Here is a 97292-nt window from a genome sequence, read left to right on the forward strand (position 1 = left end):
GGAAAAGGCGATTTCGGGGTTATGATCGGGCGTGATGGTGAAGGCATATTCGGTATTGCCCACCGAAACCTTGCCGTCACGGACAAGCTTCAGCTTATAGCTGGCGCTGGTCGCGGGCGTTGCGGTTTCGGCGGCATCGGCCTTCGCCGTCCTGTCGGCCTTTTCCGGCTGCAGCACGACGGCCTTGTCGCTGTCGGGCAAAGTGAAAGTCACCGCATCGCCGACCCCGTCGCCGCTGATCCGCACCGTCAGTTCGGAAAATTGCGGCACGCGGATCAGCTCGTCGGGCGCCCTGACCTGGGAACCCGAAAGATAGATCGGCGCGACACTGGTATAGGCGGGTGGAGTCACCCAGGCATCCACGCGCGTATTCGCCGCGGCCACCTTTGGTCCGGAATAATCGAAGGCATCAGCAACCCGGCCGCCATAGTTCGACCAGGAGAAACTCCAGCCGACAACCAGGAGCAGCACCACGGCGGCGCGGAGCGCATAGGGATCGTGGCGGGCGATATCGGGCGACGGCGGGCCGCTGTCGATCGCCTTGATCCGCTCGGCCATGCGCGCCTGGTGCGCCTTCCACAGGGCTTGCGCATAGGGGTCGTCGCCGGCAGGCATTTCCGTCTGGACGCTGATTGCCTGATGTTGAAGCCCGCTCCGCTCCTCGAGCCGGCGGTCGACCGCCGAACGGGCAGGCCATTGAAAACCGCGGAACCTGTAGAGCGCAGCGACGAAGGCCAGCAGGAACAGGAGAGTAGCAGCGACCTTCAGCAGATCGGGCAAGAAACGCCAGAGCCCGAACCAGCTAACGATCAGAAACAGACCGGCGACACCGAGCACCGGCAGGGCCGCCACCAGCAATCGCTCGGCCGCCATCACCGAGAATGCAACCATACGCATGCCGGCGATCCGCCGCGTCAAACCGACAAATCCGCGACTTGGCTCGCTTTGGCCGCTCTCGATCATCCTCTGCCTTCGTTGTTCATCTCGAAGCACAAAGCATAGCATTGTTTTGGGCAAAGGCGAGGCAAACGGTCGCAGAAACCGATCACAATGGCTTTAGCCGCGTTTATTCCAGCCAGTCCGGAAGATCATCGGCGCCGATCATCTCGTCATAGGTCGGCCGGGCTCGGATGACGTGGAACTGGTTATCCTTGACCAGGACTTCCGGCACCAAAGGCCGCGAATTGTACATGCCCGCCTGCACCGCGCCATAAGCACCGGCCGAGCCGACCGACAGAAGGTCGCCCGGCTTCGGCCGCGCCATTTCGCGGTCGAGCGCAAGATAGTCACCAGTCTCGCAAACCGGGCCGACGACATCCGCCCGGATACGTGGGCTGTTCGCAGCGGGGACAGCCACCGGCGAAATCTCGTGCCAGGCTTCATAGAGCGTCGGGCGGATCAGGTCGTTCATCGCCGCATCGACAACGACGAAGGTCCGGTCCTCGGTCTCTTTCACATAGATGACTTCGGTCACCAGGATGCCGGCATTGCCGACGATGAGGCGGCCCGGCTCGGTGACGATCTTGCAGTTGAGACCGCGCAGCTGGTTCTTGACCACTTTGGAATAGGCGTCCGGGTTCGGCGGCGGATCATTGTCGAGCTTGTAGGGGATGCCGAGCCCGCCACCGATATCGACATGTTCGATATGGTGACCATCGGCCCTGAGCGTCTCGACCAGTTCACGCAGCAGCCGGAACGCGTCATCGAAGGGCTGCAGCTCGGTGATCTGGCTGCCGATATGCATGTCGATGCCGTTGACCGCGATGCCCGGCAGGGTCGCGGCGCGGGCATAGATATCGCGGGCGCGCTTGTAAGAGATGCCGAACTTGTTTTCCTTCTTGCCCGTCGAGATCTTGGCATGGGTCTTGGCATCGACATCCGGGTTGATGCGGAAGGAGACCGGCGCCTTCTTTCCCTTGGCAAGCGCCCGCTCGTTGAGCACGTCGAGTTCCGGCTCGCTCTCGACATTGAAGCAATAGATGCCGGCGTCGAGCGCAAAATCCATCTCGCGCGGCTTCTTGCCGACGCCCGAAAACATGATCCTGTCCGCTGGAATGCCCGCCGCCAGCGCCCGGCGCAACTCGCCTTCCGACACCACGTCGATGCCGGCGCCGGCGCGGCCGATCGTCTTCAGCACCGCCTGGTTGGAATTGGCTTTCATCGCATAGCAGACGAGCGAATCCACATCCGCAAAGGCTTCCTGGAACACGCGGACATGCCGCTCCAGCGTCGCGGTGGAATAGAGATAGAAGGGCGTGCCGACCGCGGCAGCGATTTCCGGCACGGGCACGTTTTCGGCGCAGAGCACGCCGTCCTTATAGTCGAAATGATTCACGGCAATGGTCCGTCAGAGAAGAGGATCGAGAAGGAAGGGACGCTCGGGGATTTTGGCTTTTTGTTTGGCGCGTCCCTCGAGGTCACCGTTTTTCACCGGCGCGTGCCCCGGCGCATAAAGCTCGGGCTTGCGGCCGCAGCCGGAAAGGGCAAGCCCCATTCCGGCGAGCACGGCGAGCGTCAGAGTGAGGGATCGGAGCGTGATCGGCATGTCGTCCTCGAACAATTGTCGGATGTTCTTAGCGAATCTCGGAAGTCTTGTGCACCCTGATTCTGCTGAACACAGAATCAAGGTCGTTGATCAATTGCGCGCCCGCCACCAGGCGATCTGCTTGCGCACTTCCTCGGGCGCGGTGCCGCCAAAACTCTTGCGCGCCGCGACCGAGGCTTCGACGGTGACGACATCAAAGACATCCGCCGTGATCTGAGGATGGATAGCCTGCAGTTCATCGAGTGGCAGATCCCACAGATCGCATGCTTTGCTTTCCGCCAGCGCCACGATCCGGCCCGTGACGTGATGCGCCTCGCGGAACGGCAGGCCGACGGTGCGCACCAGCCAGTCGGCAAGGTCAGTGGCCGTCGAATAGCCGGCGCCGGCCGCCGCCTTCATCTTCGCCTCGTTGATCGTCATGTCGCTGACCATGCCGGTCATGGCGGCAATCGCCAGTTCGAGGTTTTCGGCGGCGTCGAAGACCTGTTCCTTGTCTTCCTGCATATCCTTGGAATAGGCGAGCGGCAGGCCCTTCATGACAGTGAGTAGCGCCACCAGCGAGCCGTTGATGCGGCCGGTCTTGGCGCGCACAAGTTCGGCAGCGTCCGGATTCTTCTTCTGCGGCATGATCGAGGAGCCGGTCGAGAAGGCGTCGGAAAGGCGCACGAAACCGAATTGCGGCGTCGTCCAGATGACAATCTCCTCGGCGAAACGCGACAGATGCACGGCGCAGATCGCGGCGATCGACAAAAACTCCAGGGCAAAATCGCGATCTGACACCGTATCGATCGAATTGCGTGTCGGCTCGCGAAAACCGAGCGCCTTGGCCGTCATGTGGCGGTCGATGGGATAGGGCGTGCCGGCCAAAGCCGCGGCGCCGATCGGGCTTTCATCGAGATGTTCGATGGCATGCCGGACGCGACTGCGGTCGCGGCCGAACATTTCCACATAGGCCATGCAATGATGGCCGAAGGTCACCGGCTGCGCCGTCTGCAGATGGGTGAAGCCGGGCATGACGGTGTCGGCATGCTTTTCCGCCTTGTCGAGGAAGGCCGTGATCAGGCCGGTCAGCGCCTTCTCGGCCTTCTGCAGCTCAGCCTTGACCCAGAGGCGGAAATCGAGCGCCACCTGGTCGTTGCGCGAGCGAGCAGTGTGCAGCCGCCCCGCAGCCGGACCGATCAGGTCGGCGAGCCGTGATTCGACATTCATATGAATGTCTTCAAGTCTGCGTGAGAATTCGAACTTGCCGCTTTCAATCTCACTCTCTATCTGCTTCAAGCCGGAGACGATCTGATCGCGGTCGGCCTCGGTGATGATGCCTCGCGCGGCGAGCATGGTCGCATGCGCGATCGAACCGGCAATGTCCTGGGCGTAAAGCTTCTTGTCGAAGCCGATGGAGGCATTGATCTCCTCCATGATCGCGGCGGGACCGGCGGCGAAACGTCCGCCCCACATCTGGTTCGAAGAGTTGGAATTGCCGTCAGCCATGGCGCGCCCTGGAAAATGAGAGTGATGACATGCAGGACAAGAAGCCGAGACTTTTTCCTTCCGCAAAGCTGATCGCGATCGCGGCCGTTCTCGGCGTCCTTGCCGGTGGTGTCGCCGTTTACATGAAGGGAGGCGTCCAAAGCAATGCCGATGATGCAGCTGCGTCCATCGATTGCTCGCCGGCCGCCGCGGCCATCGCGCGCCTCTCACCCTTCGCCAAGGGGCAAGTCGCGGCCTTCGTCCCGGCCAGTCAGTCCCATGCCCTCGTCCTGCCGCCGTTCAAGGATGGCGCCGGCAAGGACGTCAAGCTCGCCGATTTCGGCGGCAAGGTGCAGCTCGTCAATCTCTGGGCCACCTGGTGCGTTCCCTGCCGCGAGGAAATGCCGGCGCTCAATGGCCTGCAGAAGGATATGGGCGGCGACAAGTTCCAGGTGACTGCGATCAACCTCGACAATGGCGATAGCGTCGACAAGCCGCGCCAGTTCATGGCCGAGACCAAGATCGATGCATTGACGCTCTTCCATGACGGCGGCCTCAGCAGCTTCAACACGCTGAAGAAGGCCGGCGTCGCCATGGGCCTGCCGGCAAGCGTGCTGATCGATTCCAAGGGCTGCATGCTGGGCGCCATGAATGGCCCGGCGGCCTGGCAAAGCGATGATGCCAAGGCGATGATCAAGGCGGCGATCGGGACTTGAACGCGGACTGAACCTGCCTTGGTGACGTCGTCGCGAGCGGATGCTAGATATGCCCTGCAACGGGGGCTCTGCTTGTGGGATTGGATTCCGTCGAACATCAACCGGACGAGGCGCGTCAGCGCGGGACTTGGATAAGTCGCTGGTTGCCAGTGGCCTGGGATCTGCGATCGACGCGTGAAGCAGACGAACGGCTGGCCGAGCGCAACCCGCATCTGGCCCGCGCGCTGGAAATCGAAAAGATGGAGGGACAGCGGATCGCGACATGGGCGCGTGCGGCTGCCTTGGCCGTCGTGGCGGTGCTGCTGATATATCTCAACCCGCGCATCGAGAGTTTATATTACGAGGCCGGACTGCTGCTGTTCGTCCTGATCGGCATCGCGCAGATGCGCGCCGCCCGCGTTGGTCAGTCGCGTCTGGAACTGGCGTTGATCACGGCAGATCTGGTGCTGCTGACGCTCATCATCACCGTGCCCAATCCGTTTTCGCGAGATTCCTGGCCGACTGCCTTCCAGTTCCGCTTCGACGGGTTCGACTATTTCTTCATCTTCCTGGCCAGTGCGACGCTCGCCTATAGCTGGCGCACGGTTCAGAGTTTCGGCTTATGGGTGGCGGTCATCTGGCTTGGTGGGATCGGCGGTGTCTGGCTGTTCGGAACCACCTATCCGGATCTGTCGGAAAAAATGCGGCAGGCGCTGGCCGGCCACGAGCGCGTGTTCGAGGCGCTCGACCCGAACAGCATCAATTTCGCCAACCGGGTTCAGGAGATGACGATCCTGGTCATTGTTGCTGTGATCCTCGGCCTGAAATCGAGGCGCGCCAGCCAATTGCTGATTCGGCAAGCAGATCTCGCCGCTGAACGGGCCAACCTGTCGCGCTATTTCCCACCTTCCATGGTCGAGGAACTGGCGCGCCGCAACGAGCCGATGGGCGGCGTGCGCTCGCAGGAAGTCGCCGTCCTGTTTGCCGATATCGTCGGCTTCACGCGCTATGCGGAGGCGCACACGCCTGCCGAGGTCATTTCGCTGCTGCGCGAGTTTCACGCCACGCTCGAAGAGGTGGTGTTTTCCCATGGCGGCACGCTCGATAAATATATGGGTGACGGTTTGATGGCAAGTTTCGGCACGCCCAACCCATCGCCATCCGATGCATCCAACGCCATTGCCGCTGCCTTCGCCATGCAGGAAAGCGTCAGGCATCTCAACGCCGAACGGACCAGCAGGGGGCTGGAAGCGATCCGGCTGTCGGTCGGTGTGCATTTCGGCTCGGTCATCCTCGGCGACATCGGCAATGCCCGGCGGATGGAATTCGCCACCCTTGGCGATACGGTCAACGTGGCCGCGCGGCTTGAGGCCGCCACGCGCAGTCTTTCCTGTGGCATCGTGGCCAGTCAGTCGGCGATGGAGGCTGTCACAGACACCGCGCTGCGCGAGCGCTACAGCCGCGACATGCGCTTCCACCAAGGCCTAGCATTGAGAGGCCGGAACGAAGCGTCCGACGTCTGGATCGCATGATCCGCGAATAATTCCCGCGTCTGAATCGTAGATCTCTCGGGACAGAAGACCAACACCTTGGATCCGGGGGGCATTCCATGAAGATGTATCTGGTTGCGATCGTCATTGCGTTCATCGGCCTGTTGATCTCCAGCGAAATCAAGGCGGCCGAGCTCTGCGGCCTCCGCTCCGATCGCGTCTTCACCGTCAAAAGCTGGAAGGTCGAACCAGCCGCAGATGACGAACTCGACTATACGATTGTGGTCAAATCCAATGACGACAAGGCAATCAAGTCCGTCGGCGGCACGATCGAATTCTTCGTCGGCAAGAAATCCATCGCCAGCACCAAGATCATCCTCTACCAGCCGGTGGCCGCACACGCGGAGGCGGAACTCGACCTCGGCGGCCCGGATGATGACAAGAGCGACAAGCTGTTGAAGCCGGGCAAGCTGAAGATCACGGCGCTGGCCTGCGTCGATAGTGTTGAGTACTCGGATGGCTCGAGCGTGATCATCAATTGATTTTCGGTCGTTTCCTGTTGATCATGCATCTCAAATGACTGACGCAGCAATCACCGACTTTATCATGCATGACGGTTCCCGGCACTTTCTGTCGCTGCCGGAATCGATGTTGTCGACAGCTTTGGTCCAGCAGATCAAAGCGATGACGGACATGCAACTCACTGAGTTTCTCGAAACCATTCCAGAAAGCTGGATCGATTTCGAGTTTCGCAGTCATGAGTTCACGATCAATAACCAATTTGGTGAATACTGGTTCTTTGTTGCCGACAGACATTGTCCGCTCGATATTCTGACCGAGATTCGCGGGCGATTTGAGACAATTCTTCTCGCCCATTGAATCCTTATCCCGCTTCCGCTAAGAGACCGCCAAATTCCACCGATCGCGGCGGATGAAAAATTTGGCATGCCTGGATTTTCGGCATGCGCGAGACCGGAACGACAGAAGCATGGCACGCATCGTGATGAAATTCGGCGGCACATCGGTCGCCAATCTGGAACGCATTCATAACGTTGCCCGCCATGTCAAACGTGAAGTCGAGGCTGGCCATGAGGTCGCGGTCGTGGTTTCGGCCATGTCCGGCAAGACCAATGAACTGGTCGCATGGGTGCAGGACACGCCGAAGACGGTTGGCGGCAACTCGCCTTTCTACGACGCGCGCGAATATGACGCCGTGGTCGCCTCCGGCGAACAGGTGACATCCGGCCTGGTCGCCATCGCGCTGCAATCCATGGGCATCAATGCCCGCTCCTGGCAGGGCTGGCAGATCCCGATCCGCACCGACAATGCCCATGGCGCCGCCCGCATCATGGATATCGACGGCACCGAACTGATCCGTCGCATGGGCGAAGGCCAGGTGGCCGTGGTTGCCGGTTTCCAGGGCCTCGGCCCGGACAATCGCGTCGCCACGCTGGGCCGCGGCGGCTCCGACACGTCGGCCGTGGCCATCGCCGCCGCCGTCAAGGCGGATCGCTGCGATATCTATACCGATGTCGATGGCGTATACACGACCGACCCGCGCATCGAGCCCAAGGCCCGCCGCCTCAAGAAGGTGGTGTTCGAGGAAATGCTGGAAATGGCATCGCTCGGCTCGAAGGTTCTGCAGGTCCGTTCGGTCGAGCTCGCCATGGTATTCAAGGTCCGCACCTTCGTGCGGTCGTCATTCGAGGATCCCGATGCGCCGGGCATGGGCGATTTCGAAAATCCCCCCGGCACGTTGATTTGTGATGAGGAAGAAGTCGTGGAACAGGAAGTCGTAACCGGCATCGCCTTTGCCAAGGATGAAGCGCAGATCTCGCTCAGGCGCGTCGCCGACCGTCCAGGCGTCTCGGCCGCGATCTTCGGGCCGCTGGCGGAATCGCATATCAATGTCGACATGATCGTGCAGAACATTTCCGAAGACGGTTCGCGCACCGACATGACCTTCACCGTGCCGACCGGCGACCTGGAAAAGGCGCTGCGGGTGCTCGACGGCCAGAAGGAAAAGGTCGGCTTCGATGTCATCCAGTCCGAATCGGGCCTGGTGAAAGTCTCCGTGATCGGCATCGGCATGCGCAGCCATGCCGGCGTCGCCGCCCAGGCCTTCTCGGCGCTTGCTGAAAAGGGCATCAATATCAAGGCGATCACGACATCTGAAATCAAGATTTCAATTTTGATCGATGGCGCCTATGGAGAACTGGCCGTTCGCACTTTGCATTCGGCCTATGGACTCGATAAGAAATAATMACGGCCGGGGGGCTGCGACAGTGGGTTGATTCTCTTGATCTGCAGCAGGCTCTTTCGGAATTGGAATTCAGAAGGGCGCTTTAGTGGTCAGAGACCTCGCACATGGTCCGCGCATCCTGCTGAGACGTTTGAGGGAGCTGTCGGCCGAGCCGCTGGAGCCGCAGGAGCGGCTTGACCGCATCGTCCGCCAGATTGCCGCCAACATGGTGGCCGAAGTCTGCTCGGTCTATGTGCTGCGCGCCGACGGCGTGCTCGAACTCTACGCCACCGAAGGCCTGAACAAGGAATCGGTCCATACCGCCCAATTGAAAATGGGCGAAGGTCTGGTCGGTACCATCGCTGCCTCCGCCCAGCCGCTCAATCTCTCCGACGCTCAAAGTCACCCCGCCTTTGCCTACCTGGTGAGCGGCGAAGAATTGTTCCACTCCTTCATGGGCGTGCCGATCCTGCGCGCCGGCCGCGCGCTCGGCGTGCTCACGGTGCAGAACCGCGCGCAGCGGCATTATTCCGACGACGAGGTCGAAGCCCTCGAAACCGTGTCCATGCTGCTGGCCGAAATGGTGGCCAGCGGCGGCCTGAAAAAGCTGACCAGGCCTGGCGAGGAACTCGATCTCACCAGACCCGTCATGGTGGACGGCGAAGCCTATGGCGACGGTATAGGCCTCGGCTATGTCGTGCTGCACGACCCGCGCGTGGTCGTCACCAACCTGCTGAACGACGATGTCGATCTCGAGCTCAACCGGCTCGGCGAAGCGCTGGGCTCGCTGCGCATTCACATCGATGACATGCTGTCGCGCCGTGAAGTTTCGATGGAAGGCGAGCATCGGCAGGTGCTGGAAGCCTACCGCATGTTCGCGCATGACCGCGGCTGGGTGCGCAAGCTCGAAGAAGCGATCCGCAACGGCCTGACCGCCGAGGCGGCCGTCGAGCGTGTGCAGAGCGAGACCCGCGCCCGCATGATGCGGCTGACCGACCCCTATCTGCGCGAGCGGATGCACGATTTCGACGATCTCGCCAATCGCCTGCTGCGACAGTTAGCCGGCTTCGGCGCCCACACCGCGACCGCCGACAAGTTCCCCAACGACGCGATCATCATTGCCCGCAACATGGGCGCGGCGGAACTGCTCGACTATCCGCGCGCCAATGTCCGCGGCCTGGTGCTCGAAGAGGGTGCGGTCACCAGCCATATCGTCATTGTCGCCAAGGCCATGGGCATTCCGGTCGTCGGCCAGGCGGCGGGTGTCGTGGCGCTGGCTGAAAAGGGCGACGCCGTGATCATCGACGGCGAGGATGGCAAGGTTCATCTCCGTCCCGCCCAGGATGTACAGAAAGCCTATGAGGAAAAGGTCCGTTTCCGCGCCCGCCGGCAGGAGCAGTTCCGGGCGCTCAGGTCGGTCGAGCCGCTGACGCGCGACGGCAAGCGCATCAGCCTCAACATGAATGCCGGCCTGCTGGTCGACCTGCCGCAATTGGCCGAATCCGGTGCCGAGGGCATTGGCCTGTTCCGCACCGAACTGCAGTTCATGATCGCCTCGACCATGCCGAAGGGCGAGGAACAGGAAGATTTCTATCGCAATGTCATCAAGCAGGCAGGCAACCGTCCCGTCACATTCCGCACGCTCGACATCGGCTCCGACAAGGTCGTCCCCTATTTCCAGGCGATCAAGGAAGAGAATCCGGCGCTCGGCTGGCGGGCAATCCGCCTTGCGCTCGACCGGCCCGGTCTGCTCAGGACCCAGTTGCGTGCGCTGCTGAAAGCCGCAGGGGGTACCGAGCTCAAGATCATGATCCCGATGGTCACCGAGGTCGAGGAGATGCGCAAGGTACGGGCGCTGATCCAGAAAGAGGTCCAACATCTCTCCAAGTTCGGCCATCAGCTGCCGCGCAAGCTGCAATATGGCGCCATGCTGGAAGTGCCGTCGCTGCTCTGGCAGCTCGACGAGCTGATGATGGAAGCGGATTTCGTCTCCGTCGGCTCCAACGACCTGTTCCAGTTCGCCATGGCCGTGGATCGCGGCAATCAGCGGGTTTCCGATCGTTTCGACAATCTGGGCAAGCCCTTCCTCAGGCTGCTGCGCGACATCGTCCGCGCCGGCGAACGCAATGGCACGCCGGTGACGCTGTGCGGCGAGATGGCCGGCAAGCCGATCTCGGCCATGGCGCTGATCGGCATCGGCTTCCGCTCGGTGTCGATGTCGCCGGCCTCGATCGGTCCGGTCAAGGCGATGCTGCTCGGCCTCGATGCCGGGGCGCTATCGCGCACGCTCAACGAGGTGCTGGACGACAAGACGTCCAACATACCGGTGCGGGATATCCTCAAGCGCTTTGCTGAATCGCACAATATTCCACTTTAGCTCCTGGATTTCCCTTGGCCACTTTACCCGTCGACAAGATGAAGGAACTCGAACGCCGTTTTGCGGAGGTCGAGGCGCGCATGGGCGAAGGCCCGGCGGCGGATGTCTATGTCAAGCTGGCCGCCGAATATGCCGAACTGCAGCCGGTGGTCGCCAAGATCGGCGCCTATACCGGCGCCGTCGACGAGCTGGCCGGCCTCAGGACCATGCTCAATGATTCCTCCACCGACAAGGACATGCGCGACCTCGCCGAAATGGAACTGCCTGACGTGCAGGAGCGCATCGAAGCGCTTGAAAAGGACCTGCTGATCGCGCTGCTGCCCAAGGATGCCGCCGACGAACGCAGCGCGATCCTCGAAATCCGCGCCGGCACCGGCGGCAACGAAGCGGCTTTGTTTGCCGGCGACCTGTTCCGCATGTATGAGCGCTATGCCTCCACCCATGGTTGGAAGGTCGAAATCCTCTCCGAAAGCGAGGGCGAAGCCGGTGGCTACAAGGAAATTATCGCCGAGATTTCCGGCCGCGGCGTGTTCTCCAAGCTGAAATTCGAATCCGGCGTGCACCGCGTCCAGCGCGTGCCGGAGACCGAATCGCAGGGCCGTATCCACACCTCCGCCGCCACCGTCGCCGTGCTTCCAGAGGCCGAGGATATCGATATCGAGGTCCGCGCCGAGGATATCCGCATCGACACCATGCGCTCCTCCGGCGCCGGCGGCCAGCACGTGAACACCACCGATTCGGCCGTGCGCATCACCCATCTGCCGACCGGCATCGTCGTCACCAGTTCGGAAAAGTCGCAGCATCAGAACCGCGCCAAGGCCATGGCGGTGCTGCGCTCACGGCTCTACGACATGGAACGCCAGCGCGCCGACAGCGCCCGTTCGGCCGACCGCAAATCGCAGGTCGGCTCCGGCGACCGGTCGGAGCGCATCCGCACCTATAATTTCCCGCAGGGACGGCTGACCGACCACCGCATCAACCTCACCCTCTATTCGCTCGACCGGATCATCGCAGGCGAGCTCGACGACGTCGTCGACGCCCTGATCGCAGACTATCAGGCAGCCGAACTCGCCCGGCTCGGCTCGGACGCATGACGACGCTCGACGAGATGATGGCGCATATCCGCAACCGCTTCGCGGTGGCGGGGATAGAGGATCCGGCAGCGGAGGCGCGCATCATTGTCGGTGGATTGCTGGACCTGGAGCGCGTCGATTTCATCACCAGGGGTGATGAACATCTTGCTTTGCAGGACGAGACCCGCATCCATGAGGCCGTCGGCCGCCGTGTAAGTGGTGAGCCGCCCTATCGCATTCTCGGCAGGCGGTCCTTCTACGGGCTGGAATTCAAGCTGAGCAAGGACACGCTCGAACCGCGTCCCGACACCGAGATTCTGGTCGACGCCGTGCTGGATGCGCTGAAAGGCCGCGAGGCCGAGCCGCTGTCCATCATCGATCTCGGCACCGGCACGGGCGCTATCGTGCTGGCGCTCCTGTCGCAATTGCCCCATGCCCGCGGCACCGGCGTCGATCTTTCGCCGGCTGCACTGGCCACAGCTAAGGAAAACGCTGCACTCAACGGCCTCGCCGACCGTTTCGAGGTGCGGCAAAGTGACTGGTTCGAAAATATTTTCGGCACCTATGATGTAATTGTCTCCAACCCCCCCTACATTGCGGGCAAGGTTATTCCATCGCTCGATCGCGAGGTGCGTGATTTCGATCCGCTTCTCGCATTGGATGGCGGCGAAGACGGGCTTGATGCCTATCGTGCGATCGCTTCCGCAGCGAAACCGTTTCTCAAGGAAAATGCGCTGGTTGCGGTAGAAACCGGGTTTGACCAGCGCCGTTCCGTCGAGGAGATTTTCCAGAATCGCGGTTTTGTCCTGACAAAAGCGTGGAAGGACTATGGCGGCAATGACCGAGCGCAGGTTTTCCGGACGGGATAGTTGAAATGACGGCGGAAAAACCTGCTTTTTTGGAGCTCTGCCGGAAGAAAGGGCTTGGAATTACCAAAAAAGCGGTCTAGGTTCCCGATCAAGCACCGGGCGGCCATCCCATGAATCTTCAAGTGGAAGAGGGATCGCCGGTTTGGGTTACCTCAGCAAATTGCCGGTTTTTTCAGGTTCGGTGCGGGACTCTGGATTTTTGGAGATTATTCCGGGATCAGCGGCGTCCAGCGGCGCTCAGGCGAAGTCTGTGCATTGGAATGAGCGAATGCGGGCAAACGCAAAATGAACATCTACATATAGGTGAGTGGATTGATGAGGCCTGGTCAACAGAAGCAGCGCAGCCGCGGCCGTAGTAACAACGGCAGCAGCGGCGGTGGCAACAACCATAACAATAACAACAACAATATGAACCGGAAGGGCCAGAATCCGCTGACGCGGACCTATGACAGTTCTGGTCCGGACGTGAAGATTCGCGGCACCGCGCAGACGATCGCCGAGAAATACATGGCGCTGGCCCGCGATGCTTCCAGCTCCGGCGACCGCGTCATGGCCGAGAACTATCTTCAGCATGCCGAGCACTACAACCGCATCATCGCCGCCGCCCAGGCCATGTACCAGGAACGGTACCAGCAAAACGACCGGCAGGATTACAGCGATCGCGACGAGGACGATACGGACGGTCAGGGCAACGATTCGTCGGGCGCCGATATGGGGCAGCCGCATATCGAGCAGCCGCAGCCGCAGATGCAGCAGTCCCGCGAGCGCGATCAGCAGCGTCAGTCGGACCGTCCGCAGCAAAACGAGCGGCCGCAGCAGCACGAACGTCAGCCTCAGCATGAGCGCCCGCCCCAACAGCAGCATGAGCAGCGCCCGCCGCGCGAACCGCGCCCGCCACGTGACAATCAGCAGCCGCGCCAGCCGCGTGAGGAGCGTCAGCCGCGCGAGGTCGTCCAGGCCGCCGAAGCGCAGCCGCAGCCCATTGTCGTCGAGCAGCCGCGCATGGAACAGCCGCGTGTGGTTGTGATCGACGAATCGACGCCGCAGCCGGTGATCGAAGGCACCCCCGCCGAAGTGCAGATCGAGGCCGAAACCTCGACGCAGGAAGCAGCCGCCGCAACGCCCGCGCGGCGCCGTGCCGCCGGCCGCCCACGCCGCACGCCGCGCGCCGCWGCCGACAAGGCCGAGGCCGCCTCGGAGACCCCGGCGGAAGTGCCGGCCGAACCGGCTGAGTAACGGACCCCCTATACTATCGGATAAAGGGCCGCGTCGCTAAGACGCGGCCCTTTGCATTTCCGGTGGGCCGTTGCCATGATCCTCCGATCCAAGGCAATCGCATGGGAGGAATGATGATGGTGACCGCCGATCTGAAAGCACTCTATACCGGGAGTGACGCGCTCGACCTGGCCGCACTGGTCAAGTCGCGAAAGGTTTCGCCGGCGGAGATGGTCGAGACGGCGATCGCGCTGATCGAAGAACACGACCCGAAACTCAATGCTGTCGTCATTCGAACCTTCGACATGGCGCGTCAGGCGGCAGTCAATCCGCCTGCGGGACCATTCTCCGGCGTGCCCTTCCTGCTCAAGAATATCGGCTCGCTGTGGAAGGATACCCCGCTGACGGCCGGTTTTCCTTTCCTGCGTGACTATCGCTGCCCGGAAGACAGCGAGCTCTCGCGTCGCATCAAAGCGGCCGGCTTCCTGCTGCTCGGCCGCACCAACACGCCCGAGGGCGGCTGGTGCATCGGTTCGGAGCCGAAAATGTATGGCCCGACGAAGAATCCCTGGAACGAGGCGATCACGCCGGGCGGATCGAGCGGCGGCGCCGCTTCCGCCGTGGCGGCACGGCTCGTTCCGCTCGCGGAGGGTTCGGATGGCGGCGGCTCGATCCGCGTGCCGTCGTCCTGTTGCGGCCTGGTCGGCCTGAAACCGTCACGCGGCCGGATCACGCTCGGCCCGCAGGTCGCTGATGCTCTCCATGGCGGCGCGCTGACCTTCTGCATCACGCGGACGGTGCGCGACGCAGCGGCCTATCTCGACGCCACCGCCGGTGGCCTGCCGGGCGATCCCTATGATGCAGCCAGGCCCGCCGCCGCATGGCTCAGCCAGATCGCCGGCGGCCCCGGTCGGCTGCGAATCGGCTATACGCTGAAACCCGCCTGGGGTGCGTCCCTCGCGCCGGAGGTAGCCGATACGCTGCTGTCGAGCTTGCGCCTCCTCGAAAACCTCGGACATATCGTCGAGGAGCATGATCTCGGCATCGAGCTCAAGCCGGTCTGGGATGACTATAACATCGTCGTCGCCGGCGAGTTGGCCGCCGAATATGAACAATTCCCGTCCATGGCCGGTCGTGACATCGCGCTCGAGGAATACGCGCTAATCAACCGCGCCATTGTCGAACGCGGCAGGGCGCTTTCTGCAATCGGCCTGTCTAAGGCGATCGCCGCCAACCGGCTTGCCACGATGCGGATCGCCGCCGACCTCGCGCCCTATGACATCTTCCTGACGCCGACGCTGACGCAATTGCCGCGGCCGCTCGGCTACTGGTCGATGGAAGCGACCGATCTCGAAGACTATCTCGATCGCTGGCAGGACGCCGGCTACATGTTCGCCTTCAATGTCTCCGGCCTGCCGGCCATGTCGCTGCCGATGGCGGTGACTGAGGAGAATATTCCCGTCGGCATGCAGATCGTCGGCCGCCATGGCGACGAATCGACCCTGCTACGCCTGGCCCAGCAGATGGAAACCGAAGTCCAATGGCACAAACGCCGGCCACCAGGGTACTGAAACGCAAAATCCCCCGCAGACGATCCCGCGAGGGATTTTGAAACAGGCTGCTATGTCGATCAGGCCGCGATGGCTTCCTGGTCGTGGAACATCTTGGCGAGGTTGAGGAAGCAGATCATGCCGTTGTCGCGAGCGATGATGCCGTCCGTGTAAGCCTTGTCGAACGAGGTGGTGATTTCGGGCGCCGGCTGGACTTCCGAACTCTTGATCGTCAGGATATCCGAAACGCGGTCGACCAGCATGCCGATGATCATGCTGCGAACCTCGGTGACGACGATGGCCGAGCGCTCGTTGGCGGCCGTCGACGGCATGCCGAGCTTATAGGCAAGATCGATGATCGGGATGACCGTGCCGCGCAGGTTCATGACGCCGACGACATCTTTCGGTGCATGTGGGATCGGCGTCGACGGCGCCCAGCCGCGGATTTCGCGGATCGTCGTCGTCTTGACGCAGAATTCCTGGTCGTGCAGGCGGAACGCGATGATTTCAAGCGTATCGGTTTCGAAAATCGCGGTCGAATTCGCGTTGGCCATTCCTAAAACTCCTCCCAGCTCTCAGCTGTGTGAGCGATTGCGGCATTGCCATGGCTGGCAAGTGCCCGTACGGGTTTCTGCGGCTTCGGCCGGGCGGGTACCGCGGCCGGCTTGGCGTCCTGTCGCACTGGGGCGGGTGCAGCTTTCAGTGGCTCGCCGGTCCTGGACGTTGCGAGCAACCGGTTGAGCGCGTCGACCTCGGTCGCCAGATTATGGCTCGCGGCGGTCGATTCTTCCACCATGGCGGCATTCTGCTGTGTGCCTCGGTCCATAGTTATAACAGCTTCGTTAATTTCCTTTAAACCGGCGGCCTGTTCGCGGGTCGATTCGACCATTGCGGCCGATATCCTGCACCTGGGCAAGCGCGCGCACTTCCTGGGCGACGGCGGCAAAGCCCCTTTTAAACTTTTCAAGCGCCCAAAAGCACAAGGGGCTCGATTCGCACGCGAATCGAGCCCCTTCGTATTTTATTCCGTTCGAGCGTCGCTCAGTAGCGGACGACGACCCGGGTGCGGGCACGCCAGCCGGGCGGGCAATCGTCGATATATTTCCGGCCCCAACGGTCGCGGTAGTAGCACTGGCCCGGCTGGGCTGTCACCGCGCCGAGCACGCCGCCGATGGCGGCCCCGAGTGCGGCGCTGCGGACGTTGTTGCCAAGCAGACCGCCGATGATCGCGCCCGAAGTGGCGCCCACTGCGGCACCCTGTTCCGTCTGCGTGCAGCCCGCGACCGTCAAAGCCGCGAGAAGAACTGCAATTGCCTTATACATATAGAATGCCTCCGTCTGAATGCCGCCCACCGGACGGCTCAGGATAAGTCCCTTCTGCCCCGATCTCTCAAGTCGCCGAAGCCCAGACGCGAGCGCTAGTGAGCAAAAAAGGTCAGAATGTGAAATTGTTTCGAGGCAATAGACAAATATTTCATTAACCTTAAGGAAACGTAAACCCGAGCCCCGCATGATTGGCCGGGCGACAGGCGCCGATGTCTGGCCCCTACCCCCCCGAATAGCCATGTTCATTGCGCCGTCTTGATGTCGGTCAAAGCGGCGCAGCCTTATGTATTCCAGACATAGTATGGGCTTCACCGCATATTGATGCGTTGTTACGCCGCGGAAGAGGATGAATTCATCGGGCAGGGGTTGACCGTTGGAATGATTCCAAACAAAACAGTCGGTGAATTTTGGAGACTGAGATGGAATTCGAAGCATTTTTCAAGGACGCGCTCGACGGCCTGCATAAGGAAGGCCGCTATCGTGTCTTTGCCGATCTCGAACGCAAGGCAGGGCAATTTCCCAAGGCAGTGCGCCACACCGAGAACGGCCAGCAGGAAGTGACCGTCTGGTGCTCCAATGACTATCTCGGCATGGGCCAGCATCCCAAAGTGATCGCGGCCATGAAAGAGGCGATCGATGCCTGCGGCGCCGGCGCCGGCGGCACCCGCAACATATCCGGCACGAATCACTATCACGTTCTGCTCGAACGCGAGCTTGCCGACCTGCACGGCAAGGAAGCGGCCCTGCTGTTCAATTCCGGCTATATGTCCAACTGGACCACGCTTTCGACCCTCTGTTCGAAGATTCCGGGAACAATCGTGTTCTCGGACGCCGGCAACCACGCTTCGATGATCGAAGGCATCCGCCATTCGAAATGCGAGCGCGTGATCTTCAAGCACAATGATCTCAACGACCTCGCGGAAAAACTCGCTGCCGCTGATCCCAGGGCACCGAAGATCATCGCCTTCGAATCGGTCTATTCGATGGATGGCGACATCGCCCCGATCAAGGCGATCTGCGACATCGCCGATCAATTCGGTGCAATGACCTATCTCGACGAAGTCCACGCCGTCGGTCTGTACGGCCCGCGCGGCGGCGGCATTGCCGAGCGCGACGGCCAGATGCATCGGCTTACCGTCATCGAAGGCACGCTCGGCAAGGCTTTCGGCGTCATGGGTGGCTATATTACCGGCTCGGCGGCACTCTGCGACTTCATCCGCTCGTTCGCTTCCGGCTTCATCTTCACCACCTCGCTGCCGCCGGCGATCGCTGCCGGCGCGCTGGCCTCGATCCAGCATCTCAAGGCAAGCCCGTTCGAGCGCGCCCGACATCAGGACCGAGTTCGCAGGCTGCGCGCTTCGCTCGATGCTGCCGGCATTCCGCACCTCGTCAATCCGAGCCATATCGTGCCGGTCATGGTCAAGGACGCGGCCAAGTGCAAATGGATCTCCGACCTGCTGCTCGACAATTTCGGCGTCTATGTCCAGCCGATCAATTATCCGACAGTGCCGAAGAAGACCGAGCGGCTGCGCATCACGCCGGCCCCCTATCATTCAGACGCGGATATAGAACACCTCGTCAACGCGCTCCATTCACTGTGGTCGCAATGCGCGCTGGCTCGCGCCGTCGCCTGACGAAAAGAGCCTTTCATGGCTGGTGAAAGGCTCTGAGGCCGGCTTGCCTTCCGAGTGCGGATCGTCTTGAGATGATCCGCATTTTGTTTGTGGGGCAAGCATGGAATACCGCATCAATCAACTCATCGATCATGCGCTCGCGGCGAACCGCGTTACAGGCACCGTGGTCCTCGTTTATCGCGACGGCGAACCCGTCTTTCGCCGCGCCGCCGGCTTTGCCGACCGCGAGGCTTGCAAACCTGTCGGCTTCGACAGCATCTTCCGGCTCGCCTCGGTGACCAAGCCGCTGGTCGTAGCGACCGCGCTCGCCATGGTCGAACGCGGTCTGCTTAGCCTTTCGGACACGGCAGCCAGTCACTTACCATGGTTTCATCCACGCCTCGAAACCGGCGAAGTGCCTGATATCACCGTCCATAATCTCCTCACCCACACATCCGGCCTGACCTACAATCCGGCGCTCGAACGACTGCCGCCGGAAATGGCGGTCAGTCTCGGCCTTTCTGACACCGACCTCGATTTCGAGGCGAATTTCAGCCGCTTGAATGCCGTGCCCCTGCCCTTCCGGCCCGGCAACCAATGGGCTTACGGGCCATCGATCGACGTGCTGGGCGCCATCATTGCCAAGCTCCATGGCGGCACTCTGGAAGAGGCCGTGGTTCACCACGTCTGCGCCCCGCTCGGCCTCGCCGACACCCGCTTCCACGTCACCGATCCCGAGCGGCTGGCGGTGCCCTATGCCGACGCCATTCCGATCCCGATCCGCATGCCCGATCCCTGGACGTCGGCAGACGGCGATGGCTGGACGATTGCCTTCTCGCCGTCGCGCATCTTCAATCCAAAGGCCTATCAATCCGGCGGCGCCGGCATGGCGGGCACGGCCGGCGAGATCATGACCTTCCTCGAAGCCCTGCGGCTCGGCGGCCGGAGCATCCTCAAGCCGGAGACGGTGGACATGGCTTTCACCAACCAGATCGGCGCGGTCAATCGCGACGAACCCGGTGTGAAGTTCGGCTATTTCGGCGCCGTGGTCGAGGACCCGGCGGCGGCTGGCACACCGCAATCAAGAGGCACCATTTGCTGGGGCGGCGTCTATGGCCTCAACTGGTTCATCGACAGGGAAAATGCGCTGAGCGTGCTGTCGGTCACCAACAATGCGCTGGAGGGCTGCATGGGAGAGTATCCGGCGAGGATTACGGAGGCGGTGTACGGGGTTTGATGGCGGTAGCAGCACGATGGCCTCACGCCGCCGCAGCCGTCCTCTCGACGATCTCGCCCGCCAACCGCCGCGCCTCGGCATCCGCTGCAAACACATCCTGCATGGAGGCAGCCGCTGCCACCGACGCCATCGCCTCCATCACGCTTTCGGTGATCTCGGCCATATCGAGAAAGCCGGTCCGACCCTCGATGAAAGCCTCCAGCGCCACCTCCTTGGCGGCATTCAGTACGGCACCCTGCACGCCACCGCGGCGCATCGCCACGCGGGCGAGCCGCATGGCCGGGAAACGCGCTTCGTCCGGCGCCTCGAAATCGAGCCGCGCCAGCTTGGCGAAATCGAGCCGTTCGACGGCGAGGTTCGGCCGGCGGGGATGGCTGAGCGCATAGCCAATGGCTGTGCGCATGTCCGGGCAGCCGAGCTGAGCCAGCACCGAGCCATCGGTATAGCCGACCATGGAGTGGATGACCGATTGCGGATGCACGATCACCTCGATCTGCTCCGGCGCGACCGAAAACAGATGCTTCGCCTCGATCATCTCCAGCGCCTTGTTGAACATCGAGGCGGAATCGATCGAGATCTTCAGGCCCATCGACCAGTTGGGATGGGCACGTGCCGCCGCCGCCGTAACGTTGGCCATCTGCTCACGGCTCCAGGTGCGGAACGGCCCGCCGGAAGCGGTGAGCACGATCCGCTCCAGTGCATGCCGCTGGTTTTCCTCGAGCACCTGGAAAATCGCATTGTGTTCGCTGTCGACCGGGATCAGCTTGCCGCCACCGGCCTGCACGGCTTTTAGGAAAAGATCGCCGGCGGAGACCAGGCATTCCTTGTTGGCGAGCGCAATGTCGGCACCGCGCTTCGTCGCGGCCAGCGTCGGCGCCAGCCCTGCCGTGCCGACGATTGCCGCCATGACCCAGTCGGACTGCATCTCGGCCGCCTCGACCAGGCCGTTCCTGCCGGCAGCAACCGCGATATCGGTATCGCTCAAAGCATCCTTGAGATCATAATAGCGGCCGTCGTCGGCGGTGACCACGAGACGGGCTCCCGACACGCGCGCCTGGGCGGCCAGCAGTGCGATATTGCCGTTGCCGGTGAGTGCCGCGACCTCGATCCGGTCGTCGCCCTTGAGCTGGGAGAGCACGTCGAGCGTGCTGCAGCCGATCGAGCCGGTGGAACCGAGAATGGTGATCGTGCGCGCGCTCATGTTCCCGATTGCCTTTTCGCGTCCGTCATTGCGCCCTCTCTACAGAAGCTTGCTCCGGACGGCAAGGCGGCATGCGAGCACGCCGCCTTGAGCGATATCACGCCTCGATGTCGACGTGCCTGGTCTCCTTGCCGAGCAAGAGCGCGATCAGCGTCAGCACCGCCATGGCGGAGAGATAGACGCCGACCCAGAACGGGCTGCCCCCGCCCATCTTCCACAGCGCAATGGCGATGAATGGCGCCACCGCGGCACCGAGGATCGACGAGACATTGTAGGAAATGCCCGAGCCCGTATAGCGGACATTGGACGGGAAGAGTTCCGGCAGCAGCGCGCCCATCGGCCCGAAGGTAATGCCCATCAGCGAAAAGCCGATGATCAGCCAGGCCATGACGCCGAACGTGCCGAGTTTCAGCAAGGGCACCCAGAGGAGGCCGAAAAGGATGATGCCGAGCGTGACATAGATCAGCGTCTTGCGGCGCCCCCATTTCTCGGCCCAGGGGCCGGAGACATAGGTGAAGATGCCGAAGAACACCACGCCGATGATCATCATCAGCACGAAGGTCGTATAGTCGTAGCCGAGGCCCGGCATTGCCGGCACCGCCGGCCGCTGCACCGCTGGCGGGTTGACTGGCGCGCGACCATAGGCCAGCGAGAACGTCGTCATCAGGTAGAAGAGAACATAGGTCGCCAGCATGTAGAACGTGCCGAGGATGACCTCCGTCGTATGGGTGGAGAACACCGCGGTGAACGGCACCTTCCTGACCTGGCCGGTGCGCACCGTCTTCTCGAAGGCAGTGCTTTCAACCAGACTCAGGCGCACCCAGAGACCGATCACCACCATGACGGCGGAGAACAGGAAGGGCACGCGCCAGCCCCAGGAGAGGAAGGCGGCAGACGGCAGAGCCGGATTGTCGGATGGCAATATGGCCGCAATGATGAGGAAGAGACCATTGGCGATGATGAAGCCGATCGGCGCGCCTAGCTGCGGAAACGTGCCGTATATGGCGCGTTTTCCCTTGGGCGCATTCTCCGTCGCCACCAGCGCCGCCCCGCTCCATTCGCCACCGAGCGCAAAGCCCTGGGCGATGCGCAGGATGACCAGCAGCAGCGGCGCGAACCAGCCGACACTCGGATAGGTCGGCAGCGTGCCGATCAGGAACGTGGCGATGCCCATGGTCAGCAGCGCGCCGACCAGCGTCGCCTTGCGTCCGTGGCGGTCGCCGAGATGGCCGAAGAAGATGGCGCCAAGCGGCCGCGCCACCATGGCCGCGCCGAACACGGCGAAGGAGGCGAGCAGGGCCGTCGTCTCATTGCCCTTCGGAAAGAACAGATGCGGGAAAACCAGCACTGCCGCCGTCGCATAGACGTAGAAATCATAGAATTCGATGGTCGTGCCGATCAGGCTCGCCAGGATGACGCGCGACCGTGTATTGGCCGGACCAGCGACTGACCTGGCCGCCTCAGAAACCGATGCCATGGGCCCCCTCCACATTTTTCTGAATTAGATCTGGCCTATACCAAACGGCGGGTTTGCAAAAGCGGAAATGCAAGCCGGCCAAGCAGGCGCAGGCCTCCATCAACCAAAAATGCACGGAAATCCGACAACGGCTTGATCGCGGTCAAATCCGGTAACCTTGCGGGATGCTTCATTTTGTGCAAGCGCTGCAAATGCGGCAAAGTGATCGGTGCGACTGAAGGGAAAGAGGGCCATGGACTTCGGACATTATGCGGGACTTCTGAGCGGCGTCCTGCTCCTGCTGCTGATGCCGGGGCCGACCAACACGCTGATCATGACGGCCGGCGCCACCCAGCCGCTGCGGCGCATGCTGCCGATGCAGCTTGCCGAAGTCACGGCCTATAGTATCGCGGTGTCGCTGCTGCTCCTGCTCGAGGCGGTTTTGGGCAATTGGCGCTCGCTTGGCGCCGTCACCCTGAAATCGATCGCGATCGCCATCATCCTGCTGCTCGCTTACCGGCTCTGGCATCGGCGCAAATTGGCGGCAGCCGATTCCGGCACGCTGATCACGCCGAAAGCGATCTTCTTCGTCACACTCTTCAACCCGAAAAGCCTGGTCTTCGCCTTCGCCATTTTCACCCCGATCCAGACCGTCTCCGACTGGGCCGTCAAGCAGGCGCTGTTCGCCGGGCTGGTGATCGTCTGCGGCTGGGCCTGGATCGGCGCCGGCCATCTGCTGGCGACCGGCCGGCTGCGCGGCAGCAGTTTTATCCCGGCGTTGTCGGCCGTGGCGCTGTGTTGCTTCGCCCTTTATCTCGGCAGCACGGTGGTCGCCGATGCTGCCGCGATAGCGGGTTGAGCCGGAAAGGATATCATTTGCCTCGCACGATCCTGACAAGCCGTGCCGTCGGCTTGCCCGCTGCGGCGTCTCTATAGTCCTGATAGGTCAGGCGACCGCTGAGATAGGCTCGCTCCATGCGACGGCAAAAGCTTTGCGGCAAGGTAGCAGCGTTCATGTCGAACATCGCCGCCATGGCCTCGCGCCGATCGCCCTGATACCGGTTCATGTCGTTGATGCACTTTGCCATCACCTTGGCGCGAACATCCGGCCTCGTTCTGGCAATTTCCCTATACTTGACGAACTGCTGTTCGCTGACGACGCAGCCGGCAAGGCTCAGAGACAGGGCCGCAATGGCGACCACGTTCAAAATTCTCATCAAAAATCCCCCGATAGACATCCTCGTCTATCGGCTGCGGCTATAGCGCGCAACGTGTTTGCAGAACGCGCTACACCTTTGAAAGCAGGTGCGGCATTTCAGCCACCGTAAGACGAGCCAGCAGATCGGCCAAGACTGTCGCCTCGCCGTCGCTCAGTTTCAGGCCCACGGACCGTTCCACGGCCGCAGCATAGACTGGCCACATCTGTCGGCGCAAAGCGCGCCCTTCGTCGGTGATCTCAAGCAGTTGCCCGCGTTTGTCGTCTTCACAGGGCATGCTGGCGACGAGGCCTGTCTCTCTCATGCGATCAAGCAGGCGCGATAGATTATACTGCGCGAGCAGCAGTTTCGCTTGCAGATCGCGCGGACGCATGGGCCTGCCGCGCTCCAACTCCAACAAGACATCATACCATTCGAGCGGCGGGAGATCCGCGGCCTTCAGCGCCGTCTGCACACTGCCCATGGCAACCGCGTGGGCGCGGACCAGGCGGGTCCAGGCGAGGATCGTGACATCTGACGGTTTTGACATAGGCGCAGGATAACAGATCAATGCAATTACATCAACATTGACATCTCGATGCAATTGCATCAATATACGGACAATCCGGATTGAAAGGAGAAGAAGATGTCCCGACTGCCATTGCTGGTGAGCCACCACCTCTGCCCCTATGTTCAGCGCGCGGCGATCGTTGCTGCGGAGAAGGGCGTGGTGCTCGATCGTCAGGCGATTGATCTCGCCGCCAAGCCCGACTGGTTTCTGGCGCTGTCGCCGACCGGCAAGACTCCGCTGCTCCTGGTCGTTGATCGCGATGGATGCGAGCATCCGCTGTTCGAGAGCGCCGCCATAGCGGAATATCTCGACGAGACGGGCGAAGGCCCGGCGCTCATGCCCGCGGATCCGATCGCACGCGCTCGGACGCGCGCCTGGGTCGAATTCGCATCAGCCGTTCTTGCCGATATAGCCGGATTTTATTCGGCCGCCGATCAGGCTGCGTTCGACGCGAAACGCCAAGCAATAGCGAAGCGATTTCGCCACATCGAGCGTGAGGTCGTCGGGCCTTGGTTTGCCGGTGACCAGTTCGGCCTCGTCGATGCAGCCTTTGGTCCGGTATTTCGCTATCTCGATGCCTTCGAAACGCTGGCCGACATCTATCTTGCGGACGGTCAGCCGAAATTGGCGGAGTGGCGCAAGGGTCTGGCCAGGCGGCCAGCCGTCGCGACCGCAGTTGCCGCAGACTATCCGGAACGGCTGCGCACGTTCCTGCTCGCGCGCGGCTCACAGCTTTCGCGTCTGATCGCCGGAGCCATGGCTTCAGCGGCACTGTGATCCTGCCCGACCCCCGCCGGCATCGGCCGCCTGCAGCTGCGTCGAGACGACACACCTCTTGCCTGGCGGGTCGGAACAGGTGTCGATGTCGATTGCGTCCATTCGCTTCAGCCGCTGAAGGCCGTCAGCGGTTGATAAAGTTCCGGCCGCCGGTCGCGGAAAAGGCCCCAGCCGCGCCGCTTGCGTTCGACCGCATCGAGATCGAAAGTCGCCGTCAGCACTGTTTCGCTCGCCCGGTCCGCCTCGGCAACCTTTGCGCCGGTCGGATCGGCGATGAAGGAGGATCCGTAGAAGGTGATCTCGGTATTGCGTTTTCCCGGCTCGATGCCGATGCGGTTGGAGGCGATGAGCGGCACCATATTGGCGCCGGCATGGCCCTGCATCACCCGCTGCCAGTGGTCACGGGAATCGATCTCCGGATCGAGCGGTTCCGAGCCGATCGCCGTCGGATAGAAGAGGATTTCCGCACCCTTGAGCGCCATGGCACGCGCCGCTTCCGGAAACCACTGGTCCCAGCAGATGCCGACGCCGATCGTGGCAAACCGCGTCTTCCAGGTCTTGAAGCCGGTATCGCCGGGCGAGAAATAGAATTTTTCCGTATAGCCCGGTCCGTCCGGGATGTGGCTCTTGCGATAATTGCCAAGCACCATGCCGTCGGCATCGACGATCGCCACGGAATTGAAATAAGCCTTGCCGGCCTGCTCGAAATAGCTGACCGGAAGCACCACGCCGAGTTCGGCAGCGAGTTTGGCAAAGCGGGCGATGATCGGATTGCCGTCGAACGGTTTTGCCATATCGAAAAAATCGGCGATCTGGTCCTGGCAGAAATAGGGCGTGGCGAACAGTTCCTGGATCAGCACGATATTGGCGCCGCGCGCCGCCGCCTCCCGCACCAGCCGCTCGGCCTTGGCGAGATTGTCCGCGACATCCCAACTGCACGACATCTGGGTGGCGGCGACTGTGACATTGCGCATGAAATTCTCCCGGTTGCCAGGCGATCTTAGGGCAGCAGCCGGCCAAGCTCAAGACGGCCAGCCCTTCCGGCGCCATGACCGACCATCTTGAAAACCTTGGCGGAATTCCTATTTCGAACGGCGAGAGGACGACCTTTCGCTTCCCCACATTCCCGGGACGGCCCGGCCTAAAGGAGATCAAGCCGTGGCTTGGATCATTCTCGTTTGCGCAGGCCTGCTGGAAGTCGTCTGGGCCTTCTTCATGAAGAAATCGGCCGGGTTCACGCTGCTTGTACCGAGCGCAATCACAGTCGTCACCATGATCGCAAGCGTCGTGCTCCTGTCGATTTCGATGCGGAGCCTGCCACTCGGCACAGCCTATACGATCTGGACCGGCATCGGCGCCGTCGGCGCCTTCGTCGTCGGTATCGCGGTGCTCGGTGAAGCAGCGACGCCGATGCGGCTCGCCGCTGGCCTGCTGATTGTGTCCGGCATTCTGGTGATGAAGTTTTCCGGCGTCGAATAGCAGGTCATACGGCGCTACTCCTTTTGCAGCGACGGCCCGAAATCGCCGATGTCATAGCCAAGCCGTTCGAAGTCGACGGCATAGAAGATGGCAATCCGATGCGCCGTTTCGGGCGACATCGAAATCGACTGCGTAGCGCTTCGGCGCTCCCAGGGAACATCCGCCGCATTCACCAGACCCAATCTATCCAGCCGATCGCGAATTCGCTGGACTGCGCCGTCTTCGAAGCGGAACAATTCGAGCCCGTCGAACAGGAATTCACTTTGCGGCCGGATGTGATTGTCGCGGACGAATGGATCGCGGGCGTAGCGGGCAAACATGCGCTCGACCCAGGCGTCGAAACTGATGGCCTTCTCCCGCTCCAGAACCCGCATCTTATATTCGCTGGCCAGCCGGTCGTACGGATTGCGGACGATGGTGAAGCCGAAATCGTAAAGCGCCGGCGGAACGAGTTTCGTCAGGATCGCGGCATGGAAATGCTGCGGCGTACACGGCAGGTCCGGGATCAGGGCACTATGGCGCAACGCCTCGACGCCACCGCAGGTCTTGAGCATGGCCTCGACGCTCGTGCCCCCGGTCTTCGGGATATGCACGAAAAGCAGGATCCTGCCACCGAAGCGGAAAAGCGGCATGACCTAGCCTTTCTGCCGCGCATGGTCCGGCGGCTGGCCTGTCGCCCGCCGGAGATGGGCGAGCAGCCCCTCCACCAATGCATCGAAGGTAACCCGGCAGCGTGGTGACGTCCGCATGTCCTCGTGCATCGCCACCCAGGTTCCGAGCGACATTTCGAAATCCGGCAGCAGCCGCACCATGTCGGGATCGTCCTCAACCAGTCCTACCTGGCAGAGGCCGATACCGCCGCCGCTACGGATGGCTGCCAGCTGCGCCAGGTTGCTGTCCGTCCGGAAGGTAAAGCGTATGTCATCCAGCATCGGATAGCGCTTGGCCATGGCGCGGATATAGGCTTGCTGGCGATCGAAGCCGATCAGGCGGTGGCCATGCGCCTGATCGAAATTTTCAGGCGTGCCATGGCGATCGAGATAGCGGCGATGGGCAAACAGGCCGAGCGGCAGTTGGCCGATGCGGCGCACCACCAGCGCCTCCTGCGATGGTTCGGCCATGCGCACCGCGATATCCGCTTCGCGATTGAGGATGTCCTCTACCAGGTCGGTGGTCGAAAGCTCGATCTGCAGATCGGGATAGTCATCCTGCAGACGCGCCAGGATCGGCGGCAGCACCTCGACCCCGATCACCTCGCTGGCGCTGATCCTGACCGTGCCGCTGACGCGGCCGGCATCGTCGGCGGCCGTGCGCAGCAGTGCGGCCGTGGTCGAGGAGAGTATCTCGGCAAAAGGCTTCAGCGCCACCGCAGCCTCTGTCGGCAGCAGGCCTTGCGGCGAGCGGGTGAAGAGCTGCCGGTCGAGCGCCTGCTCCAGGCCCTCGATATGTCGGCCGACCGTCGGCTGGGTCAGGCCGAGCTCGCGCGCCGCGGCCGAAAGGGAACCGTGCTCCAGCACGGCCAATAAGGTCCGGTAAAAATCCCAGCTCGGTTCAGCCATAAATTTCCGTATAGCCATTCAACGGATTTCGACAATTTTGTTTATCGCCTTTCGCAGTCATTGTCATCTCACCAACCACGGAGAACGACAATGACTGCTCAAAACTCTTCCAGGATCGCCCTGGTCCTCGGCGCCACCGGCGGCATCGGCGGCGCCGTCGCCAAGACCCTCGCCGGCCGCGGCTGGACGATCCGGGCGCTTCACCGCGATGCCGCAGCCCAGCAGGCCAAGGAGCCGGCCTATGACTGGCGGCAGGGCGACGCCATGGTCGCGGCAGACGTGCTGGCCGCCGCCCGGGGCGTCGACGTGATCGTCCATGCCGTCAACCCGCCCGGCTATGTCCGCTGGGGTGAGCTGGTTCTGCCGATGATCGACAACACCATCGCCGCGGCGCAGGCGACCGGCGCCCGCATCGTGCTGCCGGGCAATGTTTACAATTTCGGGCCGGATGCTTTCCCGATCCTCTCCGAGGAAAGCCCGGAACATCCGCAGACCAGGAAGGGTGCGATCCGGACGGAAATGGAAGCGCGGCTGAAACGCGCCGCCGAAAGCGGCATTCCCGTGATCATCGTCCGCGCTGGCGACTTCTTCGGGCCGGGTGCGGCCAACAATTGGTTCTCGCAGGGTCTGGTCACGGCCGGCAAACCGGTCAAGTCTGTGATGTATCCCGGCAAGTCAGGTATCGGCCATCAGTGGGCCTATCTGCCTGATGTCGCCGAGACCATGGCGCGGCTCATCGAGCGCGGCAGCGCGCTCGACAACTACGCTGCCTATCATATGGACGGCGTCTGGGATCATGACGGCCGGCAGATGATCGGCGCCATCGAAAAGGCGATTGGCCACAAGGTCAGGATCCGGTCTTTCCCCTGGTTCGCGGTCCCGGCGCTGGCGCTCATCATCGCCTTTTTCCGTGAAGTCTGGGAGATGCGCTATCTCTGGAAACAGCCGATCCGGATGGACAATGCCAAGCTCGTCGCCGAACTGGGCGAAGAGCCGCACACGCCGATCGACAAGGCCGTCCACGATACCCTGGCAGCCTTCGGCTGCCTCGACGACAAGGCCGCGTCGAAAAACGGGCGGTCCGAGCAGGTCATGTTTCTTGCATGATCACCGTCAGGCGGCCGTCCGCTTCGGCCCGCGCGACGAGTTTCACATAGTGAGAGACGCTACGATGTGGCGTCTCCGCCGCATGCTGATGGGTGGCGGTGATCACCATGACATCGGCGCCCGCCGCCTCCGCCGCGGCAATCCCGGCCGGTGCATCCTCGAAGACAAGGCAGTCGGCCGCCGAGACGCCAAGCCTTGAGGCGGCTGCGAGAAACCCGTCCGGATTGGGTTTGCCGCGCGTCACATCTTCCGCCGTGACCATCACATCCGGCGCCGGAATGCCGGCCGCATTCATTCTTCGCATGGCGAGCTCGAGTGTCGCCGAGGTCACCACCGCCCAGCGATCGCGCGGCAGCGACTTCAGGAATGCGACGACGCCATCGATCGCCACGACGCCATCCACGTCCTCCAATTCTCCACGTTCGACCCATTTGACCTCCGCGTCGAGATCGATATCCGGCAGGTTCTGCCGGCGGATGGTGTCGGCTGCTCGGACGCCATGGATGGTCGGCAGGAAGCGCTCGACATCGATGCCGTGGCGCTTTGCCCAGGCGCTCCAGACGCGCTCGGCGGCGGCGATGGAGCTCAAGAGCGTGCCGTCCATGTCGAACAGCAATGCGGCATAGGATTTCTGCGAGAATGTCATCGTTTTTTCCGGCTCAGTGTCTGCGCACTGGCTGGACGGCCCGGGCGACAAAGTCAACCCGTCAAGACGCGATAAATCCGGCATGGCACTCCGGCAAAAGGTGATTTTTGCCGGCTCATTAAGCATGTCGGCAAAATCGCGAACCTCTTGGTCACCCAGGGAACAGGTTGGAAAGGCAAGATTAGTATTTGCTGAATATGATCGCTGCAAGGGCCGTCATTTTATCAACGGTCCACTAGGAAACAGTTCGATGAAAGACATCGTCGCAGCCAAGGAAATCATCGCTTTCGCTATCGTCGCTCTGTTGACGATCTCGACTGGTGCCCTGGCCTTCACCGGCAGTGCCACCTCCGCCAGCGCAGAAAACACCGTCATCACCCGCCTAGGCTAAGCCGAGCCGAGAGCAACACACCGACGACGATCAGCCTGAGACTACCGTCGAATTCCCGTTACGAGCGGAGCGCCATCGAGGCAATCCCCCTCCGCTCGCAAAGTCTCCAAGAAGCTTCTCGACGAAGCGATCGACCAAACTGCCACCGCTCCCCAAACCTCATGCCAATCCGAAAGCCGCACTGCCGGGCTTTCTGCATCTCATAAAAGCACCCGCGCTCTGATCGATACTCTTTACCGATCGGAATTCTTTGACGCGCCGGCAGCAAAGGTCGTCACGAAGTCATCGACCTCCTGGGCCAGCCGCGTCGGCGGCAAGCCGACAAAACGACCTTCGAGACTGATGTTGATCACACCATGCACGGCGCCGAACAGGGTGCGCGCACGAATCGACCGCGCTTCGTCGCTCAGACCCGGCTGCAACTCGTGCAGCGGCTCCGCAATCAGATCCATGAGATGCAGATGTTGCTCGAGATGCCATTGCGGCGGCGTCCCGTCATCGGGAAGACGATGCTCGAACAAAGCTTTCCAGAGATTGCGATGCGCGATGGCGAAATCGAGATATTTTCGGGCGAGATTGCGCAGCCGGTCGGTCGGCGGACTGTCCTTTACAGCGGAAATCGCCAGAGACTGCTCCAATGCCGCAAGCGTCAGCGAATTGACGTGGACCACCAGTTCGTCGAGATCGGCAAACACCGTATAGAGCCCGCCGAGCGCGCATTGCGCATCCTGCGTGACGTCACGGGCACGTAGCGACGCCAGCCCATCGGCAGCGATCCGGTTGCGCGCCGCCTCGATCAGGCGCGTGCGCAGATCCTCCCGCTTCAATTCCCGTTTTCCTGTCATTAACCAATCTTCTGCATTTGTGAACGATGTTCAGAATAAATCTTGAACATCGTTCGTATTTCTGTCAAAACCATTTCGTGAACATCGTTCATAAACGGAGACAGGAAAATGTTCAAACAGATTCTGACCCTCATGCGTGGCCAGGCTTTCGAAGCCGAACAGCAGTTCGTCGATCGTCACGCCCTGCCGCTTCTGGCCCAACAGATCCGCGAGGCCGCCGACGCCATCCAGACTGCAAGACATGCCGTCGCCATGGCGATTGCCCAGAACCAGCAGGAAGAGGCACAGCACCGCGCCCTCGTCGCAAGGCTGAAAGACCTGGAAGAGCGCACCATTGCGGCGCTCGAACAGGGCAAGCACGCCCTGGCACGCGATGCCGCGGAAGCCATCGCGCTGATCGAAACGGAGTGCGAAACCTCCGTGAAAGCGCAGGCGCAGTTCGCCGCTGAGATTTCCAAGCTGCAGGCCGTCGTCCTCGCTTCCGAAATGCGGTTGCGCGAACTCAAGCGCGGTGAACGGCTGGTGCGGGCCACCGAAAGCACCCAGCGCCTCAGCCACGCCATGCCCGAAGGTCTCGCGACCTTGCGCGACGCCGAGGAAACCCTGGAACGCCTGCGTCGTCGCCAGCAGCAAGTCGACCTGACCGCAGCGGCCCTGGCCGGCATGGACGGCGCGGTCGATCCGGCCACGATCATCGACAGGCTGGCGGACGCTGGTTGCGGCACGCCCTTACGTCGGTCCGTCGACGACGTGCTTGCCCGTCTCAAATTGCGAATGAACCCCGGCACCTGAACGTCTTCAACTCAATCAAAGGAACACGATCATGAATGAAGGTTTCCAGAAACATTCCCCGGCCTGGATCAGCTTTTCTTATTTGAGCTTCGGCGTCGCAGCACTCATGCTGGCGCTCGGCATTTACCTGATGCCGCTCGACCTTTGGGGCAAAGGCTATCTCACCATGGGTATTCTGATGCTGGTGCAGACGACGGTGAATGTTACCAAGACGCTGCGCGACAACCAGGAAGCAGAAAAACTGATCCGCAAGGTCGAAGACGCCAAGACAGAGAAGCTGCTCTTCGGCATCAAAGGCACCGACGCGAATTAACAAGTCTTAACCACACCACAGAGTTGTTGAACGCAGAAAGATTTGCGTAACCAACTCTGTGGCTTTCTCTCCCGACACCGAAAGGGAAGCCCGATGCAACGCAATCTCATGACGTCGAAGAAGTTCGCGCCGCTGTTCTGGACGCAATTCCTCACCGCGTTCAACGACAATTTCCTCAAGAACACATTGGTGTTCCTGATTCTCGTGCAGATGAGCGCCTCCGATGGCGAAGCACTGGTGACCCTTGCCGGCGTGATCCTGATCGTGCCCTTCCTGCTGTTTTCGGCCATCGCCGGCGAACTTGCCGACAAATATGACAAGGCAAAAATTGCCGAACTCCTGAAGCGGTGCGAAATCGCCGTTGCCGCGCTCGCCGTCATTGGCCTCGCTTTCTCCTCGATCTGGGTCCTGATGCTCTCTCTGTTCGGCTTCGGTGTCGTTTCATCGCTGTTCGGCCCGATCAAATACGGCATCCTGCCCGACCACCTCGAGCGCAAGGAATTGCCCAAGGCCAATGCCTGGATCGAGGGCGGCACCTTCATTGCCATCCTTTCAGGCACCATCACCGCCGCCTTTGCCTTTGAAAAGGGCGGCAACGTGCTGGTGTTCGGCGCGATGATGATGGGCCTTTCGGTGATCTGCTGGCTGTCGAGCCGGATGATCCCCGCCACCGGTCGCAAAGCGCCCGACCTCGCCATCGACAGGAACATCATCCGTTCGAGCTATAACCTCGTCACGGAAATCCGCCACGACAAGCGGCTATGGCGCTCGGCTCTGATGAACTGCTGGTTCTGGCTTGTCGGCGCCTTCGTGCTCTCCATCCTGCCGCCCATGGTCAAGGACCTGCTCGGCGGTTCGGAAATCATCGTGCCTGTCTATCTCACCGTTTTCGCCATTGCCGTTGCTGTCGGTTCGGCGATTGCGGCCTGGATGTCTGCTGGTCGCGTCGTCCTGCTGCCAGCCCCGGTCGGCACCGCCCTGCTTGCCGTCTTCAGCCTCGATCTTGCCTGGAACCTCTGGGGCCTGCATTCCGCAACGCATGCGACTGATATCAGCGCCTTCTTCGCCGGTCCGAACACCATCCGCGTCGCCATCGACCTTGCCGGCCTCGCGCTCGCCGGCGCCTTTGTCGCGGTGCCGACCTTCGCAGCACTGCAGACCTGGGCGCATGAAGACCACCGCGCCCGCGTCATCGGCGCCGCCAATGTGCTCTCGGCGCTGTTCATCACCGTTGGCCTCGGCATTGTCGCCGGCTTGCAGAAGCTTGGTTTGACTATCCCTGAAATCCTCATCGGTCTCGGCGTGATCAATCTTGTCGTCGCCTGGGTAATGCTCAAGACCCTGCCGACCGACCCGTTCCGCGATTTCATCTCCATCCTGTTCCGCGCCTTCATGCGGCTGGAAGTCGATGGGCTGGAGAACATCAAGAAGGCCGGCCCGGCCCCGATCATCGCGCTCAACCATGTCAGCCTGCTCGACGGTGCCCTGGCGCTTGCTATCACCGAAGAAGAGCCGGTCTTCGCGGTCGACTACAAGATCGCCCAGGCCTGGTGGGTGAAGCCGTTCCTGAAATTCGCCAAATTCCTGCCGCTCGACCCGACCAAGCCGATGGCGACCCGGTCGCTGATCAAGGTGGTCCAGGACGGCCATCCGATCGGCATTTTCCCGGAGGGACGGTTGACTGTCACCGGCACGCTGATGAAGGTCTATGACGGCGCGGCCATGGTGGCCGACAAGACCGGCGCCATGGTCGTACCCGTTCGCATCGACGGCCTGGAAAAGAGCTATGCCTCCTATATGAACGACGGCAAGATCCGCCGCCGCTGGTTCCCCAAGGTCAAGGTCACCGTTCTCGAACCGGTCAAGCTGGAAGTCCCCGCCGAACTCAAGGGCCGCAAGCGTCGCACCGCCGCCGGTGCCGCCCTCTACAAGGTGATGTCGGACCTGATGTTCCGGACTTCGGATACGTCCTCCACGCTGCTGGAGCGTGTCGTCGATGCTGCGCAGGAATACGGCATGAAGAAGCTCGCCGTCGAGGATCCGGTCACCGGCAAACTCACTTACGGCAAGCTGCTCACCGGTGCCGCCGTGCTCGGCGCCAAGTTCCGCACGATGTTTGCCGAGGACAATATCGGTGTCATGCTGCCGAATGCCAATGGCGCTGCCGCCACGATCCTGGGGCTGATGACAGCGGGCAAAGTGCCGGCCATGCTGAACTTCACCGCCGGTGCCGCCAATATTCTCTCCGCCTGCAAGGCGGCAAAGGTCGAGCATGTGCTGACCTCCCGCGCCTTCGTCACCCAGGCCAAGCTTGGCCCGGTGGTCGAGGAACTGCAGAAGCAGGTGAAAATCGTCTGGCTCGACGACCTCCGCGCCCAGGTGAGCCTGTTCGACAAGATCCGCGGCCTCCTTCACAAAGCCCGACCACTGGTGAAGCGTGCGCCCGACGATCCGGCCGTGATCCTCTTCACCTCGGGCTCCGAGGGCACGCCGAAAGGCGTGGTGCTAACCCACCGCAACATCCTGTCCAATGCCGCCCAGGCCGCTGCCCGCATCGATTTCCACAGCGGCGACAAGGTGTTCAACATCCTGCCGGTGTTCCATTCCTTCGGCCTGACGGCCGGCACGATATTGCCGCTGATCTCGGGCGTGCCGGTCTATTTCTACCCGTCACCCCTGCACTATCGCGTCGTCCCGGAGCTGATCTACATTTCCAACGCGACAATCATCTTCGGCACCGACACCTTCCTGAACGGCTATGCCCGGACCGCGCACCCTTACGATTTCCGCTCGATCCGCTACATCTTCTCCGGCGCCGAGCCGGTAAAGGCCTCGACCCGCGAGACCTATATGGAGAAATTCGGACTCCGCATCCTCGAAGGCTACGGCGTCACCGAAACCGCGCCGGTGATCTCGATCAACACGCCGATGTACAACAAGTCCGGCACAGTCGGTAAATTGTTGCCCGGCATGGAATGGAAGCTCGAACCGGTGCCCGGCATCGACGAGGGCGGCCGCCTTTATGTCCGCGGCGCCAATGTCATGGCCGGCTATCTCCGCGCCGAAAATCCTGGCGTCATCGATCCGCCGACCGATGGCTGGCACGACACCGGCGATATCGTCACTGTCGACGAAGACGGCTTCGTCAAGATCCGCGGCCGCGCCAAGCGCTTCGCCAAGATCGGCGGCGAGATGATCTCGCTGGCCGCGGTCGAAACCCTGGCCGCCGAGTTCTGGCCTGGGCAGTTGACCGCCGTCAGCGCGGTGCCCGACGCCAAGAAGGGCGAACGACTGGTGTTGTTGACGGAAGCGCCGAACGCCACCCGCGCCGACTTCCTCGCCTTCGCCAAGTCCAGGGGCGCCTCGGAGATGATGGTGCCGGCCGAAGTGCGGGTCGGCAAGGTTCCTGTCCTGGGCACCGGCAAGGTGGACTTCGTCGCCGCGCGGAAATTGGTGGAAGAGATGACGGCGGCAGCGCAAGCAGCGTAGCGCGAATGTGATGGCGGAATGCGCGGCAGGCCGGACCTGCCGCGCTGCCTGGCACCCGTAGCGCCTTAAGCCCCCTATCGTGAACAAGCCATTATTGGGAGCTATCGCTTGTGGCTCACCCCCTCTGCCCTGCCGGGCATCTCCCCCTCAAGGGGGGAGATTGGATGGCTCACCGCCCTGCCCAACACAAGCGTTTCAAACCCGGCCCTCGACAAATATTTGAGCCAAGGCTCGTGCCTCTGGCCAATCTCCCCCCTTGAGGGGGAGATGTCCGGCAGGACAGAGGGGGGTATGCGGTCAAACGCAATTGCCCGACCCTTCATCACCACGCTCAAGTCTACAGCCAGACCATCAATCGCTCTTCCTCAGCGTCTTCGTCTGGTCCAGCAGCCATTCCCTGAACAGCTTGATTTTCAGCATGTTCCTCCGATCGGTCGCATAGACAAGCCAGTAGCTGTGGCCATCCGACCCCTCGATCGGGAACGGCTGGACCAGGCGGCCATCGGCAATATGCGCCTGATAAAGATTGCGCGTCAGTATGGCGACGCCCTGTCCGGCAATCGCGGCCACCGCTTCATAGAATTGCGCCCCCAGCATCGGGCCGGGCCGGACACGCTCTGGCCGATATTCGCTTCCAACCGCTTTGAACCACACAGTCCACCACGGATCGGTGTGGCCGAGGATCGGGATTTTGTAGAGATCGGCGGGCTCCCTTATACCGCCGACGCTGTCCGCAAGCCGGGGGCTAAGCATGGGCGTATAGTTTGACTTGAACAAAAAGTGCGACGTCAGCCCGGCCCACTCACCCGCGCCGACGCGAATACCGATATCGATTTCCTCCTTGGTGAGATCGATCATGCGGTTGGACGTGTCGAGGCGGACGGCAATGTCGGGATGGGCTTGCTGGAACAGGCCCAGCCGCTCGGACAACCAGTTCGAGGCAAAGGTCTGCATGGTGGTGATCGACAATTGCCCAGCTGCCCCATCCCGGGCGGACCGGTAGGCTTCCGACAGCAGCGAGAAAGCCTGCGTCGCCCGACTGGCAAGCGCGTCACCGGTTTCCGTCAATGTGACTTGCCGTGCTTTCCGGATGAACAGCGGGGCGCCGACGCGCTCCTCCAGCACCTTGATCTGGTAGCTGACGGCAGCCTGGGTCATTCCCAGTTCTTCCGCCGCCCGCGTGAAATTGCCCAGGCGCGCAGCGGCTTCGAACACGCGGATCGCAGGGAGCGGCGGTAGCTGCCAGACCATAGATCGATAAAGCCCCCTTATGAATGCTGTCCGATCTTCGATTGGAAAGAACGCGACACTGCGCGGATACTATCCTCGATCAACAGCATTCGAAAAGGCTCATTCCGATGAATTTGCTCGCCGCATCGCCGAAGCAGTCGGCACTGACAAGGCTTGCCGCCGTCCTTCTGACCGGCCTGTCCAAGGTCTCGATCACCCGGTCAAGGACCCGTTATGTCAACCTCGGCGAGTTCCCGCTGCATCTGCAGCGCGACATGGGTTTTATCGACGGGCAGGAAACGCCTGGCAGCAGTGCGCGCGACACAGGCGGCACCTCCCCGCATGATTTGCTGCGATAGGTCATCGCAGCTCACATGAAAACGTGTGCACTTTCCGGGCTGAATCTCAATGACACATCCTGCCCGACCGCGAGGCCGGCCAGCGCCCCATGGCCGAACGGCAGACGCACCGAGACCGGCTGTACACCCTTGGGCTCGACCAGAACATGGATGTTGTTGCCGAGGAATGTCAGGTCGCGCACGACGCCGCCAAAAGCGCCGGGAACCAGGCCCGCTTCCAGCTCTATACGCTCCGGACGCAGCAGCAGCGACGCCTTGCCGCTTTCCGCCTTGGCCCCATGCATCGGCACGCCCGCGACGACGGTCCCGTCGGGAAGCACGACCCGCGCCTGCTTGCCGTCTGTCGCATCGATCCTGGCGTCGATGAAATTGCTGTCGCCGATGAAGCCGGCGACGAAGCGGGTCGCCGGGTTGGCGTAGAGCTCTTTTCCGGTACCGATCTGGTCGATCTCGCCCTGGCTGAATACGGCGATACGATCGGAAAGTCTCAACGCCTCTTCCTGGTCATGGGTGACGTAGAGGATCGTCACGCCGGTTTCCTGATGGATGCGACGGATTTCATACTGGATCTCTTCGCGCAGCTTCTTGTCGAGCGCCGAAAGCGGCTCGTCCATCAACAGCACCGGCGGATTGTAGACCAGCGCTCGCGCCAGTGCGACGCGCTGCTGCTGGCCGCCGGACATCAGCGCCGGCTTGCGGTCCTCGAAACCTTCCAGCCGCACGAGTTTCAGCGCCGCCTTGACGCGCTCGGCGATCTCGGCCTGCGGTCGGCGGCGGATGCGCAGCGGAAAGGCTACGTTCTCGCCGACCAACAGATGCGGAAACAGCGTATAGCGCTGGAACACCATGCCGATATTGCGCTTATGGGAGGGCGTCGCCAGCAAGGTCTTGCCCTTCAGCAGGATATCGCCCTCACTGGGGTCCTGGAAGCCGGCAAGGATATAGAGCGTCGTCGACTTGCCCGAACCCGAAGGACCGAGAAAGGTCATGAACTCGCCTTCGGCAACATCCATGGTGACATTCTTGATCGCCGTGACCGGGCCATAGACCTTGCGGAGGCCGCGAATGCTGAGAAAGGCTTCGCTCATGCTTTTCGTCCCTTGCGGAAGAGCGCCGCCACGATCATCAAAACGATGGTGAAGGCGATAAGAAGTGTGGAAGCGGCGGCGATCACCGGCGTCAGGTCCTGGCGAAGCGTCGACCAGATCTTGACCGGCAGCGTCTGCAATGTCGGGCTGGCCATGAAGATCGCCAGCACCACCTCGTCCCAGGAGGCGAGGAAGGAGAAGATCGCGGCGCCGAAAATGCCGTGGCTGATCGCCGGCACGGTGACTCTCAACCGCGCCTCCCAGGGGCTGGCGCCGCAGAGCACGGCCGCATCCTCGATCGATTTGTCAAAACCCTCGAGCGCATTGCCGATGGAAATGATCGAGAACGGCAGGGCGATCAGGAGATGGGCGATGACGAAGGCGATTGTCGTCCCGGCGAGGTTCAGCCTGAGGAAGAGCGCGTAAAGCGCCACCGCAAGCACGACGACCGGCAGGATCATCGGGGTGAGGAATAGCGCACGCAGCACATCCCGACCAACGAACGTGCCGCGATTGAGGCCGAGCGCGGCGAGAAAGCCGATCACCACCGAGAGAACGGTGACGATGGCCGCGATTTTCAGGCTGGTCAGCGCCGACAGGAACCAGCGCGGATCGGCAAACAGTTCCTGGTACCAACGAAACGTCCAGGACGGCGGCGGAAAGATCAGCCATTGCGACGAGCCGAAGGACAGGGCCGCGATGAACACGATCGGCAGGATCAGGAACAGGCAGACGACGACCACCAGCCCGACCAGGAATATGCGAAGTCCGCCAAGCTTGTCGAAATCGAGCAGCATCGCCTACCTCGCCCTGTTGGGATTGACGAAGCGCAGCTGCACCGCATAGAGCGCCAGCGTCACCACCAGCAGCACCAGTGCTGCGGCACCGCCCATGCCCCAGTTGACCAGCGACTGCACGAACTGGGCGATCAGTTCCGCCAGCATCATATTGGCCGTACCGCCGAGCAGGGCCGGAGTGACGAAATAGCCGAGCGACATGACGAAGACCATGAGCGCCCCAGCGGCGATGCCGGGCAGCGACAGCGGCAGCAGGACGCGGAAAAAGCACTGCGCCTTGTTGGCACCGCAGAGCGCGGCTGCCCGAAGAGTCGCCGGATCGATCGAGCGGATGACGCCCATCAGCGGCAGGATGACGAAGGGCAGCATGATATAGGTCATGCCGATGGTGACGCCGACCAGATTGTTGACCAGCGCCAGCGGCTGGTCGATCAGGCCGAGGCCGATCAGCGTCTTGTTGATCACGCCGGTGCGCTGCAAGAGCACCATCCAGGCATAGGTGCGCGCCAGCAGATTGGTCCACATCGACAGGATGATGATTGCCAGCACCAGCCGCGACCAGCGTTCCGGCATGATGGCAAGCAGCCAGGCGACCGGATAGCCGATCAGGACCGAGATGAGGGTGACCAGGCCGGCCACGGTGAATGTATTGAGGAAGACCCTGAGATAGGTGGTCGAGCCGAGAAGCTCGGCATAATTCTGCAAGCCAGGCTGCGGCTCCAGCACGCTGCGCAGCAGCAGCATCAATACCGGCACGACGAAGAACAGCGCGATCAGCACCAGCGCCGGCAGCACATAGCTGAAACTGCCATTTCGCCTGCGCTCGACGCTTGTGCCCGTAATCACTGCTGAAGTGGCCATAGGATCATGATCCAGAAAGAGGGTGCGAGCGGGCCGGCAACCGGCCCGCTCCGGTTCAAATTACTTGGCCTGCCAAGCATACCAGCGGGTGCCGATCTCGTCGCGATGATCCGCCCAGTAATCCATGTCGGCATTGACCTGGGTATCGGCCTGCATGTCCGGCAATGTCTGGCGAATCTTGCCATCCATCAGCGTGTTGGAGTCGAGATTGGTCGGCGCATAGCCGGTCGTGGTGGCGAACTGCGCCTGCGCCATGGCGCTGGTGGCATTGGCGATGAATTTCATCGCTGCAGCCTTGTCCTTGGCGCCCTTCGGCACGACGAGCGCGTCGGCTGCCGTGATATTGTTCGTCCAGGAGGTCTCGACATTGACACCGGTCGCGGCCAGCGCGGTCAGGCGGCCGTTCCAGAACGAGCCGAACGGTGCTTCGGCGGAAGCCAGCAATTGCTGTGACTGGGCACCGCTATCCCACCAGACGATGTCGGACTTGATCGTGTCGAGCTTCTTGAAGGCGCGCTCGAGATCGAGCGGATAGAGCTTGTCCGCCGGCACGCCGTCGGCCAGCAATGCTGCCTCGATCACACCGGGCGCAGACCACTTGTAGAAGGCGCGCTTGCCGGGGAATTTCTTGGTGTCGAACAGGTCGGCCCAGGTTTTCGGGCAGTCCTTGATGGCGTCCTTGTTGCAACCGATGACGAAGGAATAATAGAAGCTGCCGACCGAATAGTCGGTGACGAAGCGCGGGTCGAGCTTGGACTTGTCGATGACCGAGAAATCGAGCTTTTCCAACAGGCCCTTCTTGCCCGCCTGCACGGCATAGTCGCCTTCGACGTCGACAACGTCCCAGGTCACGTTACCGGATTCGACCATGGCCTTGATCTTGCCGTAGTCGGTCGGGCCGTCCTGGGTGACGTTGATCTTCGTCGCTTCGGTGAAGCTCTCGGCCCAGTTGGTCTTCTGCGCATCCTGCGTGGTGCCGCCCCAGCTGGTGAACACCATGTCTTCCGCACGCGCCATGCCGGCAAAGCCGAGCGTGGCGGTGAGAAGTGCAATTGCAATCTTGTTTTTCATGTTCCCTTTTCCTTTTGCTTGGTCGTCTGGTTGTCGTTAGGCAGGCTTGGTCCCGCCGAGCGGCGAAAAGGCCGCCGGCGTCATGATCTTGTTTTCCGCAGTGACGATGAGGTCGCGGATGCTTGGCAGGAAGGCCTGCCATTCCGGATCGGCGGCGAGGCGGGCGCGCCGCGCCTGGCGATCATCGAGGCTCTCGAAACCCCAGATGTGGACGATCTCGTTGATCGGCCCGATCTCCGAGGAGAAGTAGCCGATGAGATTGCCGAGATGCTTCTTCTGGATGGCGATGCCGATCTCGCCGACGACTTTGAGATAGTCTGGAATGGCGCCGTTCTTCAGCCTGTAGGTGCGGATCTCGTAGAACATGGCGTCACCGCATCACGAAGGGATCGGGGAATGGATCGTCCGACGTCCTGAGCCAGACCGTCTTGGTGCGGGTGAAATCCAGCGCCGCCGCCAGGCCGCCCTCGCGGCCGTGACCCGACTGGCCGTAGCCACCGAAGGGCGCAACGGGCGAAACGGCGCGGTAGGTGTTGATCCAGACGATGCCGGCGCGGATCTTTTTGGCCATGCGGTGCGCGCGGGTGAGGTTCTGGGTAAAGACTCCGGAGGCAAGACCGTAGCGGGTGGAATTGGCCAGTTCCACCGCCTCTTCCTCGTTGGCGAATGAGATGACCGACAGGACCGGACCAAACAGCTCGGTCTCGACCGACGGCGCGTTGACGCCGTCGCAGTCAAGGATAGTCGGCAGATAGTAGAAGCCGTTGCCCTCGCCGACCCGGCCGCCGGTCACCAGCTTGGCCCCGGCATTGATCGACGCGGCGACCACTTTTTCGATGCCGTCGCGCTGGCGGCGCGTACACAGCGGGCCGACCTCCGTCGCCATGTCGAGCGGTGAGCCGATACGGATCGCTTCGGCCTTGGCCTTCAGCATCGCCGCGAAGCGATCCTTGATCGATGCCTCGACGATGAGGCGTGAGCCGGCAACGCAGCTCTGCCCGGTCGCGGCGAAAATGCCGGCGACCTGGGCATTGGCCGCACTTTCGAGATCGGCATCGGCAAAGACGATGAACGGCGACTTTCCGCCGAGTTCCAGCGACGTGCTGGCGAGATTGTCCGCCGAATTGCGCACCACCTGCGCCGCTGTCGAGGGACCGCCGGTAAAGGCTATATGGGCAACGCCGGGATGGCGGGTCAGAGCGCTGCCGCAGGACGGGCCGAAGCCGGTGATGACATTGACGACGCCCTTGGGGAAACCGGCCTCGTCGATAAGGCGTGCGAATTCGAGCAGCGGCGCCGGGCCATCCTCGGAGGCCTTGACCACCAGCGTGCATCCAGCGGCCAGCGCCGGCCCGATCTTGACCGCGGCGAGAAACAGCTGGCTGTTCCACGGCACGATCGCGGCGACCACGCCCACCGGTTCGCGACGCGTCCAGACATCCATGTCGGCCTTGTCGATGGCGAGCGTCGCGCCCTCGATCTTGTCGGCAAGGCCGGCATAATAGCGATAATATTCCGCCACATAGGCGATCTGCGCCGAGGTTTCACGGATGATCTTGCCGGTGTCGCGGGTTTCGAGTTCAGCCAGCCGCGGAGCGTTCGCCTGGACAAGGTCGGCGAGCCGGTAGAGCAGCTTGCCGCGAGCGCTTGCCGTCATTGCCGGCCAGGGTCCGCTCCAGAGCGCCCGCTCCGCGGCCTTGACGGCGCGGTCCACATCGTCTTCCCGCGCCTCGGGCATCGATGCCCAGATGGTGCCGGTCGCCGGATCGACCGAGTCGAAACGGGCTGAACCGTCTTCGAATGTGCCGTCTATGAATTGCTGAAAGCTCTGCATGACCGCCTCACTGGAATGCCGGCATGACATCGGCGATGAAACGTTCGAGCGACGCCTTCTTGCGCTCGAAACTCATGCCGCTGTCGATCCAGAGGGAATATTCGTCATAGCCGAGGTCCTCGTAGACCTTGAGCCGCCTGATGACTTCGGAGGCGTTGCCGATCGGCATGTTGGCCATCATCGTCTCGGGCGCGAGGTTGGGATTGGCGTTCAACTCCTCCTCGGTCAACTGCTCGATCAGCCCCTGGCTGATCGGCCGCTGGTTTTTGAACCAGGCAAAGAAATAGTTGTAATAGACGCTCAATTCCTTCGCCGCCTGGGCGATATCGGCCTGGTCGCTGCCGACATAGGTGTGGAGCAGCAGCATGATCTTCGGCCGGGGCACTTCTGTCGCCTTGGCGCAGGCCGCCGTGAACCGCTCCATCAGACTGGCGATTTCGGCCTCGCCATTGGCGAGCGGCGTGCACTGGACATTGCAGCCATTGGCGACGGCAAATTCATGGCTGTTGGGATCGCGAGCCGCCACCCAGATCGGCGGATGCGGCTGTTGCAACGGCTTCGGCGCCGAGGTGGTGGAGGGAAATTTCCAGAACTCGCCGTCATGGGCATAGTCACCGGCCCAGACACCTTTGACCGCCGGGATAAGCTCGCGCATGCGCTGGCCAGCGCCCCAGGCATCCAGGCCCGGCAACAGCCGCTCATATTCAAAACTATAGGCGCCGCGGGCGATGCCGATATCGAGCCGGCCATCGCTGATGATGTCAGTCATCGCCGCTTCGCCGGCAAGCTTGATCGGGTGCCAGAACGGCGCGATCACCGTGCCGGTGCCGAGGCGGACATTCTTGGTGCGGCGCGCCAGATCGGCGATGTTGACGAACGGGTTCGGTGCAATGGTGAAATCCATCGCATGGTGCTCGCCGGTCCAGATCGCGTGCATGCCACCCTTGTCGGCGATGTCGCACAGCGCAATGAACTCTTCGTAGAGCTCCTTGTGGTTCTGGCTGGCATTCAGCCGTTCCATATGGACGAACAGCGAGAATTTCATGACTTACCCTTTCGTGGCCACGGCATGCACCCGGCCCTTATCCTGATCGCCGAAATAAACGCCGAAATTGCCCAGCATGCTTTCCGCAGAATAGCGCTTCACGAGCTCGCGCACCGCATTGTCGGCGATGGCGGCGACCGGAAGATCCTGCACCGGAAACAGTCTTCCCGATTTCGGTTCGCCCGCACCGAGCGTGGCGCGATAGACGACATGCTGGCGGCCGGTCTTGGTGTCCTCATAGACCGAGTAGAGAAGCCCGGTCTGGCTGGTGAGCCCGATTTCATCGGCGGCATAGTTTTCCAGCGCCTCGATGCCATCGGTTTCGCCCTTTTCGACGAAAGGCAATGTCCAGCCGCCCTTGCCGTCGTCGACCAGCAGGATTTCGCCATCCCGCTCCGCGACAATGCCGAGCAGGAGGCTTCCATCTGTATTGGCGAGCAGCGTCTTCTCGGCCAGTGCCGGCGTGAAATAGCCGCCGCGCGCATAGCCGAGGCCGGTTTTGCCGGTATTCTCGACGCCTTCGATCTTACCGAGCAGGATCACGTGATCGCCGGCATCGACGAGCTGGTGCATCGAACAGTCGAACCAGGCGGCGACATCGGCGAAGACCGGCGAGCCGAACGGGCCTGTCTTCCAGTTGACCGCCGCGAAGCGATCTTCGACCGGCCGCGCAAAGGTGTTGGAGACGTCCTTCTGCCCTTCGGAGAGGATGTTGACGGCAAAGCCTTTTGCCGTGGTCAGCGTCTGGTAATTTCGCGAGGTCTTGGCGAGGCAGACGAGCAGCAGCGGCGGATCGAGCGAAACGCTGGTAAAACTGTTGGCCGTGAAACCGATCGGCGCGCCGTCCTCGGTCGTCGTGGTCACCACGGTCACGCCCGTCAGGAACGCGCCGAATGCATCACGCAAGGCTCTGGGTTCAAACGTCATTCCCCACCTCCCATGTCAACCAGTCGGCCAAAGCCGCGTTCACGTGTTCCGGCGCGGTGAGATTGACCATGTGACGATGGCCATTGATCACCACTGCCCTTCCATGCGCCGCTGCGGCGGCCATGTCTTGCGCCATTTTCGGCGTTGAATTCAGGTCGCCGTCACCGGTGAGAAACAGCGCCGGACAGGCGACGCGAGCCCAACAATCCGAATAGACCGAATCCCCTGTCGCAAATGCCCGATAGGCGGTCGCATAGCCGGCAGCGTCGACGGCCTGAAGCAAATCATGCACCAGCCGATAAGCGCCACTCGTCGTCTCCTCGTGGGAAAACCAGCGTTCCAGCGGCGCTTCACGATCGAAGGAGCCGCTGACGATCTCATCGGCCCGTGCCTCGACCGCCTCGCGCGCGCCGATGCTGCGCTTGTGCACGCCGTTCAACAGGGCCACGCGGCGTACCTTCTCCGGCGCCGTTGCCACGATGCCGGTCGCAATCAATGCACCCATGGAATGGCCGGCGACATTGACCCGGCCAATATCCATCTCGTTGAGAAACCGGTCGAACCACTCGACGAAATTGGAGAGCTGCGGCGGCCTGCCAAGCGACACAGAAAGACCGTGGCCCGGCAGATCGACCGCGATCACCCGCGATAGGGATGCGAGCGCATCGATCTGCGGTCCCCAGGCTTCGATGCGCATGCCCACGCCGTGGATAAGGACGAGCGTCTCGTCGCCCTCTCCGCGCTCGACATAGGCAGCGCCCGAAACTGTCTTAGACCGCTGCAGGGTTTGCAACATCGTGGCCCAACTCCCTAAGGTCCTGGTAACGGTCGCCGATACGATGATGCGGACGGCCGCCGATCGAAGCACCCAATGCTATGACGATCTCGTCGGCCGCCGGCGCATCCGGGATGGCGCATTGGATCGTCAGGTAATGTGAACGGCGGCCTTCGTCATTCTTGTCCATCAGCGGGATCATGATCGGCGCATTGGCCGGGCCGCGCGTGTTGCAGAAGGCGAGATAGGACTTTGCCCCGACGGCCGTGCGGTAGTGATTGCCGAAGCGCAGCGTGTGGATCAGGGCCGAGGCATGCTCGACCTCGCCATCGAGACCGACCACAGCCGACTTGCCGTAACCTTCCACCACGGCGCCAGAGCCGGCCGTGTCGATGATCATCCTGGTCAGCAACTCACCCAGCACGGGGGCGACAGCATGGATCTCCGGCTTGAGGTCTTCGACGAAGCCACGCCCCGCCCAGGGATTCTTCACCACCGCCATCGCCGCGATCAGCTTGAGCGGCGTCGGCGCCTCACGGCCACCTTCGATCAGCGTGGTTTCCACGTGCAGCAAAGTCTTGCGAATGGTTGCCGCCACGGCATCCTCCTGTCCATTTGTCTCATCATATGTTGGTATACCATAAGACCGAGTGTCAAGACTTGTGCAAAAAAAAATTTGCGGCTACACAAAGCCATGACCAAGACTGTCGAGAATCTAGCGGCCCTCCGCATCGAAACCCCGCCCGTAACCCTTCGGGAAATAGCGCTCGACCGCATGCGACGCGCCATCATTGCCGGTCTGTTCGAGCCGGGAGCGCGGCTTGTGGAGCGCACGCTCTGCGACCAGCTCGGCGTTTCCCGATCCGTCATCCGCGAAGTGATCCGCCATCTCGAGGCGGAGGGACTGGTGGAGATGCTAGCCAAGCAGGGGCCGATCGTCGCCCGCCTCAGCTGGGACGATGCGCGGCAGATCTACGACATCCGCGCCGCGCTCGAATCAACGGCGGTGGCCGACTGTGCCCGGGTGGCCGACGAGCGGATCAAGACAAAGCTGCGGCAGGCGCTCGACGAGCTCGATCGCTGCTCGCAACAGAATTCACCACCCGGCATTCTCGACGCCACGACGGAATTCTATTCTGTCATATTCGAAGCCAGCGGCCACAACATCGCCTGGGATATCGTTAGCCGGCTCAATGGCCGCATTTCGCGCCTGCGCGTCATGACGCTGTCGACGACAAACCGGACGACTTCAGGTCCGGCACAGATCCGCGAGATCTTCGCCGCTATCGACCGCAATGATCCAGAAGCCGCTGCGGAGGCTTGTCGCGCGCATGTTACCGTCGCTGCAGGTATTGCTCAGACCTTGTTGAAAGGGAGTGAGCCGAAAAGCTGAAATATGTTTTACATCGCGTCTGGTCGAGCGAAACGCGCCTCAAGTGCAGCACCAAAGCCCAGAACCTCTTCGTCGGCGAAACGTCTGCCGACAAGCTGCAGGCCGACCGGCAAGCCGTTGGTCGCGCGGCCGACCGGAAGCGACAGCGCCGGCAACTGCGGCAGCATGTTGAACGGACAGGTCAGATCCAACCCCTTGAACCGCCCATCCGGCAGGTCGACGACATAATCATCGTCGGTTTCGGTCACCAATGGCGCGGTGATGGCGCAGGTCGGGCAAAGCAGCGCGTCGTAATTCTCGAAAATCCCGGCCATGTCGCGCCACATGGCGGTGCGTAGCAGTTCCACCCTTTTATATGTCGTGGCGTTGAAGCTCAGGCCGCGCTCGATCATCGAGACGACGTTCGGATCCATGCGGTCGCGATGAGTTGTGATCGTGTCGCCGAAATAGGCCGACATGAACACGCACCAGAGATCGAACCACTCGTCATTGACGGCGCGCGACCAGTGCATCGGCACCTCGTCGACGATCGCTCCCGCCTTGCGCAATTCGCCCACGGCATTTCGGATCGACGCCTCGACCTCGGGCTGGATGTGATAGTAACCGAGATCCATCGACAGCGCGAACCGCCGTCCCTCGACGCTTCGCGCCACCTTGGCGGAATCGAAGCCTATCGGAAGCGAGGAGATGTCCTCATCGCTCGGACCGCAGGCAACCGTCATGAAGACCGTCGCATCATCCACGCTGCGCGCCAGCGGCCCGAAATGCGAGATATTGTCGAACACACTCGGCAATATGGTCATCGGGATACGCCCGAGGCTGGGCTTCAGCCCGACCGTGCCGCAGAAGGCGGCCGGAATGCGCACCGAGCCGCCCATATCCGTGCCCTCGGCGAACGGCACGACGCCGGTGGCCACCGCCACCGCCGAGCCGCCGGAAGAGCCGCCGGAAGTCCGTTGCGGATCGATCGGATTGCGCGTGATGCCCCAGCGGGGGCTGTTGGTGAAGCTCGAATAGGCGAATTCCGGTGTCGTCGTCTTGCCGATCAGGATGGCGCCGGCCGCTTGCAAACGGCGGATGCACAGCGCGGTTTCCGTCGGCACCCAATCGCCTTTGGTCCACGAGCCCAATGTCGTCACGTCGCCCGCAGTCGGTGTCAGGTCCTTGGCGGCGAAGGGCACTCCAGCCAGCGGTCCGACCGTTTCGCCGCGTGCGATCTTCGCATCGGTTTCACGCGCCGTAGCAATCGCCTTTTCTTCGCGGATAAGAGCGAACGCGTTCAACGTGGCATTGATCGCCCGCGCCCGGCTGAGCGATTCACCGATCACCATTTCGGCGGTGAACGCCCCCGCCCGGATGCCGCGGGCGATCTCGGTTGCCGGCAGGTCGAGCGGATGTCCGGCTTCGGTCGTGGTCATCGGCTTGTTCATAAGCTCATCCCGTCATTCGATTGTTGCATTTCCCACCGAAAGCGCGCTTGCTGCAAGAGCCGCCGCGCACCAGACCTGCCCAGAGACAACCAATGCATTCCGCCCCAAAACCGCCGCGCCGGACGCCTACCTTCGACGCTTGGAACGCAGCGCTTGCGCATGCGGCAAATGCCATCGGCGCGCGCGGCTTTCCGGATGCCCTGGCTTCGGCGCTCCGCCTGATCTCGCCGTTCCAGATGATGAACGGCTTCATTTATTCCCCCAGTGGCCACGCCTTCGATCTCTACAATGAGAAGATCGTCGCCGATCGGTCGATCATCGTCGACCGCTATGTCGCCGGCGCCTTCCTGCTCGACCCGTTTTACGATGCCGTCAAGACGGACGGAACGGAGCGAATGATTGTCATGCGCGATATCGCACCTGACGATTTCCAGCAGACCGAATATTACCGGCTGCATTACGCGACGACCGAGATCATCGATGAGATCGGCTTCGTCCTGCGGCTCGAACGCGAGTTCATCGCGGTCCTGTCGCTGTCGCGCACCGGCCATGCGCCGCTGTTCTCCGATGGCGATCTCGATCAACTGAGAGCGGCCTGTCCGATCGTCTGTGCATTCGGCGAACGCCATTGGCGCCATGTGCCCAGCCTGTCGCTGGAAATCAAGAACGCCGCGCCGGCGGCCCGGATCGAACATCCCCTGTTGACCAAACGCGAACTGGAAATTGTGACGCTGATCCTCAAGGGGCATTCCAATCTCTCGCTCGCCGCCGTGCTCGGACTTTCGATGAATACGGTCAAGGTCCACCGCCGTCAGATCTACGCCAAGCTCAACATTTCCAGCCAGGCGGAGCTGTTCCGCGTGTTCATGGCGTGAGGCCCGGCCGAAACCGGGCCTCGCTCGCTCTCACTCGGCGAAATCCATTTCGGGAGGTGCAGCCTGGAAGAAGCGGGTCAGGTAGGCGAGATAGGCGATGCCGATGACCAGCCAGACCAGACCCAGGATCTTGGCATTGCTATCGAGATTCCACAGCAGGAACAGGTCGCAGACCGCCGCCAGCGCCGGGATAACGAGGCCGACGATGGCGCCGAGCGGCTTCACCTGGCCGTCACCCCTGAGATAGAGTGCAATCACCGAGATATTGACCGCGGTGAAGGCCAGGAAGGCACCGAAATTGATGAATGACGTGGAGGTCGTGACGTTCATGGTCAAAGCCAACAGGCCGACAATACCCACCAGCACCAGGTTAAGCAGCGGTGTATGCCATTTGGCATCGAGTTTGCCAAAGAAGCTCGACGGCAGCACGTTGTCGCGGCCCATGGCATAGAGCAGGCGGCCGACGCTGGCCTGGGCGGCGAGACCGGAGGTGAACTGCGCCACGACCAGCGTCGCCAGGAAGATGGTGACGAAGACATCGCCACCGATCGCCTTGGCGATCTCGGTTGCAGCGGCATCGACCGATGCGAATGTGCCGCCGGGATGGGCAAGCTGGGTGAAATAGGCGGAGACGACGAAGATCAGGCCGCCGGCCAGCGCAGTGATGAGGATCGCCAGCGGCATGGTGCGCTTGGCATCCTTGGTTTCCTCGGTCAGCGTCGAGACCGCATCGAAACCAAGGAAGGAATAGGCGGCGAGTGCTGCGCCAGCGATCGACGCCGAGAACGGCACGCCGGTGGTGAAGAACGGTTTTGCGGAAACCAGGCCGCCAGGACCATTGGCCGCAATGACATAACGAGCCGCCAGGAAGACGAAGGCAACCAGGATCGCCAATTGCACGACCATCAGGATCAGATTGACGCGATTGGCAAAGGCAATGCCGACGACATTGACGACGGTCGTCAGCAGGATGAAGCCGATGATCCACACCCAGGCCGGGATCGTCGGAAAGGCCGAGGTCAGGTAGGCCGCACCGATCAGCCAGATCACCATCGGCAGGAAGAAATAATCGAGCAGCACCGCCCAGCCGACGAGAAAGCCGATGCTGGGGCTGATCGACTTGCGGGCATAGGTATAGGCAGATCCGGCGACGGGATAGACCCGCGCCATGACACCATAACTGATGGCGGTGAGCAGGATTGCCCCAGCAGCAACCAGATAGGACATGGCCGTCGTGCCCTGACTTGTCGAGGCGAGCGCCCCGAACGTGCCGAAGACGATCATCGGCGTCATGTAGGCCAGGCCAAAGAGCACGACGGACCAAAGTCCGAGCGTGCGGTCGAGTTTCACAGGATTCGTCATGGTGTTCGCCTCTTCGCTCCATTTATTATTGTGACGAAAACATGACGGAAGACGCCCGGGCCGAACATAACCCCAAGGTACTATCCCGGTGGCGAGCAGGGTGACGGCATTTGACGCGAAGACCCCTCGCCAACCTACAGGGTCGAGCCAATCGTCTCGACCTGTTCTTCGGATCCCAAGGGGGCGGGGCTTAACCGGCCGGCTGTACAGCTGAAAGCACTGTCGCGATGCCAGGCGTCGATACGACGAACGGCGATCTCATGTTCACTGTTCAACAATGCTGCCAGCCATTGCCGCTAAGGGCGCCGAGGTTGTTTCCTATCCATTTATGCGCCCGCCCCAGCAGGATCACTTCGCCACTGTTGACGCCTGCCCTTCTCGGAAAAGCTCTTCGCGGACAGGAGATGCGCCTATCGATCAAATTTGCAGCTTGTCATAGCCTATGGCCATCGCGGCACACATGCGTCATCATCGCCTCATATGTGGCATGAAAGGAACCGGAATGCTCCTGCAAGGCGACGAACGAGCCGAAATCCTTGTTGGCAAGTCGGGTTCGGTGGGACATATCAGCCTCAATCGGCCGAAAGCGCTCAACAGCCTGACACTCGGCATGGTGCGCGGGGTCGAGACGGCGCTCGATTCTTTCGAGACAGATCCCGGCGTGGCGCTCGTGCTCGTCACCGGCGAGGGCGACCGGGGGCTCTGCGCTGGCGGCGATATTCGGATGATCTATGAGAGCGGCAAAGCCGGCACGCCGCTCGCGGAGACTTTCTGGCGCGAGGAATATCGTCTCAACAGCCGCATCGCCCGTTTTCCGAAACCCTATGTCGCGATCATGGACGGCATCGTCATGGGGGGCGGTGTTGGTATTGCCGCACACGGCAGCCACCGGATCGTTACCGATCGGACGAAACTCGCCATGCCGGAGACCGGTATCGGCTTCTTTCCCGATGTCGGCGCGACCTGGCTGCTGTCGCGGCCCAACCGCGAATGGGGCACCTATCTCGGCCTGACCGGCACGACGGCCAGCGCCGCCGCAGCACTCGCCGCCGGATTGGCCGACTGGCATGTGCCGCATGCGCGGCTGGAGGCTTTGGCGACAGCACTTTCCGCCTTGCCGGCAGGCAGTTCGTCCGACCAGATCAACGACGTCATTGCCGAATTTTCAACCCCGCCTATACCGGATGTCACGGAGGACATGCGCGCGGTCGTCGAAGACGCCTTTGCCCGCCTCACTGTTGAAGACATCATTGATGCTCTCGCTTGGACATCGGGCGAATTTGCCGCCTCCACCGGTGCTCTCCTTACCACCCGCTCGCCGACCTCGATGAAAGTCACGTTGCGGCTGCTCCGGCAAGCACGCACGAGCCAAAACCTCGACGACTGCCTGGCAATGGAATTCGCCGCCACACATGCCGTGCTGAAAAGCCCGGATTTCTACGAGGGCATCCGGGCCGCGGTGATTGACAAGGACCGCAATCCGAAATGGGCGCCTGGCGCGCTGGCCGAGGTCGACCAGAATGTGATCGATTCCTATTTCGCACCGCATCCGCGCCCACTTTTCGAGCAATGACAAGGGAGGACATCAAATGGCGACCATAGCTTTCATCGGTCTCGGAAACATGGGTGGGCCAATGGCCGCCAACCTGGTCAAGGCAGGGCACACAGTGCGCGGCTTCGATCTCTCTGAGGCCTCGCGCAAGGCTGCGGCCGACGCGGGTGTCGCCGACACCGGCTCGCTCCCCGACGCTGTCAGTGATGCCGACATCATCATCACCATGCTGCCGGCGGGCACGCATGTCGTCGCGGTCTGGAGCGAGCTTGCCGGCCTCGTCCGGTCCGGCATGCTGATGATCGACTGCTCGACCGTGGATGTCGCGAGCGCCCGCAAGGCGCATGCGATCGCCGCAGATACCGGCTGTGCTTCGCTCGATGCGCCGGTCTCCGGCGGCACCAGCGGTGCGGCAGCCGGAACGCTGACCTTCATGTGCGGCGGCGCCAAAGATGCCTTTGATCGCGCCGAGCCGGTTCTCGCCCAGATGGGCCGGCGCATTATCCACTGCGGCGAGGCCGGCACGGGCCAGGCGGCCAAGATCTGCAACAACATGATCCTCGGCATCAGCATGCTCGGCGTCTGCGAGGCTTTCGTGCTCGCCGAAAAACTCGGCCTGTCGCATCAGGCGCTGTTCGACGTCGCCTCCACCTCATCAGGGCAATGCTGGTCGCTCAACACCTATTGCCCCGTGCCAGGCCCGGTGCCGACCTCACCCGCCAATAACGGCTACAAACCCGGCTTCGCCGCGTCGCTGATGCTGAAAGACCTTCGCCTCTCGCAACAGGCCGCCATGGCGACGGGCACGACGACGCCGCTCGGCGCGCAGGCAGCACAACTCTACAGCCTGTTCAACAATGACGGCCATGGCAGCGAGGATTTCTCCGGCGTCATCAATTTCATCCGCGGCGGTGCGGCAAAATAGGGAGCAGTGTGACGGTTTTTGCTCGTTCGTCGCCCGGGCAACCAGGTTTCCCTTCAGGCGACGCCGTGGTAATGAAAACAGTGCCTATCTCAGGCGCCGCGATGTGCAACACGGCTGCAGATCGGCACCCGGACACTTCGCCGCCGGCGAGACATGATCCGTTCCAGGCTTGCTCCGGGCAAGCCGTGGCAACGACGGGAGAGACCGATGCCAGAAGACCTTGTCGTCCGCCGCGAAGCGCATATTTCCGCACCGCCCGCTGCAGTGTTCGCGCTGCTCACCGACCCTGAAAAAATCCTGAGCTGGATGGGAACGGAGGCCGATCTCGACCCTCGGCCTGGAGGATTGTATCTGCTCAACGTCACCGGCAAAAAATTCGCTCGCGGTTCTTTCCGGGAAGTAGTGCCGGTGCACCGCCTCGCCTACAGCTTCGGCTGGGACGGCGACGAGGAGGTGCCGCCGGGTTCGGGCTTGGTCGAAATCGACCTGACCGAATTGCCTGACGGTACGCTGCTCCGCCTGACGCACAGCGGGCTGCCCAATGCCGAACAATGCGCCAACCATGCAAAAGGCTGGGCGCACTATCTCGGCCGCCTGACCGAGACTGCTGCAGGCCGCGATCCGGGGCCTGATGTCGTCCCCGGCAGGCATTAGAGCATGTCTAATGGTTTTTCGAGCGTGACGCGGTGACAGCCGCTGATTGGCATGGCATGGTCGCGGCATGGATCTGCCCGCGCCTCTTGCCTGGCTGGTGGACGAGGCCGGCGCCTCATCCAGCCCCGAACAATTTTTGGCTCAACTCGGCGGCTTGCTGCTGGCCGATGGCTTGCCATTGGCCGGCGGGGCACTCAGCCTCGCCGTACCGCATCCGATCATCGCCCGCCGCACCTGGCTTTGGCGGGCGAACACCGGCGCGGTGATCGAGGCGCTGGGCTTTGCCGGCAATCCGCTCAGCCAGGCCGGGCGCGACTGGCTGGCAGGGATCGGTGCGGTGCAGACTGACACGACGCCGCGGACTTCGGATGGCGCCATGCTGGAATGGGCCTGGGCCGGCCCGGTCGGCGCCGCCGAGATCGATCGGCTGCGTCAGGCGACCCGTTTCGCTGCCACCCCTTTGGCGGCTTTGACCGCACGTGCCGCTCTGACCGCACTGCTCGAAGCCTATCTCGGCCGGCGCAGCGCCGCCCGTGTGCAGGCCGGAGCGCTGAGCCGCGGCAGCGGCGAGACCATCCGCGCCGCACTGCTATGTGCCGATCTGCGTGATTTCACCGCGCTGTCCGAGGTGACCCAACCGGACGCGATGATCGCCAATCTCGACGCCTGGTTCGACCGCGTCGCCGGCGCGGTACATGCCTTCGGCGGCGAAGTGCTGAAATTCATCGGCGATGGCGTCTTGGCGATCTTCCCGGTCACCGGCACGCTTGGCCAAGCCTGTGATGCCGCCTTGCGCGCCGTTGCCGCCGCCCGGGCCGGCATGGCTCATCTAGACACGGTACGGCGCGCCGAAGGGCTGCCACCGCTGCCATTCGGCGCCTCGCTACATTGCGGCGAGATCCTGTGGGGCAATATCGGCGCGGCCAACCGGCTGGATTTCACCGCCATCGGCCCCGCAGTCAACCTGGTCAGCCGGCTCGAAGGCCTGTGCAGGCCGCTCGGCCACAACGTGCTCGTCTCCGGCGCGGTCGCGGCGGAGACGGCGATGCCTTTGATCCCATTGGGTGAGCACAAGCTGCGCGGCATAGCCGAACCCTGCGCGGTCTACACCTTGCCGGAGAATTGAACCGGTCGCGATGTCACCGATTGTCGGCCAGGATCATCGCCGCCGCCTTTTCCGCAATCATGATGGTCGGCGAGTTGGTATTGCCGGATGTGATGGTCGGCATCACTGAGGCGTCGGCGATTCTGAGCCGGGCAAGCGCCCGCAATCTCAGGCGCGGATCGACGACGCTCTCACCATCGGCGCCCATGCGGCAGGTGCCGACCGGATGAAAGATCGTGGTGCCCACGTCACCCGCAGCGCGTGCCAGCTCTTCGTCCGTCTCGAAGGCCGGCCCGGGCTTGAACTCCATCGGGTTGTAGCGTGCGAAGGCCGGCTGGGCGGCGATCCTGCGCGTCAGCCGGATCGAACGGATGGCAACCTGGCGATCCGCTTCGGCCGAAAGATAATGCGGCCGGATCGCCGGCTGGATGGTGAAGTCGGCGCTCTTCACATGTACCGAGCCGCGGCTTTCGGGGCGGAGATTACAAACGCTTGCCGTGATGGCCGGAAAGCTGTGCACCGGCTCGCCAAAACGCTCCAGCGACACCGGCTGAACATGATATTCCAGATCGGGCGTCTCCTTCTCCGGTCCGGAGCGGGTGAAGATGCCGAGCTGGCTCGGCGCCATCGCCATCGGCCCCGAGCGGCGCAACGCATATTCGAGCGCGATCATCGCCTTGCCCGTCAGCCGGCTGGCTTTCTCGTTGAGTGTCGGAATGCCCGTCACCTTATAGGCCAGACGCAGCTGCAGATGATCCTGCAGATTCTCGCCGACGGCTCTGACTTCGGCTGCCACATCAATGCCTGCCTGCTGCAGCACCTCACCGCGGCCAATCCCCGAGAGTTCGAGAATGTGCGGAGAGCCGATCGCACCGGCCGACAGCACGGTTTCCTTCCTCGCGGCGAACTGCTTCATCATGCCGTCATGGAGAACTTCGACCCCAGTGACCGCGCCGTGTTCGACTAAAAGCCGCCTTGCCTGCGCCTTGGTCAGCACCGTCAGATTGCCGCGCTTCATCACCGGCCGGAGAAAGGCTTTGGCCGTGTTCCAGCGGATTCCGGACCGCTGGTTGACGTCGAAATAGCTGGAACCATCATTGTCGCCGCGGTTGAAGTCGTCGGTTTTCGGTATGCCGGCCTCGTAGGCGGCCTGCTGGAAGGCGTCGAGAACAGCCCAGCGGACACGGGCTTTTTCGACGCGCCACTCTCCGCCGGAGCCGTGCATCGCATCGGCGCCGCGATAAAAATCCTCCGAGGCGCGGAAATAGGGCAGCACGTCGTCCCAGCCCCAGCCTTGGCAGCCGAGCTGCCGCCAGTGGTCGTAGTCGCGCGACTGGCCGCGCATATAGATCATGCCGTTGATGGAGGAGCAGCCGCCCAGAACCTTGCCGCGCGGATAGCCGATGGCGCGACCGTTCAGTCCCGCTTCGGTCTCGCTGGTAAAACACCAGTCGGTACGGGGATTGTTGATGCAATAGAGATAGCCGACCGGGATATGAATCCAATGGTAATTGTCGCTGCCGCCCGCCTCCAGTAGCAGCACGCGATTGCCAAGATCCTTCGATAGGCGGTTGGCGAGGACACAGCCGGCGCTGCCCGCGCCGATGACGATATAGTCGTATGTTTCCATTGCATTACCGCCGGTATTGGAAGCCGAGCCAGCGGCCGACCCTGGAAGCGTAGAACTCGCCGATGATACCGCGCCGGAACAGGAGCACGCAAACCATGAACACCACGCCGGTGATGATCGTCACCGGAAATTCCGATGTCGCCAGATAGTTTTCCAGCGACCCAACGAGACCGGCGCCGACAATCGGACCGACCATCGTGCCGATGCCGCCGAGCAGAGTCATCAGGATCACTTCGCCAGACATCTGCCAGGCGACATCCGTCAGCGTCGCGAACTGGAAAACCAGTGCCTTGACGGCGCCGGCAAGCCCCGCCACCGCCGCCGACATGACAAAGGCGCCTAGCTTGTAGCGCGCCACCGAATAGCCGAGTGAAATGGCGCGCGCTTCGTTGTCACGGATCGATTTCAGGATCATGCCGAAGGGCGAATTGATGAAACGCCAGATCACGCCGATCCCGATCAGGAAGACCGCCAGCACGAAGAAATACATGGTGAGCGGCTGATCGAGGTCGATGAAGCCGAACAGGTGCCCCCGCGGCACCGACTGGATGCCGTCTTCGCCCTCGGTCAGCGGCGACTGCACGCAGAAGAAATAGAACATCTGCGACAGCGCCAACGTGATCATGGCGAAATAGATGCCCTGGCGGCGGATGGCGAGGAAGCCCATCACCAGGCCGAGAAAGGCAGCGCCGGCGGTACCGAGCAGGATCGCCAGTTCCGGCGGCAATCCCCAGGATTTTACTGTGTAGGCCGTGATATAGGCCGCGCCGCCGAAGAATGTCGCATGCCCGAACGACAGGAGACCTGTATAGCCGAGCAGTAGGTTGAAGGCGGCGGCAAACAGCGCGAAGCAGAGCAGCTTCATCAGGAAGACGGGATAGAAATAATAGGGCGCGATCAGCAGCAGGAGGAGCAGGATGATGATCAGCGCAGGCTGCACGTAGCTGGTCCTGCGTTTGTCCATGCCTGCGGCCGCAATGGAGTTTTCCGTCATCCTACACATCCCGCCCGAAAAGGCCCGCGGGCCGGACAAGAAGCACCACGACCATGATGACGAAGATCACGATATTGGATGCCTCCGGATAGAAGACTTTGGTCAAGCCCTCGGCAATACCGAGCACATAGCCGGTAACGATCGCGCCCAGCATCGAGCCCATGCCACCGACCACGACCACGGCGAAGACGACGATGATGATATTCGATCCCATCAGCGGCGACACCTGATAGATCGGTGCCGCCAGCACGCCGGCAAAGGCCGCGATGGCCGCACCCAGCCCATAGGTCGCCGTCAGCAGCACCGGCACATTGACGCCAAAAACCTGCACCAGCAGCGAATTCTCCGTCGCGGCCCGCAAGTAGGAACCGAGCTTGGTCTTCTCGATCAGGAGCCAGGTGCCGATGCAGACGACGAGCGACATCGCCACCACCCAGGCGCGGTAATTGGGCAAGAACATGAAGCCGAGATTGGTGCCGCCCATGAGCGCAGCGGGCGCCGCATAAGGCTGGCCGGAAGAGCCATAAATGTAACGGAACGTGCCTTCGACCGCCAGTGCCAGGCCGAAGGTGAAGAGCAGACCGTAGAGCGGATCGAGATCATAGAGCCGGCGCAGGAAAAGGCGTTCGACGGCCGCGCCGAGCACGCCGACGATCAGCGGCGCCAGGATCAGCGACAGCCAGTAGCCGATGCCGAGATAAGCGAGCAGCAGATAGGCAACGAAGGCGCCGAGCATATACTGGACGCCATGAGCGAAATTGATCACCCGCAGCAGGCCGAAGATGATCGCCAGCCCCAGGCTGAGCAGCGCATAGAACGAGCCGTTGATCAGCCCGATCAGCAACTGGCCGAGGAACGCTTGGATGGGAATGCCGAAAATCATCGTCATACGCCCAGCACCTTGTGCAATGTGTCCATGCGCGCCGGCAGATCGGCGACCGGAAACTCCGCCACCGTCCGCCCATGGTCCATCAGGTAGAACCGGTCGGCAATGCGGCTGGCAAAGCGGAAATTCTGCTCGACCAGCAACACGGCCATGCCGCGCTCCTTCAGCATCTTCAAAACCTCACCGATGCGCTGGATGATGACGGGCGCAAGGCCCTCCGTCGGTTCGTCCAGAATGAGCAGCCGCACGCCGGTGCGCAAGATGCGGGCAATCGCCAGCATCTGCTGTTCGCCACCCGAAAGCCGCGTGCCCGGACTGTTGCGCCGGTCATGCAGATTGGGGAAGAGCTCGAATATCTCGTCGACCGTCATGCCGCCCTTGGCGACCACGGGCGGCAGCATCAGGTTCTCTGCGACCGAAAGCGTGGCGAAGATGCCGCGCTCCTCCGGCACGAAACCAATGCCGTGACGGGCGGTGCGATGCACGGCGACCCGCATCATGTCGGCGCCACCAAAAATGATGCGACCCTTGCGTTTGCGCACCATGCCGACAATCGAGCGCAGCGTCGTGGTCTTGCCGACACCGTTGCGGCCAAGGATCGTAACCGTCTCCCCCTCGCCGACGCTCATGTCGACGCCGTGCAGGATATGGCTCTCGCCATACCAGGAATTCAGCCCTTGGACATCGAGAAGTGCCGCCATATCAAGCCTCCTCCGAGCCCATATAAGCTTCGCGCACCCGCGGATCCCTGCTGACGCTCTCATAAGCGCCTTCGGCAAGGATCTCGCCGCGTTGCAGCACGGTGACGTGATGGCAGATATCGGCGACCACGGACAAATTGTGCTCGACCATCAGCACGGCCCGGCTACGCGCTACATCGCGGATCAGATCGGCGATCCGGCCGACATCCTCCTGGCCCATTCCGGCCATCGGCTCGTCGAGCAGCAGCACTTTCGGATCAAGCGCCAGCGTCGTGGCGATTTCGAGCACGCGCTTGCGGCCGTAGGACAGATCGGCGGCGATCACGTCGCGTTCCACGGTCAACCCGACCGCCGCGAGAAGTTCCTCGGCGCGATCATCCAGCAAGCGCAGCGCCGAAAGCGGCCGCCAGAACTGGTGTGCCAGGCCATTGGGCCGCTGCAACGCCACGCGCACATTGTCGAGCACGCTCAAATGCGGGAAGACAGCCGATATCTGGAACGAACGCACCAGCCCCATCCGCGCCACCTTGTCCGGCGCGAGCCCGGTAATGTCGGCGCCGAGCAGCGTGATCCGGCCCCGCGTCGGCTGCAGGAACTTGGTGAGCAGATTGAAAACCGTCGTCTTGCCCGCGCCGTTCGGTCCGATCAGCGCATGCACGCGGGCATCATATATGTCGAGATTGACGTTCTTCACGGCGGTAAAGCCGCGGAAGTCGCGACGCAGCTCCCGGGCGGACAAGACCACCCGGGACGCGTCATTCACTGCATCAGCCGCGCTAACCATTTGCCGGCTAAGTTTCTACTTGACCAAGGGGCAGCCGCTCTTGGCGGGATCGATATAGGCCTCCTTGCCGGGTATGGTGGCGAGCACGTTGTAATAATCCCAAGGCTGCTTGCTTTCGGACGGTTTCTTGACCTGCAGCAGATACATGTCATGGATCATCCGGCCGTTGGGGCCGACGGTGCCGCCGCGGCCGAACACGTCATCGACAGGCATTTCATGCAGCACCTTGGCGACGGCTTCGGTGTCGTCGGTGCCGGCCTTCTGCACCGCTTTCAGATATTGCAGCACCGCCGAATAGGTGCCGGCATGGATCATGTTCGGCATCTTGCCGGTGCGGTCGAAGAAGCGCTTGCCGAACTTGCGGCTTTCGTCGTCACGATCCCAATAATAACCTTCGGTCAGCGTCAGGCCCTGCGCGGCCTCCAGCCCGAGGCCATGCACTTCGGCGAGCGTGAACAGCAACGCGGCCAGATGCTGGCCACCCTGGGTAAGGCCGAATTCGGATGCCTGCTTGATGGCATTGGCCGTATCGAGGCCGGCATCGGCAAGCCCGACGACCTTGGCGCCGGAGGATTGCGCCTGCAGCAGGAAGGAGGAGAAATCGGTGGTGCTGAGCGGATGCCGCACCGAACCGAGAACCTTGCCGCCATTGGCCGTGACGAAGTCGGTGGTCTGCTTTTCCAGCGAATAGCCGAAGGCATAGTCGGCCGTCAGGAAGAACCAGGTGTCGCCACCCTGCTTGACGAGCGCGCCGCCGGTGCCGACGGCAAGCGCATGCGTGTCATAGGCCCAATGGAAGCCATAGGGGCTGCAGGCCTTGCCGGTCAGGTCTGTGCTGGCCGCACCGGTGATGATGTCGATCTTCTTCTTGTCCTTGGCGATCGCCTGCACCGCGAGCGCCACCGAGGACGTCGTCAGCTCCATGATCGCATCGACCTGCTGGGTGTCGTACCATTGGCGCGCGATGTTGGAGGCAATGTCCGCCTTGTTCTGGTGATCGGCATCGACCAGTTCGATCGGCGCACCAAGCACCTTGCCGCCAAAGTCCTCGATTGCCATCTTGGCAGCTTCGACCGAGGATTTGCCGCCGAAATCGGCATAGACGCCGGATTGATCGTTGAGAATGCCGATCTTGACTTTGCCGTCGGATATGCCGCCGGCGAGGGCTGCCGTCCCGCTTGCAAGCAACAAGGCCAGGGACGCAATAAGGGTATTTCGCATCATGTCTCTCCCAGAGATTTGCGATCGCAGAGTGGTTCACTCACGGACAGCCATGCCCCTCAACACGGCTGCCAAAACCATGATCTGGTAAAACGGTGACCGATGCAAGCGATTGTGCGGCGGATCGCAACCTTTGTTCATGATTGCACAAAGCCTCGGAGCGTCGTGGCTTGCGACAGGCTTTGTGACGGTCTGCGCATCCCGGCGAGGTCGGCGATGCAGCCTCGCCGCCCCAAGCCAGCTACTTTTGCGCGCGGTCGATTTGGTGTATGGGAACGCCGGCCGCGTGCAGAAGCCGCCCAGAGGATTGGTCATGATTACCCAGGATACGCTCCTCGAATGGGGCTTCAAACGGGCAGGATGGCTCGAAGATGCCGTGCGTGAAGCCAATGAAGCGGCAAACGCCGGCATGAGCGAGGCCGACATCCGCGAATTGCTCAGCGCGATGCAGCCATCGCCGGCCGAAATGCAGCCGATGCGGACCAATTCGCTGCCGCTCAGCGACTTTCTCGAAGACAGCGTCGAGAACGAGACCGAACGCGAAAACCATCGCGCCGTCATCGAGCATATGGATATCCTGATGCGCACTCCGGTGGTCACCGCGGCCGCGGTAATGCCCGACGCCTGTCCTTCGGATCGCGCGCCGGGCACAATCCCGATCGGCGGCGTCGTGGCGTCGCGGGCAATTCATCCGGGCATGCATTCGGCCGATATCTGCTGCTCCGTGGCGGTTTCGATCTTCAAGCGCCGCGAAGACGTCGGCAAGGTGCTGGATGCAGCCCAGAAAGTCACGCATTTCGGCGCCGGCGGACGCAAGGATGTGGATGCGCTTCATCCCAAGGAGCTGCATCAGTTGATCGGAGGCTTCGGCGCCAATCCGTTCCTGCAGGGGCTGGAAGACTACGCCAAATTCCATTTCATGACCCAGGGAGACGGCAACCATTTCCTCTATGTCGGCGAGCTCGCTTCGACCGGAGAAATGGCTGTCGTCACGCATCACGGTTCGCGCGGCTTCGGCGGCCAGCTTTACAAGCGCGGCAAGGCCGCCGCCGAACGCCACACGGCGATCCATGCGCCACGGGTCCCCGCGCACAATGCCTGGATCGAACCGGAGAGTGAGCAGGGCGAGAATTATTGGAACGCCCTACAGGTGGCGCGCGAATGGACGAAGCTCAACCACTTCGCCATTCATGACGCGCTGGCAGCAAAACTCGGCATCAAGGTCATGGGACGGTTCTGGAACGAGCACAATTTCGTCTTCCGCAAGTCCGACGGCCTGTTCTACCACGCCAAGGGCGCCACGCCGGCCTATCGCGGCTATGCCGCCGACGCCTCCGGACAGATGCTGATCCCGCTCAACATGAGCCAGCCGATCCTCATCGCCGCGCCGACGGACAGCGCCGACCCTGATGCCGGCATCGGCGGTTTCGCGCCGCACGGCGCCGGCCGCAACATGAGCCGCAGCGCTCATGCCAAACGACTGGCGGCGGAATTCGGCGACGACCGCGGCCTTGGACCGAATGCCATCAAGGCGATCGTTGAGCGTGAAACCAAGGGCATCGACGCGCGCTTCTTCACCGGCGTGCCCGATGTCAGCGAACTTCCCAGCGCCTACAAGAATGCCGACCAGGTCACGGCTGCGATCGAACGGCACAATCTTGCGCGCATCGCCGACACGATCAGGCCACTCGGTTCGATGATGGCCGGCGAGATGAACTGGAACCGCAGGCGGTAATTGCCGCCTGTGTCAAAAAAGCTTGCCGTGCCTTACGGCACCATGCACACATCAGATCGTGTTAAAAACCGCTTCTCCCGACCATTATCGAGCGAGAACATGCCGCCGCGGCCGGGTACGACGTCGATCGTCAGATCCGTCCCCTTCCACACCTCGTATTGCGGGCCGCTGATATAGAACGGCACGCCGCCGATATGGCCGAGCAGCACGTCGCGGTCGCCGACGATGAAGTCATTGGTCGGATAGCACATCGGTGACGAGCCATCACAACAGCCGCCGGACTGGTGGAAGAGAATGTCGGGATAATCCTGCTGGATTTCGCCGATGAGTTCCAAGGCAGCCGGCGTCGCCGTGACGCTGCCAGTGGTAGCCTGGACGGGCATGTCTTCCTCCTCAAACACTTATGGGCTCCCGGCAACGCCGGGAGCCCTTTTGTTTTCGCGGTCTCGGCCCGAAATGGGTCAGGCTGAGTCGAAAATGGTGGCTTCGAGAACCGGAGCGGAGCGTACTTTAACGTACGTGAGCACCGGAAGCGCAGAAGCCGCCATTTGCAGACCAGCCTCACCCATTTCGCTCAGAAGAAGCCGAGGGGCTTGGGGGAATAGCTCACCAACATATTCTTCGTCTGCTGGTAATGATCGAGCATCATCTTGTGGGTCTCGCGACCGATACCGGACTGCTTGTAGCCGCCGAAGGCTGCATGCGCCGGATAGGCATGGTAGTTGTTGATCCACACACGCCCGGCCTGGATGCCGCGGCCGAAATTGTAGCAGCGGTTGGCATCGCGGCTCCAGACGCCCGCGCCCAGGCCATAGAGCGTGTCGTTGGCGATTTCCATCGCCTCTTCCTCGGTCTTGAACGTGGTTACCGACACGACCGGTCCAAAGATTTCCTCCTGGAAGACGCGCATCTTGTTGTTGCCTTCGAACACCGTCGGCTTGACATAGAAGCCGTTCTCCAGTTCGCCGTCGAGCTTGTTGCGCTCGCCGCCGGTCAGCACCTTGGCGCCTTCCTTCTTGCCGATGTCGAGATAGGAGAGGATCTTTTCGAGCTGCTCGGACGAAGCCTGGGCGCCGATCATCGTCTCCATGTCGAACGGATTGCCCTGCTTGATCGCCTTGACGCGCTTGACGGCCTTTTCCATGAACTTGTCATAGATCCGCTCATCGACCAGCGCACGGCTGGGGCAGGTGCAGACTTCGCCCTGGTTCAGTGCGAACATGGCAAAGCCTTCGAGCGCCTTGTCGAGATAATCATCGTCTTCCGCCATGACATCGGCAAAGAAGATGTTGGGCGACTTGCCTCCGAGTTCCAGCGTCACCGGAATCAGGTTCTGGCTGGCATATTGCATGATGAGGCGACCTGTCGTCGTCTCGCCGGTGAAGGCAACCTTGTTGATGCGCGGATTGGAGGCCAGCGGCTTGCCGGCTTCCAGGCCGAAACCGTTGACGATATTGAGCACGCCGGGCGGCAGGATGTCGGCGATCAGTTCGGCCCATACGAGGATGGAGGCAGGCGTCTGCTCGGCAGGCTTGAGCACGACGCAATTGCCGGCGGCAAGCGCGGGCGCCAGTTTCCAGGTGGCCATCAGGATCGGAAAGTTCCAGGGAATGATCTGGCCGACCACGCCGAGCGGCTCGTGGAAATGGTAGGCGATCGTATCATGGTCGATCTCGCCGATCGTGCCTTCCTGGGCTCTGACGCAGGCGGCGAAATAGCGGAAATGGTCGATGGCGAGCGGAATGTCGGCAATCGTGGTCTCGCGCAACGGCTTGCCATTGTCCCAGGTTTCGGCCTGGGCGAGCAGTTGGAGGTTCGCTTCCATCCGGTCGGCGATCTTGTTGAGCATGTTGGCGCGCTCGGTGACCGAGGTCTTGCCCCATTTGTCCTTGGCGGCATGCGCCGCGTCGAGCGCCAGTTCGATATCCTTGTCGCTGGAGCGGGCGATTTCGCAGAGCTTGCCGCCGGTGACCGGCGTGGTGTTGTCGAAATAACGCCCTTCGACCGGCTCGCGCCACTGGCCGCCGATGAAATTGCCGTAGCGGGTCTTATAGGGGGTTTCGAGAATTTTCTGGTGCAGCATGACTTCCTCCCTTGGAAACCGGGCTCTCGCTGAACCCGTGGGCTGCATTGTCGGACGAGTCGGCGAAACGGTCTATCCGGGCGCGAGCGATGAGGCCCTTCCTGTGTCGCAGCATTGATACAGCAGACGCTAAAAAGCGGCCTGGCTGGACGCGGCGGCTGGCCAATCGCGGGGAATTGCCGATGCTCTTCGCCATCGGCACGTCTCTGGGACCGTCTTGAAGGCCAGCAAGCGGCAATGAAGCGACCTCCAGCCAATCGCCGAAGTCGACGTGGCACTCGGAGGTCGCAATCTCAATGTTTCCCCCAGATTGAAAAACCCCCAACAAAAACCTTTCCCCGCCCTGGAGTTAGAGCCGCGTTAAATTGTTGCTGGTAATCTTTTGCCACGCTGTGGCCCAGCGGCGGCACGAGTGGTCGGGCATCAGGGGGCAAAGCCGCCACTCTATTGGCGTAGGCTTGCGGTCGGATGCGCGAAATACACGGAACGCCAAACGGTTCTTGCCGGGATGATGTGGTGTTCTGTTGTGACCTGTCGGAGATGCCGTTTTGAATAAACTTCTTGCTCTTGGCATATTCGTGATCGCTGTGGTCGCGCCGGCGGCGTCATACGCCGAGACGCTCAACCTGCTTATCTGGGAAAAGTATATTTCGCCGAAGGTTTTGGAACATTGGACGGCGGAAACAGGCAGTTCCGTTCGGCAGATTTATTTCGATAGCGGTGATGATCGGGACCGCCTTCTTGCCGATCCGAAGAACGACATCGATCTCGCGATCCTCAGCGAAAATGTCACAAGCCTCTATTCGCGAAACGGCAAGTTGATGGAAGTGTCCGACAAGACCGTACCGTCGGCGAAGAATTCCGTTCCAAGATGGCGGGAGCGATGCGCGGGTTATGCCGTTCCTTATTTCTGGGGCACGCTCGGCATTGTCTACCGTACCGACAAGGTCAAGACACCGCCGACATCGTGGAACGATCTTCTCAAGCCTTCCGCCGACATGTCCGGTCACATTGCAATGGTGACAGGCTATGACGATCTCCTGACGCCGGCATTGATCCTGGCGGGAAAATCCGTCAACTCTGCGGACCCGGCAGACTTGAAAAACGCCTTCGAGCGGCTGAAGGCCCAGTCGCCCTTCGTCAAGACCTACGACTATATCATCACCTCGTCGCAAAATGCGACCGATGGCAAGGACCTCTACATGGCGCTCGCCTATAGTGGCGATCAGTTCGTGCTTGCCAGCACCTCTTCCCTGCCGTGGAAATATGTGCTGCCGAAGGAAGGCAGCGTTCTCTGGGTGGATTGCCTGGCGGCGACGGCGGGTTCGAAGCGCCGGGAGCTCGCAATGAAGTTCCTCGACTTCATCAATCGGCCGGACATTGCTGCGGAGAATGCGACCTACCTGTCGATGCCGACCACAAACGCGGCGGCCATTCCATTGCTCTCCGCGGCGATCAAGAACGATCCGCAGATTTTCCCGCCGGAAGACGTGGTCAAGGCCAGCCAGTTTTACCAGGAATATCCGGCGTCGGCGCTGCAGTTGCGAAAACGGATCGTTAGCGCGGTTACCAATATCCATGACGCTCAGTAGGCGCGCACTCATCGTCATTCTGCCGGTCATCCTGATAAGCAATGTCCTGCTTGCTCTCTCGGTGTATTGGATAGAAAGAAGAAGCATAGAACAGGCCGAGATCGCCCGTCTGTCGCGCCAGATGGAGCGGTTGGAAGTACTTTTTGACCGTGATCGCGACTTCACGCGCAACCTGGTCTTCCTCATGCAGGCCGGCGATGCGATCCGAGCGTTCGTGCAGGAAGCCGATCAAAGTTTTCGAGCCACCGCGATCGGCGTCAGCGTGCAGGATGGCATCGAATTCTTCTCGAAAAGCTCAAACCGCTTCGTCTCGTTTGCAATCCTCGAAAGCAATCAAAAGGTCGATTATTATTTCGAGAAGAGCGACGACCCCTTCGCCACCATCCGCGCCATTCAGCTTGAGATGGCAAAGCGGTTGATGCAGGGTGCCGCGCTGCAATCCGATAACCTTGTGAATGATGAAGACGGGCCGCTTTTGATTCATTCCGAACTCGTCGATCGCACCACCATGTCCAAGCCACTGGCGACGCAGAAGGATTCCGCCTTCATCGTGCAGTCGGCCGTCCGGCCTCAAGACTTCATCCGCATGAAAACCGAAATGGAGAAGGACTACGGCACCGCTGTCATCCTTGCTCCGACGATAGAGCAGAAAAATGGTGTTTTCACCGCCGTCGGCTCGCTGCTACCCAATCTCAAGATGGGGCTTCGCCTCAAGGACTCTTATCTGGCGGCACGTTTTCAACCCTTGAAAATAACCTTGGCCGCGGGCTGCCTTACTCTCAGCTTCGGGTCGATCGGACTTCTTCTCTTCCTGATCCGGCGTACGGTCACGGGACCGATCTCGACCCTGGATCGCCAGGTGACCGACGTGCTTTCCGGGCAACGGCAGAGCTTTGGCCAAACAAAGAGCGGCGGTGAAATCGATCGCCTTTCGATGAATATCAAGACGCTGCACGACAAAGCCCTGGACAATCTCGAGAAAGTCCAGGTCGCCTCCTGGACCGACGTGCTGACCGGCATCAGCAATCGCCTGCACTTTTCGCTTCTCGGCGAGCAGGTGGTCGAGACCGCACAAGGCTCCGGTCAAAAGCTGAGCCTTATGTTCATCGATCTCGACAACTTCAAATTCATCAACGACACATTCGGGCATGCGGTCGGCGATCAGGTTCTGCAGCAATTCACCGCGATATCCCGGGATATTCTCGACCGGCGCCAGGCTGCCCCTGCGGACAGAGCCCCATTGTTTGCACGCCTGTCGGGAGACGAGTTCGCCGTCCTGCTTTGGGAAGGCGAAGAGGATGCCGGTGCGCTGGCGACCGCAAATCAGTTCATCGACGCATTTGGCAATGGGATAAGTGTTGGCGAGGAGAGCTATCCCGTGTCGGCAAGCATTGGTGTCGCCTGCTTTCCCGCCGATGCCCAATCCTTTACGCAACTGATTTCCTGCGCCGACAAGGCCATGTATCATGCCAAAGCGGCAGGCAAGAATGGCGTGATGCGCTATTTGCGGGCATTTGCCGATTCCGATGTGCGGCTCGAACAGATCAAGGTCGAACTGCAGCAACTCGATCCGGACGTGGAATTCTCCCTCGTCTACATGCCGATCGTTTCCCGCGAAGGCTCGGTCGAAAAGTGCGAGGCGCTGATACGCTGGACGTCGCCCCGCCTGGGAGTGGTTTCGCCCGGCGAGTTCATCCCGATCGCAGAAGCAAACGCGCTGTTTTCCAAGATCGACAAATGGGTTCTGCACAAAGCCGTCGGCGACCTGCCGGCGCTGCAGAAGATTTTCGGCGAGCACCTCATCTTGAGCGTGAACATCTCGACCGCGGAACTGAGTTCCAGCGCCATCGTCAAATGCGGCCTCGAGGCGATCGAACGTCACGGCGTTTCGGCGTCCTCGGTCGAAATCGAACTGACCGAAACATTCGCGGTCAAGGCTCCCGCCAAGGCGAAGCGCGTCGTTCAGGACCTGAAGCAGGCCGGCTTTGGAATCGCGCTCGACGACTTCGGCGCGGGCTATACGTCGCTGAAGCAAATTCTCGAATTTCCGCTTGACACGGTGAAACTCGACCGCGAAATGGTCATGAAAATCCGCGAGCCGGGCGGCATGCGAACGATAGCGGCCATCGTCGATCTGTGCCATTCGCAGAACTGCCTGGTGGTCGCGGAAGGCGTCGAGGACAAGGACATACTGGCCTCGCTCTCGCTGGCACGGTGCGACTTGTTTCAGGGCTTTGGCATATGCAAGCCAACGCCCCTCGCGGAGCTTTTGGCCAGTCACACGCGCAACCAAACGCACCGCTTCGTCCGGCAGGCCGGCGACGGTATGGTCAGAACTTCGACAGATCGTTGACGGGCCAGGGAGCATCGGCCAGTTTGAAGGAAGTACCGCAATGCCGCCGGTGTGCCCCGGCGACTCCGCGGCCATGTTCATTTTTCTTGCAGAGAAATAGCCCTGACGGCGTCGGGTCAATGTGCAATGGAGCACAACACCAGTTGAGCCAACTGGTCAGCCCAAGAAGCCTCCACCGATCTGGGCTTGCTTCCGTGGATGCCAGAAGCAGTCAGCTTCGCATTCGCCGGAGATGATTGGCTCAGGCAAGGACCGGACAGGGTCCCATCCCCTTGAGGACAACACAGTTCAGCCATCCGCCGCAGCCACAAATCCGCTTGCTGCCCGTCCTATTATGTATATACATATATGTGGAGAGTTTGAGTAACCTGCGCTGACCAGACGATCGAAGCTGGGCTTTTCGAGAGGTCGTTTGAATTGAACACGTGCACTTTAGATCCCAGTGTCTCTCGCAGCGGCCGCTCTTTTGGCCAAGCCGTTCCAGTCCCACGCGATTTAACGATGACCGTCCCACTCGGCCAAGGTTCGGTAAACCCTGCCAGCCAGGAATCGATCTACGGGAGAGGCGTATTGACTTGAAACATCTCCACAAATGCCGCACCCTAATTGGAGCGATGCCCTGATGTCAGATCCCGCAGCCAACCCAAGAAGCGGCTTTTCCGAGCAATTCATCAATGAGATTGCGGCGATCGTCGGTCACGTAAACGTAAAAACGGGCGATTTGATTACGGCTATCGACTATGGCGTTACTCCCGACAATCTACGCACGTCTGCAGTCGTCCTGCCCGGGTCGACAGCCGAAGTCGCCGCCGTTGTCAAAGGGTGTGCTACTCATGGGGTTCCGCTCGTCACGCACGGCGGGCGGACAGGGCTCGTCGGTGGCGGCATTTCGGCACCTGGAGAGCTGGTCCTTTCCACCGCACGGCTGGATCGCATCGTACTGCTGTCGGCGATCGAGCGTGTCGCTGTCGTCGAGGCCGGCGTCACGCTGCAAGCCCTTCAGGCCGCAGCAGGCGCGCACCGGCTGGAACCCGGCATTGACCTGCCGTCACGCGGCTCCGCGACGATCGGCGGCATGGCTTCGACCAATGCTGGAGGCATCTCGGCCTTCCGCCATGGCGTGATGAGACACCGTGTTTTGGGGCTGGAAGCTGTGCTCCCGGACGGTTCCATTTATTCCGATCTGACACGAGTGGTGAAGAATGCCGCCGGCTATGATCTGAAACATCTTTTTATTGGCGCCGAAGGAACCCTTGGCGTCATATCGCAAATCGCCATAAGGCTTGAGCCGCAGCCAATGGCGAGCGCGACGGTGCTTTTCGGCTTGCCTTCGGTCGAGGCCGCACTCCAGACGATTCGTCTCTGCCTTGATGCCCGATACGGGCATTTGCGCGCGGCGGAAGCTATCTGGAATTCGTTCTTCCGGCTGACGTCTGAGCACTATCGATGGTCAGCGCAAGATTATGATCCGTCTCATCCTATCAACCTGCTGATTTCGCTCGGCGGCGCCGATCAGGAGGCGCTGCAAGGGGAGCTCGGGCGTATCTACGAAAACGTCATTGAACGGTATTCGGGCGTCTCGGCGGTAATCGCGATGTCGGGGACGCAGGAAGCTGACCTCTGGAGGCTTCGCGAAGACACGGATCTCATCTACCGCAAGCATCCCGCTGCGCCTTCGTACGACGTGTCGGTCCCGCTTTCCGAGGTCGACTCTTATGTCGAGCGCTGCGTCGCCGAGCTCAAGCTCATCGACTCGAGACTTGACCCCTACATTTTCGGCCATCTCGCCGATGGCAATCTGCATATCGTCCTCAATGCCGCGGGTGGCGATGTTACCACAAAGATGACTGCGGCGATCGAGGCGGTGCTTTATCGCGACATCGCCGCGACTGGCGGCTCCTTCTCTGCAGAGCATGGAATTGGCGCCAAGAGGATACATTCGCTACGCACCACGGCGAATGCGGTAAAACTGGCACTCATGCGAGAAATAAAGAACACGGTGGACCCGGGCGCAATCCTGAATCCAGGCAAGGTCATCGATTAAGTCATGACTGCCGCGGTTCTGAATGAAGCGGCCGATCCTGTCAGCGTGCATATCGCGTCAGATGACTTTCCAATAGCCGAATGAGTGAGATCAAAATCAAGTTGATCAAAAGGTAGAGGATGCCGGCGAGAGCAAAGACCTCCAGAATCGCGAAGGTCTGGCTCATCAGCCGCTTCGCATGTCCGGTAAGTTCGAGAACGGTGATTGTGGAAGCAAGGCTGGTTCCCTTCACGACCAGCACAAGTTCGTTGCCATAGGCTGGCAGAGCCTGACGGATCGCCAGAGGAAACTCGATTCGACGAAATCGCAGGAGCCGCGACATGCCTGTCGCCTCGGCCGCCTCAACCAAGCCACCTGGAATCGACATGAGACCGCCACGCAGGATTTCCGACGTATAGGCCGCAGTGTTGAGAGCCAGTGCCATGACGGCACAATGGGTTCCGTCACCGATGACCCACCACAGGACGGGATTGTCGCGAACGAAGGGTAGCTGACCCAGTCCGTAATAGAACAGAAAAAGCTGAACCAAGAGAGGCGTGCCGCGGAAAACCGTGCTGTAGCCCTTGGCAAACCCGCGAAAGAATCTGTTTCGCGATAGCCGCATCAACGCGAGCCCAAGACCGAGATTGAAACCGATGGCGACCGAGACAACGGTAAGGGCGGCCGTAAGCCACAGGCCTTTTATCAGCGTGGGAACGGCAAGCTGGATGAGATCGAGGTCCATAGTCTACTTCCTTGAACGAAGCCGAAGAAAGCGTTCGGCTTGATCGAAGCCAGCTTGACTGACGAGTGTGATCAGGAGGTAGACCACGGCGGCGATGAGATAAAAGATGAAGGGGTGGCGTGTAGATCCTGCGCCAACAAATGCGGCGCGCATAAGCTCCTGCAATCCGACGACCGACACCAGCGCCGTATCTTTGATTGTCGTCTGCCAAACATTGTTCATGCCGGGCACCGCGATCCTCAGCATCTGCGGGGCGATGATGCGGCGGAAGATGCGCCATCCCGGAATGCCGAGCGCGCGCGCAGCCTCGATATGGCCGCGGGGAATAGCTGCCAACGCGCCGCGAATAACCTCGGTCGAATAGGCCCCTGATATCGCCCCGATCGCAACGACAGCGATGACGAAGGCGTAGCCGTCGCCTACCAGCCCGTCATAGCCGAATGCCGACGCAACACGCGTGACGAACTCCACCGACGAGAAGAAGAGTAGGTAGATGATCAGGAGCTCGGGTACGCCGCGTACAACCGAAGTGTAGAAATCGACGATCAACGTCAGTGGGAAAAGCCGCCCCCACTTTATCAAGCCGCAGGCAATCCCGATCAGGAGGCCGCCGGCCATGCTGGCAAGCCCAACTGCAATGGTTATTGCCGCGCCACGCAGGATTGCGACTATCCAGCCGCCTTCCCATACCTGCAAAATACCAAACTCCATCGGACCAGCCTACATTCTCTCGCTCGTGACATCGGGATGGCCGTCCGGCATGCGCTTTCAGGACAGGCCGACCGGCCTGCCCTTCGTCGCTGGAGGACGTCMATTGCGCTACAGTTTGCAGGGTCGTGAAATATCCGCCTTGAACCACTTCTGGCTGGCCTTGCCGATCGAGCCGTCATTGATCAGCTCGCAGAGAGCCTTGTCTATGCGACCTTTCAGCTCCGTGTTTTCCTGGGCAATGCCGACGCCGATACCTTCGCCCAATGTCGGGTCGAAGGTGCTCAGCACCTTGATGTCGACGAATTGGAAATCCTTGCCGTCAGGACGCGCAAGGAAATCCTGAAGGGCGGAGGCGTCGGCAAACGCCACTTCGACGCGGCCGCTTGCCAGATCGATCTGCATCTGGTCAAGCGTATCATAGGTTTTCAAGTCAGCGTTCGGTGCCCGCTTTTCCATGAAGTGGGCATGGGTGGTGCCCGCCTGCACGCCGACAGTGCGGCCGTCGAGCGATTTCAGCAGGCTATCAATGTCCTTGATGCCGGCAAGATCGGAGGATTTCTTGACCACGAACATGTTGGCAAGTTCAGCGTAGCCGATAGAGAAATTGATCTGCTTCTTGCGCTCAGCGGTGATCGACATGCCCGATATGATGACGTCGAAGCGCTTTGCCTTCAGCGCCGGGATGAGGCCGTCGAATGCCTGCACCACGAAGTGGCACTTCATTTGCAGCTTCGCACAAAGCAGACTGCCGACGTCCGCATCGAAGCCAGTTACATTCCCATTTGAATCCGCCATGCTCCATGGCGGATACTCGCCTTCCGTTCCGATTGACAACTCACCCTCAGCTGCGTGTGCGCTGCTGAGACCGGCAGCGAAGAACGTAGCAAGCAATAATTGTTTCAACTTCATGTTTTGGTTCCCCATTTGGCGTCCATTGATTATCCGCCCGGAGGCCCCCCGGGCGGCTCGAAGCCGGTAGAGCATCAAAGCGTGCGAGCCAGGAACTGGCGCATGCGCTCGGAGCGTGGATTAGAAAACAACTCCGCCGGCGCACCCTCTTCCTCCACCTTTCCTTGGTGGAGAAAGAGGACCTTGTGTGAGACCTCGCGCGCGAACTGCATCTCATGCGTCACGAGGATCATCGTATTTCCTTCTTCGGCCAGCTGCCGGATCACGCGCAGGACTTCACCGACCAATTCGGGATCCAGTGCCGAGGTCGGCTCATCCAGCAGAATGACCTTTGGGCGCATGGCCAGCGTGCGCGCGATAGCGGCGCGCTGCTGCTGACCGCCCGAAAGCTGGCCCGGATATTGTGCATGCTTGTCGGAGAGACCAACCTTCTTCAAAAGTGCATGGGCGTTGTCCATTGCCCCCTTTCGATCATCCTTCAGCACATGCAGCGGCGCCTCTATGATGTTTTCGAGAACGGTCATGTGTGGCCACAGGTTGAAATTCTGGAAAACCATGCCGACGCGGGCGCGGATGCGCTCGACCTGGCGCAGATCGGCTGGTGAAGCTCTGCCGTCCGCTGATTTTTTCATGCGGATCTCTTCGCCGTCGATAATGATGCGACCGTCATTCGGTTGTTCGAGGAGATTGATGCAGCGCAGGAAGGTGCTTTTTCCGGAGCCCGACGAGCCGATCATCGACACCACTTCACCAGGTTGGGCCGAAACACTGACGCCATTGAGCACGGCCAGTGTCCCGAAACGCTTATGGACATCATGCACCTCAAGCGCCGGTCTTTCTCCGACCCTTGGTCCGACCGATTTCAAATGCGAGACCACTGCAACGGTGGCCACAGCAATCAACGGCTTTTCAATGCCAGCGCCACCGATTGTCTTTAGGTCAGCGAAGGCGCGATCGAAGTAGCGGAGACACGCCGACAGACAGTTGCGCTGCCAGTCCACATCATCGGGTATGAAAGCTGCGCGAAGGTCGGACTTGATCTTCCGCCCGAGTGGCGTATCGACGTTTCCGAACAAGTGAAGCCAATTGTCCGCCTGGACTGCGTCAGAGACTACGGCACCATCGAGCGTGCCACATTCGACGACAAGAGGCAGGACTTTCGCCTTGGGCAGGGCCTTTCGAACGGCAGCGGAGACATATCCGGTCGCCGTCGCTGCAATGCCCGTGGCCGTCGTTGCATTCTTTCCAGTCATGACAACGGAAAGCCCGGGCCCGAAGATGCCCCGACCCCAGTCGAGCCCGCCGTGGTCACTCTCGGCGACCGACAGAAGTGCTGGATAACCGTAGGGGCCGGCGCCCGTATGCAGGTCGAAAACGATGACTTCGGAGGCCTGCTGAGTGAAAGTCGATAGAATTTCGTTCAGGATGCGATTGGACCAGACTGGCCCTTCGCCACCATAGAAAACCCCATCCGGAAAATCATACTGACCGGCCTCGATGATTGGCGCGATGCCGGCGTAGCCGCCATGCTGAGTTTTGGCGGTCTCCAGCGCCTCGGCTGCCCTATCGCGCTCCGGACCTTCCCACTCCCTACAGACGAGCGCACCGTGGAGACCAGCATATTTTTCATTGCTCGGCGCTCCCCTTTCCCAATCTATGAAATTGCGGTTGAGGTCGACATTGTCCTCATTGACCCTTCGCAACCAGGCGGTGCCCCAGGGATTGATGAGATGGATCATCAAAACCGCGGTGTCGTCGGGCAGCAACCACGGAGAATTTTGTGCGAGCCATGCGGTCTGGCAGGCCGAGCCGAACGCGCCTTCCACACCATGTGTCCCCGAAATCAGAACCAGAAGCTTGGCAGCACCCTCGCGCCCGAGATAGGCAACATCCGTCGCCAGAAGTTCCCCATTCGGTCCATGAAGGGGGTGCCGATACTCAATGAGACTGGCGCCGGCTCGACGCCCCGCAGCAAGAAACCTGGCGCGCAGCGCCGAGAAGTCGGCAGCCAAGAGGTCAGGCGACGGAAGGGCCGCGACATGTGGATTAAGTGGGATTTCGACACGGATCGGATCGCTCACGCGCCCTCCTTTTGGAGAAATAGACATCAATAGTTCAAGTCGGCATTCGACATTGGCTTGCTCACAGATCGAGCACGACTGAGGATTTTGGTCTGGTGCAGCAGAGCAGCACGCGATCACGTGGCAGTTCCTCGAGGGGGTCCTCGAAATATTCCACCTCGCCGGAGATCAGCCCCTGCTCGCAGGTGCCGCACACGCCCGCCCGACAGGAAAACGTGAGCTCAATGCCCTGAGCTTCCAGGAAAGCCAGGATGGATTCGCTCGACCCATTCCAATCAAAGCTGCGCCCGGATTTTTCCAGCGCGACGCGGAATCCGTCACCGGCCGCGACCGACGTGACCGAAGCCGAGGGCTGCTTTGCTGTTTGTTCCATCTCAGAAAGCAAGCTCGCGGGGCCAAAGAATTCGTAGGCAATCCGCTGCTTGCTTACGCCAAGGCTGATGAGGATCCTGTACAGAGCCTGCATGAAGGGAGGCGGTCCGCACATATAAACGTCATAGTCATCAAGTGGCAGCAGACTCTGGATTGTCTCGCGCGATAGGAAGCCTGTAGAATGGCATCGTCCCGCTTTGAGATCGCCGGCCTCGGCGAAGCGATAACAATAATGAATGGTGACCCCCGACCTAATGCCGGCGAGCAGCTCCACCTCGTCGCGTAAGGCATGCACTGCCGCGCTATCGCAAGCGTGAATAAACCAGACCGGCCGATCGCTGTCCTTTGCCAACACGTTCAGCATCGATACTGTCGGCGTCAGCCCGACACCCCCGGAGAGCAGCACGACAGGCCTTGTGCTCGCATCGTCGAGCTTGAAAGATCCCCGAGGTAGGTCTATCTCGACAACAGTTCCAGGCTCGACTTCGTCATGCAGCCAGCAGGAACTCAAGCCTTCCGGCACACCAGTCGTTGGCGCAGCTTCCCGCTTGACCGTGATCCGATATTTCCCTTCTTCCCGGGGAGACGACGAAACTGTGTAGTTGCGCAGTACGTAGCCGCCCTCGCGATCCGGCACGCGGATGGTGAGGAACTGTCCCGCCTCAAATGTCCGCCAATTCCGCAGTTCCAGAGGTGCAAGCTGAAAAGACGTTATAGTGGCGCTTTCGCGCACCTTTGAAATCACCTCGAAAGGGCGGAACCGCGGAGCCATGGCATCCGGCATCTGGAACCGACCCTTACTCAGCCGCCGCAGGGATCGCGGCGGACTCTGCTTCCGCAGCGATCAACTGTGCCAGCTTGCGGCGAAACCGCATCGGACCGACATCGATCTTCAAGTCGAGGTTTGGCGTTTGCTTATTGGCCATGCCGTGATGCACCGCTTCGAGCACCACGCGATCCTCTTCGAAGGCACCGCGCACGGACTTCGCAAAGCTTGCCGAGACCTCCGCATCGTTCGGCGCGAAGTTACGCATCTGGAACCAGTAATATTTCGTGCGGTTCTCATCGACAGGCGTCATGAAGTTGTAGCTGTCCATGAGGAATGTGTTGTCGGGCAGCTGACGACCTTCGCCACCGGTATGTGCCGGAGCAAAGATAGCCTTTATGATGGCGTTGCTTGGATAGCGCACCTCATAGTGCTGTTTGCGGTCAGCGTTGCCTTCGAACTGCAGGAATGGCGCATAGAACGGGGCGGGTTCGGAATCGACCATCCAGCGCCAGACCGTGACGCCATCGTCCTTTACGGTTGTTTCCAGGGGCGTCTCCTCGCAGGCTGAGCTCGCGAATGAGGACACATGCACCCAGGCCACATGTGATGGATCGAGCAGGTTGTCCGTCATATAGAGGTAATGACAGTTGATCGTCATGGACTCGCCGCGATTGATTCCCCAAGCGGGATCATCGAAATGCTCGACCTCGAAAATATCCTTGGGATCGGCCTTGGCCGGCTCGCCCATCCATATCCACAGGAGGCCGTAGCGCTCTTCAATCGGATAGGATCGAACTTTTGCAACATGCGGGATGCGTTCCGCTCCCGGCACCCGGGTGCAGGTCCCGGAACAGTCGAAGGTCAAACCGTGGTACCCACATTCGACATCGTCGCCCTTGATGCGGCCCATCGAGAGCGGTAGCTTGCGATGCGGACACGCATCCTCGAGGGCGACGATCTTACCACCCTGCATACGATAGAGAACGATGTTTTCCCCAAGGATGGTTGTGGGCTTAAGTTCGCGACCGATTTCGTGATCCCAGGCGGCAACATACCAGTAGTTCTTGAGATACATTTCATCCTCCGCATAAATTGATTTTGGGCAATATCAGCCGATGCTGAACAGCCAACAAGGCGTCGCCCCTTGCGTTCTTTTTTAGAAAATCTAAAAGATATAGGATGTAGTTTGAGAGGTGTTCTAATGTCTTCGCCGACGCTTCGTGGCCTGCAAGCGTTTGAGGCTGTTGGACGATGTGGCACCGTCACTGCAGCCGCCCGAGAGCTCGGCGTGTCTCCGGGCGCGATTAGCCAGCAGGTGCGCAACGTCGAACAGTGTCTCGGGCTCACCCTGCTTGAACGAAAAGGGCGCCACCTGAACCTGACATCTTGGGGCCGTCTTTATTTCCTGGAAATTGCCAAAGGCTTCCAGCAGTTTGCCTATGCCGGACAAGTGCTCGAACGCGCTCGCAGCCAAAACAGCATCGTCCTGAGCGCCCTGTCATCGGTGGTGAACAAATGGATTGGCCGAAAGATTTTCGACTGGCAAGCACTGTATCCTGACGCCAGCGTTCGACTCCAGGGTCAGGAGGAGGAGCCGCGCCTTGGTTTCGACCAAGTCGATTTTCGGATTGCTTATGGCGGTCGCGCGGCCGCCTACGAACACGTCACCAAGTTGTTCACCGATTGGGTAGTCCCAGCTTGCGCTCCCACTTTGCTTAGCGATCGTTCGCTCAACGGCCCTTCAGATATTCTGAATTTTCCTCTCCTGAACGTTGAGTGGGAGGCTGTCTATCAACAGCCACCGCAGTGGATTGACTGGGCCAAGGCAATCAATGTCCACAGTAGCAAAAGGCTCTCCAGTCTGTCGTTTACGCTGTCAAGCAGCGCCATCGATGCAGCAGTAAACGGCAGGGGTTTCGTGCTCGCGCAAATTTCAATGATTTCAGAAGAACTGACGTCGGGCACACTTGTTGTGCCGTTCGATATTCGGCTCAAACTTCCGGAGAGCTACTTTCTCGCCTGGGACCGGACGGCCCTTGAGAAGCCGTTTGGAAAAAGGTTCCACAAATGGCTTCTGGACGTCGCGAAAAAGCAGAACGCCGTGTCAGCGCCCTCCGTTTGAACGCCAACCAAGGAAAGTTCGAGTAAGTATCCCCCGGCATTCGGGTGGGTGGAGTTTACAGCTGAACCACATGACGTCGAACCTCTGGGCGGGGATATATACGCCGCCGCGCTCGCTGCCGGCCAGGTTACCGCCTATGTGCCACCCACGGCCGAGGAAGCGCGTGCAGCACTGCCGGACCTCCGCGGCAAGCAGTTTCGCCTGGGAATGCGCGACCTCGGCGTGACTTCGGCAATGATGGACACCGCACTCGCCGCCATTGCCGATCAGAACCAGCGCGAGATCGCACAAATCGAGTGGGAAGACAGCGACAGCTATTCCCGCCTGCATCCACTCATCGCGCAGCTCGCGATCGTGCTTGGCAAGACCGATGAGCAGATCGATGCGGCTCGGGCAACGGCTTTAACTTACAACTGAGGGGCGTCAGATGAGCGTCGCAATATCCTTCGCATCTGCATCTTCAACCGTCCCTATCGGTGCCACCCGGCCGCGCCCGCCCAGCTCACACGTTCTCCTTCTTCCGCACTGGCGCCTTCGGCTTGTCGCCGGGCGGGACGTCCGGACTTGGCGCAAGCAGTTTTCTCAGCGACCCGATCTTGTCTTTAACCAGCGGCCGGAACCGCGACGCGCGGTAGGGCATGTCGGCCGCGCCATAACCTTCCGGGCCATCATCGTTGCCACGGTGGATTTCCTCGACTTTGATTCCCAGGAATTCGCCGTCGACATAATGCTTGTACATGCCGATCCACCGAATGGTGTAGATCTGGCCTTTGCGGATGACCTGGTCGATCGAGACATTCTTGAATTTGTCGTCGATGCAAACGACTTGCTGCCCCACATAGAAATCGTTCATTGCGCTTCTCAATCCTCGTTCGCGCGGATATTAGCGCAGCCGATCAAATCGACAAGTTGTCGTTTGCTGCCAGAAAACATTCTCGTTTGGAATATTTCCTGGCCGTCGCTGTCTTGCTGTTTGAAAAGCGTTCTCGCTCATAACGCCTTTTTGCCCTCACATCCGACAACGTTCGTCTCGCTACCGAACCGATCGCGCGCATGGCTCAGTCCACGTTGCATTTCATGTCGCATGGATTCGCCGCGTATCAATTGAAATGGCTGGAAATCTCGGAAACTCGCTGCAACACATACGGGGCAACATAATAGTGTAAGTCATTGAATTTTATGGTGATCCCGGCGCGATTCGAACGCGCGACCCCCAGATTAGGAATCTGGTGCTCTATCCTGCTGAGCTACGGGACCATTGAGCCATCCATACAAAACCAGCACCGTTTCGCCAAGTGGTTTTCGGGAAAATCGTGAGTTCGAGGTTCTGTCCTGTCCAGACCGAGTTTCGGATCGAGTCGGGCTATCCCCGGCGCAACAAAAACCGGCCCGCCACCAGAGATGACTTGCCGATCAATATGAAATGGAATGTATTTCTTTGTTCTTACGCCCACGCCCGCCGCATAGTGATAACTCAACTGATTTGCTTTGAATTTGCAAGTGCTAAGCAGAAAAGAAACCGGCTGAGTGTTAATTTACATTACTGAAGGTTTTTCATATACAGACGAAAAGTAGTATAGAATAGTCATTCCACTTTTTAATTGAACGAAGTGTGCGCTTCTTGCGGGCGAGTGCGCCCGAATGACCTGCATCCGGGCGCATCGTCAATGACCGGGTTCAGAGGTTGAAGTCGGATCCATGCATGATATGGGCGCCATTGAGCGTCACGTCGAAATCGGCATTGCCATCGCCGTTCGTATCGGCGGAGACTACAGTGTTGCCGTCCACGAGCTCGTAGCGCAGTTCGCCGGCGGTACCGGAAAAGGCTCCGTTGCCGATGAAATTGAACGCATCATTGGTCATGGTCGAAGTCTTGGCGTCGATGCCGGTGAGATCGATCTTGTCGTGCTGGTTGTGGTTGAAGTCGACGATCGTGTCGCCCTGATAGAATGTCGGAACCAATTGCGGAAACCCTTGGGACCAATCTATGTCAAGGCTTACCCAGGTATGGCTTTCCTGGGTGGTGTTGAAGATGAAGTGATCGGCACCGCCGCCGCCCTTCAGCGTATCCGCACCAGCGCCGCCCACCAGGTTGTTGGTGCCGTCGCCGCCGGTCAGCTTATCGTCGCCGTCCTGGCCGTAAACCGTACCATCGACCGTGCCGTTCTTGGTGTTGAACACGTCGTTGCCGCCACCGAGCTGAACGTCGCCGATCACCGCACCCTTGTTCGAGAAAGTGTCGACGCCGGTTCCGCCATGCGCATCGAAGGCAGCGGTTCCACCTTGGATCGTTCCGGTATTGACGATCGTCAGATCCTCCGAGCCCTCCCGGACGATGCCGGCACCTTGAGAGCCCTTGATCAGGCCGGCATTGTGGATGTCGGAGGAGCCACCCGAATTGCCTTCCATCAGGATGGCGTCGTATTTGCCGACGATCTTGCCGGCATTGTCGATGCTGCTGTCAAAGGCGAGCAGGTTGATGGCGTTGTTGTTCAGGGCGCTGATCTTGCCGTCGGCGCCGACCGTGACCGTCTCGCTCGCATCGCTGTTGATATCGCCGCCGAGCCAGAGCGCGGAATTTGCACCGATCAGCGAGCCGTTGACGGTGACGTCGTGGCCGGAACCCGTCCCGATCGCGACAGAAGCAAGGCCGGAAAGAAATCCGGTCGCCACATCCGTCCGCTTTACGGTAACGCCGGCGTCGATGAGCAGGTCGTCGGTGGTTGAGAGATCTATCTGCTGGCCGGAGCCGATGGAATTCGTCTTGATGTGCTGGGTCGTCATAGGAGCCTTCTTGTAGATATCCGAGTTGATCAAAAGTGGCGCAGCATCGTGTCGCCGTTTGTAAACCCAGCATCTTCCAAACAATCAAAAGGCGCAGTTCCCAGTGTGACAGCGCAGGAGTGGCAATTTACGCTATGCCGCTGATCACTGCCGAATGCTGCTCTGCCTCTTTTCGCACAGGCATTCACCCTTTGATCGCCAATGTCGCCGCAATTGAAACGACACTATCCAGGCGGTCCGCCGCCAGCTCTAAACGTGCAGGGCTGCATTCCTTCAAAAATAGAAAAACGGTTGAGAACCACAGGCCTGTGAATGGGCTTGATCCTTGCGCCTGCACGCATGATTTTCAAGATGGCGGCATCCATCCGGGGCATTGCACAGAGAATCCCGGCGCTGGCAAAAGAGTGCAGCAGATTCGCGAAAAGACGCGCAAAAACAAAGCATATCGCAGGATTCATGACCCATGCGACATGCTTTGATCTCGACGCTGCCTGCGGCTGCGTGAACCCTGATCGTATCTCAGCGCGTCGAGCGCAAATTCGCATCGACGACCCGCTGGACCATCGGCGCATAGTGCGAAAATCCCGGCGTCACCATTCCGGCCACCTTGCCGGCATCATCGAGATACCGCACCTTGACGATGTCGCGGACATTGGGATGCGTTTCGAACGCCGCGACCTCGTCGGCATTCATCGGTCCGCCCTGCAGCTTCAACGAATGGATCGACGCGACCGACAATTGACCGAAATATGCGGGATCGGTGGCGCAGATATAGCGCTTGGCAGCAACGTGGTGGCGCACACAATCGGTGACGATGCTCGGGAAGAACTGTTCGAGGATATCCGCACCCGCTTCCTCGTGATGCTTGTCGTGCGTATCCTCCATCGAGAAGGTTCCGAACTCGCTGGTGAAATGGCCGATGTCATGGAGCAGCGTCGCCACGATGATCTCCTCGCTCTCGCCCTGCTGCTCGGCGAGATGGGCGCCTTGCAGCATGTGCTCGGCCATCGTCACCGGTTCTCCCAGATATTCCTCGCCGCCGCGGCGTTCGAAAATGTCGGCGAGAAATGCCACGATGGTGTTCGGCGAGAGATCGGCTCTGAGGGTCGCGCTCATTCCGCCGCCGCCTTCACTTGCATCCCGTCGGCCTCGGCTTCGATCGCAGCCAATGTCGAAAGCAGGCCGTCCTTGTCGGCGTAACAGCCCTGCAACCAGCGGGAGCCGGCACCGGAATAGCCCTTTCGAGCGTGCAACACGCGGGTATTGTCGACGATGAAGCTTTCGCCCGGCGAGAGCTTGAAGGACACTTCCATCGCGGGATCGCCGATGATTTCGCCCAGACGGCGATAGGCAGCATAATAATCCGCCATGTCTTCGAACGGCACATCGGTGATGGCAGCGGTGGAGCGGTTGTTGAAGCGGATGCCGATCAGTTCCCCGTCCGGCGCCAGTTCGAGCATCGGCCGGCGAGAACGGAGACAGACGCCGGAACTGCCAGCATATTCGTAGCGGGCACAATATCTGGTCAGCAGGTCGAAGCCGCGCGGATTCTCCTCGCGCAGGCGCTCTGCCGCGCGGAAGCCGTCGACCACCATGTTTTCGCCACCCTCGGCGGAATTCTCCAGGCAGTAGAGAATTTGCAGTGTCGGTACGGGATCGCGGTAGGGATTGTCGGTATGTGCCTGGAGGCCCAGGCCGGTATAGGCAAGATTGGTCGGATTGACCTCGGTGCGGACCTCGAAATACCTGCCGTAATTGGTCTCGCGCACATAGCCGAACAGGGCGGCGACGTCGAGCAGCGCTTCCGGCTTCGCCGGCCCGCCGTCGAGCTTGCCGAAACCATAGCGTCGAATGCCCGCCAGCCATTGCGCCAGGGCGTTGCGGTCGGCTGAAACGTCAGCGAAATCCGCAAGCGGCATGTTTGCGCCAAGTGACGCATCCCAAGTCTCGAGTTCGGGCGCGGTCCATCCCGGCCGGTGCGTCGGTTGATTGTCATAGGCCTTGCTCACCAGCCAGGCCGGATCGAAGGAAATGCTGCGGTTTTCCGGCTGGAAGGTCAGGTGCAGAGTTTCGCCTTCGATTTCCGCCTTGGAAACCACCGTGTTGGTCGGAATGTCCCCCAGCGTGATCAACCTTTGGCCGTTTCCCGGGGAGCGGGTCCGTTCATCCCAGGCATTGTCGCGCAGCCAGATCGAATGAAAGCGGTGACGCTTACCGTTCTCAAGCGTGATGGCCACGGCCCTTCCGTGATCGAGGATGTCAACATTGGTCAGCATCGGATTCCTCCAAGAGCGATTTCATCGACAATTCACCCGAAGTCARGCATAACCGCAATCAATGAATATGAGGAACAAGACGCCGTTTTTGTTATGACTGACAAACCGGAAAATCTGCCGCCGCTTGAATGGATACGGGTGTTCGAGGCGGCCGCTCGGCTCGGCAGCTTCACCGCTGCGGCCGAGGAACTCGGGCTGACCCAGGCCGCCGTGAGCCAAAGAATCCGCAATCTCGAACTGCGCATCGGCGCCCATCTGTTCGACCGCCAGGCGCGTGGCGTGTCGCTGTCGACGCAGGGCGAAGCGTGGCAGCCGCATGTCCAGGCCGCACTCAGCCAGCTTGCCCATTCGACGTCCAATCTGTTTGCCGCGCCGCGCCGCAAGGTCTCGATCGCCGCCTCCGGCTCGATCATCGAATTGTGGATCGCCCCGCGCCTGCCGGATATCGTCAAGGCGCTGCCGCATCTGCAGCTCTCCTTCGAAACGATCCAGCGCTTGCCGGACTATTCCCGCAGTGAAGCCGATCTCGAAATCCGTTTCGGCAACGGCACCTGGCCGGACATGAAGGGCGTGCGCCTCTACGCGGAGGAACTCGCACCCGTCGCCGCGCCGCACCTGCTCGAACAGGCGAACGGCGACTGGCGGAGCTTGCCGCGCATCGCTCTCTCCGGACCAAGGCACGGCTGGAGCGACTGGACCACGGCCCAGGGCGAGCTTCCTCCCCCCGTCCCCATGCTGCGGTTCGACACATTCGTGCAGGCGCTGAGGGCGGCTGAGGCCGGTGCAGGCGTGCTTCTCTCTTCCCTTCCGCTTTGCTCGGCGGCGATAGATGCCGGGCGGTTGGTTCGCCTCGGGCAGGAAAGCCTGCACATGGACGAGAGCTACTGGATCATCAGGTCCATCCATCGTCCGAGGTTCCGGGAGCTCGACACGCTCGTTGAGGTCCTGACTCTGCGGTAGAGGGCCAGCTTTGCAGGCTGTTGAACGACGGAGACGCGATGTCCGGCACCGGCCGATCGATCCTGCTGGCCTCAGTTTGTCTCACCCTCGAGCGAAATCCCACCCGGCCCAGTCGGATGGGATTTCTGGCGACAATATCGGAAATATCACGTCTTTCATCCGATGTTCCCCCGGAAACAGCGGCGCAGCAGGGGATGTGCGAAAAAGGTTTCAACGCTGGAGACGACCTCCAGACCCCAAGCGAAACGAAACCAAACCAAACGATCCCCAAGGAGAATATTATGAAGAAGCTCGTTCTCGGCGCTGTCGCCGCCCTCGTCGGCACCGTCGCTCTCACCTCTGGCGCCCAGGCCGGCGGCTTTGTGTGGCATAACCACGGCTGGCACCATGGTTGGCACCATGGCTTCTGGGGTGGCCCGCGCATCGTCATCCGCCCGGCTTACTACAACGACGACGACACCTGCTTCGTSAAGAAGGTCCGCGAATACGACGATTACGGCAATGTCTACGTCAAGCGCGTCCGCGTCTGCRACTGATCACTGCCCGGAATGCMCTGACTAYTCTTGACTACCCCTGGCCGCCCAYCCTCCCCTGCCCCGGCGGTCAGGTTCTGACTTCCTCCCCGTACTTGCCCGGTCCCCACAAGGACCGGGCTTTTTTTATTCATCTGCAGGCGGCGGGCAAGACACTTGCCAAGGCCTCAGCTCTCCAGCTCCTCCCGCAGCATTTCAAGCTCCAGCCATTCCTCTTCCATGCGGCCCAATTCCTCACGAGCTTTTTCGAGAGCCTTGGCCGTCTTCGAAAACCCATCCGGATCGCGGCTGAAGAATTGCGGATCGGCCATCCTCTTCTCGAAGCCGGCAATCTCCGCCTCCTTGGCGCCCATCTGCTTCGGCAGGTTGTCGATGGCGAATTTCTGCTTGAACGAGAGCTTGCTCTTCTGCACCTTCGACGGTTCGGCCGCGGCAGCCTCCGCTCGGGCAGCCGGCTTTTCCTTGTCCGCCCGCCGCTGCTCTTCCTGCTGGCCGCGCCGCTGTGCCAGCATGTCGCTATAGCCGCCGGCATATTCGATCCAGCGGCCGTCGGGGAATTCCGGATTGGCCGGCGCAATGGTCGAGGTCACGGTACGGTCGAGGAAATCGCGGTCATGGCTGACGAGGATCACCGTGCCCTGATAGCCCGCAACCACTTCCTGCAGCAGGTCCAGCGTCTCGATGTCGAGATCGTTGGTCGGCTCGTCGAGGATCAGCAGGTTGGACGGTTTCGCCAGGATGCGCGCCAGCATCAGCCGGGCGCGCTCGCCGCCCGAGAGATCGCGGATCGGCGTACGGGCCTGCTCCGGCTGGAACAGGAATTCCTTCATATAACCGGTGACATGCCGCTGCACGCCGTTGACCAGCAGGTTTTCGCCGCGTCCGTCGGTGAGATAGTGCGCCAGCGTGTCGTCGAGGTCGAGACCTTCGCGCCGCTGGTCGAGCATGGCGATTTCGAGATTGGTGCCGAGCTTGATCGTGCCGGAATCGGGTTCCAACTGCCCGGTCAGCACCTTGAGCAGCGTCGTCTTGCCGGCGCCGTTCGGCCCGACAAAGCCAATGCGATCGCCGCGATGCACGCGGATCGAAAACGGCGCGACGATCGTCCGCTCGCCATAGGCCTTGGTGATCTTTTCCGCCTCGATGACCAGCTTGCCGGATTCGCGCGCCTCGGCGACACCAGCCTCGACGCGGCCGAGCGCGCCCTTGTGCGAGCGATGCTGTTGGCGCATGTCCTGCAATTCGCCGAGCCGGCGCATATTGCGCTTGCGCCGTGCGGTGACGCCATAGCGCAGCCAATGCTCCTCGCGCTCGATCGCCTTGCCGAGCTTGTGCTGTTCGAGTTCTTCTTCGTCCAGCACGCGGTCGCGCCAGGCCTCGAAAGAACCAAAACCCTGGTCGAGCCGGCGGGCAAAGCCACGATCGAGCCAGACGGTGGCGGTCGACACCTTTTCGAGGAAGCGCCGGTCGTGCGAGATCAGGATCAGAGCACTCTTCGTCCGCGTCAGCTCGCCTTCCAGCCATTCGATCGTCGGCAGGTCGAGATGGTTGGTGGGCTCGTCGAGCAGCAATATATCCGGTTCCGGCGCCATGACCCGCGCCAGTGCCGCCCGCCGCGCTTCGCCACCCGAAAGACTTTCGGGGTCGCGATCGCCCGCGAGGCCGAGATGTTCGAGCAGATAAGTGACGCGATAAGGGTCGTCGGAAGGCCCGAGGCCGGCGGCGGCATAGGCTTCGACAGTGGCATAACCATCGAAATCGGGCGCCTGGTTGAGATAGCGCACGGTCGAGGCCGGATGGCGAAATACCTCGCCGCTCTGCGATTCCGCCAGGCCGGCGGCGATCTTCAATAGTGTCGACTTGCCGGAGCCGTTGCGGCCGACCAAGCAGATGCGCTCACCCGGCTCGACCTGCATGTCGACGCCGTTGAGCAGCGGCGCGCCGCCGAAGCTCAGATGGATATCGGTGAGTTTGAGGATCGGGGGGGCCAAACTTATACTCCGGTAAAATCATAGGGCCGCGCGAGCAGCATGGCGCGGCCGGCGCCGAGGCTGAGCGAAATCGCACCCTCGGCAACATTGGAAACGGTACGGCTCGAGCCGAACGGCAAGGCGAAATCGTCGAGCGGATAGCGCGCGTTGCCGATCGTCAGATCGGTGAGATCGGAAAAGCCGATGATCGAAAACAGGCTGCCGGCGGGCAGGTCGAAACTGAAGCAGCCGGCGATGACAGGATAAGCCTCCTCATCACCCGAGGTCAGCAACACATCGCGGCCCTGCTCGGCGAGCGAAAGCGCATGTACGAGATGGGCGAGCCCGTGGTCCGACCGCGTGCCGCCGAGCGCGCCAACCAGGATCAGCCGGTCCGCGCCGGCATCGAGTGCCGCCGCCACGGCCAGTTCGCCATCCGTCAGCGCTTTTTCAGCAGGATAGGATTCACGCTTGACGTGAGGGTGGCGCTCGATCAACTCGGGTGGCGTGGAATCGAAATCGCCAACCCACAAATCCGGCTCGACGCCCAGCACCTCGGCATGCGCCATCCCGCCATCGGCGGCGATGAAACGGGCATCGCGAAGCTGTCTGTCGAGGCGGTCCGTCCGCATCAGGCGGCCGCCGAGAAGAATGGCGAAATCTGTCATGCCCGCCGCTTTAGCTTATGTGGCGGGGTGGGGGAAGGGGATGGCGGGGTTTGTTAGGAACCTCCGTGTCCGCGGTGGGCCGTGCTTTACGACCGTCGCCCCGTCAGTCGCGTAAAATGCCCCATCTTCCGCCCCGGCCGCGCCTCCGCCTTGCCGTAAAGATGGATGAGCACCTCCCTCTCCTGCGCCAGCAAAGCCACGTCCTCGATCTCATCACCGATCAAGTTCTGCATGACGCAATCGCTATGCCGCGCCGGATGGCCGAGCGGCAGGTTGCCGACGGCGCGGATATGCTGCTCGAACTGCGAGATGACGCAGGCAGCCTCGGTCCAATGGCCGGAATTGTGCACGCGCGGCGCGATCTCATTGGCGATCAGCGTCTCGTTTTCGGTGACGAAGAATTCGATGCCCAGCACGCCGACATAGTCGAGTGCCGAGAGCAGCCTGAGTGCAGCGTCGCGCGCCTGCCCCGCAACGGCCGGACTGATCGCGGCCGGCAGGGTCGAGGTGAAGAGAATGCCGCTGCGGTGCACGTTTTCTGCCGGATCATAGCATTCGAGGCGTCCATCGAGCCCGCGCGCCGCGATCACTGAAATCTCGCGCGTGAACGGCACGAAACTTTCGAGGATCAGCGGCACGCCGCCGAGCCTGGCAAAAGCGCCCTCGGACGCATCGCCGGCACGAAAAACCATCTGGCCCTTGCCATCATAGCCGAGCCGGCGGGTTTTCAGCACGCCCACACCGCCGAATTCGGCCAGTGCGTTCTCCAGGTCCTCCTGGCTGTCGACAGCGCGAAAACCGGCCGTGACGATGCCGCAGGCATTGAGATATTGTTTTTCGGTCAGCCGGTCCTGCGCCACTTCCAATGCCTGCGGCGGCGGATAGACGGGCACCAGCTTTTCGAGATGGCGGGCGGCTTCCACCGGCACGTTCTCGAACTCGTAGGTCACGACGTCGCAACGCTGCGCAAGTTCGGCCAAGGCAGCCCGATCGTCATAGGCGGCGACGATCTGCGCATCGGCGAGCTGCGCCGCCGGGCAGTCCGCCTGCGGCTCGAGAATGACGGTGTGAAAGTTCAGCCGGCTGGCGGCCATGGCGAGCATGCGGCCCAGCTGACCGCCGCCGATAATGCCGATGGTGCGGGTTTTCATCTACTTATCCACAGGATGTTCAGCCACCGAGGCGGTCTGTTCCTCGCGCCAGGTGTCAAGACGCTCGGCCAGGTCGTCGTCGTAAAGCGCAAGCACGGCGGCGGCAAGAAGGGCCGCATTGACGGCGCCGGAACGGCCGATCGCCAGCGTACCCACGGGCACGCCGGCCGGCATCTGGACGATCGATAGCAGGCTATCCTGTCCCGAAAGCGCCTTGGATTGCACCGGCACGCCGAACACCGGCAGCGGCGTCATCGCCGCCGTCATGCCCGGCAGATGCGCGGCACCACCTGCGCCGGCAATGATCACCTTAAAACCTTCATCACGCGCCGACTTGGCAAAATTCACCAGCCGGTCGGGCGTACGGTGTGCCGAAATGATCCGCGCTTCATAAGGAATTTCAAGGGCGTCCAGCGTGTCTGCGGCATTTTTCATGGTCTCCCAGTCCGACTGGCTTCCCATGATGATGGCGACGGTGGGCTTGGAAATCGGCATTGCGGCCTTTCGTTCAGGCGATGATGTCGGGGATGATCTGGTCTTCGATTTGCGCCAGCTTGTCCTTCACTGAGAGCTTCTTCTTCTTCATCCGCTGAACCCTCAAGGCGTCGCAGCCGGTTGCGATCATGGCGTTGATCGCGACGTCATAGTCCTCGTGCTCCTGCCGCAGTCTCGCCGCATTCAGCCTCAGTTCAGCCTGCTCCTGGTCGGCCATAAAGTCCCTTCCCCACTCTCCTTCAGCCCGGGACATGGCGACATTCCCGGTATCTGCATCGTTTTGTCCCTATCACAATTCTGTCGGTAACGGGAAGTTTTCCTTTAGGGAGAAATCACCTTCGACAAATCGTCATTTACGTGTCACATTGGCACTGTTGCAGCCTGAAACATCCGGCGGGATGGATGGCCGGATGTGGGCAAGAACGGGAAGGAACCAGCCTATGTCACTTGAGGCTCATATCGAGACGCTTGAAAAGAAACATGGCGATCTTGAAGCAGAACTTCACACCGCAATGCTGCATCCCTCAACCGGCGACACGCAGATCGCGGAAATAAAGAGACAAAAGCTGAAAATCAAGGATGAAATCGAACGCCTGCGTTTGAACACGCGCCACTAGTTGAATACCCGCGCAAGGCCGCCGGATGGGCTTCCTGACGCTGAACGAGTAAAGATTTCACAGGAAGTCGAATCTGGCGGCCGACGCCGCAAACAGGGATAAATCCGGGGAGGAAACGAGGGCCAAGCCCTCAAGCCCAGAACTGATCCAACCAAAAACCTAGCTTTTGAAAACCCTGCGGGTTGATCGCATAGATTCGCCGTGTGCCTTGGGTTTCGACTTTGACCATCTGGCAATCGAGCAGCGCCTTCAGGTGCTGCGACACGGCCGGACGGCTGACGGGCAGAAGCGACGCCAGTTCATTGACTGTGCGCGGCGCCCGTCTCAGCTCTTCGAGCAGGAAGCGTCGGTTTGAATCCGAAATGGCCGTGAATGGATCGCTCATCGGCGACGAAGCTAAGCCAGAGTTTTTTCAAGGACAAGACTTTTTGTGCGTTGCACTTAAAAAATTTCGCAGCGCATGAAAACCAAGCCGGTCCGGAAAGTGTCCCGCGGTTTTTCGGCAAGAACCTGCTACAAAACAAAGGACTAAGCGGGGAATCGTTGGCAAGCCAACGATTCCCCGCTTAGTCACATCAGCGCCTTCGCCAGCGCCGCCGTGCCATCGTAGAACAATTTCGCCCCCGCCAATGCGCACATCAGGTACATGAACGGATAGAAGAAATCCGGCCGCATGCGCCGCACCATATAGGCGCCGGCAATCGTCGCCAGCGGCGCTAACGGAAAAAGCGTCGCTGAAATCTTCAGATTGCTGATGTCGAGCGTACCGAGCGCATAATAGGGAATGAGCTTGATGGCGTTGAGGATCGCGAAGAACCGGACCGCAGCGCCGGTATAGTCGCGCGGCGGCAATCTCAACGGCAGACCATAGACCTGGAACGGCGCACCGCCGGCATGGGCGACGAAGCTGCCATAACCCGACAGCGTGCTCCAGAAGCCGGCGCGCGCGATCGTATGCGGCCGCGGCGGCGCCTCGACCGCGCGGGCGAAATAGCGGTTATAGTAGAAGCGTGCGGTAAAACTCAGCGCCACGACACCGATGATGATTTCCATGGCGTAATGCGGCACCAAGGCCCAGGTGAGCCAGCCGAAGGCAATGCCCGCCAGTGCGCCCGGCAGCATGATCTTCAGCAGTTCGCCATTGTTGTTGTTCCGCCAGGTCCAGAGGGCGGCAGCGTCCATGACGATCAGGATCGGCAGCAGGATCGCCGCCGCCTGATCCGGCGGCACGACAAAGGAGAGCATCGGCACGCCGAGCAGACCCAGCGCATCGCCCATGCCACCCTTGCTCAAGCCGACGAGAACGACCGCCGGTATGGCGATGAAATAGAAGCTCGCGTCGATGTGCATGTTGATCGTTTGCTTTCGGGGAGTTAAGGCATGGAGAAACACGGCTGGGTCAGTGAAGGACTACAGCCGAACGCCTGATCTGCAAAGCAGGGAATCGAGACACATCATCCATGTCAACAGTTGAAAACCGCTGCCGCCTGGTTCTTGTCGCACCGGAGATCGCCGACCCCGCCGAGGCGGCACGCGTCATGGGCGACGCGCTCAAGGGCGGCGACGTCGCCTCGGTGATCGTGCCGCAATATGGCTTTGATGACAGCATCTTCCAGAAGATCGCCGAATCGCTGGTGCCGGTGATCCAGAAGGCAGGTGCTGCAGCACTGATCGCCGGCGACAGCCGGGTGGCCGGCCGGGCCAAGGCCGACGGCCTGCACATCGCCGGCGGCGTCGAGCCGCTGGCCGAGGCGATCGAAAAATTCACGCCGAAACTGATCGTCGGCGGCGGCAACGCCCAGGAACGCCACCGCGCACTCGAGATCGGCGAATTGCAGCCCGACTACATCTTCTTCGGCAAGCTCGACGGCGACATCAAGCCCGAGGCACATCCCAAGAATCTGGCACTTGCCGAATGGTGGGCGTCGATGGTCGAAATCCCCTGCATCGTCATGGGCGGCACCGATCCGGCCTCAGTGCTGGCGGTCGCCGAAATGGGGGCGGAGTTCGCCGCCCTTCGTCTGGCAGTCTTCGCCGAGCCGGAACGCGCCGCTACCATTATTCAGGAGGCGAATGCGCTGCTTGACCAAAAAGCGCCACGCTTTGGGGTTTAAAGCCGGATCATGGCAGGGCAGCGGATGATGAGACAGCGGGTAATTTGGGCGGTTTTCCTGGCCGCGCTCGTGCCTTTTGGCGCGCGCGCCGATTCGAACCTGGTCAAGGTGACGCCGGTCAAGCCGGTCAATGTCGACAAGCTCAAGCAGGAGAGTGACGAGATCGGCAAGAGCGATCGGCTGCTGCCCGATCCGGCGGCACAGCAGTCGGACGTCCTGACGCTACCGAGCATCGACGACGTCGAAAAGCCCTCGCAAGGCCTCAATGTGCTCGATCGTATGGGCGCCAATCTTCCGGACCTGCCGAAGGAGAAGACTTATTCCGGCAAGGTCGACGATGCCTTTGGCGCCTTTCAGCGCGGGCTCTATCTGACCGCCATGAACCTCGCGCTGCCGAAGGCGCAGCGTGGCGACGCGGCATCGCAGACGCTCGTGGCGGAATTGTTGGACGGCGGTCTCGGCGTGCGGCGCAACGAATCCGATGCGCTGTTCTGGTACGAGCAGGCCGCACGCGCCGGCGACCCCAATGCCCAATTCAAATATGCATTGATGCTGATGGAAGGCCGGTTGATCAAGCGCGACCGCAAGCTCGCCGACGAGATGATGCAGAAGGCGGCGGATGGCGGCAATGCCGAAGCCCAGTTCAACCTGGCCCAGCTCAAAGTCGCTCGAACACCGGGCGAAAAGGGCCTGATGGATGCCCTGCCCTATTACGAGAAATCCGCGACGCAGGGCATTCCGGATGCGCAATATGCGCTGTCGCAACTCTATGTCAGCCTGCCGGTGCCGAAGGAAAAGCAGGATTTGGCCCGCTACTGGCTCGAACAGGCCGCCGACCAGCGCTTCGACACCGCCATGTACGACATGGGCGTCTGGAACATCAACGGCATCGCTGGCGATCGCGACTACGATACCGGCTTTGTCTGGATGAAGCGCGCCGCCGACAATGGCAATATCGTGGCGATGAACAAGCTCGCCTATCTCTACATCAATGCCATCGGCACCCGGCCGGACCCGATCGAGGCGGCCAAATGGTATGTGCTGTCGCGTCGCGCCGGGCTCTCGGATCTCGGCCTTGAGGATTTTTATCTCGGCATCGAAGATGACCAGCAGCAGGAAGCGATCAAGCGCGCCGACGCCTTCCGAAAGCAATGACGCATATCGCCCAAAAGTGGCTTCCGGTTTTTGGGATAACGATATGTACGAAACAAAATGCTCGTCGCGCAAAGGTGGTTCCCGGTTTCGGGATAACGAAGCCGCTTGAAAATCACCGGCTTTTGTGGTCTTGAAGCGCTCAAACGTCACGCCGTCGATTTCATCCGGTGTAATATCCCATGCGGCCCCGTTCGGGGCCGCTTCGATTTTGAAGGAATTCCATCATGGCCCGTTCAGCGCTTTTGAATGTCATGGTCCAGGCGGCACTCAAGGCCGGCAAGTCGCTGGCACGCGATTTTGGCGAAGTGCAGAACCTGCAGGTGTCGCTCAAGGGACCCGGCGATTATGTCAGCCAGGCCGACCGCAAGGCGGAGAAGATCGTCCAGGAAGAACTGCTCAAGGCTCGTCCGACCTACGGCTTTGCCGGCGAGGAGAGCGAAGAGATCAAGGGCACCGACGGCGCGCATCGCTGGATCGTCGATCCGCTCGACGGCACGACCAATTTCCTGCACGGCATTCCGCAATTCGCCACGTCGATCGGCCTCGAGCGCAGCGGCGAAATCGTCGCCGGCGTCGTCTACAATCCGGCCACCGATGAACTCTTCACCGCCGAAAAGGGCGGCGGCGCCTTCGTCAACGACCGGCGCCTGCGCGTCTCGGCGCGCAAGAACCTGTCGGACGCGGTGATCGGCTGCGGCATCCCGCATCTCGGCCGTTCGATGCATGGCCGCTTCCTGGTCCAGCTCCGCCATGTGATGGGCGAAGTCGCCGCCATCAGAAGCTTCGGCTCCGCCTCGCTCGACCTCGCCTATGTCGCGGCCGGCCGGCAGGACGGTTTTTGGGAAGAAGGCCTGCAGCCATGGGACATCGCGGCCGGCATCATCCTGATCCGCGAAGCCGGCGGTTTTTCCAGCGATCWCTCCGGCGGCTCGGACATGTTCGGCAGCGGCACGTTCTGCGCTGGCAACGAGCACATCCATAAGGCTCTGCTCGACGTCGCCAATCGGCCGGTGCCGAAGCAGTAAGATGCTGCCGACGGCGAAAGCCGTCACATCATATTGAGGGCGCTGTCGTGGTGGTGCATGCAACCGCCATACATGTCGCCCTCGGTCGCTGTGGGCGCCAACATCTTTTTCTGGTTGACATCCGTCGACGACGACGTGGTCGTCTGGTCGATTTTCGGCGGGTTGGCGGATTTTTCGGTCTTGACGACCGCGTCTTCGGCGAATGCCGGCATGGCGAGAGCCGCGAGCAGGCCTGCAGCAAGCACTGTCCTTATCATCGGTATTCTCCTCATGATTCGATAGCGGGACGGATCCCGCCGCAATCAGGCGCCGATCGGCGCCAAAATGCCAGTCATATTTATGTGAGCATTCGCTGTTGGACGCCATGGTCCGTCGACGGCTGCGGCAATCGCATCAGATTGACAGCCCGACTTGGGCGGTGATAGGCCTCGGCAAACGGGACGGCCTCATGGCAAGAAGGACTTACAGGCTGGCGCTGGCTCTACGCCTCATCGCAGCATTGGCGCTGCTGATGATCGGTTTCGCGCACCAGCCGGTCGTCGCCAACCCGCTGGCGCTGCAATTCGCCGCCTACAGCCTGCCGGACGGCACGCTGCCGTTCTTCTGCCTCAACGATGACGGTTCGCAACCTGCCAAGGACAGCAAAAGCGCTGTTCATGATCATGGCTGCGATGCTTGCCGGCTTTCGGCCAGCGCGCTCATGCCGACGCCGCCCGATTTGAGCGGCCAGTCCTTCGATTTTTCTGCCGTTCGCCTGGTCATTGAAAAGGACTTTCAGCTCGCCCGGACGCTCTACCCGCCGAGCTTGGGGCCGCGCGCTCCACCGGACATTGTCGTCCTCGCCTGAGCGGCACTGCGAAATTCAGTCACGCCGCTGTCCAGGCCGTTGCGCGCCGTTGGGACGCTTTCCAAAACTCTGGAACACAGCCTTTTCTGCGCGGTTGCAGCCCCGTCTTTTCCGATTGCCATCCGCGCCGGCGCATTGCCGGCTGCCGAGCCTCAACACCGCGCGACAGACGTCGCATCTCAAAAGGTATTTCCATGTCTCGTTTTGCCAGGATCCTCACCCCCGTCGCCATCGCCACCGTCGCCATTGCCGGCCAGGCGTTTGCGCATGCGCATCTGGAATCCTCCGTCCCGGCCGACAAGGCGGTCGTCAAGACCGCTCCGACCGAACTCGATCTCACCTTTAGCGAAGAACTGAACCCGAAATTCACCGGCATCACGGTGACCGGGCCGGACCAGAAGGCCGTCAAGACCGGCGAGGCCATGCTGATGGATGATGACCAGATGCTGATGGTGCCCGTCTCGGACACGCTTACGCCCGGAATCTATACGGTCGAATGGCACGCGCTCTCCGCCGATGGCCACAAGAGCAAGGGCAAGTACAGCTTCACCGTCAAGCCGTGATCGCTCCCGAAACAGTTTTGGTGATCTGCCGCTTCGTCTTCGACGGAGCGGTGATCTTCCTGTGGGGCACCGCCGCCTATCTTTCGGCGGCTGTGCCCAGCCGACTTGCCAGCCAGATCGCGGCAAGACTGGCATCCGCACAGCGCGTCGCCGTGATGCTTGCCATCCTCGCTCTCACCCTGCTTCTGCCGGCGGAAAGCGCCATGATCGGCGATGGCTGGGACTCGCTCGAAATCTCCGACATGGTCGACGTCATGCTCGAGACCGGCATTGGCTGGGCTTGGATCGCCCAGGCGACCGGCACACCGCTTCTGCTGGGTCTGCTTGTCATTCTGCCTGCCCGCCGACAGGCCGCGATCGCTATCATCTCCGCCCTGCTTCTGGCAACGCTGTCGATCAGCGGCCATGCGGCGATGGATGACGGCTGGCTCGGCATTGCGCATCGCGCCAATCACATCCTGCATCTTCTCTCCGGCGGAGCCTGGCTGGGGGCGCTGGTTCCGGTTCTGATGATTCTTCGAAGACTATCCGAACCCGAAGCACGGCTGGCGCTGATGCGCTTCTCGACGCTGGGACATGGCGCCGTGGCGCTGGTGATCGTGACGGGCCTGATCAATACATATCTCATCGTCGGCAAGCCGCCGCTCGACTGGTCGTTTCCCTATCAAATGCTGCTATCGGCCAAGATCGTGCTCGCAGCCGCGATGACCATCCTCGCCATCGTCAATCGCTATATCTTCGTACCCCGGCTGGCGCGCGACCATGACCATGCAGTCGGGGCTATCCTGCGCGGTACCTTGGCGGAAATCGTCCTCGGGGTGATCGTGCTTGCCCTCGTCGCCTGGTTCGGCACGCTCGACCCGCGATAAGCTGCGCGTGCGAGAGCCTCACCGCACCATATGCAGCACGTTGTGCCGGTCGACGCCGAACTGCAGGCTGGCGAGGCGGGCATAGATGCCGCCCTTGGCGACAAGACTCTGATGCGTGCCTTCCTCGACCACCTGGCCCTGATCCATGACCAGGATACGGTCGGCCTTGAGCACGGTGGCAAGCCTGTGCGCGATGACGATCGTCGTGCGGCCGGCCATCAACCCGTCGAGCGCCGTCTGCACCAGGGTCTCGCTTTCGGCATCGAGCGCCGAGGTCGCCTCGTCGAGCAAAAGGATCGGCGCGTCCTTGAGAATGGCGCGGGCAATGGCGATCCGCTGCCGCTGGCCGCCGGAAAGCATGATGCCGCGCTCACCGACTTCGGTGTCAAAGCCTTTTTCCAGCCGAAGAATGAATTCTTCCGCATGCGCCGCCCGCGCCGCCGCCTCGACCTGAGCACGCGTTGCGCCCGGCGCGCCGAAGGCGATGTTGTCGTGGATGGTGGCGGCAAAGATCGTTACGTCCTGCGGCACGATAGCGATGCGACCGCGGATATCGGCCGGATCGGCGTCCCGCACGTCGACGCCATCGACCAGCACGCGGCCCGAAAGCGCATCGTAGTAGCGCAGGATGAGCGAGAAGATCGTGCTCTTGCCTGCACCCGACTGGCCGACGATTGCGACGCGCTCGCCCGGCCGGACGGCAAGATCGAGACCATTGAGCGCCACATTGCCTAGCCGGGTTGGATAGGC

The 97292-nt window shown here is 61.2% G+C and carries 99 protein-coding genes and 1 tRNA gene (1 of these 100 only partly in view); 43 read left to right on the forward strand and 57 right to left on the reverse strand.

What is annotated here, in order from left to right; translation table 11 throughout:
• From AC1D06_RS07615 to argH, 4 genes are all read right to left on the reverse strand, one after another.
• On the reverse strand, window positions 1–897 hold the start of the coding sequence (locus AC1D06_RS07615) for a TIGR02302 family protein (protein WP_477985784.1). 1647 nt of this gene lie to the left of the window's left edge; only the first 897 of its 2544 coding nucleotides appear in the window; its start codon is at window positions 895–897; its stop codon lies off the left edge, out of view.
• Between the two features lie 169 nt (window positions 898–1066).
• Window positions 1067–2335 (reverse strand): diaminopimelate decarboxylase, encoded by a 1269-nt coding sequence (gene lysA / locus AC1D06_RS07620; RefSeq protein WP_477881865.1) that lies wholly within the window; start codon window positions 2333–2335, stop codon window positions 1067–1069.
• Window positions 2336–2347: 12 nt separating this feature from the next.
• Window positions 2348–2545, reverse strand: a complete 198-nt coding sequence (locus tag AC1D06_RS07625) for an LPS translocon maturation chaperone LptM (protein ID WP_477985785.1) — start codon at window positions 2543–2545, stop codon at window positions 2348–2350.
• 90 nt (window positions 2546–2635) lie between these two features.
• Window positions 2636–4033, reverse strand: coding sequence for an argininosuccinate lyase (gene argH, locus AC1D06_RS07630; protein ID WP_477985786.1), 1398 nt, complete (start codon window positions 4031–4033; stop codon window positions 2636–2638).
• 29 nt (window positions 4034–4062) lie between these two features.
• Between argH and tlpA the strand changes: the two genes are divergently transcribed.
• The 10 genes from tlpA (at window position 4063) to AC1D06_RS07680 (ending at window position 15544) form a co-directional block, all read left to right on the forward strand.
• Window positions 4063–4728, forward strand: a complete 666-nt coding sequence (gene tlpA / locus AC1D06_RS07635) for a thiol:disulfide interchange protein TlpA (protein ID WP_477881860.1) — start codon at window positions 4063–4065, stop codon at window positions 4726–4728.
• Between the two features lie 149 nt (window positions 4729–4877).
• Window positions 4878–6239: an adenylate/guanylate cyclase domain-containing protein gene (locus AC1D06_RS07640; protein WP_477881895.1), complete on the forward strand. Its 1362-nt coding sequence runs from the start codon at window positions 4878–4880 to the stop codon at window positions 6237–6239.
• Between the two features lie 77 nt (window positions 6240–6316).
• Window positions 6317–6739 carry a hypothetical protein gene (locus tag AC1D06_RS07645; RefSeq protein WP_477881858.1) on the forward strand — a complete coding sequence of 141 codons (423 nt, stop codon included), beginning with the start codon at window positions 6317–6319 and terminating at the stop codon, window positions 6737–6739.
• Window positions 6740–6773: 34 nt separating this feature from the next.
• Window positions 6774–7076 (forward strand): hypothetical protein, encoded by a 303-nt coding sequence (locus AC1D06_RS07650; protein ID WP_477985787.1) that lies wholly within the window; start codon window positions 6774–6776, stop codon window positions 7074–7076.
• A 109-nt stretch (window positions 7077–7185) separates the two neighbouring features.
• Window positions 7186–8460 (forward strand): aspartate kinase, encoded by a 1275-nt coding sequence (locus AC1D06_RS07655; RefSeq protein WP_477881985.1) that lies wholly within the window; start codon window positions 7186–7188, stop codon window positions 8458–8460.
• 85 nt (window positions 8461–8545) lie between these two features.
• Complete coding sequence (ptsP, locus tag AC1D06_RS07660; protein WP_477881987.1) at window positions 8546–10816, forward strand: phosphoenolpyruvate--protein phosphotransferase; 2271 nt, start codon at window positions 8546–8548, stop codon at window positions 10814–10816.
• A 14-nt stretch (window positions 10817–10830) separates the two neighbouring features.
• Window positions 10831–11910, forward strand: a complete 1080-nt coding sequence (gene prfA, locus AC1D06_RS07665; protein ID WP_477985788.1) for a peptide chain release factor 1 — start codon at window positions 10831–10833, stop codon at window positions 11908–11910.
• Window positions 11907–12758, forward strand: a complete 852-nt coding sequence (gene prmC / locus AC1D06_RS07670; RefSeq protein ID WP_477985789.1) for a peptide chain release factor N(5)-glutamine methyltransferase — start codon at window positions 11907–11909, stop codon at window positions 12756–12758. The genes prfA and prmC overlap by 4 nt, the downstream gene beginning before the upstream one ends.
• Before the next feature lie 315 nt (window positions 12759–13073).
• Window positions 13074–13994, forward strand: a complete 921-nt coding sequence (locus AC1D06_RS07675) for a DUF4167 domain-containing protein (protein WP_477881989.1) — start codon at window positions 13074–13076, stop codon at window positions 13992–13994.
• Between the two features lie 116 nt (window positions 13995–14110).
• Complete coding sequence (locus tag AC1D06_RS07680; protein ID WP_477985790.1) at window positions 14111–15544, forward strand: amidase; 1434 nt, start codon at window positions 14111–14113, stop codon at window positions 15542–15544.
• Window positions 15545–15603: 59 nt separating this feature from the next.
• Here AC1D06_RS07680 and AC1D06_RS07685 read toward each other — a convergent pair whose 3' ends face one another.
• The 3 genes from AC1D06_RS07685 to AC1D06_RS07695 form a co-directional block, all read right to left on the reverse strand.
• The gene (locus tag AC1D06_RS07685; protein WP_477881992.1) at window positions 15604–16077 is read right to left on the reverse strand and encodes a chemotaxis protein CheW; all 474 of its coding nucleotides are present in this window, start codon (window positions 16075–16077) and stop codon (window positions 15604–15606) included.
• A 2-nt stretch (window positions 16078–16079) separates the two neighbouring features.
• Complete coding sequence (locus tag AC1D06_RS07690; protein WP_477985791.1) at window positions 16080–16349, reverse strand: hypothetical protein; 270 nt, start codon at window positions 16347–16349, stop codon at window positions 16080–16082.
• Between the two features lie 215 nt (window positions 16350–16564).
• Window positions 16565–16846: a YMGG-like glycine zipper-containing protein gene (locus AC1D06_RS07695; RefSeq protein WP_477881995.1), complete on the reverse strand. Its 282-nt coding sequence runs from the start codon at window positions 16844–16846 to the stop codon at window positions 16565–16567.
• A gap of 422 nt (window positions 16847–17268) precedes the next feature.
• Between AC1D06_RS07695 and hemA the strand changes: the two genes are divergently transcribed.
• Together hemA and AC1D06_RS07705 are read left to right on the forward strand one after the other, a co-directional pair.
• On the forward strand, window positions 17269–18483 hold the full coding sequence (hemA, locus tag AC1D06_RS07700) for a 5-aminolevulinate synthase (protein ID WP_477881997.1): 1215 nt from the start codon (window positions 17269–17271) through the stop codon (window positions 18481–18483).
• Between the two features lie 100 nt (window positions 18484–18583).
• Window positions 18584–19699, forward strand: a complete 1116-nt coding sequence (locus AC1D06_RS07705) for a serine hydrolase domain-containing protein (RefSeq protein WP_477985792.1) — start codon at window positions 18584–18586, stop codon at window positions 19697–19699.
• 22 nt (window positions 19700–19721) lie between these two features.
• Here AC1D06_RS07705 and dxr read toward each other — a convergent pair whose 3' ends face one another.
• A complete protein-coding gene (dxr, locus tag AC1D06_RS07710; protein ID WP_477985793.1) occupies window positions 19722–20900 on the reverse strand; it encodes a 1-deoxy-D-xylulose-5-phosphate reductoisomerase in 1179 nt (392 codons plus the stop codon).
• A 97-nt stretch (window positions 20901–20997) separates the two neighbouring features.
• On the reverse strand, window positions 20998–22377 hold the full coding sequence (locus AC1D06_RS07715) for an MFS transporter (RefSeq protein WP_477985794.1): 1380 nt from the start codon (window positions 22375–22377) through the stop codon (window positions 20998–21000).
• Between the two features lie 232 nt (window positions 22378–22609).
• On the opposite strand from AC1D06_RS07715, the gene AC1D06_RS07720 reads away from it, so the two are divergent.
• Entirely contained in the window at window positions 22610–23215 is a 606-nt protein-coding gene (locus AC1D06_RS07720) for a LysE family translocator (RefSeq protein ID WP_477985795.1), read from the forward strand.
• Window positions 23216–23228: 13 nt separating this feature from the next.
• Here the strand turns inward: AC1D06_RS07720 and AC1D06_RS07725 are convergent, their stop codons facing one another.
• Entirely contained in the window at window positions 23229–23573 is a 345-nt protein-coding gene (locus tag AC1D06_RS07725; RefSeq protein ID WP_477985796.1) for a hypothetical protein, read from the reverse strand.
• Between the two features lie 70 nt (window positions 23574–23643).
• Window positions 23644–24162 (reverse strand): MarR family winged helix-turn-helix transcriptional regulator, encoded by a 519-nt coding sequence (locus AC1D06_RS07730; protein ID WP_477985797.1) that lies wholly within the window; start codon window positions 24160–24162, stop codon window positions 23644–23646.
• A 36-nt stretch (window positions 24163–24198) separates the two neighbouring features.
• Here AC1D06_RS07730 and AC1D06_RS07735 point away from each other — a divergent pair, with 36 nt between their 5' ends.
• Window positions 24199–24900, forward strand: a complete 702-nt coding sequence (locus AC1D06_RS07735) for a glutathione S-transferase family protein (RefSeq protein WP_477985798.1) — start codon at window positions 24199–24201, stop codon at window positions 24898–24900.
• A gap of 107 nt (window positions 24901–25007) precedes the next feature.
• On the opposite strand, the gene aguB is transcribed toward AC1D06_RS07735, so the two are convergent.
• Window positions 25008–25874: an N-carbamoylputrescine amidase gene (gene aguB / locus AC1D06_RS07740; RefSeq protein WP_477985799.1), complete on the reverse strand. Its 867-nt coding sequence runs from the start codon at window positions 25872–25874 to the stop codon at window positions 25008–25010.
• A 184-nt stretch (window positions 25875–26058) separates the two neighbouring features.
• On the opposite strand from aguB, the gene AC1D06_RS07745 reads away from it, so the two are divergent.
• On the forward strand, window positions 26059–26379 hold the full coding sequence (locus AC1D06_RS07745; RefSeq protein WP_477985800.1) for a DMT family transporter: 321 nt from the start codon (window positions 26059–26061) through the stop codon (window positions 26377–26379).
• 14 nt (window positions 26380–26393) lie between these two features.
• On the opposite strand, the gene AC1D06_RS07750 is transcribed toward AC1D06_RS07745, so the two are convergent.
• Together AC1D06_RS07750 and AC1D06_RS07755 are read right to left on the reverse strand one after the other, a co-directional pair.
• Window positions 26394–27011 (reverse strand): sulfotransferase family 2 domain-containing protein, encoded by a 618-nt coding sequence (locus tag AC1D06_RS07750; protein WP_477985801.1) that lies wholly within the window; start codon window positions 27009–27011, stop codon window positions 26394–26396.
• A 3-nt stretch (window positions 27012–27014) separates the two neighbouring features.
• The gene (locus AC1D06_RS07755) at window positions 27015–27938 is read right to left on the reverse strand and encodes a LysR family transcriptional regulator (RefSeq protein WP_477985802.1); all 924 of its coding nucleotides are present in this window, start codon (window positions 27936–27938) and stop codon (window positions 27015–27017) included.
• A 90-nt stretch (window positions 27939–28028) separates the two neighbouring features.
• Here AC1D06_RS07755 and AC1D06_RS07760 point away from each other — a divergent pair, with 90 nt between their 5' ends.
• Entirely contained in the window at window positions 28029–29045 is a 1017-nt protein-coding gene (locus AC1D06_RS07760; protein ID WP_477985803.1) for an NAD-dependent epimerase/dehydratase family protein, read from the forward strand.
• Here the strand turns inward: AC1D06_RS07760 and AC1D06_RS07765 are convergent.
• Window positions 29029–29691: an HAD-IA family hydrolase gene (locus tag AC1D06_RS07765; protein WP_477985804.1), complete on the reverse strand. Its 663-nt coding sequence runs from the start codon at window positions 29689–29691 to the stop codon at window positions 29029–29031. The genes AC1D06_RS07760 and AC1D06_RS07765 overlap by 17 nt on opposite strands.
• Window positions 29692–29941: 250 nt before the next feature.
• Here AC1D06_RS07765 and AC1D06_RS07770 point away from each other — a divergent pair, with 250 nt between their 5' ends.
• The gene (locus AC1D06_RS07770; RefSeq protein WP_477882014.1) at window positions 29942–30082 is read left to right on the forward strand and encodes a hypothetical protein; all 141 of its coding nucleotides are present in this window, start codon (window positions 29942–29944) and stop codon (window positions 30080–30082) included.
• A gap of 233 nt (window positions 30083–30315) precedes the next feature.
• On the opposite strand, the gene AC1D06_RS07775 is transcribed toward AC1D06_RS07770, so the two are convergent.
• A complete protein-coding gene (locus AC1D06_RS07775) occupies window positions 30316–30927 on the reverse strand; it encodes a TetR/AcrR family transcriptional regulator (protein WP_477882015.1) in 612 nt (203 codons plus the stop codon).
• Between the two features lie 108 nt (window positions 30928–31035).
• On the opposite strand from AC1D06_RS07775, the gene AC1D06_RS07780 reads away from it, so the two are divergent.
• From AC1D06_RS07780 to AC1D06_RS07790, 3 genes are all read left to right on the forward strand, one after another.
• Window positions 31036–31719 carry a PspA/IM30 family protein gene (locus tag AC1D06_RS07780; RefSeq protein WP_477985805.1) on the forward strand — a complete coding sequence of 228 codons (684 nt, stop codon included), beginning with the start codon at window positions 31036–31038 and terminating at the stop codon, window positions 31717–31719.
• A gap of 31 nt (window positions 31720–31750) precedes the next feature.
• A complete protein-coding gene (locus AC1D06_RS07785) occupies window positions 31751–32032 on the forward strand; it encodes a YiaA/YiaB family inner membrane protein (protein ID WP_477882017.1) in 282 nt (93 codons plus the stop codon).
• A gap of 93 nt (window positions 32033–32125) precedes the next feature.
• Window positions 32126–35521: an acyl-[ACP]--phospholipid O-acyltransferase gene (locus tag AC1D06_RS07790; RefSeq protein ID WP_477985806.1), complete on the forward strand. Its 3396-nt coding sequence runs from the start codon at window positions 32126–32128 to the stop codon at window positions 35519–35521.
• 351 nt (window positions 35522–35872) lie between these two features.
• On the opposite strand, the gene AC1D06_RS07795 is transcribed toward AC1D06_RS07790, so the two are convergent.
• The gene (locus AC1D06_RS07795) at window positions 35873–36772 is read right to left on the reverse strand and encodes a LysR substrate-binding domain-containing protein (RefSeq protein ID WP_477985807.1); all 900 of its coding nucleotides are present in this window, start codon (window positions 36770–36772) and stop codon (window positions 35873–35875) included.
• 107 nt (window positions 36773–36879) lie between these two features.
• Here AC1D06_RS07795 and AC1D06_RS07800 point away from each other — a divergent pair, with 107 nt between their 5' ends.
• Entirely contained in the window at window positions 36880–37110 is a 231-nt protein-coding gene (locus tag AC1D06_RS07800; RefSeq protein WP_477985808.1) for a hypothetical protein, read from the forward strand.
• An 11-nt stretch (window positions 37111–37121) separates the two neighbouring features.
• On the opposite strand, the gene AC1D06_RS07805 is transcribed toward AC1D06_RS07800, so the two are convergent.
• The 10 genes from AC1D06_RS07805 to AC1D06_RS07850 are packed head-to-tail and all read right to left on the reverse strand — an operon-like array spanning window position 37122 to window position 46106.
• On the reverse strand, window positions 37122–38198 hold the full coding sequence (locus AC1D06_RS07805; protein WP_477985809.1) for an ABC transporter ATP-binding protein: 1077 nt from the start codon (window positions 38196–38198) through the stop codon (window positions 37122–37124).
• Complete coding sequence (locus AC1D06_RS07810) at window positions 38195–38995, reverse strand: ABC transporter permease (protein WP_477985810.1); 801 nt, start codon at window positions 38993–38995, stop codon at window positions 38195–38197. The genes AC1D06_RS07805 and AC1D06_RS07810 overlap by 4 nt, the downstream gene beginning before the upstream one ends.
• A 3-nt stretch (window positions 38996–38998) precedes the next feature.
• Window positions 38999–39856 carry an ABC transporter permease gene (locus AC1D06_RS07815; protein ID WP_477985811.1) on the reverse strand — a complete coding sequence of 286 codons (858 nt, stop codon included), beginning with the start codon at window positions 39854–39856 and terminating at the stop codon, window positions 38999–39001.
• A gap of 60 nt (window positions 39857–39916) precedes the next feature.
• Entirely contained in the window at window positions 39917–40927 is a 1011-nt protein-coding gene (locus tag AC1D06_RS07820) for an ABC transporter substrate-binding protein (protein ID WP_477985812.1), read from the reverse strand.
• 36 nt (window positions 40928–40963) lie between these two features.
• Entirely contained in the window at window positions 40964–41293 is a 330-nt protein-coding gene (locus tag AC1D06_RS07825; protein WP_477985813.1) for an NIPSNAP family protein, read from the reverse strand.
• Between the two features lie 4 nt (window positions 41294–41297).
• The gene (locus tag AC1D06_RS07830; RefSeq protein WP_477985814.1) at window positions 41298–42761 is read right to left on the reverse strand and encodes an aldehyde dehydrogenase; all 1464 of its coding nucleotides are present in this window, start codon (window positions 42759–42761) and stop codon (window positions 41298–41300) included.
• 7 nt (window positions 42762–42768) lie between these two features.
• On the reverse strand, window positions 42769–43806 hold the full coding sequence (locus AC1D06_RS07835; RefSeq protein WP_477985815.1) for an LLM class flavin-dependent oxidoreductase: 1038 nt from the start codon (window positions 43804–43806) through the stop codon (window positions 42769–42771).
• Between the two features lie 3 nt (window positions 43807–43809).
• A complete protein-coding gene (locus AC1D06_RS07840; RefSeq protein WP_477985816.1) occupies window positions 43810–44733 on the reverse strand; it encodes a flavin reductase in 924 nt (307 codons plus the stop codon).
• A complete protein-coding gene (locus AC1D06_RS07845; RefSeq protein WP_477985817.1) occupies window positions 44723–45529 on the reverse strand; it encodes an alpha/beta fold hydrolase in 807 nt (268 codons plus the stop codon). The genes AC1D06_RS07840 and AC1D06_RS07845 overlap by 11 nt, the downstream gene beginning before the upstream one ends.
• Window positions 45504–46106, reverse strand: coding sequence for an amino acid synthesis family protein (locus tag AC1D06_RS07850; protein ID WP_477985818.1), 603 nt, complete (start codon window positions 46104–46106; stop codon window positions 45504–45506). Before AC1D06_RS07850 ends, AC1D06_RS07845 begins: the two co-directional genes overlap by 26 nt.
• A gap of 96 nt (window positions 46107–46202) precedes the next feature.
• Here AC1D06_RS07850 and AC1D06_RS07855 point away from each other — a divergent pair, with 96 nt between their 5' ends.
• Window positions 46203–46901, forward strand: a complete 699-nt coding sequence (locus AC1D06_RS07855; RefSeq protein ID WP_477985819.1) for a GntR family transcriptional regulator — start codon at window positions 46203–46205, stop codon at window positions 46899–46901.
• An 8-nt stretch (window positions 46902–46909) separates the two neighbouring features.
• Here the strand turns inward: AC1D06_RS07855 and AC1D06_RS07860 are convergent, their stop codons facing one another.
• A complete protein-coding gene (locus AC1D06_RS07860) occupies window positions 46910–48331 on the reverse strand; it encodes an amidase (RefSeq protein WP_477985820.1) in 1422 nt (473 codons plus the stop codon).
• A 92-nt stretch (window positions 48332–48423) separates the two neighbouring features.
• On the opposite strand from AC1D06_RS07860, the gene AC1D06_RS07865 reads away from it, so the two are divergent.
• A complete protein-coding gene (locus AC1D06_RS07865) occupies window positions 48424–49206 on the forward strand; it encodes a helix-turn-helix transcriptional regulator (RefSeq protein WP_477985821.1) in 783 nt (260 codons plus the stop codon).
• 30 nt (window positions 49207–49236) lie between these two features.
• On the opposite strand, the gene AC1D06_RS07870 is transcribed toward AC1D06_RS07865, so the two are convergent.
• Window positions 49237–50568 carry an APC family permease gene (locus tag AC1D06_RS07870; protein ID WP_477985822.1) on the reverse strand — a complete coding sequence of 444 codons (1332 nt, stop codon included), beginning with the start codon at window positions 50566–50568 and terminating at the stop codon, window positions 49237–49239.
• Window positions 50569–51070: 502 nt separating this feature from the next.
• Between AC1D06_RS07870 and AC1D06_RS07875 the strand changes: the two genes are divergently transcribed.
• From AC1D06_RS07875 to AC1D06_RS07890, 4 genes are all read left to right on the forward strand, one after another.
• Complete coding sequence (locus tag AC1D06_RS07875; protein ID WP_477985823.1) at window positions 51071–52141, forward strand: enoyl-CoA hydratase/isomerase family protein; 1071 nt, start codon at window positions 51071–51073, stop codon at window positions 52139–52141.
• A 16-nt stretch (window positions 52142–52157) separates the two neighbouring features.
• Window positions 52158–53045, forward strand: coding sequence for a 3-hydroxyisobutyrate dehydrogenase (gene mmsB / locus AC1D06_RS07880; RefSeq protein ID WP_477985824.1), 888 nt, complete (start codon window positions 52158–52160; stop codon window positions 53043–53045).
• 207 nt (window positions 53046–53252) lie between these two features.
• Window positions 53253–53699 (forward strand): SRPBCC family protein, encoded by a 447-nt coding sequence (locus tag AC1D06_RS07885; protein ID WP_477985825.1) that lies wholly within the window; start codon window positions 53253–53255, stop codon window positions 53697–53699.
• A gap of 67 nt (window positions 53700–53766) precedes the next feature.
• Window positions 53767–54825, forward strand: coding sequence for an adenylate/guanylate cyclase domain-containing protein (locus AC1D06_RS07890; protein ID WP_477882045.1), 1059 nt, complete (start codon window positions 53767–53769; stop codon window positions 54823–54825).
• A 13-nt stretch (window positions 54826–54838) separates the two neighbouring features.
• Here AC1D06_RS07890 and AC1D06_RS07895 read toward each other — a convergent pair whose 3' ends face one another.
• From AC1D06_RS07895 to AC1D06_RS07920, 6 genes are read right to left on the reverse strand one after another with little or no spacing between them, the layout of a single operon-like run.
• On the reverse strand, window positions 54839–56434 hold the full coding sequence (locus AC1D06_RS07895) for a GMC family oxidoreductase (RefSeq protein WP_477985826.1): 1596 nt from the start codon (window positions 56432–56434) through the stop codon (window positions 54839–54841).
• A 4-nt stretch (window positions 56435–56438) separates the two neighbouring features.
• Entirely contained in the window at window positions 56439–57398 is a 960-nt protein-coding gene (locus tag AC1D06_RS07900; RefSeq protein WP_477985854.1) for a branched-chain amino acid ABC transporter permease, read from the reverse strand.
• A 31-nt stretch (window positions 57399–57429) separates the two neighbouring features.
• Window positions 57430–58317, reverse strand: coding sequence for a branched-chain amino acid ABC transporter permease (locus AC1D06_RS07905; protein ID WP_477882048.1), 888 nt, complete (start codon window positions 58315–58317; stop codon window positions 57430–57432).
• Window positions 58314–59015: an ABC transporter ATP-binding protein gene (locus AC1D06_RS07910; protein ID WP_477985827.1), complete on the reverse strand. Its 702-nt coding sequence runs from the start codon at window positions 59013–59015 to the stop codon at window positions 58314–58316. The genes AC1D06_RS07905 and AC1D06_RS07910 overlap by 4 nt, the downstream gene beginning before the upstream one ends.
• A gap of 1 nt (window position 59016) precedes the next feature.
• Window positions 59017–59778 (reverse strand): ABC transporter ATP-binding protein, encoded by a 762-nt coding sequence (locus AC1D06_RS07915; RefSeq protein ID WP_477985828.1) that lies wholly within the window; start codon window positions 59776–59778, stop codon window positions 59017–59019.
• Window positions 59779–59814: 36 nt separating this feature from the next.
• Window positions 59815–61020, reverse strand: a complete 1206-nt coding sequence (locus tag AC1D06_RS07920; RefSeq protein WP_477882053.1) for an ABC transporter substrate-binding protein — start codon at window positions 61018–61020, stop codon at window positions 59815–59817.
• Between the two features lie 313 nt (window positions 61021–61333).
• On the opposite strand from AC1D06_RS07920, the gene AC1D06_RS07925 reads away from it, so the two are divergent.
• Complete coding sequence (locus AC1D06_RS07925; protein ID WP_477985829.1) at window positions 61334–62755, forward strand: RtcB family protein; 1422 nt, start codon at window positions 61334–61336, stop codon at window positions 62753–62755.
• 32 nt (window positions 62756–62787) lie between these two features.
• On the opposite strand, the gene AC1D06_RS07930 is transcribed toward AC1D06_RS07925, so the two are convergent.
• Both AC1D06_RS07930 and adh read right to left on the reverse strand, forming a co-directional pair.
• Complete coding sequence (locus AC1D06_RS07930) at window positions 62788–63138, reverse strand: DUF779 domain-containing protein (RefSeq protein WP_477882057.1); 351 nt, start codon at window positions 63136–63138, stop codon at window positions 62788–62790.
• A gap of 191 nt (window positions 63139–63329) precedes the next feature.
• Window positions 63330–64838 carry an aldehyde dehydrogenase gene (gene adh / locus AC1D06_RS07935; protein ID WP_477985830.1) on the reverse strand — a complete coding sequence of 503 codons (1509 nt, stop codon included), beginning with the start codon at window positions 64836–64838 and terminating at the stop codon, window positions 63330–63332.
• A 548-nt stretch (window positions 64839–65386) separates the two neighbouring features.
• Between adh and AC1D06_RS07940 the strand changes: the two genes are divergently transcribed.
• The 3 genes from AC1D06_RS07940 to AC1D06_RS07950 all read left to right on the forward strand — a co-directional run bounded on the left by AC1D06_RS07940 (window position 65387) and on the right by AC1D06_RS07950 (window position 70827).
• Window positions 65387–66430: a polyamine ABC transporter substrate-binding protein gene (locus AC1D06_RS07940; RefSeq protein ID WP_477985831.1), complete on the forward strand. Its 1044-nt coding sequence runs from the start codon at window positions 65387–65389 to the stop codon at window positions 66428–66430.
• On the forward strand, window positions 66417–68783 hold the full coding sequence (locus tag AC1D06_RS07945) for a putative bifunctional diguanylate cyclase/phosphodiesterase (RefSeq protein WP_477985832.1): 2367 nt from the start codon (window positions 66417–66419) through the stop codon (window positions 68781–68783). The genes AC1D06_RS07940 and AC1D06_RS07945 overlap by 14 nt, the downstream gene beginning before the upstream one ends.
• A 622-nt stretch (window positions 68784–69405) precedes the next feature.
• Entirely contained in the window at window positions 69406–70827 is a 1422-nt protein-coding gene (locus tag AC1D06_RS07950; RefSeq protein ID WP_477985833.1) for an FAD-binding oxidoreductase, read from the forward strand.
• Between the two features lie 40 nt (window positions 70828–70867).
• Here AC1D06_RS07950 and AC1D06_RS07955 read toward each other — a convergent pair whose 3' ends face one another.
• From AC1D06_RS07955 to AC1D06_RS07980, 6 genes are all read right to left on the reverse strand, one after another.
• Complete coding sequence (locus AC1D06_RS07955; RefSeq protein ID WP_477882066.1) at window positions 70868–71551, reverse strand: ABC transporter permease; 684 nt, start codon at window positions 71549–71551, stop codon at window positions 70868–70870.
• Between the two features lie 3 nt (window positions 71552–71554).
• Entirely contained in the window at window positions 71555–72262 is a 708-nt protein-coding gene (locus tag AC1D06_RS07960; RefSeq protein ID WP_477882068.1) for an ABC transporter permease, read from the reverse strand.
• Window positions 72263–72370: 108 nt separating this feature from the next.
• A complete protein-coding gene (locus AC1D06_RS07965) occupies window positions 72371–73171 on the reverse strand; it encodes a transporter substrate-binding domain-containing protein (RefSeq protein ID WP_477882090.1) in 801 nt (266 codons plus the stop codon).
• Between the two features lie 74 nt (window positions 73172–73245).
• Complete coding sequence (locus AC1D06_RS07970) at window positions 73246–75183, reverse strand: DUF2817 domain-containing protein (RefSeq protein ID WP_477882092.1); 1938 nt, start codon at window positions 75181–75183, stop codon at window positions 73246–73248.
• Window positions 75184–75313: 130 nt separating this feature from the next.
• Entirely contained in the window at window positions 75314–76408 is a 1095-nt protein-coding gene (locus tag AC1D06_RS07975) for a 2Fe-2S iron-sulfur cluster-binding protein (protein WP_477882070.1), read from the reverse strand.
• A 13-nt stretch (window positions 76409–76421) separates the two neighbouring features.
• Entirely contained in the window at window positions 76422–77468 is a 1047-nt protein-coding gene (locus tag AC1D06_RS07980) for an aromatic ring-hydroxylating dioxygenase subunit alpha (protein ID WP_477985834.1), read from the reverse strand.
• A 126-nt stretch (window positions 77469–77594) separates the two neighbouring features.
• Between AC1D06_RS07980 and AC1D06_RS07985 the strand changes: the two genes are divergently transcribed.
• Complete coding sequence (locus tag AC1D06_RS07985) at window positions 77595–78515, forward strand: LysR family transcriptional regulator (protein WP_477882074.1); 921 nt, start codon at window positions 77595–77597, stop codon at window positions 78513–78515.
• Between the two features lie 48 nt (window positions 78516–78563).
• Window positions 78564–78932 (forward strand): hypothetical protein, encoded by a 369-nt coding sequence (locus AC1D06_RS07990; RefSeq protein WP_477882076.1) that lies wholly within the window; start codon window positions 78564–78566, stop codon window positions 78930–78932.
• 85 nt (window positions 78933–79017) lie between these two features.
• Here the strand turns inward: AC1D06_RS07990 and AC1D06_RS07995 are convergent, their stop codons facing one another.
• The 3 genes from AC1D06_RS07995 to AC1D06_RS08005 all read right to left on the reverse strand — a co-directional run bounded on the left by AC1D06_RS07995 (window position 79018) and on the right by AC1D06_RS08005 (window position 81299).
• Window positions 79018–79368: a CAP-Gly domain protein gene (locus tag AC1D06_RS07995; protein WP_477882078.1), complete on the reverse strand. Its 351-nt coding sequence runs from the start codon at window positions 79366–79368 to the stop codon at window positions 79018–79020.
• Between the two features lie 327 nt (window positions 79369–79695).
• Window positions 79696–79772: transfer RNA gene (locus tag AC1D06_RS08000), tRNA-Arg, on the reverse strand.
• Window positions 79773–80192: 420 nt separating this feature from the next.
• A complete protein-coding gene (locus tag AC1D06_RS08005; protein ID WP_477985835.1) occupies window positions 80193–81299 on the reverse strand; it encodes a calcium-binding protein in 1107 nt (368 codons plus the stop codon).
• Between the two features lie 134 nt (window positions 81300–81433).
• On the opposite strand from AC1D06_RS08005, the gene AC1D06_RS08010 reads away from it, so the two are divergent.
• Complete coding sequence (locus tag AC1D06_RS08010; RefSeq protein WP_477875116.1) at window positions 81434–81778, forward strand: hypothetical protein; 345 nt, start codon at window positions 81434–81436, stop codon at window positions 81776–81778.
• A 40-nt stretch (window positions 81779–81818) separates the two neighbouring features.
• Here AC1D06_RS08010 and tmpB read toward each other — a convergent pair whose 3' ends face one another.
• A complete protein-coding gene (tmpB, locus tag AC1D06_RS08015; RefSeq protein WP_477985836.1) occupies window positions 81819–82415 on the reverse strand; it encodes a (R)-1-hydroxy-2-trimethylaminoethylphosphonate oxygenase in 597 nt (198 codons plus the stop codon).
• Entirely contained in the window at window positions 82412–83575 is a 1164-nt protein-coding gene (gene tmpA / locus AC1D06_RS08020; protein WP_477875112.1) for a 2-trimethylaminoethylphosphonate dioxygenase, read from the reverse strand. The genes tmpB and tmpA overlap by 4 nt, the downstream gene beginning before the upstream one ends.
• Window positions 83576–83668: 93 nt before the next feature.
• Between tmpA and AC1D06_RS08025 the strand changes: the two genes are divergently transcribed.
• Both AC1D06_RS08025 and AC1D06_RS08030 read left to right on the forward strand, forming a co-directional pair.
• A complete protein-coding gene (locus AC1D06_RS08025; RefSeq protein WP_477985837.1) occupies window positions 83669–84535 on the forward strand; it encodes a LysR family transcriptional regulator in 867 nt (288 codons plus the stop codon).
• A 281-nt stretch (window positions 84536–84816) separates the two neighbouring features.
• A complete protein-coding gene (locus AC1D06_RS08030) occupies window positions 84817–85071 on the forward strand; it encodes a sulfur globule protein precursor (RefSeq protein WP_477985838.1) in 255 nt (84 codons plus the stop codon).
• A gap of 164 nt (window positions 85072–85235) precedes the next feature.
• Here the strand turns inward: AC1D06_RS08030 and AC1D06_RS08035 are convergent, their stop codons facing one another.
• The 5 genes from AC1D06_RS08035 to AC1D06_RS08055 all read right to left on the reverse strand — a co-directional run bounded on the left by AC1D06_RS08035 (window position 85236) and on the right by AC1D06_RS08055 (window position 89569).
• Window positions 85236–87059, reverse strand: a complete 1824-nt coding sequence (locus AC1D06_RS08035; RefSeq protein ID WP_477985839.1) for an ABC-F family ATP-binding cassette domain-containing protein — start codon at window positions 87057–87059, stop codon at window positions 85236–85238.
• 2 nt (window positions 87060–87061) lie between these two features.
• Window positions 87062–87706 carry a thiamine diphosphokinase gene (locus tag AC1D06_RS08040; RefSeq protein WP_477985840.1) on the reverse strand — a complete coding sequence of 215 codons (645 nt, stop codon included), beginning with the start codon at window positions 87704–87706 and terminating at the stop codon, window positions 87062–87064.
• 86 nt (window positions 87707–87792) lie between these two features.
• Window positions 87793–88857, reverse strand: a complete 1065-nt coding sequence (locus AC1D06_RS08045) for a 5-(carboxyamino)imidazole ribonucleotide synthase (protein ID WP_477985841.1) — start codon at window positions 88855–88857, stop codon at window positions 87793–87795.
• Window positions 88858–89352: a 5-(carboxyamino)imidazole ribonucleotide mutase gene (purE, locus tag AC1D06_RS08050; RefSeq protein WP_477875100.1), complete on the reverse strand. Its 495-nt coding sequence runs from the start codon at window positions 89350–89352 to the stop codon at window positions 88858–88860.
• 13 nt (window positions 89353–89365) lie between these two features.
• A complete protein-coding gene (locus tag AC1D06_RS08055; protein WP_477985842.1) occupies window positions 89366–89569 on the reverse strand; it encodes a YdcH family protein in 204 nt (67 codons plus the stop codon).
• Window positions 89570–89792: 223 nt separating this feature from the next.
• Here AC1D06_RS08055 and AC1D06_RS08060 point away from each other — a divergent pair, with 223 nt between their 5' ends.
• Window positions 89793–89969 (forward strand): YdcH family protein, encoded by a 177-nt coding sequence (locus AC1D06_RS08060; protein WP_477875096.1) that lies wholly within the window; start codon window positions 89793–89795, stop codon window positions 89967–89969.
• A 130-nt stretch (window positions 89970–90099) separates the two neighbouring features.
• Here AC1D06_RS08060 and AC1D06_RS08065 read toward each other — a convergent pair whose 3' ends face one another.
• Both AC1D06_RS08065 and AC1D06_RS08070 read right to left on the reverse strand, forming a co-directional pair.
• The gene (locus AC1D06_RS08065) at window positions 90100–90354 is read right to left on the reverse strand and encodes an ArsR/SmtB family transcription factor (protein ID WP_477875094.1); all 255 of its coding nucleotides are present in this window, start codon (window positions 90352–90354) and stop codon (window positions 90100–90102) included.
• A gap of 185 nt (window positions 90355–90539) precedes the next feature.
• The gene (locus tag AC1D06_RS08070) at window positions 90540–91319 is read right to left on the reverse strand and encodes a sulfite exporter TauE/SafE family protein (protein WP_477985843.1); all 780 of its coding nucleotides are present in this window, start codon (window positions 91317–91319) and stop codon (window positions 90540–90542) included.
• Window positions 91320–91429: 110 nt separating this feature from the next.
• Between AC1D06_RS08070 and AC1D06_RS08075 the strand changes: the two genes are divergently transcribed.
• From AC1D06_RS08075 to AC1D06_RS08085, 3 genes are all read left to right on the forward strand, one after another.
• The gene (locus tag AC1D06_RS08075; protein ID WP_477985844.1) at window positions 91430–92083 is read left to right on the forward strand and encodes a thiamine phosphate synthase; all 654 of its coding nucleotides are present in this window, start codon (window positions 91430–91432) and stop codon (window positions 92081–92083) included.
• A gap of 27 nt (window positions 92084–92110) precedes the next feature.
• Complete coding sequence (locus AC1D06_RS08080) at window positions 92111–93238, forward strand: tetratricopeptide repeat protein (protein ID WP_477875088.1); 1128 nt, start codon at window positions 92111–92113, stop codon at window positions 93236–93238.
• 224 nt (window positions 93239–93462) lie between these two features.
• Window positions 93463–94263, forward strand: coding sequence for an inositol monophosphatase family protein (locus AC1D06_RS08085; protein WP_477985845.1), 801 nt, complete (start codon window positions 93463–93465; stop codon window positions 94261–94263).
• Between the two features lie 23 nt (window positions 94264–94286).
• Here AC1D06_RS08085 and AC1D06_RS08090 read toward each other — a convergent pair whose 3' ends face one another.
• Window positions 94287–94520 carry a hypothetical protein gene (locus tag AC1D06_RS08090; protein WP_477985846.1) on the reverse strand — a complete coding sequence of 78 codons (234 nt, stop codon included), beginning with the start codon at window positions 94518–94520 and terminating at the stop codon, window positions 94287–94289.
• A 191-nt stretch (window positions 94521–94711) separates the two neighbouring features.
• Between AC1D06_RS08090 and AC1D06_RS08095 the strand changes: the two genes are divergently transcribed.
• The 3 genes from AC1D06_RS08095 (at window position 94712) to copD (ending at window position 96542) form a co-directional block, all read left to right on the forward strand.
• Window positions 94712–95110, forward strand: coding sequence for a hypothetical protein (locus AC1D06_RS08095; protein ID WP_477985847.1), 399 nt, complete (start codon window positions 94712–94714; stop codon window positions 95108–95110).
• 194 nt (window positions 95111–95304) lie between these two features.
• Window positions 95305–95673 (forward strand): copper homeostasis periplasmic binding protein CopC, encoded by a 369-nt coding sequence (gene copC, locus AC1D06_RS08100; protein ID WP_477985848.1) that lies wholly within the window; start codon window positions 95305–95307, stop codon window positions 95671–95673.
• A gap of 20 nt (window positions 95674–95693) precedes the next feature.
• Window positions 95694–96542, forward strand: coding sequence for a copper homeostasis membrane protein CopD (copD, locus tag AC1D06_RS08105; protein WP_477985855.1), 849 nt, complete (start codon window positions 95694–95696; stop codon window positions 96540–96542).
• 18 nt (window positions 96543–96560) lie between these two features.
• On the opposite strand, the gene AC1D06_RS08110 is transcribed toward copD, so the two are convergent.
• Window positions 96561–97292, reverse strand: a 732-nt coding sequence (locus tag AC1D06_RS08110; RefSeq protein ID WP_477985849.1) for an ATP-binding cassette domain-containing protein, incomplete at its 5' end; no start/stop codon positions are given.

Source organism: Rhizobium sp. P2_G2 (assembly GCF_056403555.1).

Coding starts and splice junctions, on each gene's coding strand:
- AC1D06_RS07995 (WP_477882078.1), bottom strand. CDS start 79,368: ATGAACGATTTCTATGTGGGGCAGCAAGTCGTTTGCATCGACGACAAA.
- AC1D06_RS07920 (WP_477882053.1), bottom strand. CDS start 61,020: ATGCGAAATACCCTTATTGCGTCCCTGGCCTTGTTGCTTGCAAGCGGG.
- AC1D06_RS07795 (WP_477985807.1), bottom strand. CDS start 36,772: ATGGTCTGGCAGCTACCGCCGCTCCCTGCGATCCGCGTGTTCGAAGCC.
- AC1D06_RS08045 (WP_477985841.1), bottom strand. CDS start 88,857: ATGAAAACCCGCACCATCGGCATTATCGGCGGCGGTCAGCTGGGCCGC.
- AC1D06_RS07845 (WP_477985817.1), bottom strand. CDS start 45,529: ATGTTGCAAACCCTGCAGCGGTCTAAGACAGTTTCGGGCGCTGCCTAT.
- AC1D06_RS07900 (WP_477985854.1), bottom strand. CDS start 57,398: ATGGACAAACGCAGGACCAGCTACGTGCAGCCTGCGCTGATCATCATC.
- AC1D06_RS07955 (WP_477882066.1), bottom strand. CDS start 71,551: ATGGACCTCGATCTCATCCAGCTTGCCGTTCCCACGCTGATAAAAGGC.
- AC1D06_RS07980 (WP_477985834.1), bottom strand. CDS start 77,468: ATGTATCTCAAGAACTACTGGTATGTTGCCGCCTGGGATCACGAAATC.
- AC1D06_RS07985 (WP_477882074.1), top strand. CDS start 77,595: ATGTCTTCGCCGACGCTTCGTGGCCTGCAAGCGTTTGAGGCTGTTGGA.
- AC1D06_RS07895 (WP_477985826.1), bottom strand. CDS start 56,434: ATGGAAACATACGACTATATCGTCATCGGCGCGGGCAGCGCCGGCTGT.
- AC1D06_RS08060 (WP_477875096.1), top strand. CDS start 89,793: ATGTCACTTGAGGCTCATATCGAGACGCTTGAAAAGAAACATGGCGAT.
- AC1D06_RS07805 (WP_477985809.1), bottom strand. CDS start 38,198: ATGAGCGAAGCCTTTCTCAGCATTCGCGGCCTCCGCAAGGTCTATGGC.
- AC1D06_RS07625 (WP_477985785.1), bottom strand. CDS start 2,545: ATGCCGATCACGCTCCGATCCCTCACTCTGACGCTCGCCGTGCTCGCC.
- AC1D06_RS07890 (WP_477882045.1), top strand. CDS start 53,767: ATGGATCTGCCCGCGCCTCTTGCCTGGCTGGTGGACGAGGCCGGCGCC.
- AC1D06_RS07730 (WP_477985797.1), bottom strand. CDS start 24,162: ATGCAATTGCATCGAGATGTCAATGTTGATGTAATTGCATTGATCTGT.
- tmpA (WP_477875112.1), bottom strand. CDS start 83,575: ATGCTGACCAATGTTGACATCCTCGATCACGGAAGGGCCGTGGCCATC.
- AC1D06_RS07930 (WP_477882057.1), bottom strand. CDS start 63,138: ATGCCCGTCCAGGCTACCACTGGCAGCGTCACGGCGACGCCGGCTGCC.
- AC1D06_RS07690 (WP_477985791.1), bottom strand. CDS start 16,349: ATGGACCGAGGCACACAGCAGAATGCCGCCATGGTGGAAGAATCGACC.
- hemA (WP_477881997.1), top strand. CDS start 17,269: ATGGAATTCGAAGCATTTTTCAAGGACGCGCTCGACGGCCTGCATAAG.
- AC1D06_RS07785 (WP_477882017.1), top strand. CDS start 31,751: ATGAATGAAGGTTTCCAGAAACATTCCCCGGCCTGGATCAGCTTTTCT.
- AC1D06_RS08075 (WP_477985844.1), top strand. CDS start 91,430: ATGTCAACAGTTGAAAACCGCTGCCGCCTGGTTCTTGTCGCACCGGAG.
- copC (WP_477985848.1), top strand. CDS start 95,305: ATGTCTCGTTTTGCCAGGATCCTCACCCCCGTCGCCATCGCCACCGTC.
- AC1D06_RS07965 (WP_477882090.1), bottom strand. CDS start 73,171: ATGAAGTTGAAACAATTATTGCTTGCTACGTTCTTCGCTGCCGGTCTC.
- AC1D06_RS08095 (WP_477985847.1), top strand. CDS start 94,712: ATGGCAAGAAGGACTTACAGGCTGGCGCTGGCTCTACGCCTCATCGCA.
- AC1D06_RS07835 (WP_477985815.1), bottom strand. CDS start 43,806: ATGAAATTCTCGCTGTTCGTCCATATGGAACGGCTGAATGCCAGCCAG.
- AC1D06_RS08005 (WP_477985835.1), bottom strand. CDS start 81,299: ATGACGACCCAGCACATCAAGACGAATTCCATCGGCTCCGGCCAGCAG.
- AC1D06_RS08040 (WP_477985840.1), bottom strand. CDS start 87,706: ATGACAGATTTCGCCATTCTTCTCGGCGGCCGCCTGATGCGGACGGAC.
- purE (WP_477875100.1), bottom strand. CDS start 89,352: ATGCCGATTTCCAAGCCCACCGTCGCCATCATCATGGGAAGCCAGTCG.
- AC1D06_RS07765 (WP_477985804.1), bottom strand. CDS start 29,691: ATGACATTCTCGCAGAAATCCTATGCCGCATTGCTGTTCGACATGGAC.
- AC1D06_RS07905 (WP_477882048.1), bottom strand. CDS start 58,317: ATGACGATGATTTTCGGCATTCCCATCCAAGCGTTCCTCGGCCAGTTG.
- AC1D06_RS07780 (WP_477985805.1), top strand. CDS start 31,036: ATGTTCAAACAGATTCTGACCCTCATGCGTGGCCAGGCTTTCGAAGCC.
- AC1D06_RS07820 (WP_477985812.1), bottom strand. CDS start 40,927: ATGAAAAACAAGATTGCAATTGCACTTCTCACCGCCACGCTCGGCTTT.
- AC1D06_RS07735 (WP_477985798.1), top strand. CDS start 24,199: ATGTCCCGACTGCCATTGCTGGTGAGCCACCACCTCTGCCCCTATGTT.
- AC1D06_RS07720 (WP_477985795.1), top strand. CDS start 22,610: ATGGACTTCGGACATTATGCGGGACTTCTGAGCGGCGTCCTGCTCCTG.
- AC1D06_RS07865 (WP_477985821.1), top strand. CDS start 48,424: ATGCATTCCGCCCCAAAACCGCCGCGCCGGACGCCTACCTTCGACGCT.
- AC1D06_RS08090 (WP_477985846.1), bottom strand. CDS start 94,520: ATGATAAGGACAGTGCTTGCTGCAGGCCTGCTCGCGGCTCTCGCCATG.
- AC1D06_RS07815 (WP_477985811.1), bottom strand. CDS start 39,856: ATGGCCACTTCAGCAGTGATTACGGGCACAAGCGTCGAGCGCAGGCGA.
- AC1D06_RS07755 (WP_477985802.1), bottom strand. CDS start 27,938: ATGGCTGAACCGAGCTGGGATTTTTACCGGACCTTATTGGCCGTGCTG.
- tlpA (WP_477881860.1), top strand. CDS start 4,063: ATGCAGGACAAGAAGCCGAGACTTTTTCCTTCCGCAAAGCTGATCGCG.
- adh (WP_477985830.1), bottom strand. CDS start 64,838: ATGCTGCACCAGAAAATTCTCGAAACCCCCTATAAGACCCGCTACGGC.
- AC1D06_RS07650 (WP_477985787.1), top strand. CDS start 6,774: ATGACTGACGCAGCAATCACCGACTTTATCATGCATGACGGTTCCCGG.
- AC1D06_RS07870 (WP_477985822.1), bottom strand. CDS start 50,568: ATGACGAATCCTGTGAAACTCGACCGCACGCTCGGACTTTGGTCCGTC.
- AC1D06_RS08010 (WP_477875116.1), top strand. CDS start 81,434: ATGCCGCTGATCACTGCCGAATGCTGCTCTGCCTCTTTTCGCACAGGC.
- prmC (WP_477985789.1), top strand. CDS start 11,907: ATGACGACGCTCGACGAGATGATGGCGCATATCCGCAACCGCTTCGCG.
- argH (WP_477985786.1), bottom strand. CDS start 4,033: ATGGCTGACGGCAATTCCAACTCTTCGAACCAGATGTGGGGCGGACGT.
- AC1D06_RS07655 (WP_477881985.1), top strand. CDS start 7,186: ATGGCACGCATCGTGATGAAATTCGGCGGCACATCGGTCGCCAATCTG.
- aguB (WP_477985799.1), bottom strand. CDS start 25,874: ATGCGCAATGTCACAGTCGCCGCCACCCAGATGTCGTGCAGTTGGGAT.
- AC1D06_RS08065 (WP_477875094.1), bottom strand. CDS start 90,354: ATGAGCGATCCATTCACGGCCATTTCGGATTCAAACCGACGCTTCCTG.
- AC1D06_RS07825 (WP_477985813.1), bottom strand. CDS start 41,293: ATGTTCTACGAGATCCGCACCTACAGGCTGAAGAACGGCGCCATTCCA.
- AC1D06_RS07760 (WP_477985803.1), top strand. CDS start 28,029: ATGACTGCTCAAAACTCTTCCAGGATCGCCCTGGTCCTCGGCGCCACC.
- AC1D06_RS07810 (WP_477985810.1), bottom strand. CDS start 38,995: ATGCTGCTCGATTTCGACAAGCTTGGCGGACTTCGCATATTCCTGGTC.
- AC1D06_RS08055 (WP_477985842.1), bottom strand. CDS start 89,569: ATGGCCGACCAGGAGCAGGCTGAACTGAGGCTGAATGCGGCGAGACTG.
- AC1D06_RS07705 (WP_477985792.1), top strand. CDS start 18,584: ATGGAATACCGCATCAATCAACTCATCGATCATGCGCTCGCGGCGAAC.
- AC1D06_RS07800 (WP_477985808.1), top strand. CDS start 36,880: ATGAATTTGCTCGCCGCATCGCCGAAGCAGTCGGCACTGACAAGGCTT.
- AC1D06_RS07790 (WP_477985806.1), top strand. CDS start 32,126: ATGCAACGCAATCTCATGACGTCGAAGAAGTTCGCGCCGCTGTTCTGG.
- AC1D06_RS08025 (WP_477985837.1), top strand. CDS start 83,669: ATGACTGACAAACCGGAAAATCTGCCGCCGCTTGAATGGATACGGGTG.
- AC1D06_RS07645 (WP_477881858.1), top strand. CDS start 6,317: ATGAAGATGTATCTGGTTGCGATCGTCATTGCGTTCATCGGCCTGTTG.
- AC1D06_RS07685 (WP_477881992.1), bottom strand. CDS start 16,077: ATGGCCAACGCGAATTCGACCGCGATTTTCGAAACCGATACGCTTGAA.
- AC1D06_RS07945 (WP_477985832.1), top strand. CDS start 66,417: ATGACGCTCAGTAGGCGCGCACTCATCGTCATTCTGCCGGTCATCCTG.
- AC1D06_RS07770 (WP_477882014.1), top strand. CDS start 29,942: ATGAAAGACATCGTCGCAGCCAAGGAAATCATCGCTTTCGCTATCGTC.
- AC1D06_RS07840 (WP_477985816.1), bottom strand. CDS start 44,733: ATGACGTTTGAACCCAGAGCCTTGCGTGATGCATTCGGCGCGTTCCTG.
- dxr (WP_477985793.1), bottom strand. CDS start 20,900: ATGAGCGCGCGCACGATCACCATTCTCGGTTCCACCGGCTCGATCGGC.
- AC1D06_RS07975 (WP_477882070.1), bottom strand. CDS start 76,408: ATGCCGGATGCCATGGCTCCGCGGTTCCGCCCTTTCGAGGTGATTTCA.
- AC1D06_RS08080 (WP_477875088.1), top strand. CDS start 92,111: ATGAGACAGCGGGTAATTTGGGCGGTTTTCCTGGCCGCGCTCGTGCCT.
- AC1D06_RS08070 (WP_477985843.1), bottom strand. CDS start 91,319: ATGCACATCGACGCGAGCTTCTATTTCATCGCCATACCGGCGGTCGTT.
- AC1D06_RS07725 (WP_477985796.1), bottom strand. CDS start 23,573: ATGAGAATTTTGAACGTGGTCGCCATTGCGGCCCTGTCTCTGAGCCTT.
- AC1D06_RS07830 (WP_477985814.1), bottom strand. CDS start 42,761: ATGCAGAGCTTTCAGCAATTCATAGACGGCACATTCGAAGACGGTTCA.
- tmpB (WP_477985836.1), bottom strand. CDS start 82,415: ATGAGCGCGACCCTCAGAGCCGATCTCTCGCCGAACACCATCGTGGCA.
- AC1D06_RS07715 (WP_477985794.1), bottom strand. CDS start 22,377: ATGGCATCGGTTTCTGAGGCGGCCAGGTCAGTCGCTGGTCCGGCCAAT.
- AC1D06_RS07950 (WP_477985833.1), top strand. CDS start 69,406: ATGTCAGATCCCGCAGCCAACCCAAGAAGCGGCTTTTCCGAGCAATTC.
- AC1D06_RS07750 (WP_477985801.1), bottom strand. CDS start 27,011: ATGCCGCTTTTCCGCTTCGGTGGCAGGATCCTGCTTTTCGTGCATATC.
- AC1D06_RS07860 (WP_477985820.1), bottom strand. CDS start 48,331: ATGAACAAGCCGATGACCACGACCGAAGCCGGACATCCGCTCGACCTG.
- AC1D06_RS07875 (WP_477985823.1), top strand. CDS start 51,071: ATGCTCCTGCAAGGCGACGAACGAGCCGAAATCCTTGTTGGCAAGTCG.
- mmsB (WP_477985824.1), top strand. CDS start 52,158: ATGGCGACCATAGCTTTCATCGGTCTCGGAAACATGGGTGGGCCAATG.
- AC1D06_RS07680 (WP_477985790.1), top strand. CDS start 14,111: ATGGTGACCGCCGATCTGAAAGCACTCTATACCGGGAGTGACGCGCTC.
- AC1D06_RS07925 (WP_477985829.1), top strand. CDS start 61,334: ATGATTACCCAGGATACGCTCCTCGAATGGGGCTTCAAACGGGCAGGA.
- AC1D06_RS07695 (WP_477881995.1), bottom strand. CDS start 16,846: ATGTATAAGGCAATTGCAGTTCTTCTCGCGGCTTTGACGGTCGCGGGC.
- AC1D06_RS07885 (WP_477985825.1), top strand. CDS start 53,253: ATGCCAGAAGACCTTGTCGTCCGCCGCGAAGCGCATATTTCCGCACCG.
- AC1D06_RS07960 (WP_477882068.1), bottom strand. CDS start 72,262: ATGGAGTTTGGTATTTTGCAGGTATGGGAAGGCGGCTGGATAGTCGCA.
- AC1D06_RS07775 (WP_477882015.1), bottom strand. CDS start 30,927: ATGACAGGAAAACGGGAATTGAAGCGGGAGGATCTGCGCACGCGCCTG.
- AC1D06_RS07910 (WP_477985827.1), bottom strand. CDS start 59,015: ATGGCGGCACTTCTCGATGTCCAAGGGCTGAATTCCTGGTATGGCGAG.
- AC1D06_RS07855 (WP_477985819.1), top strand. CDS start 46,203: ATGACCAAGACTGTCGAGAATCTAGCGGCCCTCCGCATCGAAACCCCG.